This window comes from Bartonella sp. AP150HLJHH, assembly GCF_042196385.1.
Classification (GTDB): domain Bacteria; phylum Pseudomonadota; class Alphaproteobacteria; order Rhizobiales; family Rhizobiaceae; genus Bartonella.
In genome coordinates, this window is the sequence record NZ_JBHIQC010000002.1 from 57,672 (window position 1) to 173,014 (window position 115,343).

General features: G+C 36.8%; 84 protein-coding genes, 1 tRNA gene and 4 pseudogenes (2 of these 89 cut by a window edge). 51 read left to right on the forward strand and 38 right to left on the reverse strand.

All coding sequences use genetic code 11. From position 1 onward, the window contains the following. A protein-coding gene (locus tag ACFING_RS01505; RefSeq protein ID WP_375629617.1) for an energy transducer TonB crosses the window boundary here: on the reverse strand, positions 1 to 538 show its 5' portion. Its footprint begins 233 nt before the window's first position; only the first 538 of its 771 coding nucleotides appear in the window; the start codon lies at positions 536 to 538; its stop codon lies beyond the left edge, outside the window. Positions 539 to 780: 242 nt separating this feature from the next. On the opposite strand from ACFING_RS01505, the gene ACFING_RS01510 reads away from it, so the two are divergent. The 5 genes from ACFING_RS01510 (at position 781) to ACFING_RS01530 (ending at position 7,119) form a co-directional block, all read left to right on the forward strand. Next, positions 781 to 2,958, forward strand: coding sequence for a TonB-dependent hemoglobin/transferrin/lactoferrin family receptor (locus ACFING_RS01510; protein ID WP_375620713.1), 2,178 nt, complete (start codon positions 781 to 783; stop codon positions 2,956 to 2,958). Between the two features lie 263 nt (positions 2,959 to 3,221). Continuing rightward, the gene (locus ACFING_RS01515; RefSeq protein ID WP_375620712.1) at positions 3,222 to 4,265 is read left to right on the forward strand and encodes a hemin-degrading factor; all 1,044 of its coding nucleotides are present in this window, start codon (positions 3,222 to 3,224) and stop codon (positions 4,263 to 4,265) included. 18 nt (positions 4,266 to 4,283) lie between these two features. Beyond that, on the forward strand, positions 4,284 to 5,186 hold the full coding sequence (locus tag ACFING_RS01520) for a hemin ABC transporter substrate-binding protein (protein WP_375620711.1): 903 nt from the start codon (positions 4,284 to 4,286) through the stop codon (positions 5,184 to 5,186). 5 nt (positions 5,187 to 5,191) lie between these two features. Next, positions 5,192 to 6,289 carry a FecCD family ABC transporter permease gene (locus ACFING_RS01525; protein ID WP_375612958.1) on the forward strand — a complete coding sequence of 366 codons (1,098 nt, stop codon included), beginning with the start codon at positions 5,192 to 5,194 and terminating at the stop codon, positions 6,287 to 6,289. Beyond that, positions 6,286 to 7,119, forward strand: coding sequence for a heme ABC transporter ATP-binding protein (locus ACFING_RS01530; protein WP_375629373.1), 834 nt, complete (start codon positions 6,286 to 6,288; stop codon positions 7,117 to 7,119). Before ACFING_RS01525 ends, ACFING_RS01530 begins: the two co-directional genes overlap by 4 nt. Positions 7,120 to 8,240: 1,121 nt before the next feature. On the opposite strand, the gene ACFING_RS01535 is transcribed toward ACFING_RS01530, so the two are convergent. Beyond that, entirely contained in the window at positions 8,241 to 9,215 is a 975-nt protein-coding gene (locus ACFING_RS01535) for a tail fiber protein (protein ID WP_375611203.1), read from the reverse strand. 1,864 nt (positions 9,216 to 11,079) lie between these two features. On the opposite strand from ACFING_RS01535, the gene thiC reads away from it, so the two are divergent. The 9 genes from thiC (at position 11,080) to ACFING_RS01580 (ending at position 22,790) form a co-directional block, all read left to right on the forward strand. Then, entirely contained in the window at positions 11,080 to 12,915 is a 1,836-nt protein-coding gene (gene thiC / locus ACFING_RS01540) for a phosphomethylpyrimidine synthase ThiC (protein ID WP_375629376.1), read from the forward strand. Beyond that, positions 12,912 to 13,862 (forward strand): FAD-dependent oxidoreductase, encoded by a 951-nt coding sequence (locus tag ACFING_RS01545; protein ID WP_375611201.1) that lies wholly within the window; start codon positions 12,912 to 12,914, stop codon positions 13,860 to 13,862. Before thiC ends, ACFING_RS01545 begins: the two co-directional genes overlap by 4 nt. Positions 13,863 to 13,865: 3 nt before the next feature. Continuing rightward, entirely contained in the window at positions 13,866 to 14,063 is a 198-nt protein-coding gene (gene thiS / locus ACFING_RS01550) for a sulfur carrier protein ThiS (RefSeq protein WP_273791115.1), read from the forward strand. A gap of 4 nt (positions 14,064 to 14,067) precedes the next feature. Next, a complete protein-coding gene (locus ACFING_RS01555) occupies positions 14,068 to 14,841 on the forward strand; it encodes a thiazole synthase (RefSeq protein WP_375629378.1) in 774 nt (257 codons plus the stop codon). Beyond that, complete coding sequence (locus ACFING_RS01560) at positions 14,838 to 15,443, forward strand: thiamine phosphate synthase (protein WP_375611199.1); 606 nt, start codon at positions 14,838 to 14,840, stop codon at positions 15,441 to 15,443. The genes ACFING_RS01555 and ACFING_RS01560 overlap by 4 nt, the downstream gene beginning before the upstream one ends. Next, positions 15,434 to 16,192 (forward strand): hydroxymethylpyrimidine/phosphomethylpyrimidine kinase, encoded by a 759-nt coding sequence (locus ACFING_RS01565; RefSeq protein WP_375629620.1) that lies wholly within the window; start codon positions 15,434 to 15,436, stop codon positions 16,190 to 16,192. Before ACFING_RS01560 ends, ACFING_RS01565 begins: the two co-directional genes overlap by 10 nt. Positions 16,193 to 16,640: 448 nt before the next feature. Then, positions 16,641 to 17,480, forward strand: coding sequence for a uracil-DNA glycosylase family protein (locus ACFING_RS01570; RefSeq protein ID WP_375629380.1), 840 nt, complete (start codon positions 16,641 to 16,643; stop codon positions 17,478 to 17,480). A 73-nt stretch (positions 17,481 to 17,553) separates the two neighbouring features. Further along, the gene (pepN, locus tag ACFING_RS01575; RefSeq protein WP_375629383.1) at positions 17,554 to 20,181 is read left to right on the forward strand and encodes an aminopeptidase N; all 2,628 of its coding nucleotides are present in this window, start codon (positions 17,554 to 17,556) and stop codon (positions 20,179 to 20,181) included. 287 nt (positions 20,182 to 20,468) lie between these two features. After that, positions 20,469 to 22,790, forward strand: coding sequence for an ATP-binding protein (locus tag ACFING_RS01580; RefSeq protein ID WP_375629385.1), 2,322 nt, complete (start codon positions 20,469 to 20,471; stop codon positions 22,788 to 22,790). Here ACFING_RS01580 and ACFING_RS01585 read toward each other — a convergent pair. Further along, on the reverse strand, positions 22,787 to 23,311 hold the full coding sequence (locus tag ACFING_RS01585) for a methylated-DNA--[protein]-cysteine S-methyltransferase (RefSeq protein ID WP_375620707.1): 525 nt from the start codon (positions 23,309 to 23,311) through the stop codon (positions 22,787 to 22,789). The genes ACFING_RS01580 and ACFING_RS01585 overlap by 4 nt on opposite strands. A gap of 455 nt (positions 23,312 to 23,766) precedes the next feature. Here ACFING_RS01585 and ACFING_RS01590 point away from each other — a divergent pair. From ACFING_RS01590 to ACFING_RS01605, 4 genes and pseudogenes are all read left to right on the forward strand, one after another. Further along, positions 23,767 to 23,865 (forward strand): annotated as a pseudogene (locus ACFING_RS01590) (integrase); the annotation flags it as partial. A 257-nt stretch (positions 23,866 to 24,122) separates the two neighbouring features. Beyond that, positions 24,123 to 27,608, forward strand: coding sequence for a carbamoyl-phosphate synthase large subunit (carB, locus tag ACFING_RS01595; protein ID WP_375611195.1), 3,486 nt, complete (start codon positions 24,123 to 24,125; stop codon positions 27,606 to 27,608). 247 nt (positions 27,609 to 27,855) lie between these two features. Beyond that, positions 27,856 to 28,065, forward strand: a complete 210-nt coding sequence (locus ACFING_RS01600; protein WP_012754908.1) for a cold-shock protein — start codon at positions 27,856 to 27,858, stop codon at positions 28,063 to 28,065. 322 nt (positions 28,066 to 28,387) lie between these two features. Continuing rightward, complete coding sequence (locus ACFING_RS01605) at positions 28,388 to 29,590, forward strand: pyridoxal phosphate-dependent aminotransferase (RefSeq protein ID WP_375629387.1); 1,203 nt, start codon at positions 28,388 to 28,390, stop codon at positions 29,588 to 29,590. A gap of 1,162 nt (positions 29,591 to 30,752) precedes the next feature. Here ACFING_RS01605 and ACFING_RS01610 read toward each other — a convergent pair. Beyond that, the gene (locus tag ACFING_RS01610) at positions 30,753 to 31,658 is read right to left on the reverse strand and encodes a LysR family transcriptional regulator (protein ID WP_273791217.1); all 906 of its coding nucleotides are present in this window, start codon (positions 31,656 to 31,658) and stop codon (positions 30,753 to 30,755) included. Between the two features lie 42 nt (positions 31,659 to 31,700). After that, a complete protein-coding gene (gene trxB, locus ACFING_RS01615) occupies positions 31,701 to 32,657 on the reverse strand; it encodes a thioredoxin-disulfide reductase (RefSeq protein ID WP_375620705.1) in 957 nt (318 codons plus the stop codon). 310 nt (positions 32,658 to 32,967) lie between these two features. On the opposite strand from trxB, the gene ACFING_RS01620 reads away from it, so the two are divergent. Continuing rightward, the gene (locus tag ACFING_RS01620; RefSeq protein WP_375620704.1) at positions 32,968 to 34,362 is read left to right on the forward strand and encodes a TrkH family potassium uptake protein; all 1,395 of its coding nucleotides are present in this window, start codon (positions 32,968 to 32,970) and stop codon (positions 34,360 to 34,362) included. 1,209 nt (positions 34,363 to 35,571) lie between these two features. Here ACFING_RS01620 and ACFING_RS01625 read toward each other — a convergent pair. Both ACFING_RS01625 and greA read right to left on the reverse strand, forming a co-directional pair. Continuing rightward, positions 35,572 to 36,630, reverse strand: a complete 1,059-nt coding sequence (locus ACFING_RS01625; protein WP_375629390.1) for a glycosyltransferase family 4 protein — start codon at positions 36,628 to 36,630, stop codon at positions 35,572 to 35,574. 17 nt (positions 36,631 to 36,647) lie between these two features. Next, complete coding sequence (greA, locus tag ACFING_RS01630) at positions 36,648 to 37,121, reverse strand: transcription elongation factor GreA (protein WP_007347010.1); 474 nt, start codon at positions 37,119 to 37,121, stop codon at positions 36,648 to 36,650. Between the two features lie 338 nt (positions 37,122 to 37,459). Between greA and ACFING_RS01635 the strand changes: the two genes are divergently transcribed. The 3 genes from ACFING_RS01635 (at position 37,460) to ACFING_RS01645 (ending at position 41,753) form a co-directional block, all read left to right on the forward strand. Further along, positions 37,460 to 37,774, forward strand: a complete 315-nt coding sequence (locus ACFING_RS01635) for an SH3 domain-containing protein (RefSeq protein WP_375612971.1) — start codon at positions 37,460 to 37,462, stop codon at positions 37,772 to 37,774. Between the two features lie 257 nt (positions 37,775 to 38,031). Continuing rightward, on the forward strand, positions 38,032 to 40,341 hold the full coding sequence (gene uvrB, locus ACFING_RS01640) for an excinuclease ABC subunit UvrB (RefSeq protein ID WP_375629393.1): 2,310 nt from the start codon (positions 38,032 to 38,034) through the stop codon (positions 40,339 to 40,341). Between the two features lie 629 nt (positions 40,342 to 40,970). Beyond that, positions 40,971 to 41,753 (forward strand): BA14K family protein, encoded by a 783-nt coding sequence (locus ACFING_RS01645; protein WP_375629396.1) that lies wholly within the window; start codon positions 40,971 to 40,973, stop codon positions 41,751 to 41,753. Between the two features lie 69 nt (positions 41,754 to 41,822). Here ACFING_RS01645 and ACFING_RS01650 read toward each other — a convergent pair. Then, positions 41,823 to 42,134 (reverse strand): annotated as a pseudogene (locus ACFING_RS01650) (MBL fold metallo-hydrolase); the annotation flags it as partial. 4 nt (positions 42,135 to 42,138) lie between these two features. On the opposite strand from ACFING_RS01650, the pseudogene ACFING_RS01655 reads away from it, so the two are divergent. Together ACFING_RS01655 and ACFING_RS01660 are read left to right on the forward strand one after the other, a co-directional pair. After that, a pseudogene (locus ACFING_RS01655) lies at positions 42,139 to 42,537 on the forward strand (sensor histidine kinase); the annotation flags it as partial. 472 nt (positions 42,538 to 43,009) lie between these two features. Beyond that, positions 43,010 to 43,633, forward strand: a complete 624-nt coding sequence (locus ACFING_RS01660) for a BA14K family protein (protein ID WP_375629399.1) — start codon at positions 43,010 to 43,012, stop codon at positions 43,631 to 43,633. A gap of 69 nt (positions 43,634 to 43,702) precedes the next feature. Here ACFING_RS01660 and ACFING_RS01665 read toward each other — a convergent pair whose 3' ends face one another. Then, positions 43,703 to 44,353: an MBL fold metallo-hydrolase gene (locus tag ACFING_RS01665; protein ID WP_375629401.1), complete on the reverse strand. Its 651-nt coding sequence runs from the start codon at positions 44,351 to 44,353 to the stop codon at positions 43,703 to 43,705. A gap of 143 nt (positions 44,354 to 44,496) precedes the next feature. On the opposite strand from ACFING_RS01665, the gene ACFING_RS01670 reads away from it, so the two are divergent. Both ACFING_RS01670 and ACFING_RS01675 read left to right on the forward strand, forming a co-directional pair. Next, positions 44,497 to 45,201, forward strand: a complete 705-nt coding sequence (locus ACFING_RS01670; RefSeq protein WP_375629404.1) for a response regulator — start codon at positions 44,497 to 44,499, stop codon at positions 45,199 to 45,201. 8 nt (positions 45,202 to 45,209) lie between these two features. Next, on the forward strand, positions 45,210 to 46,550 hold the full coding sequence (locus ACFING_RS01675) for an ATP-binding protein (RefSeq protein ID WP_375629405.1): 1,341 nt from the start codon (positions 45,210 to 45,212) through the stop codon (positions 46,548 to 46,550). Positions 46,551 to 46,595: 45 nt separating this feature from the next. Here ACFING_RS01675 and ACFING_RS01680 read toward each other — a convergent pair whose 3' ends face one another. Both ACFING_RS01680 and ACFING_RS01685 read right to left on the reverse strand, forming a co-directional pair. Further along, entirely contained in the window at positions 46,596 to 47,096 is a 501-nt protein-coding gene (locus ACFING_RS01680; RefSeq protein ID WP_375629408.1) for a YbjN domain-containing protein, read from the reverse strand. A 403-nt stretch (positions 47,097 to 47,499) separates the two neighbouring features. Further along, positions 47,500 to 47,745, reverse strand: a complete 246-nt coding sequence (locus ACFING_RS01685; RefSeq protein WP_273791228.1) for an accessory factor UbiK family protein — start codon at positions 47,743 to 47,745, stop codon at positions 47,500 to 47,502. Between the two features lie 305 nt (positions 47,746 to 48,050). Here ACFING_RS01685 and lgt point away from each other — a divergent pair, with 305 nt between their 5' ends. The 4 genes from lgt (at position 48,051) to ACFING_RS01705 (ending at position 52,283) form a co-directional block, all read left to right on the forward strand. Beyond that, positions 48,051 to 48,929, forward strand: coding sequence for a prolipoprotein diacylglyceryl transferase (lgt, locus tag ACFING_RS01690; RefSeq protein ID WP_375629411.1), 879 nt, complete (start codon positions 48,051 to 48,053; stop codon positions 48,927 to 48,929). Continuing rightward, positions 48,904 to 49,983 carry a class I SAM-dependent methyltransferase gene (locus ACFING_RS01695; protein ID WP_375629414.1) on the forward strand — a complete coding sequence of 360 codons (1,080 nt, stop codon included), beginning with the start codon at positions 48,904 to 48,906 and terminating at the stop codon, positions 49,981 to 49,983. Before lgt ends, ACFING_RS01695 begins: the two co-directional genes overlap by 26 nt. 102 nt (positions 49,984 to 50,085) lie before the next feature. Beyond that, positions 50,086 to 50,877 carry a peptidoglycan editing factor PgeF gene (gene pgeF / locus ACFING_RS01700; RefSeq protein WP_375629417.1) on the forward strand — a complete coding sequence of 264 codons (792 nt, stop codon included), beginning with the start codon at positions 50,086 to 50,088 and terminating at the stop codon, positions 50,875 to 50,877. 473 nt (positions 50,878 to 51,350) lie between these two features. Then, positions 51,351 to 52,283, forward strand: coding sequence for a ribose-phosphate pyrophosphokinase (locus tag ACFING_RS01705; RefSeq protein WP_375606345.1), 933 nt, complete (start codon positions 51,351 to 51,353; stop codon positions 52,281 to 52,283). On the opposite strand, the gene ACFING_RS01710 is transcribed toward ACFING_RS01705, so the two are convergent. Further along, positions 52,280 to 53,779, reverse strand: coding sequence for a helicase HerA domain-containing protein (locus tag ACFING_RS01710; RefSeq protein ID WP_375629420.1), 1,500 nt, complete (start codon positions 53,777 to 53,779; stop codon positions 52,280 to 52,282). The two genes, ACFING_RS01705 and ACFING_RS01710, sit on opposite strands and share 4 nt — an antisense overlap. 292 nt (positions 53,780 to 54,071) lie before the next feature. Between ACFING_RS01710 and ACFING_RS01715 the strand changes: the two genes are divergently transcribed. Together ACFING_RS01715 and pth are read left to right on the forward strand one after the other, a co-directional pair. Continuing rightward, positions 54,072 to 54,701, forward strand: a complete 630-nt coding sequence (locus ACFING_RS01715) for a 50S ribosomal protein L25/general stress protein Ctc (RefSeq protein WP_375611180.1) — start codon at positions 54,072 to 54,074, stop codon at positions 54,699 to 54,701. Positions 54,702 to 54,776: 75 nt separating this feature from the next. Continuing rightward, positions 54,777 to 55,403, forward strand: coding sequence for an aminoacyl-tRNA hydrolase (gene pth / locus ACFING_RS01720; RefSeq protein ID WP_375629423.1), 627 nt, complete (start codon positions 54,777 to 54,779; stop codon positions 55,401 to 55,403). Between the two features lie 176 nt (positions 55,404 to 55,579). Here the strand turns inward: pth and ACFING_RS01725 are convergent, their stop codons facing one another. Next, the gene (locus ACFING_RS01725; protein WP_375611178.1) at positions 55,580 to 56,323 is read right to left on the reverse strand and encodes a L,D-transpeptidase; all 744 of its coding nucleotides are present in this window, start codon (positions 56,321 to 56,323) and stop codon (positions 55,580 to 55,582) included. Between the two features lie 265 nt (positions 56,324 to 56,588). Here ACFING_RS01725 and ychF point away from each other — a divergent pair, with 265 nt between their 5' ends. Next, positions 56,589 to 57,692 carry a redox-regulated ATPase YchF gene (gene ychF, locus ACFING_RS01730; protein ID WP_375629426.1) on the forward strand — a complete coding sequence of 368 codons (1,104 nt, stop codon included), beginning with the start codon at positions 56,589 to 56,591 and terminating at the stop codon, positions 57,690 to 57,692. A 159-nt stretch (positions 57,693 to 57,851) separates the two neighbouring features. Here the strand turns inward: ychF and ACFING_RS01735 are convergent, their stop codons facing one another. From ACFING_RS01735 to petA, 4 genes are all read right to left on the reverse strand, one after another. Continuing rightward, positions 57,852 to 58,292, reverse strand: coding sequence for a PRC-barrel domain-containing protein (locus tag ACFING_RS01735; protein ID WP_375611176.1), 441 nt, complete (start codon positions 58,290 to 58,292; stop codon positions 57,852 to 57,854). A 110-nt stretch (positions 58,293 to 58,402) separates the two neighbouring features. After that, on the reverse strand, positions 58,403 to 59,299 hold the full coding sequence (locus ACFING_RS01740) for a cytochrome c1 (protein WP_375629429.1): 897 nt from the start codon (positions 59,297 to 59,299) through the stop codon (positions 58,403 to 58,405). Then, positions 59,293 to 60,549 carry a cytochrome bc complex cytochrome b subunit gene (locus ACFING_RS01745; RefSeq protein ID WP_375612985.1) on the reverse strand — a complete coding sequence of 419 codons (1,257 nt, stop codon included), beginning with the start codon at positions 60,547 to 60,549 and terminating at the stop codon, positions 59,293 to 59,295. The genes ACFING_RS01740 and ACFING_RS01745 overlap by 7 nt, the downstream gene beginning before the upstream one ends. Positions 60,550 to 60,553: 4 nt before the next feature. Continuing rightward, positions 60,554 to 61,102: a ubiquinol-cytochrome c reductase iron-sulfur subunit gene (gene petA, locus ACFING_RS01750; RefSeq protein WP_375611173.1), complete on the reverse strand. Its 549-nt coding sequence runs from the start codon at positions 61,100 to 61,102 to the stop codon at positions 60,554 to 60,556. A 726-nt stretch (positions 61,103 to 61,828) separates the two neighbouring features. Between petA and ACFING_RS01755 the strand changes: the two genes are divergently transcribed. Then, a complete protein-coding gene (locus tag ACFING_RS01755; protein WP_375620690.1) occupies positions 61,829 to 62,305 on the forward strand; it encodes a tRNA (cytidine(34)-2'-O)-methyltransferase in 477 nt (158 codons plus the stop codon). Between the two features lie 452 nt (positions 62,306 to 62,757). Here ACFING_RS01755 and ACFING_RS01760 read toward each other — a convergent pair whose 3' ends face one another. Further along, entirely contained in the window at positions 62,758 to 64,011 is a 1,254-nt protein-coding gene (locus tag ACFING_RS01760; RefSeq protein ID WP_375629431.1) for a CCA tRNA nucleotidyltransferase, read from the reverse strand. Between the two features lie 245 nt (positions 64,012 to 64,256). On the opposite strand from ACFING_RS01760, the gene ACFING_RS01765 reads away from it, so the two are divergent. From ACFING_RS01765 to ACFING_RS01785, 5 genes are all read left to right on the forward strand, one after another. Beyond that, entirely contained in the window at positions 64,257 to 65,288 is a 1,032-nt protein-coding gene (locus tag ACFING_RS01765) for an AAA family ATPase (protein ID WP_375612988.1), read from the forward strand. Then, positions 65,289 to 66,200, forward strand: coding sequence for a DUF58 domain-containing protein (locus ACFING_RS01770; RefSeq protein WP_375629434.1), 912 nt, complete (start codon positions 65,289 to 65,291; stop codon positions 66,198 to 66,200). After that, positions 66,197 to 68,995 (forward strand): DUF4159 domain-containing protein, encoded by a 2,799-nt coding sequence (locus tag ACFING_RS01775; protein WP_375629436.1) that lies wholly within the window; start codon positions 66,197 to 66,199, stop codon positions 68,993 to 68,995. The genes ACFING_RS01770 and ACFING_RS01775 overlap by 4 nt, the downstream gene beginning before the upstream one ends. Further along, complete coding sequence (locus ACFING_RS01780; protein ID WP_375629439.1) at positions 68,992 to 71,088, forward strand: glutamine amidotransferase; 2,097 nt, start codon at positions 68,992 to 68,994, stop codon at positions 71,086 to 71,088. The genes ACFING_RS01775 and ACFING_RS01780 overlap by 4 nt, the downstream gene beginning before the upstream one ends. A 599-nt stretch (positions 71,089 to 71,687) precedes the next feature. Continuing rightward, the gene (locus ACFING_RS01785; RefSeq protein ID WP_375629442.1) at positions 71,688 to 72,572 is read left to right on the forward strand and encodes a metallophosphoesterase family protein; all 885 of its coding nucleotides are present in this window, start codon (positions 71,688 to 71,690) and stop codon (positions 72,570 to 72,572) included. A 1,376-nt stretch (positions 72,573 to 73,948) separates the two neighbouring features. Here ACFING_RS01785 and ACFING_RS01790 read toward each other — a convergent pair. The 12 genes from ACFING_RS01790 to ACFING_RS01845 form a co-directional block, all read right to left on the reverse strand. Further along, positions 73,949 to 74,773, reverse strand: a complete 825-nt coding sequence (locus tag ACFING_RS01790; protein WP_375629445.1) for an outer membrane protein — start codon at positions 74,771 to 74,773, stop codon at positions 73,949 to 73,951. A gap of 451 nt (positions 74,774 to 75,224) precedes the next feature. Further along, the gene (locus tag ACFING_RS01795) at positions 75,225 to 78,152 is read right to left on the reverse strand and encodes a bifunctional [glutamine synthetase] adenylyltransferase/[glutamine synthetase]-adenylyl-L-tyrosine phosphorylase (RefSeq protein ID WP_375629447.1); all 2,928 of its coding nucleotides are present in this window, start codon (positions 78,150 to 78,152) and stop codon (positions 75,225 to 75,227) included. A gap of 98 nt (positions 78,153 to 78,250) precedes the next feature. Then, positions 78,251 to 79,633: an ATP-binding protein gene (locus tag ACFING_RS01800; protein ID WP_375620682.1), complete on the reverse strand. Its 1,383-nt coding sequence runs from the start codon at positions 79,631 to 79,633 to the stop codon at positions 78,251 to 78,253. After that, positions 79,630 to 80,316, reverse strand: coding sequence for a winged helix-turn-helix domain-containing protein (locus ACFING_RS01805; protein ID WP_375629450.1), 687 nt, complete (start codon positions 80,314 to 80,316; stop codon positions 79,630 to 79,632). Before ACFING_RS01805 ends, ACFING_RS01800 begins: the two co-directional genes overlap by 4 nt. 72 nt (positions 80,317 to 80,388) lie before the next feature. After that, the gene (locus tag ACFING_RS01810) at positions 80,389 to 81,900 is read right to left on the reverse strand and encodes a Do family serine endopeptidase (protein WP_375611163.1); all 1,512 of its coding nucleotides are present in this window, start codon (positions 81,898 to 81,900) and stop codon (positions 80,389 to 80,391) included. A 216-nt stretch (positions 81,901 to 82,116) separates the two neighbouring features. Next, complete coding sequence (locus ACFING_RS01815) at positions 82,117 to 82,527, reverse strand: cytochrome c-type biogenesis protein CcmH (RefSeq protein ID WP_375611162.1); 411 nt, start codon at positions 82,525 to 82,527, stop codon at positions 82,117 to 82,119. Between the two features lies 1 nt (position 82,528). Beyond that, positions 82,529 to 84,508, reverse strand: a complete 1,980-nt coding sequence (locus ACFING_RS01820; protein ID WP_375629453.1) for a heme lyase CcmF/NrfE family subunit — start codon at positions 84,506 to 84,508, stop codon at positions 82,529 to 82,531. Positions 84,509 to 84,515: 7 nt separating this feature from the next. Next, on the reverse strand, positions 84,516 to 84,995 hold the full coding sequence (gene ccmE / locus ACFING_RS01825; RefSeq protein WP_375629456.1) for a cytochrome c maturation protein CcmE: 480 nt from the start codon (positions 84,993 to 84,995) through the stop codon (positions 84,516 to 84,518). A 72-nt stretch (positions 84,996 to 85,067) separates the two neighbouring features. Next, entirely contained in the window at positions 85,068 to 85,838 is a 771-nt protein-coding gene (locus tag ACFING_RS01830) for a tetratricopeptide repeat protein (protein ID WP_375612997.1), read from the reverse strand. Between the two features lie 234 nt (positions 85,839 to 86,072). Further along, positions 86,073 to 87,491, reverse strand: a complete 1,419-nt coding sequence (locus ACFING_RS01835; protein ID WP_375611158.1) for an ATP-binding protein — start codon at positions 87,489 to 87,491, stop codon at positions 86,073 to 86,075. Next, positions 87,491 to 88,156, reverse strand: coding sequence for a response regulator transcription factor (locus ACFING_RS01840; protein WP_375620680.1), 666 nt, complete (start codon positions 88,154 to 88,156; stop codon positions 87,491 to 87,493). The genes ACFING_RS01835 and ACFING_RS01840 overlap by 1 nt, the downstream gene beginning before the upstream one ends. A gap of 21 nt (positions 88,157 to 88,177) precedes the next feature. Further along, entirely contained in the window at positions 88,178 to 88,414 is a 237-nt protein-coding gene (locus ACFING_RS01845; RefSeq protein WP_375620679.1) for a hypothetical protein, read from the reverse strand. A 346-nt stretch (positions 88,415 to 88,760) separates the two neighbouring features. On the opposite strand from ACFING_RS01845, the gene ACFING_RS01850 reads away from it, so the two are divergent. The 5 genes and pseudogenes from ACFING_RS01850 to ACFING_RS01870 form a co-directional block, all read left to right on the forward strand. Then, positions 88,761 to 90,911, forward strand: a complete 2,151-nt coding sequence (locus ACFING_RS01850; protein ID WP_375629459.1) for a transglycosylase domain-containing protein — start codon at positions 88,761 to 88,763, stop codon at positions 90,909 to 90,911. Between the two features lie 17 nt (positions 90,912 to 90,928). After that, positions 90,929 to 91,525 (forward strand): DUF1214 domain-containing protein, encoded by a 597-nt coding sequence (locus ACFING_RS01855; protein WP_375629462.1) that lies wholly within the window; start codon positions 90,929 to 90,931, stop codon positions 91,523 to 91,525. Further along, a complete protein-coding gene (locus tag ACFING_RS01860; protein ID WP_375629465.1) occupies positions 91,518 to 92,057 on the forward strand; it encodes a hypothetical protein in 540 nt (179 codons plus the stop codon). Before ACFING_RS01855 ends, ACFING_RS01860 begins: the two co-directional genes overlap by 8 nt. A gap of 532 nt (positions 92,058 to 92,589) precedes the next feature. After that, positions 92,590 to 93,375 carry a DUF1499 domain-containing protein gene (locus tag ACFING_RS01865; RefSeq protein ID WP_375629468.1) on the forward strand — a complete coding sequence of 262 codons (786 nt, stop codon included), beginning with the start codon at positions 92,590 to 92,592 and terminating at the stop codon, positions 93,373 to 93,375. Positions 93,376 to 94,944: 1,569 nt separating this feature from the next. Next, a pseudogene (locus tag ACFING_RS01870) lies at positions 94,945 to 95,346 on the forward strand (DUF1499 domain-containing protein); the annotation flags it as partial. A 1,242-nt stretch (positions 95,347 to 96,588) separates the two neighbouring features. On the opposite strand, the gene ACFING_RS01875 reads toward ACFING_RS01870, so the two are convergent. Further along, positions 96,589 to 96,927, reverse strand: coding sequence for a hypothetical protein (locus ACFING_RS01875; protein ID WP_375629471.1), 339 nt, complete (start codon positions 96,925 to 96,927; stop codon positions 96,589 to 96,591). A gap of 253 nt (positions 96,928 to 97,180) precedes the next feature. On the opposite strand from ACFING_RS01875, the gene ACFING_RS01880 reads away from it, so the two are divergent. Genes ACFING_RS01880 through ACFING_RS01890 form a run of 3 tightly spaced genes read left to right on the forward strand, consistent with a single transcriptional unit; the run spans position 97,181 to position 100,627 of the window. Next, the gene (locus tag ACFING_RS01880) at positions 97,181 to 98,848 is read left to right on the forward strand and encodes a peptidase domain-containing ABC transporter (protein WP_375629474.1); all 1,668 of its coding nucleotides are present in this window, start codon (positions 97,181 to 97,183) and stop codon (positions 98,846 to 98,848) included. After that, entirely contained in the window at positions 98,838 to 100,163 is a 1,326-nt protein-coding gene (locus ACFING_RS01885; RefSeq protein ID WP_375629478.1) for an HlyD family type I secretion periplasmic adaptor subunit, read from the forward strand. Before ACFING_RS01880 ends, ACFING_RS01885 begins: the two co-directional genes overlap by 11 nt. Continuing rightward, a complete protein-coding gene (locus ACFING_RS01890; protein WP_375629481.1) occupies positions 100,163 to 100,627 on the forward strand; it encodes a toxin-activating lysine-acyltransferase in 465 nt (154 codons plus the stop codon). The genes ACFING_RS01885 and ACFING_RS01890 overlap by 1 nt, the downstream gene beginning before the upstream one ends. A gap of 230 nt (positions 100,628 to 100,857) precedes the next feature. Here ACFING_RS01890 and ACFING_RS01895 read toward each other — a convergent pair. Continuing rightward, a tRNA-Gln gene (locus ACFING_RS01895) sits at positions 100,858 to 100,932 on the reverse strand. 875 nt (positions 100,933 to 101,807) lie between these two features. Between ACFING_RS01895 and ACFING_RS01900 the strand changes: the two genes are divergently transcribed. Then, positions 101,808 to 102,410, forward strand: coding sequence for a superoxide dismutase (locus ACFING_RS01900; protein ID WP_375620670.1), 603 nt, complete (start codon positions 101,808 to 101,810; stop codon positions 102,408 to 102,410). An 82-nt stretch (positions 102,411 to 102,492) separates the two neighbouring features. On the opposite strand, the gene ACFING_RS01905 is transcribed toward ACFING_RS01900, so the two are convergent. Beyond that, a complete protein-coding gene (locus tag ACFING_RS01905; RefSeq protein WP_375620669.1) occupies positions 102,493 to 104,586 on the reverse strand; it encodes a S9 family peptidase in 2,094 nt (697 codons plus the stop codon). Between the two features lie 855 nt (positions 104,587 to 105,441). On the opposite strand from ACFING_RS01905, the gene ACFING_RS01910 reads away from it, so the two are divergent. Beyond that, positions 105,442 to 105,879: a MucR family transcriptional regulator gene (locus tag ACFING_RS01910; RefSeq protein ID WP_012754848.1), complete on the forward strand. Its 438-nt coding sequence runs from the start codon at positions 105,442 to 105,444 to the stop codon at positions 105,877 to 105,879. A 98-nt stretch (positions 105,880 to 105,977) separates the two neighbouring features. On the opposite strand, the gene ACFING_RS01915 is transcribed toward ACFING_RS01910, so the two are convergent. Together ACFING_RS01915 and ACFING_RS01920 are read right to left on the reverse strand one after the other, a co-directional pair. Further along, positions 105,978 to 106,388 (reverse strand): SufE family protein, encoded by a 411-nt coding sequence (locus ACFING_RS01915; protein ID WP_375611146.1) that lies wholly within the window; start codon positions 106,386 to 106,388, stop codon positions 105,978 to 105,980. A 108-nt stretch (positions 106,389 to 106,496) separates the two neighbouring features. Further along, on the reverse strand, positions 106,497 to 106,871 hold the full coding sequence (locus tag ACFING_RS01920) for a DUF5330 domain-containing protein (protein WP_375620668.1): 375 nt from the start codon (positions 106,869 to 106,871) through the stop codon (positions 106,497 to 106,499). 1,049 nt (positions 106,872 to 107,920) lie between these two features. Here ACFING_RS01920 and ACFING_RS01925 point away from each other — a divergent pair. Beyond that, positions 107,921 to 108,754 (forward strand): peptidoglycan-binding domain-containing protein, encoded by an 834-nt coding sequence (locus ACFING_RS01925; RefSeq protein WP_375629484.1) that lies wholly within the window; start codon positions 107,921 to 107,923, stop codon positions 108,752 to 108,754. Positions 108,755 to 110,505: 1,751 nt separating this feature from the next. Here ACFING_RS01925 and ppdK read toward each other — a convergent pair. The 3 genes from ppdK to ACFING_RS01940 form a co-directional block, all read right to left on the reverse strand. Then, the gene (ppdK, locus tag ACFING_RS01930) at positions 110,506 to 113,172 is read right to left on the reverse strand and encodes a pyruvate, phosphate dikinase (RefSeq protein ID WP_375629487.1); all 2,667 of its coding nucleotides are present in this window, start codon (positions 113,170 to 113,172) and stop codon (positions 110,506 to 110,508) included. A gap of 174 nt (positions 113,173 to 113,346) precedes the next feature. Beyond that, positions 113,347 to 114,003 (reverse strand): DsbA family protein, encoded by a 657-nt coding sequence (locus ACFING_RS01935; protein ID WP_375629490.1) that lies wholly within the window; start codon positions 114,001 to 114,003, stop codon positions 113,347 to 113,349. Positions 114,004 to 114,085: 82 nt separating this feature from the next. After that, on the reverse strand, positions 114,086 to 114,586 hold the full coding sequence (locus ACFING_RS01940) for a DUF721 domain-containing protein (protein ID WP_375611142.1): 501 nt from the start codon (positions 114,584 to 114,586) through the stop codon (positions 114,086 to 114,088). A 203-nt stretch (positions 114,587 to 114,789) separates the two neighbouring features. On the opposite strand from ACFING_RS01940, the gene mutY reads away from it, so the two are divergent. Next, positions 114,790 to 115,343: the 5' portion of an A/G-specific adenine glycosylase gene (mutY, locus tag ACFING_RS01945; RefSeq protein ID WP_375620664.1), read on the forward strand. The gene runs 505 nt beyond the window's last position; only the first 554 of its 1,059 coding nucleotides appear in the window; it begins with the start codon at positions 114,790 to 114,792; its stop codon lies off the right edge, out of view.

Here is a 115,343-nt window from a genome sequence, read left to right on the forward strand (position 1 = left end):
TTTCTAATTGTGACTGTACCTTTGCTAACCACTCCATTAACAACATATCTTCAAGCCCTGCTGTCCCGCCGCCCTTGTTGATGGAAGAAGAACGTACCGCCTTTGCATTGGAGCGCTTTACTACAGCCTTTGGCATCGGTATTGTTTTTTTGATAAACGCTTTATGCTCCACTTTTTGAGGTAGGGGTTCTTCCAAAGGCTTTAAGTCATCTTGTTCTACTATATGCTGAGGTTCTTCCGATTGAACTTCATCCACGGATTCCAATCCTTCTGACTCCTGCTCTAGGAGATCAGACTGTAATACTTCTTGCTCTGTATTAATATCCAACTCTCTATGAATATCTGGCAAGTCTGTATCAACATCCGGATATACAGTTTCTTGCATAAAAGTCAGCATAATCTCCGACGAGAGCAAACCATTACTTATACCAGTACTTTGAAAATAAAACTGTGCTGCCAATAATACATGCAAAAAGAAAGCCCCAATAAATGCACCAATCCAAAGAGTTAATAATTGTTTCGTATTTGCAAAATTCATCGTTTCTTCTGCCACTATTTTAAGCTTAATATTGGTGTTCAATCTCATTAAAACAGGCTATTTTGAAATTGCAACTTTTTTCTTGACTGATTTTGTCATGTTTAATATGGTCTTCTAATGATTTTGTGCCGTTGTCAAAATCATTCCTACTTGGCTGGCAAGTTTTAATCAGTGAGTCCAGCCTTTTTGTATTAAAAAATTTCAAAACAGAGAGGGGATGTTTAAAAGGGTTATGATGTGTTATGCAAATAAGACGAAAAAATATCTATAAAAGCTGTGTAATTTTAAGTGCATTATCGGTCTGTATACCTTCATTTGTTTTTGCACAAAATAAAGATGGAAGTGCTGTCACTGAACTCAAACCAATCCTTATTAAAGGAAAAAAAATAGAAGATGCTTCAAATTCAATAACCATTCTGACTGATCGTAAGACCAACAAGAATATTGATGAAAGACAAATAACTGATGTTTATGATGTGAGTCGTCTTAATCCTTCCGTATCCTATAACTCAGAAAATAACAGTTTCGTTATTCGGGGTTTAGATGCAAACCGTGTTCTTACGACAATGGATGGTATTTCTCTTCCATGGTTTAATGATATATTCCGTGGTGGAGGTGGAAACACAACTTTTGATTTCAATGCTCTTTCTACGTTTGATACTATTCAAGGATCAGATTCTAGTCTTTATGGTTCTGGCGCCTTAGGGGGAATCATTGCGTTGCGTACCCTTGATCCTGAAGACCTGATCGTGGAAGAAAAGAATTGGGGAAGCCTTATAAAAGGTGGTTATAATTCTGTTGATAACAGCTGGCGCATCGATCAAGCTTTTGCTGTGCGTAATTACCGGACATTTTTACTTTTTCAAGGATCTTATGTAGAAGGTCATGAGCGCAAAAATATGGGAACAGTAGAAGGGTATGAGGAACGCACGCGCAAAAACCCTTCTCACTTTGATAAAAATAACTTGCTTTTTAAAATTCATCAATATTTGAGTGATAATCACCGCCTTGGTTTTACCGCAGAGCGTTTTGGTCATAATAGTAACACACATGAATTAAATTCGTCTAAAAGATACGCTCCAGGTTCCGTTTATGAGCAGGATAATAAACTTCGTGAGCGCTTTTCTCTTTCTTATAATTATAATGGTAATGGTGATGCAGTTCTTGATGCGTTTAATGGGCAGCTTTATTGGCAAAGGCAATCAAGTCGTTACGTTATGACAGGCGTTCGTGTTTCAGCTCCCAAAGGGGATTATTTGAGAGATAATTTCTTGCGTAATATCAATTATGGTTTCAATGCTGATGCCCTTAAAAAAGTGGATTTTGGCACTATAAACCATACGTTAAAGTTTGTAATGAATGTTTCGTCATCTAAATTTCATCACTATTTGTTAGGTAAAGACAATTGTCATATAAAAGAATACGCTCGGGGATGTCTTTTTGTTCCTGCTAATCGATCAGATTCACCAGACACAAATGGTTACAATTTAGGTTTTGTTTTTGAAGATGAAATTGGGTTGGTTGATGATCGTTTTCGTGTAACACCGGGAATCCGGTATGATTGGTACAAATATGTTCCTCAGAAAACACCTTCTTATGAGAAAGCACTGATTTCTGATAAATTCCCTCCAGAAAGAAGTGGTTCACGCTTTTCTCCTAAATTACGCGTGGAGTGGGATGTTCGTAATCAAGTAACGCTCTATGCTCAGTGGGCACAGGCTTTTCGTGCACCACGTATTTCAGAACTTTACGTCTCTTATATCAAACCTTCTGCTTATTACGTGAAAGGGAATCCTGATCTTCAACCAGAAACAAGCAATGGGTATGATGTTGGTCTACGGTATGGAAATGTAAATTTCGGTGGTTCCTTCAATGCCTTTTTCAATCAATATAAGAATTTCATAGATACTGAGGATAGAGGGCCATCAGAGGAATTTAGATTTGCGCGTCGGCATTACATGAATCGTTTTCACGTGCAAATTTTTGGTGTTGAGACAAAAGCTCATTTAGTTCTTAAAAATGGTTTTCATAGCAATGTTGCTCTTGCTTATTCACAAGGAAAAGATCTTGATAAAAAGGAGTATCTTAACTCAATTCCTCCTTTGAAAGCAGTTATCGGATTAGGATATGCAAAAGAAGTTTGGGGAAGCGATATTATCCTTACTTTGGCAGCTAAACGTGACAAAGTAGCCGGAGAATCTGATTACCAAAAAATTCCAGGATATCATGTCGTTGATATGACAGGGTGGTGGAAACCATTCGGTGAAACGGGACCTATTCTAAGAGCCGGTGTTTATAATCTTTTCAATACAAAATATTGGAATGTATCTGAACTTCCTTCAGGTAAAAGTTCAACACCAAAAGATTATTATAGCCAGCCTGGTCGTAACTTTAAGGTGTCGTTTGTACAAAAGTTTTAGTCACTTCTGTTAATTATTCGGTCAATAAAATCGTATTGATAAAAGGATTAATTATTGTGTTTCTATTTTCAACATCTTTAAAATTACAAAGATTTGGTAGAAAAGTTTTAATTCTTTCTGTTTTATCGTTTTTTGATTGCTCAGCTGTTGACGATAGAGTGTTATTTTGTGATAGATTGAACTCTTAAAAGAATTTAATTTATTGCCTTGGAATTGTAAAATTTGAAAGTTAGTTTTTGAGTTAAGTAACATAAGGTAAATTCATGGCACATACAGCTGAAATGATTCTTCGTTTGCGTGAAGAAAAAAAAGAAATGCGAAACCGCGATTTTGCGGTTTCGATTGGTATATCTGAAGCGGAGCTTATTGCGGCTTATTGTACCATTGGAAAAGCAAAAAGGCTACAAACTGATGTTGCTACTCTCTTGGAAAATGCACCTCGACTTGGAACCGTCATGGTCTTAACTCGCAATGAATATGCTGTTCACGAAATAACGGGACGCTTTGAAAAAATTGTTCAAAACGAACATATTCCTATCACACTTGGTGAAATTGATTTGCGTATTTTTACAAAACAATGGAAGTTCGGTTTTGAATATGATGTCGTTATTCTTGGAAAACCTACAAAAAGTCTGCAATTCTTTGATCAACATGGCGTTGCTATTTTAAAGGTCTATTCTAAAGATATGACAAATATGGAAGAGTGGAATAAACTTGTTGAAAAGCTCCTTCTTGAAGATCAGTCTCCTGTTCTTAACATTCTTCCCGTTTCTCTCCCAGCCCAATGTGACATAACAGAATTGGATATTGAGAGTTTTCGGGATCGTTGGCGGAAAATGACAGATGTACACCAACTTCACAAAATTATTTCCGAATTTAAAATTAATCGACATCATGCTGTAAAATATGTTGGTAATGAATTTGCCGATGAATTACAGGTAAATGCTGTTGAAATGATGCTTAACCAAGTCGCACAACAAGAACTGCCAATCATGTGTTTTGTTGGGAATAAAGGGTGTATTCAAATTTTTAGTGGGACTGTAAAAAATATTAAGCAAATGGGACCTTGGCTTAATGTTCTTGATCCAAGATTTGACCTTCATTTACTCACGTCTGGGATTGCTAGAGTATGGCATGTTCGCAAACCTACCCGTGATGGTTATGTCAGTTCACTTGAAGTTTTCGATAAAGATGATGAGATGGTTATTCAATTTTTTGGCGTACGCAAGGAGGGTCAAAAAGAACGTGAAGATTGGCGTTCTTTATTGAATAGTTTGCCATCATGCCAAGAAAACAGCAGTAACTAAGATAAGATAAGGTTAGACATGTTCATATCTCTTTTACATAGGTTATCAAACCTTTTTCTTACGTGTTTACTGCTCTCTCTTACTTGTTTTTCTAAACAAGTAATTGCTGAACCTGCAACGCGTTTTCCTGAAAATGCTCGAATTGTTTCTATCGGCGGAGCACTTACAGAAATTGTCTATGCATTGGGAGCCCAAGATCAACTTGTCGCCCGTGATAGTACAAGCGTCTACCCACAAGAAGCGCTCAAGCTTCCTGTGCTTGGATATATGCGTGCTCTTTCACCTGAGGGGGTTTTATCGCTTGCTCCAGAGGGTATATTGCTTGTTGAAGGAAGTGGTCCCGCTTCAACAATTGATATTCTCAAAAAAACATCAATACCTCTGGTGATCATACCAGAAGACTACTCCCGTGAAAATGTGATAGAAAAGATTCGCCTCGTTGGTCAAGCCATTCATCGGGAAGTGCAAGCCGCGGCGTTAATTGAGAAATTGAAGCGTAATTTTTTAGACAACGATGCGCTTTTGGCGAAAGTAACAACACCAAAGCGTGTTCTTTTTGTTTTCTCTGTGCAAAATGGACGCGTCATGGCATCTGGGACAGGTACTGCAGCTGATAGTATGATCAAACTTTCAGGCGCTATCAATGCTATCACCGATTATAAAGGATATAAACTTCTCAACGGCGAAGCATTATTGAAATCAGATCCTGATGTTATTTTGCTTATAAAACATGGTGCAAGATCAACCAGCATTGATAAGATTTTAGCCATACCGGCAGTTCAAGCAACAACTGCAGCGAAAAATCATGCCATAAAACAGATGGATGCTATGTATTTTTTGGGATTTGGTCCACGTACTGCAGACGCATCAAGAGAGCTTATTGAGATACTTTATGGTGCACATCAAAACGGTAAGAGCTGATAAAAATGGTAGACGGTACATCCAGGATGCATTTACCTAAAGAAAAAGAAGGTAAAAAAATAAACCGTTCAAAGCAGGGAAAAATTTTATTATTAAGCTTAATAATATTCCTTATTTTCAGTATTTTTGGTGGGCTCTTGAATGGTGCAGCAAAGGTTTCTTTCGTTGATCTCCTCCATGTGATACTTACACAAGATTTTTCGGTAAGTAGTAAAACGCGTGATTACCTCGTGCTCATCGACATAAGGCTTCCCCGTGTTATCTTGGGATTATTGATTGGAGCAGCCTTAGCTGTCTCCGGTGTTCTTATGCAAGGGCTTTTTCGTAATCCTCTTGCAGATCCCGGAATTGTAGGTGTATCAGCAGGTGCTGGACTTGGAGCAGTCTTAGCAATTGTTGTCGGCATTGCTTTTCCTGTTTCTTTTGCACCTTTTCTAGAGCCTTATAAAGTTATCATAGGTGCTTTTTTTGGTGGACTTTTATCAACGATTATTCTCTACATAATAGCAACGCATAACAGCTTTACCTCTATTGCAACCATGCTGCTTGCTGGTATTGCTCTTGGTGCATTAAGCAGTGCAGTTGTCGGAACATTGATTTTTGTCGCAAATGACCAACAACTGCGTGATATCACTTTTTGGAGTCTGGGCTCTCTTGCGGGCGCTACGTGGTTGAAAGTATGGCTCGTTCTCCCTTTTATCGTTATTGGTCTTCTTTTCTCTCCCTTTTTATCACGAGCACTTAATGCCCTTGCTCTTGGAGAAGCTGTTGCTGGCCATATTGGTTTCCATATTCAACGCGTCAAAAACATTGCTATTCCCCTTGTTGCTCTTATGTGCGGTAGTGCTGTTGCTGTCAGTGGTGGTATTGGTTTTATTGGTATTATTGTTCCTCATATTTTACGTCAACTCATAGGTCCTGATCATCGCTATCTCATTCCTTGCTCTGCTCTCTTGGGAGCAGCATTACTTATTTTTGCTGATATGTTTGCACGCTTAATTGTTGCCCCCGCAGAATTGCCGATTGGGATTGTAACAGCACTTTTTGGTGCACCTTTCTTTCTATGGATCCTTATATGCAAACGAGGAACAGACTTTTCATGATTGAAGCGACAAATATTTGTGTTCAGCGCGGAAAGAAGCAGATTCTTAAACACATTAATCTTCAAGCTAAAAGTGGTGCTTTTACCATTATTATTGGTCCTAATGGATCAGGAAAAAGTACTTTTATCAAAGCTCTGAGTGGTGAAATTCCTTACAGTGGAAAAATAACCTTAAATGGTTATAATGTATGCCAAACAAAAACTCATGTAATGGCAAAAATGCGCGCTGTACTACCACAATCAACAACGCTCGTATTTCCATTCTTAGTCCGTGAAGTTGTAGGGCTTGGCCTTTCTGTAAACCAATTTAGCATTGCCAAAGCCGAATTGCAAAATCTTATCCAGAAAGCTTTAGAGTGCGTTGACCTTTCTGATTATGGCAACCTGTATTATCACCAATTATCAGGTGGAGAACAAGCTAGAGTACAACTTGCCCGTGTACTTTGCCAAGTCTGGAAACCTGTTCATAATGGGATTCCTCGCTGGATGATATTAGATGAACCTATTGCTAGCCTCGATATTCAACATCAAATCATCGTTATGGATATTGCTAAACAATTTGCTCATTCTGGTGGCGGCGTTCTTGCTGTTCTTCATGACCTCAATCTCGCGGCACATTATGCAGATAACATGATCTTGCTCAAGGAAGGTGAGATTTATTGCGAAGGAAATGCAACTAATGTGTTGACAACACAAAATCTCCGCGATGTTTATCATTGTTCTTTAAACGTTTCTGAATTACCTAAAGAAGATATCCCTTTTATACTCCCTCAAACGACATCCTCCTATGAAATTAGATCTCTAGGCTATCGGCTTCAATCTAAAAACTAAAGTCCATAGCAAAATAAAACACGCAAATATTCAAGAATCTTTTTTATTTTCATATGAACTCCTTTTTGTCATCTGTCATTAAAAAAGAAGACCAATTACCCTAAAGATATTTTTGGAAAAAAACACCAGTTTAAAATCTTTTAAGATTTTACGTAACTAAAAACATGTGAAGTTTTGTTTTGTTATCAAACTGTTATATCATACAAATTTATACAACATAAACATGCGTTTTCCCACTCTTTCTATCACTTTTATCTTTATAAAAATGATTCAAGAAATACATATAAATGCCTTTGTTATAATAACGGGTGTATTATTATATCTTCTAAGGACCATATAGAAATCAAGTACCTTTCTCCCCTGCATAAAAGATTTATTTGTAGCTTTAATGGTAATGTTTTCTTTATAATACATATACTTTAGCTTATTTGTATAAATAAATATTGATTTACAATGATATTTTTACTTTTCTCTCTCTATTAAAAAATTGTTTATTGGCATATCACAAAGAATTAACCTATTGAATAAAAACTTTAAAATAAACTCAATAACGCTTTTTGTAAGCCCCCTAATGCAAAAACAATGCGGAATATAGGGATGAGGAGAGAGTATAGAAATAGCGTTTGTCTTCTGCTTCATAAGCATAATGATGATTCCACTCAAAGGGGAACTATCATTTACAGATAAAGCCTCCTACCATGGAATGCAAAGAAATGAAATCGACAACAAGGTGAGAAATATCTTTATAAGATGAATTAACTCATACAGGGGTATGCTATTTTTGCACAAAAAACGCTAAAAATATTGTACTTTTTTATGCCTCAGGTTGAATAATTTTATTACCTTCCCCTATCAAAACACCTTGTGAAAAAATATATCTCCAGATCTCTTCACGGCACAGTTTAAATGATTTTTACACATTTTCTCTATGTTATCATATAATTATAAAATAAATTATATCCTTAACTCTTTCTTTCAATCATTTTAAAATTGTTTTTTGACGCTCTCAAGTATTCTATTAACAATATAGATTTCCTTTTCATATGCATAGAAAATAACGCGGAATTGCTCCGCGTTAACAAAATTATCAAGGTGTATAGATTATTATTACTTAAACATACTCATGATTTTATAGCATAGACAACGGTTGTATTAACAGGGCGCGTTTCTGCCTCACCCGTATGGGAAAGAGTTACCTTGTGTGTATGTGCACCAGCAGAAGCTGTTCTCCCTTTCAGGGTTGCATTATAAGTATAATGATTCGGGAGTCTCCCAATATCACCAACGGGCCATCCTACCCCTTGATACTCAAAATTATGCGCATGCTCGCCTGCGTTTTCAATACTCCCAATATGCGTATGTGATTTTATGCTATCTTGTTGTTCATCTGCAAACTTTCTACCACCATCTAAACCCCGACCATTATCAAAGCCGCGTAAAAACATGCCTCTAAAATCGGGAACTTTAAAAGTTTTATTGCTGTCTTTTCCCCATTTATCACCTATTGCCTCGAATAACTGCGGATAATCTTCACGCTTATAGGCCTTACCATCACATAAAAGCCAACCATTTGGCACATTTTGCATAGCAAATGTTGCAATGAATCCAGAGGGGAAACTTTCTATCTTTGGTGGTGTAGGGTTTAATAAATACCAACCCTCATGCTCTTTTATTAAAACACCATTATTGTATACCATTTCATAAATGCCATCTGTTTGAAATTCTCCACCTTCTAATGGTATAACCCCCGTATCAGTGGCTTTATAGATAAGCTTTTCTCCTATATTATTAACAGTTATTGTTGTCACGCCAATATTTACACCACAAGCTTTAAAACGTATGACGATATCATTGTTGTATTTCTTTATAGGCGAAACTGTCTTTAAGGTAATTAATGTTGTTTTATCTTCCAAATTTACTATAAAGCTTGAATTAATAGATCCACCATTATCTGCAAGATATTCGCGCACACGCTGCATCATCGCCCTTGCACTATCATTAACAGAACTAGGCGGCTGTCCTTCTGCCCAATTAATGATACTATCTGAATAAGCATTTTCATCAGCCTTTAGAGACCAATCATAGATATTAGACATTTTAAATCCCCCATTATTTTCATAGTTTTTCTAACAACTTCTCGTTCTGTGCACTAAAATGTGCTGCCGCTGTTGATTGGTACATCATAACCACTGCACCATCCTTATTTACGCATTTTATCTCTCTTCACTCCTTCCAATTTTATAACCTAAATTCACCAGACGCTTTTCATAACATTAGTATTAATGCTTTCTCTTCTAATGTATAATGTAACCACCTCATCTGAGGTTACTTAATATCTTGTTTTGTTGCTTTGCTGTTGTTATATAATTATTTTTTCAATCTTGCATCTTGTTGCAAAATTTATAATACTTCCAAAATTTTTCTTATTATGGATTTCATATAACCATTACTGAATGTAATAACTTATCATCCACATAGAAAGTTTCTGACTTAAACATTATCTTTTTTTATTTTTTTCAATAGTTTAAATCTATCTCGTCGATATTTTATACCATATATTTTAAACAAAGAAATTCTGTCTTTTGGCTATCATTTGTATTAAAACTTTAAAAATTAGCTTCAAATTTTTTGCATGCTTCATTATGTTTTTATTCACATGCAGATACTTTGTTCTATTTTATTCAATTTATTCCTGAAATTGTGTTACAGGATTATCACCAATGTTTTTTTGAACAAGCTTTTGTTCAATCTAAATACATCATAGAGAATATATTCAATATGGCTATTCCCTCACGCTTTCATTGAACTGAAAATGAAATACTTTGAAATACTAAAGAAACACCTCACACCTTCACAAAATTTGAAGGTTGTATCCGATCCGGAAAAAATTAAAAAGCATAACCTAGCGCCCTCCCCCAATTTTTATGAACAATATCCTTGTTTTTTAAACGCCCCATAACCAACCTTTGCCCTCCCACACTTAGCATATCCCCCTCTATATATTATTATATGTATATTTTTTTTGCAAGAACAATAAATCATTCTAAATAACATCTTGCAATTATTGGTGTTCTTCTTAATTCAAGGCAATATTATTTTTATAATAAAGATTAGGTATTGTTTCTCGCTTTTATTTATCGCATTCTTAATGGGAACATCCCCCTCATGAAGAATAGAATGCCCCAAACAAAATATAATGATATTGCATATTACGCACTTTTTAAGAAATATTGCTCAAAATATACTCCTTTCATTTTACGACAGCGCACGTCAATGATACAATAGCAAGCCATTATAGATCATCAGCTTTAAGCTTTTGAAGATACAAGTGGAATCCATCATACATTTTGTTGGCTCCCACGTTTTGACAGCCTCACTCTTAGAATGTTCATTAAATGACATTTGGCTTCCTTTCTTCAAGTGCTTTGCCCCATACGCTCCCACTTATGACGTGCAAGGAAGTGTTTTTATACGAAAAGATATATGATGAGAGGATCTTATGGTATTCTGAGTTATTATTTTAATATGAAAAAAATCTCAATCAAAGCCATAAACTATCTACTTTTCCCTGATAAGCCGTTTTTAACTTTATTCTGGTTTATAAAAGCTTCAATATCATAGTTCATCACTTCATAATATCTATTTTCACTCTTAAAAACACACCAAAATCGTTTAAAATATATTTTTATGATTGACAATATAGATATTTAAGCCAACCATATTCGTATTAACAAAAATACTTCAAGTGGGAGGAGGCATGCAAATATTAGAATAGATATTGTATCAGTTTTTCAAAATAACTTTTCTTGAGCTGTATTGGGTTTTCTTTGCTACAAAGCAATACTATCCCTATTCATCTGAATGCTCGTGATTGATAATTTGAATACATCTCCATTAACATCGTAACTCCATTAACATCGCAACCTATTTTTGAACTCCGTGTCTATAAGGAAAAAGTTTGTGCAGAAAAATACTCCATCAATCAGTTGTAGCCCCTTTCCCGCTTCACGCAAAATTTATCAACAGAGCCTTCTCTTTTCTGATGTGCGCGTACCATTGCGTGAAATTTCACTGGCTGATGGCAGTGGTGAAAAACCTTTAAACGTCTACGATACTTCTGGCCCCTACACAGATAAAGATATGATCATTGATATTACAAAAGGCCTGCCAGCAATTAGTTTGCCTTGGCTCTCTAAGCGGGATGATACTGAAACTTATCCTGCACGATTAGTTAAACCTGAAGATAATGGATTGACTTCTGATAAAAACCTTACACCAGCCTTTAAGCAAAAACGTTCTATTTTACGAGCAAAAAATGGCAAAGCAATTACACAAATGGCTTACGCACGCGCAGGCATTATTACCGAAGAAATGGAATATGTGGCTATACGAGAAAATGAAGGATTAGCAGTAAAAGAACGGCAGAATGTACCATCAAATGAAACATTTGCTGGATCAATACCAGAAATTTATACTGCGGAATTTGTTCGCAATGAAATTGCTTGTGGACGCGCCATTATTCCACAAAACATTAATCATCCAGAGTGCGAACCCATGATTATTGGGCGTAATTTCCGTGTTAAAATTAATGCCAATATTGGCAATTCAGCAGTAACTTCATCTATGGAAGAAGAAGTTGATAAAATGGTTTGGGCCATTCGCTGGGGAGCAGATACAGTTATGGATCTTTCTACAGGTCGAAATATTCATAATATTCGTGAGTGGATTATTCGAAATTCTCCTGTGCCCATCGGGACTGTTCCTCTGTATCAAGCACTCGAAAAAGTACAGGGTATTGCCGAAAACTTAACATGGGATATTTTCCGTGACACCCTTATAGAGCAAGCAGAACAGGGCGTTGATTATTTTACCATTCATGCTGGTTTAAGGTTACCTTTTATTCCAATGACCATTGATCGTGTAACAGGTATTGTTTCACGAGGCGGTTCCATTATGGCAAAATGGTGTCTCCATCATCACAAAGAAAGCTTTCTCTACAAACATTTTGATGAAATTTGTGATATTGCAAGAACATATGATATCTCTCTTTCCTTAGGAGATGGATTACGCCCTGGCTCTATTGCCGATGCCAATGATGAAGCACAATTTGCCGAACTTAAAACTTTAGGAGAATTAACAAAAATTGCTTGGGAAAAAAATGTACAGGTTATGATTGAAGGACCAGGACATGTCCCAATGCACAAAATTAAAGAAAATATGGAGCAACAATTAGATCTTTGTCATGAGGCGCCTTTTTATACTTTGGGACCTCTTACAACGGATATTGCTCCTGGTTATGACCATATTACATCAGCAATTGGTGCCGCTATGATTGGATGGTTTGGAACTGCTATGTTGTGTTATGTAACACCTAAAGAACACCTAGGACTCCCCGATAGGAATGACGTAAAAACTGGTGTGATCACTTATAAAATTGCTGCTCATGCCGCTGACCTTGCTAAAGGTTTACCTAGAGCACAATTGCGCGATAATGCTCTTTCGCGTGCACGATTTGATTTTAGATGGCATGATCAATTTAACCTTTCTCTTGATCCAGAAACAGCCTGTGCCTTTCACGATGAGACAATGCCTAAAGAAGCCCATAAATTAGTGCATTTTTGTTCCATGTGTGGACCAAAATTCTGTTCTATGCGTATTTCCCATGATATTCGTGAGGCAGCTGCAATAAGAAAAACAAAAGGGGAAGGTATGATCGCCATGGCCGAAAAATATCAGAAAAATGGTGACCTTTATATGGAAATTGTTCCTCCTCAAAAAAAGAAAGTAAATAGTTGAAGAACATTCTTATCAAAGGTGCAGGTGTAGGCGGCTTAACAGCTGCCTTTATGTTACAGCAAAAAGGTGCTTCTGTTACTGTATCAGCCCCCCCTCATTCACCTATAGGAAGTGCTAGTTGGTATGCAGGAGGAATGCTCGCACCTTACTGTGAAAGGGAAAGTGCAGAACAAATTGTTGAAGATCTTGGTGTACAAGCTATACAATGGTGGCGTAAAACGCTCCCCAACCTTGTCATACAAAAAGGCACTTTAGTGGTTGCACCTACACGAGATAGAGGAGAGCTTGAACGATTTTCTGTACGTACGCATAATCACAAAACCGTAGATAATACAGAAATAGCTCATCTTGAACCAGATCTTGCTGAACGTTTTAACTGTGCACTCTTTTATGAAAATGAAGCCCATATTGATCCTCGCAAAGCACTTATGGCTTTAAAAGAAAAGCTTCTCAACAATGGAGCCTGTTTTGTTGATGTAGAGAAGGCTGAAAAAAAATTTGATATTGTTATTGATGCGACAGGAATAGCACGTTTAGGAAAAGATAAAAATATACGGGGCGTACGCGGTGAAATGCTTCTCGTGCGCTGCACCGATATTAAAATTTCGCGTCCAATTCGTCTTCTTCACCCACGGTTTCCTCTTTACATTGTACCTCGACAAGATAATATTTTTATGATTGGTGCAACGATGATTGAAAGTGACTTTGATGGTGCAATCTCTGTAAGATCAATGATGGAACTGCTCAACGCGGCTTATACTTTACATCCTGCTTTTGCTGAAGCAGAAATTATTGAATCTGGCGTTGGTGTTCGTCCATGTTATCCTAATAACTTCCCTTCTGTGCATAAAGATGGTAACTTTATTTCTATTAATGGATTTTATAGACATGGTTTTCTGTTGTCTCCAGAAATGGCAAAACGAGCAATGGAATTGGCATTGGAATAAAACATGCAAATATTTGTTAATGGTGAAACAGTCCAAACAGAAGTTATGACTCTCGGTCTCTTGCTTGAAGAATTGGGGTATGAAGGAAATTGGCTTGCAACTGCTGTTAACGCTGAAGTTGTTCCCATAGATGCACGAAGCCAATTTGTCTTGCATGAAGGAGATAAAATTGAAATTTTAAGCCCAATGCAAGGAGGCTAAAATTATGCTGAATCTTTATGGACGACAATTCTCTTCCCGTCTTCTATTAGGTACAGCGCAATATCCTTCACCAGCAATCCTTCGTGATGCTATTCATAAATCGAATACGGAAATTGTAACTGTTTCCTTGCGCCGTGAAACTGCAGGTGGAAAACAAGGTGGACAATTTTGGAAATTTCTTCAAGAACTTGGGGTAACAGTGCTTCCTAATACTGCTGGTTGTTATACTGTTAAAGAGGCCGTAACCACAGCCCAATTAGCAAGAGATCTTTTTAAAACGGCTTGGATTAAACTCGAAATTATCGGTAATTCAGATACCTTACAGCCAAATATTTTTTCCTTAATCGAAGCTGCTCAAATTTTAAACAATGAAGGTTTCAAAATTTTTGCCTATACAACGGATGATCTCATTGTTGCTGAAAAACTTTTTGACATTGGTTGCCGTGTTATTATGCCTTGGTGTGCTCCTATTGGTTCTGCCAAAGGACCTCATAATACTGATGGATTGCGTTCTATCCGTGCTTACCTTCCTGATGCTACTCTTGTTATTGATGCCGGCATTGGACGCCCATCACATGCCGCCATTGCGATGGAACTCGGTTATGATGCAGTACTGCTTAATACCGCAGTTGCTAAAGCAGGTGATCCTGTCTTAATGGCTGAAGCATTTTCTAAAGCTGTTCAAGCAGGACGTATGGGATATAAAGCTGGCATGATCGAAGCACGCAATGTAGCAGTCCCTTCAACACCAATCATTGGAAAAGCGGTATTTTCATGAAACTGGATCCATTTTACCTCATCGTTGATAACGCTGATTGGATTGAACGTTTGCTTCCTCTTGGTATCAAGCTCGTACAATTGCGTATGAAACATGAAAATCAACAAATAATCCGTCAACATATTAAGCGTGCAAAAAACATATGCAATAAATTGGGAGCACAATTAATTATTAATGATCATTGGGAAATAGCAATTGATGAAAAGTGTAATTTTATTCATCTGGGACAAGAAGACCTAAGCAATGCTGATCTTCACGCAATTCGTAAAAGTGGTATAAAAGTTGGTCTTAGTACACATGATGAACATGAATTGGATATCGCACTCTCTGCTAATCCTGAGTATATTGCACTTGGTCCTATTTATCCGACAATCTTAAAAAAAATGAAATGGATGCCGCAAGGACTAGAAAAAATCAAACAATGGAGAAAGCGGATTGGTGCTTTACCTTTGGTGGGTATTGGTGGTTTAACACCAGAACGCGCAGTGGGTGTTTTAAAAGCAGGAGCAAATAGTGCTGCTGTTGTGACTGATATTATCCTCCATAAAAAACCAGAAGAGCGTGTACAGCAGTGGATAAAAGTGACACAAACATGGCGTTGATACCTTCTATTCTTATTGTTGCGGGCACTGATCCAACAGGAGGTGCTGGTATTGTTCGTGATATAGAAACCTCTGCACATTTTCAAATAAAAGCAAATTTAGCAATTACTTGTGTTAACGTACAAGATGATAATCGCGTTGTCGAAATCATTCCAATGCGTGGAGACCTCGTCGCTGCGCAAATGCGTGCTGCCCTAGAAGCAAATCCAATAAGCGCAATAAAAATCGGTATGACGGGGACAAAAGCAATTATAGCAGCAATCTGTAACGTACTCAAAGACTATCCCCATGTTCCAGTTATTTTGGACCCTGTACTTGTCGCTTCATCAGGAGGAAAACTAATAACGGAAACAATCATCGACACGATGATCGATAAACTGCTTCCTCATGTTGATCTTTTAACACCGAATAGAGAAGAACTCGCTCTTCTTAGCAAAAGTCCATTGGCATCTCATGATAAGCAAGCAATACAACAAGCAAAAAAACTTTTGTCATTGGGAGCTCGCTCTATTTTAGTAAAAGGGGGACATGCAGAGGGGCCTCTTGCAATTGATAGCTTCATTGACAAAACTGAAGTCATAAATATCTCTACTCCACGTTTAAAAGGAACAATGCGAGGAACAGGTTGCATTCTCTCAAGCGCTATTGCAGCGCATTTAGCATTAAATGAACCTCTCATTTCAGCTGTAAAAAAAGCAAAAGCATATATCCACACATTGCTTTTAACCCATTGTAAAAATATTTTATAACGTCTTAGTATTTTCTCATATAAAAGTAATATTTATATATTTAAATTAATATATTTAATATTTTTTAATAAAAGTTATTAAAAAATATAATAATATGAAATTTATAATTAATTTTATAAATAAAATACTACAAAATTCACTTTAATTAAGTATTAAATATAGAATATAATGATAAAAATATTATAACACCACTTGCATTTAGTAAAAAAATTCTTTTAGTATGAGTGAGTTTATTCTGTTTAAAAATTTGAAATAACGCAATTTAAACAAATTATACATTTAAAGATGCACATAATCGCGAACATTCGCATTTTACGATTTGCCTTTTTTGTGAAAAGAGAGAATCCTATCAACGTTCTTATACATTAATGGCTAGCGAATACATTTAATAAAACTTGAAGGATAATTTTGTTTGATCTATAATCGCTAGATCATTAGAAAAAATAAAATGTTAAATCAAACGCCGTGCTCAATTTCCTATGAAGAACTCTTAAACTTTTATAAAGAAAGTGGTGCGGATGCCGTTCTGACAGATGTTCCTATTGATCGTTTTAAGCAGTCTGCTTGTTCAGAGAGAAAATTAATATCTGTCGTGAACATTTCTCATAATCAACAAGCATCTCCCAAAACATCTCCAACCGTAAAATTAGATCATCATCAGCTGCATAACTCTAGGACTATACAAAATGAATCCACAGCTATAGAGAGTGCAAAAAATGCAAAGACACTTGATGAATTAAAATCTGCTCTCCTTGCATTTAATGGCTGTTCATTAAAATTGACAGCAAAAAATACCTGTTTTTCAGATGGAACAGCAGGAAGCCCCCTGATGCTTATAGGCGAAGCACCAGGACGAGACGAGGATATACAAGGAATTCCTTTTGTGGGAAAAGCTGGGATGTTGCTTAATAAAATCCTCGCATCAATTGGCTTAACAAGAAATAATGTTTACATTGCCAACACTATTCCTTGGCGTCCGCCAGGAAATCGTACACCAACACCAAGAGAAGTTGCCTTGTGCCGCCCTTTTATTGAACGACACATTTATTTAGCGCGTCCTCGTGTTCTTATAGCACTAGGAGGCGTTGCTGCACAGTTTCTTACTGGATCTCAAAATGGGATTATCCGAACAAGAGGGAAATGGCATATCTATGAAAGCGAGGATAATATAAAAATACCTGTTATGCCAACTTTCCACCCAGCTTACCTTCTTAGAACCCCTAGTCAAAAGAAGCTTACATGGATAGACTTCTTAGAAGTAAAAAATCGCCTCGACAGCCTTTTGTAATTCTTTAATCCTATATTGCTTCTAAAATTAACACACCCTTCTTTAACTCTTAAAATACAAATGGGAAAAAACTATGAAACAGCCAATAACATCTATTTATCGTTTGGAAGACTACCAACCAACCCCTTACGTTATCCCTAAAACACAACTTTCTTTCCAATTAGCACCGACAAAAACCTATGTTACAGCCATATTGTCTATTGAATCCCGTCACGATACAAAAGAATTAACACCTCTTGTTCTTTCTGGTGATGATCTTACTTTAATTTCCGTTTCTATTAATGATGAGATATTAGCCCCAAACACTTATAAAGTGACGCCTTCACGTTTAGAAATTACAACGCCACCAACGGTTCCTTTTACATTGAAATTGGTTACGGAACTGAATCCTGAAAGCAACCGCCAACTTATGGGGCTTTATCTTTCAAATGGTGTTTATTGCTCACAATGCGAATCGGAAGGTTTTCGTCGTATTACTTATTTTTACGACCGCCCAGATGTTCTTTCTACCTATAGAGTGAAAATTGAAGCAGATACCCAAACAATCCCAATCTTGCTTTCAAATGGTAATCTGGTGGAAACAGGAACTTTAGAAAATAATCGCCATTTTGCCATTTGGGAAGATCCTTATCCCAAACCATCGTATCTCTTTGCTTTAGTAGGTGGAGATCTTGATAAGTTAGAAGACCATTTTACAACTGTATCTGGACGACGTATTGAGCTTGGTATCTATGTAGAAAAAGGAAAAACCGAACGCGCAACCTATGCAATGGATGCTCTTAAACGTTCCATGCATTGGGATGAACAATGTTTTGGGCGCGAATATGATCTTGATGTTTTCAATATTGTTGCTGTTTCCGACTTTAATATGGGAGCAATGGAAAACAAAGGCCTTAACGTTTTTAATGATAAATATGTTCTTGTCGATCCTGAAACAGCAACCGATCAGGATTATAGAAATGTTGAACGTGTCATTGCACATGAATATTTCCATAATTGGAGCGGTAATCGTGTTACCTGTCGCGATTGGTTTCAACTCTGTTTAAAAGAAGGATTCACTGTTTATCGTGATCAGGAATTTTCATCAGATCAAAATGTACGCAGCCTACAGCGAATTGAAAATGTAAAAGCATTAAAAGCGACGCAATTTGCAGAAGATGCAGGACCTCTTGCGCATCCTGTGCGTCCTCGTCAATATAGCCAAATTAATAATTTTTACACAACAACTGTTTATGAAAAAGGTGCTGAAGTTGTTCGCATGATACGGACTATTTTAGGTCCTACTCTTTTTCGTAAAGGCACTGATCTTTATTTTCAACGTCATGATGGACAAGCTTGTACAATTGAAGATTTTATTACCTGTTTTGCTGAAGTGTCTGGTCAAGACTTCTCCCAATTCATGCTATGGTATGAACAGGCAGGAACACCCAATGTAGAAATCGATAGTCATTATAGCGATGGTGTTTTAACAATTCATGCAAAGCAACATATTCCCGCAACCCCACAACAAAATACAAAAAAGCCTATGCTTATCCCTATCGTATTTGGCTTGTTAGGACCTAACGGAAAAAACCTCACCTATGAAGCGGATACAGATATTCAATCAGATGTTATGCTTTTATCCAAGGAAAGCCAAACGTTTACATTAAAAGGACTGCGTGAAAAACCCGTTTTATCACTGCTGCGAGACTTCTCAGCACCAATTATTCTACACACGCCATTTAATGAAAATGAACTTATTTTTCTTGCACAACATGATGACAATCACCTTAATCGCTGGCAATCTCTTAATCATTTAATGACGCAAGCTTTGCTTCAAAGCATTCAAGATAAAACACAAGAAAAAGCAACTCTCCCTTCTGCTTTGCTAAAGCTGATTGAAACAATCATAACAGATGAAACCTTAGAGCCTGAATTTCGTGCCTTCTGTTTAAATTTACCTAGTGAAGTTGAGCTTGCTCATACAATCGGTAAAAATATTGATCCAGATCGTATTCATTACGTGCGCAATCAGTTTCTCGCTTCACTTGCACAAACACATCAAAAACTCTTAACAAAATTTTATGAACAAATGCAAACCCAAGAACCCTATTCACCAGACACTGTACAAGCCGGAAAGCGAGCATTAAAGAATATCATACTGGATTACCTTTCCATTGCTGAAGCCAATCCAAATCGAGCTGCTATACAATATGCAACAGCTGATAATATGACTGACCGTATGGCCAGCATCGCTGTTCTCGTGAAGCGTTTTAATGAAAATGAGCAGGCACAAAATGCCTTAAATGATTTTGAAAACCGCTATCGACATGACCCTTTGGTTATGGATAAATGGTTTTCTATTCAAGCAATGGTTGCTGGCACATCAACACTCGAAAATGTTCAAAAGCTCATGCAACACCCGCTATTTTCAAAGGATAATCCTAATCGTGTACGATCTCTGATCGGTGTCTTTGCCTCTAACAACCTAACAGGATTTAACAGAGTTGATGGTGCCTCCTATGATTTTCTTTGCCAAATCATTTTAGAAATTGACAAAAAAAATCCACAGCTTGCTTCACGATTATTAACAACTTTGCGCTCTTGGCGACAATTAGAATCTATTCGGCAACAAAAACTTGAAATGGCATTAAAAACGATTGCTGCCGCGCCAAAATTATCAAGCGATGTTTCTGATATCATCAATCGTCTACTCACTTGAAACAAAAAAATTATTTTAAATCAATATGCTATAATATTTTTTAAAATAAATTCTATAAACTATTCGATCATCATTAAATCTATAAACAGGCAATCTAAGCCTGTTTATAGATCACGTTTAAAGTACTTTTTTCTTTTCATATTCCAAAATCATAAAAGTAAAATTATTTTTTTTAAAAAAAAGACTGGACAGAAGACTCCTGTTTTGATTCATTGCATTCGATGGGGTTACTATGAATATCGAAGCAGTTTTTAAATCACATTATTCCAGAATTAAAGGAACGCGAGATGGCTAAATTGGACGCATATAATGCGCCAAGGGAGGTGTATGCTGATTCAAAATCAAGCGCTCAAAGCCGCAAGGAGCGCACAGAGCGTACCAATCTGTTTTCTGGTTCTGCCTATCAAAAACTTCTTTTTATTGAACCTTGGCTGCGACATTCACTCCCATTTGTAATTCTTGCATTTCTTGTTATGCTAGCAGCAATCCGTTTCCTATCAATCTATGATTGGCGCAACACAATTGATAAAAACACGCATTCTACCATCGCTCTCTTAGCTTCTCATATTACCAATACAATCGACCGTGACATACTTGCCGCCACTCGACAAGGAAAAGCTGCTGCTCTTTCTCATAATCATTTACAAAATATCCTGACCAATTTTCGTAACAAAGGTTTTATAAAAACCAGCGCTGTTATTGCTATTGTCGATCAAAAAGGCAATGTCCTAGCTTCATCAAGTTCCGAGATTGTCTTAGGAAAACCCTTACAGAATTTTACCTCTGAAAGCATTACTTTGCAAGCTCTAGGAAAACATGCTGGAATCATGAAAATTACAATAGGAAAAGATATTCCTGCTCTTGCTTCCTTTCAGCAAACAGAAAATGGACAATATGGGGTATTCATCAGTGAAAAAATGCAACATATTTACATGGAATGGCGGAAAACTCTCTCGTTAAATATAACCATATTCATTGGAACTAGTGGCGTTATCCTCGCTCTTCTTTATGCTTATTATAACCAAATTGTACGAGCACGCAAAACAGATCTTGTTTCAGAAAAAATTCAAAACCGTATTGATATGGCAATGATGCGTGGACGCTGTGGACTATGGGATTGGAATATGGCAAGTGGACGCGTCTACTGGTCACGAGCAATGTACGAAATGCTCGGCTATGTCCCTCAAGATGCATTGCTCTCAATTTCCCAAATTAGCGCCATTATCAATCCAAATGATGCAAATTTTTTTGACCTTGCTCAGGAATTAATGAGCGGTAAAAAAAAGCATATCGATATTAACGTTCCTATGCGTCATGCTGATGGTCATTATGTATGGATGCGCATTCGTGCCGAAGTGACTGAAGAAGAAGAACCCCATTTGGTTGGTATTTCCTTCGATATTAGTGAACAGCAACAATTGGCTGAACAAACGGCGCAAGCCGACCTTCGTATCCGTGATGCGATTGAAAACATTTCAGAATCTTTCGTCTTGTGGGATGCTGAAGGACGTTTAGTTATGTCCAACAGCAAATTTTGCGAATATGCCGCTATTCCTAAACAAATTCTCCAATCAGGTATCCAACGTGCAACAGTCGAAGCCATGGCACGCCCTGCACTCAGTGAATATCCCCTTAAAGATGATGGTACTGGTAACTTAACCAGTATTCGCCAAACGGCAGATGGTTGTTGGCTCAAAATTAACGAACGACGAACCCAAGATGGAGGATTGGTTTGTATTGGTACTGACATTTCTGAGCTTAAACAACAACAGGAAAAATTTGAAGACAGTGAAAGGCGTCTTTTTTCTTTCATTCAAGAACTCAAGCGCGCACGAGGGAGTGCTCAACAACGCGCAACAGAAGTTGAAAAACTTAATAAAAGTTTGAAAGCAGAAAAAGAACGCGCCGAAAGTGCTAATAAGGCTAAATCAGAATTTTTAGCCAATATGTCTCATGAATTGCGCACGCCTCTGAATGCTATTCTTGGTTTTTCAGACATCATGTTGCAATCAACTTTTGGCCCTCTTGGCTCACAACGCTATAAGGAATATATGCATGATATTTACAATTCAGGAACCCATCTTCTAACCCTTATCAATGACATTCTTGATATGTCAAAAATCGAAGCAGGAAGATTTACGCTTGATTGTAAAAATACCGATCTTGAGCCCATCATTAGTGAAGCAGTACGAACACTAACGCCTCAAGCTCAAGAAAAAAATATTGTTGTTACAACAAACATTACCCCAGAACTTCATGCTGAAGTTGATGGTCGTGCAATGAAACAGATTTTCCTTAATCTCATCTCTAATGCCGTTAAATTTACGCCTTCTGGCGGAAATATTGATGTCTGCGCTTTCAAGAAAAAAAATAACCTTATTTTTAAAATTACAGATACAGGTGTCGGTATTCCCCAATCAGCAATTAAAAAACTTGGGCAACCTTTTGAACAAGTTGAAAATCAGCTTACTAAGTCTCATACAGGCTCAGGTCTTGGATTAGCCATTTCACGCTCCTTGCTAGAACTCCACAAAGGAAAACTTGAAATTACTTCAAAAGAAATGAAAGGAACAACTGTAACGATTATAATGCCCATCACACAAAGTTAAATTTCTCCATTTTGTTCTCGTTGTAGTAAAATCTGTTTCCGTTTGTCCCCCCAACGATACCCTGAAATAAAACCATTTTTACGCACAACACGATGACAAGGAATGATAACAGCCAATTCGTTACGTGCACAGGCATTAGCAACGGCACGAAAAGCTTTCGGCATACCAATACGGCACGCTAAGATCTCATAGGAAATTGTTTCACCACATGGTATATCACATAATACTGCCCATACTTGTCGTTGAAAAACTGTACCATTTATATCTAAGGGAAAATTATATTTTTTTACCAGCTTAGGTGTTTCTATCATGGCTATAATATGGGCAACTTCTCTCTTAAATGTATTATCACCTACAACTTGTTGTGCATCACCAAAGCGTATCGTAAACTCCTGTAATAATTGCTCTATAGTATCTCCTAACGCTATATGACAAATCCCTTTTTGAGACCTAGCCACCAAAAGTTTCCCTATTGATACATCTTTCAAACAGAATACTCTTGTTTGGGAAATGTTTAGCATTTTAGCCTTCTTTATATTTTAAATAAGTCTTGAACATCATCCATAAAGTAAAAGGAGAGTATTCACTCTCTTTTAAAAACAAATAAAATCATTCTGAAATGATCTCCTTAGCCATTGTATTAAAATACACTCTCATCCTTTTATGAAACGGACACATCTATAGATTGACGTTCCCTACCCTAAAACAGAAACTTCGACCAGAGCTGATTTATCAACAATCTTGCTATTTATCTAACAGATTCCAACTGAAACCATTTGATATAGTTTATTTCATAAGCTCTCTACAGACAAATCTTGTCCTGAATTTTATCATATACTAACAAAAAATACCTTAATGTGGTAAATTTTCATACCTTATATCACAGCTCTAAACGGCAGTATTTTACAGAACAACACGATAAGCTTTCCACTTCATTTTACGAAATCCCATTGAACCATAAATAATGGCTTATGTTTTACAAGCAATAGAAAAAGCGCGTGCTCTCTTAGGCAAAAAATGTCATAAAACACAAAATATACCGGCAATGGATTGGAAAGATGTTCCGGCTTTTTATGCTCCACGTATGCTTGAATATTCTAATTTGTTAGAGCACTGTTATTATTTTTTTATCAAAGGTCATACTTTTGATAGACTGACGAGATGACTCAACTCAAAAAGGAAATTTATCTTCAATTTTATGAAAAAAAGCATGGAAAAGGTATTTTAATGCTTACTTTCTTTGTCACTTAACTTATAAAATGATTGTAGCCTCAGAACTGAAATATTTTGCCCGCAACAATCGCACATAGATATTTGTCATAGGAAAAAGTCATGCCCAAACGCACAGATATAAAATCTATTCTTATCATCGGAGCAGGACCTATTATCATTGGTCAGGCATGTGAATTTGATTATTCAGGCACTCAAGCCTGTAAAGCATTAAAAGAAGAAGGTTACCGAATTATTTTGGTAAATTCTAATCCTGCCACGATTATGACAGATCCAGATCTAGCTGATGCAACTTATATAGAGCCCATTACTCCTGAAATAGTTGCCAAAATTATTGCCCACGAGCGTCCCGATGCCCTTTTACCCACTATGGGAGGACAAACAGCCCTCAATACTGCTTTATCATTAAAGCGTATGGGTATTTTAGACCGCTATCATGTTGAAATGATAGGAGCCAATGCTGATGCTATTGATAAAGCTGAAGATCGTGCTTTATTCCGCCAAGCGATGGCAAAAATCGGTTTGGAAACGCCACGCTCTATGTTAGCCAATGCAACAGAACTGAAAGAAGAAAATCGCCAACAACACGCAAAAACGTGTGCTGAACTTAAAGCAAAGCTTTCTGGTGCTGCGCTTGACAAAGCACTCGAAGAACTTGAGCGCAACTGGCGACATACCGAAGCTGATCGCAAACAACATTATATCGCTCATGCAACAGCAAAAGCAGTTCAAGCTCTTGATGTTGTTGGGCTTCCAGCTATTATTCGTCCTTCATTCACCCTTGGTGGAACTGGTGGTGGAATCGCTTATAACCGCTCTGAATTCTATGAAATTATTGAACGTGGGCTTGAAGCTTCACCAACAACAGAAGTATTAATTGAAGAAAGTGTTTTAGGGTGGAAAGAATATGAGATGGAAGTTGTTCGTGATAAGAACGACAATTGTATCATCGTTTGTTCTATTGAAAACATTGATCCGATGGGGATTCATACCGGTGATTCGATCACTGTAGCACCTGCTCTCACCTTAACCGATAAAGAATATCAATGTATGCGCAATGCCTCGATTGCTGTTTTGCGTGAAATTGGTGTTGAAACGGGGGGATCCAATGTACAGTTTGCTGTCAATCCTGAAAATGGGCGCCTCATTGTTATTGAAATGAATCCGCGTGTTTCTCGCTCTTCAGCGCTTGCCTCAAAAGCAACGGGGTTTCCCATTGCTAAAGTAGCGGCTAAACTGGCTGTTGGTTATACTCTTGATGAATTAAAAAATGATATCACGGGTGGTGCAACACCAGCATCATTTGAACCTTCTATTGACTATATTGTGACAAAAATTCCTCGTTTTGCGTTTGAAAAATTTCCCGGTTCATCACCCGTCCTCACAACTGCGATGAAATCTGTAGGAGAAGTCATGGCAATTGGACGTACTTTTCAAGAATCGTTACAAAAAGCACTCCGTGGACTTGAAACAGGGCTTACAGGTCTTGATGAAATTGTGATTCCAGAGCATGCTGAAGGTGATGAAAAAAGTTCTATACGCTCCGCCATTGCCATACCAAGCCCTGATCGTCTACGCTATATTGCTCAAGCCATGCGCACAGGCTTACCCTTAAACGAGATTCACCAAATTAGCAAAATTGATCCGTGGTTTTTAGAACAAATAGCCTCCATCATTGAAATGGAGCAGCGTATCCGCATTCATGGATTACCCCAAGACGCAGATAACTTACGTATGTTAAAAGCTATGGGCTTTTCAGATGCGCGATTAGCCTCCCTTACAGGGAAAGAACCCGATTATATCGCAGCTTTACGCAAATCACTGAATGTTAAACACGTCTTCAAACGGATTGATACTTGTGCCGCTGAATTTTCTTCTCCTACAGCCTATATGTATTCAACATATGAAGTTCCCTTTGCAGGTGTAGAGCACTCGGAAGCACACGTTTCTGAACGCAAAAAAATTGCTATTTTAGGCGGTGGACCAAACCGCATTGGGCAAGGTATTGAATTTGATTACTGTTGCTGCCACGCTGCTTTTGCACTGCGTGATGCAGGATTTGAAGCGATTATGATTAACTGTAATCCTGAAACAGTTTCAACCGACTATGATACCTCTGATCGCCTTTACTTTGAATCTTTAACAACAGAAGACGTTATCGCTATTTTAGAAGCAGAACAGGAAAAAGGAGATTTGGTTGGAGTCATCGTCCAATTTGGCGGACAAACACCCTTGAAATTGGCAAGCGCTCTAGAAAAACACAACATCCCCATCCTAGGTACTTCACCTGACGCTATCGACTTAGCAGAAGATAGAGATCGCTTTCAAAAACTGTTATTTAAACTTAATTTAACACAACCTCAAAATGGTATTGCCCACTCCATTGAACAAGCGCGCCTCATTGCCCACGAACTAGGCTTCCCCTTGGTTGTACGTCCCTCTTATGTTTTAGGAGGACGTGCTATGCAAATTATCCGTGATGAACGTAGCTTACAAAATTATTTACTTGAGAGTGTCCCCGAATTAATTTCAGAAGATATCAAAGTCCGTTATCCTAACGACACAACAGGACAAATCAATATATTGCTTGGTAAAAATCCGCTTCTCTTTGATACCTATTTAACAGAAGCAATTGAAGTAGACGTCGATTGTTTATGTGATGGCAAAGAAACACTAATCGTTGGTATTATGGAACATATTGAAGAAGCTGGTATCCACTCTGGTGATTCAGCATGTTCTCTACCAGTCCATACGCTCTCAAATAAAATAGTTACTGAATTAGAGCGCCAAACCAAAGCATTAGCACAAGCACTTCATGTTCGCGGCTTAATGAATGTACAATATGCTATAAAAGATGACACCATTTATGTCTTAGAAGTCAATCCCCGTGCTTCACGTACTGTCCCATTTGTTGCAAAAACGATTGGTCGCCCTATTGCTAAAATGGCTGCACGTATTATGGCAGGAGAAACGCTTCATGATGCTCTTCAAGCTTATGGTGGATTACCTTCTTTGCAAAAAAAACAACATATTGCCGTCAAGGAAGCAGTATTTCCTTTTGCTCGTTTTTCAGGTGTTGATACACTTCTTGGTCCAGAAATGCGCTCAACCGGTGAAGTTATGGGACTTGACTATGAATTTTCGCTTGCTTTTGCTAAAGCCCAACTTGGAGCTGGTGTAAAACTCCCTAAAGAGGGAACTTTGTTCGTTTCTGTAAGGGATGAAGATAAAAAACGCATCTTAAATCCTGTAAAACGTTTAACTGAGCTTGGCTTTTCTGTTGTCGCCACAAGTGGAACACAAAAATTTCTCACCGAACACCACGTTGAAGCAAAAAAAATCAACAAAGTTCTAGAGGGACATCCCCATATTGAAGACGCTATTCGTAATCGCCAAATTCAATTAATTTTTAATACAACTAGCACTGCCAGTGCCATCTCAGACTCAAAATCATTACGTTATGCAGCACTCATGCAAAATGTTCCCTATTATACAACAATAGCTGGAGCCGAAGCCGTCGTAGAAGCGATCAAAGCACTCAAAAAAAGGCACCTTGAGGTACGTTCACTACAAAGTTATTTTAGTTGAATTTTTTTCTACTTAGCAAAATGTACACTGTTTTCTTATTTTTTCTTTATATAAAAATTGATTAAGACTTGCTTTTTGTTCTAAAAACTTTTATAGAGGTTTCATCGAATTTTCGGTTACGTGACTTTCTTTCCTGTGCAATCTGCACTTTCGGCGAAACTTCTCCCACCTAATTTCGATCTACAACCGTATTGAAGAAATGAAAGCTTCAATGCTCAATATAATTATATATTCTAAGGAGTTTCCTATGTCTACAGGAACAGTTAAGTGGTTTAATACAACAAAAGGTTTCGGATTCATTCAGCCTAGCGATGGTAGTGCAGATGTATTTGTACACATTTCTGCCGTCGAGCGTTCAGGTCTAAACAGTCTTAATGAAGGGCAAAAAATCTCTTATGATGTTCTTCAAGATCGTCGTTCAGGAAAATTTGCCGCTGGTAACCTTGCAGCACTTTAAAGTTTAAATTCTGCAATATTTTATTTAGAAATCTTCGTCTGTAAAGACGAAGATTTTTTTATTTTGTATAAAGCATTATTTTACCTTGTTAAAATAAAAGACTGCTTATCTCCTTTGCACAATTTATCAAACCTCTCTTATACTTCCTCAAAAACTTTCATAAAATCTACGAAGAGATTATCTTGTAAAAGATCTCAAAAAAGAAGAATATAAAGCCCGTGTAAGAGTATTTTGGAAGTTTTTTATTGCATACAATATAATCTCTTATAGAATATCCTTAAAGCAATAACCATTTGTTGATATAATATAAGGATTTAAAATTATGGCTTTTATTGCCGACAAACTGTCTCGTATCAAACCTTCTGCAACAATTGCTGCTTCTCAAAAGGCCCGTCATTTAAAAGCATTAGGGCGAAATGTTATTGCTTTAAGTGCTGGAGAGCCAGACTTTGATACCCCAGACAACATCAAAAACGCGGCTATTGAAGCTATTCGAAGGGGAGAAACAAAATACCCTCCCATATCTGGAATTCCAGAATTGCGCCAAGCAATTTCTGCAAAGTTTAAAAGAGAAAATAACCTTCTTTACCAACCAGAACAAATTATTGTTGGTACCGGTGGAAAACAAATTCTCTTTAATGCATTCATGGCAACTTTGAATAAAGGAGATGAGGTCATCATTCCATCCCCTTATTGGGTTAGTTATCCAGAAATGGTCGCACTCAACGATGGTACGCCTGTCTTTTTAGAAACAAAAGCCGAATTTTCTTATAAACTCCAACCACAAGAGCTAGAAGCTGCCATTACCCCCAAAACCAAATGGTTCATCTTTAACTCTCCTTCAAATCCATCAGGTGCCGCTTATACACATAATGAATTGAAAAAACTTACAGATGTTTTAGTAAAATATCCTCATGTTTATATCCTTTCCGATGATATATATGAACATCTCACATATGAGGGTTTTACCTTTGTGACTCCAGCTCAAGTAGAACCAGCGCTTTATGAGCGTACACTCACAATGAATGGTGTTTCTAAAGCCTATTCGATGACGGGATGGAGAATCGGTTATGCAGGCGGACCACAAGAATTAATTAAAGCCATGGATACCATTCAAGGACAGCAAACATCTGGAACAAGTGTCATTTCACAATGGGCTGCGGTTGAAGCACTCAACGGACCACAAGACTTTATTGCTAAAAATAAAAGTATTTTTCAAGCACGCCGTGATCTCGTTGTCTCCATGCTAAATCAAGCTCTTGGCATTTACTGTCCAACGCCTGAGGGTGCTTTTTATGTTTATCCTTCTTGCACCGGACTTATTGGAAAGAAAACACCCAATGGTCAACGTATTACGAATGATGAAGACTTTGCCATAGCGCTTCTAGAAACAGAAGCTGTTGCTGTCGTCCAAGGATCTGCTTTTGGACTTGGATCAACTTTTCGTATTTCTTATGCAACATCAGAAGAATTACTTGAAAAAGCTTGTATACGTATACAGCGTTTTTGCAACAGTTTAATTTAAAATTTTTAATATCATCTCTTGTGATTGTTTTTTGCCGAATGTTAGTATATCCGAGAAAATATCTGAAACTGTGTCATGGTCTAAATCTATCGATTCAGCAAAAATATCTATGAATAAACACAAAAATAGATGCTGTAGATAAAGATCAAAAAAATTTAGCTATCAAATAAATGAATCGGTCTATTATCATAAGAGATGACAAGCCTATTCTGCTTTCTCCATTCAATTTATAACTCTAAAAAAGACCGAGCACTTTTAAACACAATTGCCCTTATAATCAAAGGCCCTTACAATAAAATCTCTTCTATTTCTCAGCTTCTTCTTCGTCCTAAAACGAAGAAGAAGCCACCTCCCATCGTTGTGTAAACAATCTAGTTTCCTTTAAGTTCTATTTAATAACTACTTGATTTACTTCATAGGCTTTATGAACACGACCTGCCTTAAATATTCACCTCACATTCTAATAAAAAGCACTTCATGTATAAGGTTTTAAATATTTTATATCACGCCCCTAAAAGACAGACTTTTACAGTACAATAGAATACCCCCTCTCAAACTCCTCATTGAATTTTAGTATTCTTAAAAAATTTTTGAATATCCACCAGTTTCGAAATTTTTTCTTTATCATCTTCCCATATATTGCAATTTCTAGGGACTCTTTCAAAAATTAAAAAAAAAGCCGGACATATGTCCGGCAAATTTGGAAGATCCTCAGAGATAAAATCAATCTGATAGATCTTCGTAAGGGAACACTCAAGAAAACGAAACTGGGAGGCAACATAATCAAGAGATAGTATTCTATGTCATTTTATAAGGAAAAGCACAATAAAGACTTAAGCGTATCTGCTATGCAATAAACACATAGCTTTAAATTTGTCTCCATCATGTACCACTCTCTTTAATTAAATAGTAAAAATGTTAACTACACCATCACACAATTGTCCATTTTTCAATATATAATAGCTTTCACGTTTGCTAGCATTTGTAAAAAAACATTTATCCCTCTTTTCAAAAATATTTACCCGTACGGACTCCCTCCACTTTTAATGTGCAACAAATAATTTTAATTGATTCAATATAGGCAAATTTGAAACGAAAGAATATTATGGGAGTCTCAAGTTGCAAAACAGCTAATTATTCCTTATAAATTAAGATATTAATATTAAAAAGACCACTGGCGAGCTTTTAAAAAAATATAATCTCGAAAAGCATTTAACCTTGCCAAATTCTTTAAATTATAAGGATAACAAAAAAAAGTATCAAAAGAGGGAATATCAACCATATCAGGAAAAAGACGCACTAAATGCTCATCATTATTGACGATATAATCAGGAAGCACAGCAATCCCAAGATCACGCATAAGCGCATTCTTTATTGAGATGATATTGTTGATTTGTAAAACTGAAACGCGCAATGATCCATCACTTCTACCAGCCTTTTCCAACCAATTTAAACCAGACAAATAAGGTGGAACAGGTTCACCGAACGAAATAATACGATGCTCATCGAGATCAGACAATTTTTCCGGCTTTCCATAATTTGCAATATACTTTTCCGAAGCATAAACATGCATATGAATTGTAAAGAGTTTTCTTTGTATAAGATCAGGTTGTTTGGGTTGATGTAAGCGAACAGCACAATCCGCATGACACATTGTCAAATCAAGCTCTTCATCGGAAAGCAAAAGCTGAACCTGCATATCAGGATAAAGACTAAGAAATTCTGGCATACGCTCTGCAATCCACCCTGCCCCCATTCCAAAGGTCGAGGTCACACGCAAGTGCCCCGTTGGTTTTGCATAGCTTTCACTTAATTGCAAACGCACACTTTCAAGCTTCATCAAAACATCATGAGCTGTACGATAAAGAGTTTCTCCCTGTTCTGTAAGAATCAAACCACGCGCATGACGTTGAAATAAGGATACCCCAACCTCTTGTTCTAAAGCCGAAACCTGTCGTGAAACGGCTGATTGAGATAAATGAAGTTTTTGAGCAGCATGCGTAAAAGATCCCGCTTCTGCTGCAGCGTGAAAAACCCTTAACTTATCCCAATCCAACGGTGGCGCCACAATTAATTCTACCTCTATATTCTCTATGTTCTCAATGAGTGACTAACGCCTAGGTATATCCAAAAACCGTTCTGCTTCCAACGCTGCCATACATCCTCTTCCCGCAGCTGTTACAGCTTGGCGGAATGTTTCATCTGTCACATCCCCAGCAGCAAAAACACCAGCAATGCTTGTTGCTGTTGAGTTGGGTGCTGTCCATAAATAGCCGCCTCGTTTTTGTTTCAGCTGTCCTTCAAACAGAGAAACAGCAGGATCATGCCCAATGGCAATAAATATGCCCTCTGCATTAACTTTCATCTCGTGACCTGTCTTAACATTTTTCAGACGTGCCCCTGTTACAACAGCGCCCATTGAATCTTGAGCTGGCAGCCCCACAATTTCTTCAACCACATGATCCCAAAGAACACGCACATTATTACAAGCCAGCAACCTATCTTGCAAAATTTTTTCTGCCCGAAACTGCCCCCGCCTGTGAACCACGCTTACACTCTTAGCCAAATGCGATAAATAAAGTGCTTCTTCAACAGCCGTATTTCCTCCTCCCACGACAATAACGTCCTTATCACGATAAAAAAAGCCATCACATGTAGCACAAGCGGAAACACCTCCGCCCATAAAGGTCTGTTCACTTTCTAAACCAAGCCAGCGCGCTTGAGCTCCTGTTGCAATAATCAGTGCATCACAAGAATATTGTGTTCCTGAATCCCCATATAAGACAAAAGGATACTTCAACAAATCAGCCTTTATAATTGTATCATAAACAATTTTTGTCCCCATATTCTCAGCTTGTTTTGCCATTTGTTCCATCAACCATGGTCCTTGAATGGGATCTGCAAAACCTGGATAATTCTCAACATCAGTTGTAATTGTCAATTGTCCCCCCTGCTGCAAGCCCGTCACCAAAACAGGCTTAAGCATTGCTCTTGCTGCATAGATCGCCGCTGTATAACCAGCCGGACCTGAGCCAATAATCAGCAGACGAATATGCGATTGTACCATTAAATCCCCTTCACTTTATTATAAATTAATTATTCTATAAATGATAACGGAATGCAGCCTTTTAAAAAAATATTTTTCAAGAGCCCTAATTATGTTATGTATACTTCTTTTCAAGTTTTATGAAAAGGTCTGATTACTAATTCATCAAGGCACGCTAATGTTAAGAATTAATCCTTATCCTATAAAGAGAAAAATGTAACTTCTTATGAGCACAAAACCATAATAAAAAGAGATACAAAGATAGGGAACGATCATTTTTCAATTTATTATCAATGTCTGTGCACGTTTTGCCTTAATCATGGGAGGAGCAATGCTTTTGCCAATTTTTGTGGATTTGCACGACAACAATCGTAATTGGATAAGCTTTCTCTATTCTTGTGCCATAACCACCATGTTAGCAACACTGATTCTTTTAGCAACTAAGGGAGCTACTTGTCGCTTTTCAGCACGACTTGGCTTTATGCTCACTGTTTGTCTTTGGCTTACAGGAAGCATCGTAGGTGCCTTACCTCTTTATCTTTCTCCTCTTCCCATTTCTCTAGCAGGAGCCATTTTTGAATCTGTTTCTGGAATTACAACAACAGGCTCCACAGTCCTTTCTGATCTTGATAATTTATCGCGAAGTATTTTATTATGGCGTTCTCTTATATGCTGGATTGGGGGCATTGGTTTTATCGGTTTAGCCCTCTTAATTTTGCCTTCACTGCGTGTGGGTGGCGTGCGACTTTTTCATATGGAATCATCTGATAAATCTGAAAAAATATTGCCTCGCATCAACCAAATTGCTAACGGAATTATCATCGCTTATGTTGGGTTAACATTGGCTTGTATGCTTTCTTATTTTGCTGCAGGCATGAATTTATTTGATGCCATTAACCATGCAATGAGTACAGTAGCAACAGCTGGTTTTTCAACGCATGATGCTTCTTTTGGCTATTTTTCTGATACACCAGCCATCTTAATTATTTCAACAATCTTCATGTTGCTTTCTGCTTTACCTTTCGTACTTTATGTTAAATTAGTCCTTCCTGGACACTCTAAACGCTTCCTTGACCCACAAGTGATTGTTTTTCTCCATATCGTTCTCCTTTTCAGCTTTGCTTTAGCGGCATGGCTACGGTTTTATGATCATCGCGCGTTCCACTTGATTTTTCTTGATGTCATTTTTCACCTTTCATCCATTATTAGCACCACCGGTTACAGCGCTGAAGATTATCAACTTTGGGGACCGTTTGCGCTTGGAGTTTTCTTCATTGTTTCTTTTACAGGCGGATGTGCTGGTTCTACTTCTGGTGGTATGAAAATCAATCGCCTCATTATTCTTTGGCGTATTACACAAACAAATATAGAAAAACTTCTTTCTCCTAATGTCGTTGTAAAAGCGCGCTACGATCACTCAAATATATCAAATGACGTTGCTCAAGCCGTTTTGTTTTTTGTCTGTCTTTATATGTTTTGCCTTGTTATCGGCACTGCACTTTTGCTTACAACCGGTCTTGACTTTACCTCTGCCTTTACCGGGGTCTTAACCGCACTTTCAAATGTTGGTCCAGGCTTTGGAGATATTATTGGCCCCACTGGTAATTTCTCTACAATCAACGATCATGCTTTATGGATTTTAAGTTTTCTAATGTTAGCTGGACGCCTTGAAATCATAACAATATTCGTCCTTTTTATTCCCGCTTTCTGGCGTGAACAATTCTAATGCAGAGAGTATTTTATTCTACCATGATAAAAAATTGACAAGATAAAAAGGCGAGAACAGTATGCGTCATAATATTCACTCCTCACCCAATCTACTGAAGATTTCCTAAAATTTCATACAAAACATCATATCAATGATATAAAAATAATTCAACAAAAACAATCAAATACCGATATTCTCAAAGCCATAACATATAAAACTTCCCTTTATTGATCTTCTTTATCAAATAAAGTGGACGCATAGAACATTCTTTTTTACGAATAATCTCTCATGCAAAAATATGAATATTTACTGATAAAAGTGTTTTTTCTTTTTAATAGAGTTACACCCTTATAGAAAATAAAATGCTATTATATTATGAACTCACAAACTTGTAAAAAACATCTCACAATACTCATCACCCCCATTTCACGACAGGCCTCATGAAAGATATAAAATGGGCACCATCATTTTTACTTAAATAACAATAAGGTGCAAGTCGGTACAAAAAAATAAGATATAAATTAGTACCACCATATTATTTTCTTTCTATTAATGTCGTAACAGCCTGCATTTCAGACAATTTATAAGAAATCTCTTTACACCCTGTCTTCAATAGTTTTTATCCACCACATGCCTTCTTCCAATTGTGATGTACAAGAAGATAGCTCTCATTGTTAATATCAACAGATTTTACATAAGAAAATCTTACGGTACTCAAAGCTCTTATTTAAATTGAAAAGGTAATTTATTTATAAAAATCATATATATATTGATCTTAAATCCATCTTATTATGAATTTATTGAAAATATGTACGACTATTTTATCCATGAAGATACCATCATTATCTTTTTAAGACAAGAAAACGTTTTTTTTGCTATCTATTTAAGTCTTACAAAACGAACAATATCAGCACAACCCCGTATAAGATAGTGCATAAATCCCCAGACTTGAGTTAAAGCATTATTTTCTTATTCTAAAATATCAATGAATAAAAGTAGCTTTCTTCTCTCCTAGTATGCTTTATCATAAACTACATATCGCTCTCAAGCGTATACATTTTTAATCTTTTATCCAAAATTTTTAGAACTTTTTATAGCGTGCTACTAAAGACAATATAAATTTTGTAAAATAACATTTATATCATTGAGCTGTTTTCTTGATGACTATGAAAAACCTTTAAGGAAAATACTTTTTACCATTCCTCAAGAAGATTTTTGATATAATAATCAAAGTCTTTTTTCTGCAAACAGTTCTTTGTAGACACGCCCAATCTCCGCTGTCTCCTTTTCCAAAGGAAAGTGCGTACGAACATGGGTTAAAGCTTTCTTTCCGGCTGCCAATGTTTTTTCTACATCAGCAAAATAAGGTTCAATTGCTGCTGTTAAAGCCGCTCCATCTCCTGCTTTTACAACTGTTCCTGTCGCTTCTACAACCAATTCTTTATAAGCTCCTGCATCACTCGTTACAACCGCAACCTGTGATGCCATTGCTTCTAATGGTGTTAAACCGAAACCTTCTGTACGAGAGGGTGCAACATAAAGTGTTAAACGACGGTACCATAAAGGGATGTCCAGAATCTCACCAAGAAAAATAATGCGATCATCCAGACCAGCCTTAGCAATCTTTTGGCGTAATTCTTTTTCAAAATGATAATATTGCTCTGTCGTACGACCAGCGATAAGTGCTGTCCATTCAGGATAGTCAGGCAATAATGCTATCATGGCATCAACAAATAAATCTGTTCCCTTTGAGTAGCGCAGACGCCCAAAACATCCTACCGCATATTTTCCTGGAAATCCTGTCGAAGAAAAGCAATCATCAAGAGTGTGTGGTGGAGTAAAACGCCTCACATCCACCCCATGCATAATAACCTTATGAGGCACTTCTAGATAAGCGCCCGTACGTGTACTGGTAGCTATAACCCTATCCATACAGCGAATCAACCATTTGGTAAAAGGCTTATGATGACGTTGTGAAGCCGAAGTAAAGATGAGTTTAAGCTTCATTCGCAAAACATCGCGCAAAAAGATCCCACAAAGCATCTCAATATTGCGTCGTGCATGCCAAATACGAAATGGCTTCCCTTTCGGACTTTTCCAAAGTCCGAAAAGGTCCCTAAAGGCAAGAGCCGGTAAACTTTGTGGTAATCCAAACCCAAAAGTGGATATACGTACACCCTGTTCGCGTTGCAGTGGAATAAGCTGAATAATCGTAGATGTTACTCCCGATAAACGCCTTTTCAAGTGAGGCGCAATAATCTCAGTTTCGTCCAAAGATACACGCATAATAATCCATATGTTATTTAGATGTACTGAACCTTAATGATCTCGTAATTATGCGCACCACCTGGTGCATTCACCTCAATCACATCACCTTCTTGCTTGCCAATAAGTGCACGTGCGATAGGCGAAGAAATAGAGATTTTTCCAACCTTTACATCAGCTTCTTGATCTCCTACGATCTGATACACTTTTTTTTCCTCAGTATCCTCATCCAAGAGTTTAATGGTTGCACCAAATTTTATTTTGTCACCTGAAAGACGCGAGACATCTATAACTTCTGCTCGTGCGATATAATCTTCAAGCTCATTTATACGCCCCTCATTATGACTTTGCGCTTCTTTAGCTGCATGATACTCAGCATTTTCAGATAAATCACCATGCGCACGCGCCTCAGAAATTGCTTCAATAATTCGCGGACGCTCCTGTTGTTGACGCCAACGCAACTCTTCTTTAAGACTCTCAAAACCAGCTGTAGTCATCGGAACTTTTTCCATAATCCGTCCCTTTCTATTACACGGAAGGTTTAATAAAAATACAAAAAACGGCTTCCAAAATTACTTTTGGAATCCGAAAACTACGATCTTTTTTATTATATAGTACAGTATCACTGTTTTCCATACAAAAATAAATAAAGGAAACAAAACATGCACAAATAGTGATTAAAACATCTCATTTTGGTGTTTAAAACGTTAAACTTCACTCTTCTCTTTAAAGTGTCCTAAAGAAGAAAGAATTGTATTTTTTTCTGTTTTATCATAATCTAGTAAAAGAAATTATATAGAATATGAAGAGAGAAGGATAGAAAATCTCTAAAGAAATTCTTTACAGAAAAATGAAAAAAATCGTCATTTTTTTTATGTTTGGCTCTTTCTTTTTAGCCACAACAATATCAGAGGCAGCAGATGCTTTTGTTACGAGAAATCTTAATTTTAGAACAGGTCCCAGCACTCAGTATGCACTTTGCGGCTTAATCTCTGCTGGAGAATTAGTTTTTGTTAAAAACTGTGAAGGAAATTGGTGCCATATCCGATATAACACTCAAATAGGTTGGGTGTCATCTCGTTATCTTTCATTTAAAGATGGAAATGATCTTTATCACACATATACAATGTCTTTAATGCCCAAACGTACCGATTATTCTCCATAACAGCCATAATAACTTATGCCCTCTTGAATATCACCATGGCAAAAATGCAATAGTGTTCACGAACAACCACAAATATGCTCCTTCCAAAGAAATACTTCGAAGAATTTGTCTCATAAAAACTTGATCCATATCCTAATGAAGGCTCCAATAAACCAAAACAAATCTGTTCAATAACGTTTTGCTGTTGTCGTAATAAATTTGTAAAAATTAGTATTTTCTTTAAAATCACCAGCACTTTTCTATCAAAGGATACAACAATGAAAAATGGTGTTACTGCAACAGTAGAAGCTCTTTCTGCTCTTATTGCTTCAGGTAATCCTCTTTTTAAGAATGGTGCATTATGGACACCTCACCGCCCCATTCGTCCTGAAAAATCTGAAGGTGGTATTCCATTTCAACTCGAAACATCTTTTAAACCAGCGGGAGATCAACCTCAAGCTATTAAAACTCTGGTTGAGGGAATTCAAAAAAATGAACGTACGCAAGTGCTTTTGGGTGTTACCGGCTCAGGGAAAACCTATACAATGGCCAATATCATTGAAAAAACACAGCGTCCAGCTCTGATTTTAGCTCCCAATAAAACTCTAGCAGCGCAGCTTTATGGGGAATTTAAAAGTTTTTTTCCCCATAATGCCGTCGAATATTTTGTTTCCTATTATGACTATTATCAACCAGAAGCCTATGTTGCACGCTCAGACACTTATATTGAAAAGGAATCCTCAATTAATGAACAAATCGACCGGATGCGTCATGCTGCAACACGCGCTGTCTTAGAGCGTGATGATGTTATTATCGTCGCATCTGTCTCCTGCATCTACGGAATTGGTTCCGTAGAAACCTATACGGCCATGACCTTCGAAATAGAAAAAGGGGACAAACTCAATCAACGAAAACTCTTGGCTGATTTAGTCTCTCAACAGTATTATCGACAAGATATCAACTTCGTTCGTGGTTCCTTTCGTGTACGAGGGGATACAATCGAAATTTTCCCTGCCCACCTCGAAGATCGTGCTTGGCGTATTTCGCTCTTTGGCGATGAAGTGGAAACAATTACGGAATTTGATCCTCTCACCGGACAAAAAACAGGCGATCTTCAATCAATTAAAATTTATGCCAACTCACACTACGTAATACCACGCCCAACACTTAACCAAGCGATGAAATCTATCAAAATGGAACTCGTTCAACGCCTCGATGAGTTGAACGAAGCTGGACGTCTTTTAGAAGCACAACGTTTAGAACAACGTACAGTTTTTGATTTGGAAATGTTGGAAACCACCGGTTCATGTCCGGGAATTGAAAATTATTCACGTTATTTAACAGGACGAAATCCCGGTGAACCACCCCCAACTTTATTCGAATATATTCCACTCAATTCTCTTGTTTTTATCGATGAAAGCCATGTAACCATTCCCCAAATTGGTGGTATGTACCGAGGTGATTTTCGCAGAAAAGCAACCTTAGCAGAATATGGTTTTCGCCTCCCTTCTTGTATGGATAACCGTCCTTTGCGCTTTGAAGAATGGGATGCTATGCGCCCACAAACGATTGCTGTCTCCGCAACACCTGGACGGTGGGAAATAGAACAATCTCACGGTACTTTTGCAGAACAAGTTATTCGCCCCACAGGGCTTGTTGACCCACCAACAGAGGTTCGTCCAGCCAAAAATCAAGTCGATGATGTTGTGAATGAAATTCGTAAAACAATTCAAAAAGGCTACCGCACACTAGTGACCGTCCTAACCAAGCGTATGGCCGAAGATTTAACGGAATATCTGCACGAACAAGGTATTCGTGTACGCTATATGCATTCCGACATTGATACATTAGAACGCATTGAGATTCTACGCGATCTTCGGCTTGGCACCTTTGATGTCCTCATCGGTATCAACCTGCTCCGAGAAGGCTTAGATATTCCAGAATGTGGTTTTGTTGCCATTCTAGATGCCGATAAAGAGGGCTTTTTGCGCTCTGAAACTTCCCTCATACAAACAATCGGACGTGCTGCACGTAACGTAGATGGCCGTGTTATCCTCTATGCAGATACGATCACTGGTTCCATAAAACGAGCCTTACAGGAGACACAAAGACGTCGACAAAAACAAATAGCCTATAATGAAGAACACCATATCACACCGAAAAGTATCAAAAAAAATATCGGAGATATTCTCAATTCAGACTATGAAAACAACCATATTCGTACAAATATCCCTGATGTCATCGAGAAAAAAAATATGGTTGGCAACAATTTAGCATCTCATATTAAACACCTCGAAAAATTAATGCATGAAGCAGCTGCTGATCTTAATTTTGAAGAAGCAGCACGCCTTCGCGATGAAATCAAACAATTACAAAAGATAGAACTAGAACTCGCAGAGAATCCCTTAACACATCATAGAGAACAATCCCCCCATGAGCCCGTGTTACAACCAAGTCTTTTCTCCAAACCAGACCTTGCACACATGGGACCAACCATGGACACTGGTATTTTGGAAAATCAAAAAGGAAAATCTCGTAAAAACACCCCTAATCAAGCAACAATAAAACGAAAAAAACGCAATCAATGAAGGAGCAAAAAATTTCAAACCGCATAAAATAATCTTCAGCTCTTCTAAAAAAAGACGAAAGCTCAAAAGCAAACAGCGTTATCCGAAAAATAGACAACCTCCAACATCAAGGGTGCTTCAATTTGTCTAAAACAACATGAGAGAGAACATTTTATAAAAAATTTCTAAAATATATTATCTTTATACAGTTATACTCTGATATCTAACTCAATATTATTTATCCTTACAAGAAAATATTCAAATAGGACACTGTCCTATAACACAAATAAAGTAAAATAAGACTTTCTCATAGAACCATAAGCCTATGATAAAAAATGATAACTTTTATTCATATCCCTATTGTTCAATTTATATTGTACCAAACAATAAAAAATTATCCCTAAATAAAGAGTTTATATTCCATAGTAAAAAATCGTGGACTCTCAATACAAACTTATTAATTAACCTCAAGCAGAGTACATTAATTGAAATCAAAATTCTGTTATGATTTCATTTTACTGTCTCCGCGATAGATTTAACTAAATAAATTTTTATTTTTTTGTCACAATAAAGCCCAAAATTGTTCAGGCTCTATTCAGTTTGAAACGTATAGGATGTGAAAAATACGAATTTACACAAGGAGCATCATTATGAAAAAAGTGATCAGGCTAGCGGTATTATCAGCAATGTCAACTGTGACCGTTTTGATGCCGCTAAATGCAACGCTTGCGGATATGGCATGGAATCGTAGTGACTCTATCTCGAGAGAAATAGATGATATGATGAGGAAGATGCGTAAAGAAACAGATGATGCGATAAGGGAAATGAGGAAGAAAGCTGATATTCTGCCTTGCGGTTTTTCTCGCTCCCATTGTTCTGATAAAAAACGTAGCTTTTTATCTGATGATTTCCAAAAGTTTGTTGATGATTTCCACAAGAGTTCTGATGACAACAAGAGAAGATTTAAAGCCAAACATGAAAGGTCTGTAGCCAAACAGAGTAAGACGGAACAACAACATCATCATCACCACCACCACCATTATCATCATGTTGAAAACAAAACATATCATTACGTCGAGCGCAAAAAGACAAAACACAGTAATATTCATATAGATAACTCAGGAGATGCTTTAGCGGTGGGTATTCTTGGTCTTGCAACAGGTACGATTCTTGGTACAATTTTAAAAAAACCAGAACAGCCACAAGTGGTTTATCAAATAGTACCACAAAATCAGGTAATTTATCAAAAAGTTCCGCAAAATCAAAGAGTTTATCAAGTGCAGCAAACAGTGGCATATGAGCCATTCCAGCAATCATTAGAATCTGATTGGCTTAACTATTGCAAGAAAAAATACCGTTCCTTTAACCCTAAAACAGGGACCTTTCGAGACCGTAATGGTTTGGAACACATTTGTTATGCCCCAATAAATTAACTTCTGTTCTGCCCTACTAAAAAGTTTTAAATGGCAAAAAAAAACGCTTCAAAGCGTTTTTTTGTTTTCTCATATATTAAAATCTTGAAGAAAAGGATTATTTTGGTGCTCATAGCCTATACTACTTTTGGGATCATGCCCACAGATAAAACAAACATCATCGCCTAAGGGTAAAACTTTTTCTCGAAGGGATTTCATCAATTTTTCATAAGAACAGAAGGGGAAGTCCGTACGTCCAATAGAACCACGAAAGAGAACAACACCCAAGAAGGCTAAGCGCTCTTTTTCATTGAAATAAATAACATGACCAAGAGAATGCCCTAGTGTATGCAAAACCCTAAACTCATGTCCAGCAAAATACACACACTCACCATCTTCTAACTATATCGAACAACGCCCCATGATGCTTGCGGATGTAAGCCATGATTTAAGAACCATTCCCACCCGTTTCAAACTTCAGCTAACATTAGCAAATAATGACTTTGATATCAAGCCGCTTGAGCAAGATGTGAGCGACACGCAAAACATGTTAGAAGATTACCTTGCTTTTGCCCGTAGTGAAGAAAGTGAATGTGTTAAAACTTTTGATTTAAATGCTCTTATGCAAAAATTCTCCACCGATGCGCATCTTCACAAACGTCAATTTTCCTACACCATTGAAAGCCCTACACAAATACAAGCACGCCCACGTGCCTTCACGCGTCTCATCAGCAATATTGTGTCAAATGCATTTTGTCATGCCAATACTGTCAAACTAACAGCCATATCCCAACAAGAATGTTTCCCATATATCAAAAAAAGTTCCCGCAATATATTATATTTATACAGTTATAATATGATATCGAACTCAATATTTAGCCTCACAAGAGAGTAGTCAAACAGGACTGTATTCAATCACACAAATAAGGTTCTATCTTAGCACCATAAGCCTATAATAAAAAACGATAACTTTTGTTCATACACCTATTGTTCAATTCATATTGTATCAAGCAATAAAAAATTACTCATCAATAAATAATTTATAACCAATAGTAAAAAATCTGGTGCTCTAAATACAAACTGCTTAATTAATCTTAAGAAGAGTACATTAATTGAAATCAAAATTCTGTCATGATTTTATTTTATTGTATTGATAATAGTTTTAACTAAATGAATTTTTATTTTTTTGTCACAATAAAGTCCAAAATTGTTCAGTCTCTATTCAGTTTGAAACGTGTAGGATGTGAAAAATACGAATTGACACAAGGAGCATCATTATGAAAAAAGTGATCAGGTTAGCGGTATTATCAGCAATGTCTACTGTAACCATTTTGATGCCATTAGATCCAACGCTTGCGGATATGGCATGGTATCATAACTATGATATGAGAAGGGAGGCTGGTTTACCGTCTCACAATTTTAGCTCCCATTTTTCTCATAGTGAACATCACTCTTTTGATAACCCCCACACGCGTCATTATGTTAGCCATAAATGGGGAGCACAACAACACCATCATGTTGAACACAAGACATATCATTATGTCGAGCGCAAAAAGACAAAACACAGTAGTATTAATATAAATAACTCAGGAGAAGCTTTAGCAATGGGCATTCTTGCTCTTGCAGCAGGTGCACTTCTCGGCAAAATTTTTAAAAAATCAGAACAGCCACAAGTTGTTTATCAAACCGCACCACAGCATCAAATTGAATATCAACAGGTTCCACAAGAACAGATAATTTATGAAACTCCGCAAACGGTGGAATATGAGCCAGTACAACAATCATTAGAGTCTGATTGGCTTCAATATTGCAAGAAAAAATACCGTTCTTTCAACCCTAAAACAGGAACTTTCCGAGACCGTAATGGTTTGGAACACGTTTGTTATGCCCCAATAAATTAACTTCTGTTGTGCTCTACTAAAAAGTCTTAAATGGCAAAAAAAAACGCTTCAAAGCGTTTTTTTATTTGCTCATATATTAAAATCTTGAAGAAAAGGATTATTTTGTCGCTCATAGCCTATGCTACTTTTGGGACCATGCCCACAGATAAAACAAACATCATCGCCTAAAGGTAAAACTTTTTCTCGAAGGGATTGCATCAATTTTTCATAAGAACAGAAGGGGAAGTCCGTACGTCCAATAGAACCACGAAAGAGAACATCACCCAAGAGGGCTAAGCGCTCTTTTTCATTGAAATAAATAACATGACCAGGAGAATGCCCTGGTGTATGAAAAACCTTAAACACATGTCCAGCAAAATGAACGCACTCACCATCTTCTAACCATCGATCAGGAATACAAATGCAAGCATCAGTGATGCCATAATTTTTTGCGCTTTCGCTCACGGCATCCATCACAGGCTTATCATCGCGATGTGAACCGATAATTTTTACATTAAGCGCTTCTTTTACTTGCATTGCTGCTCCTACATGATCAAAATGACCATGTGTTATCCAAATAGCCTCAACGATAACACCATTCTTTTCGATTACGTCTTGAATCCGAGGCCAATCACCACCAGGATCAACGAGAACCCCCGTTTTACATTCACTATCAAAAAGCAAAGTGCAATTTTGTTGGAATGTCGTAACTGGAATAATATGTATATTAAGACTACCCATAATATCCTTTTCAAAAATAACTTTTTTAAATTTATAAATAAAACTTTCTCTCCTTTAAGGTAAAGGTGCTGCTCGACAGCTTTATACAACTTATGTAAACTTGCATTTTGTGTAAACTAAATTTTTATCAAGGTTTTTTAAGAATGAGCAATCACGTTCAAGTTTTGTGTGACGATGCCCCTCACCTTCTTGTGATTGATGACGATACACGTATTCGCAATCTTTTATTTCAGTTTCTCATTAAAAATGGATTTCGTGTTTCAGTTTCAGCTAATGCGAATGAAGCAAGACGACTGTTAGCAAGTTTAGATTTTGATCTTCTTATTGTTGATGTCATGATGCCTAGCGAAAACGGTATTGATCTCACTCATTCACTCCGCCAAACAAAAGATGTCCCTATCTTCATGTTAACAGCTTTATCAGAAATAGGCAATCGTATCCGTGGATTAGAAGCAGGGGCAGATGATTATCTGGCTAAGCCGTTTGACCCTCGTGAACTTCTCCTTCGCATCAACGCCATTTTACGACGTGGTTTTCCCCCTCACCAACCCAAAATTGAGCAAATAGTTTTTGGTCCTTATATATTTTCAATTTCACGACGCGAACTCAAAAAAGGAGGAGAAATTATTAAATTAACAGATAAAGAACAAGAAATGATGATCATTTTTGCCGAAAATGCAGGCGATACAATTCCGCGCCATAAATTCGCGACCGATGACAGCAATGTAGGTGAACGTGCCATTGATGTGCAGATCAACCGCCTTCGTCGTAAGATCGAAAAAAACCCAGCACTGCCTATATGGCTCCAAACCGTGCGAGGAATAGGGTATAAACTCTCTATTGAATAGGCACAAGAATGATCAAACCTTTAAGATTTTTTCTTCGATGGTTAACGAAAAAAATGCCTAAACGGCTTTATGCTCGCTCTTTGATCATTATCATTGCTCCCATGGTGCTTCTGCAAACGGTCATTGCTTATGTCTTTATGGAACGCCATTGGCAAATGGTAACGGAGCGTCTTTCAACGGCTGTCGTGCATGATATTTCAGCCATTATTGATATTCTTGAAACATATCCCCAACAAGATAACTATGAAGATATCAAGCGTATTGCACAACAACGTATGGGATTAAATATTTCTATTCTATCTCCTACCTCCTTACCCCCTCCAGGACCTAAGCCATTTTTTGCAATTCTTGACTATTTTTTAAGTGAAGAAATCACCCGCCAAATTAACCGTCCCTTCTGGATCGATACCGTAGGAGATTCTGATCTTGTTGAAATCCGTATCCACCTTGGTCACAACATTTTACGCGTCTTTGCTCCACGCAGCCAAGCCTATGCTTCCAATACTGCTATTTTTTTAAGCTGGATGGTAGGAACAGCTCTTGTTTTATTGCTGATAGCAATTTACTTTTTACGCAATCAAATCAAACCGATTCAACAATTGGCTGAAGCAGCAGAAAGCTTTGGACGCGGTCGTCCTTTACCAAAAGGATTTCAACCACAAGGAGCTGATGAAGTCCGTCGTGCAGGCATCGCTTTTTTACGCATGCGTGAACGTATTGAACGCCAAATTGAACAACGTACCATGATGCTCTCAGGAGTAAGTCATGATTTAAGAACCATTCTTACACGCTTTAAACTTCAGCTGGCATTAGTAAATACTGACTTTGATATTAAACCGCTTGAGCAAGATGTAAGTGACATGCAAAATATGTTAGAAGATTATCTTTCTTTTGCTCGTGGTGAAGGAAGTGAAAGTATCAAGACTTTTGATTTAAATGCTCTTATGCAAAAATTCTCCACCGATGCTCGTCTTCACAAACGTCAATTTTCTTACACCATTGAAGGTCCTAAAGAAATACAAGTACGTCCCCGTGCTTTCACACGCTTAGTCAGCAATCTTGTAACAAATGCATTTTGTTACGGCACGACTGTTAAACTAACCGCTAACTCTCAACAAGAATCTTTTATATTGATAATCGATGATAATGGACCTGGAATTCATAAAAATATGCGCACAGAAGTTTTTAAGCCATTCTTTCGACTTGATAAAGCGCGAAATCAAGATGCAAGTGGAACAGGACTTGGTCTTTCTATTGCTCAAGACATAGCACGCAGCCATGGTGGCAATATACAATTAGATGAAAGCCCACTCGGGGGAGTGCGCGCTATTCTTGATGTCCCCCTATGAGCAATATTTCCGCAAACCGTCTGTAAAAATAACAGACTGTATATTTTAGGCATTCCCTACAGTTTCAAACAAAGTGTATTGCAGTGCTTTGTAAGCACTTTCTCCCGACAAAGCAACCATCTGAAATGCAACATAATGGCTTTCACAAGCTTTAAGTGCATGTATCAACAATGTTTCAACCTGTATATGAGATGGATGCATCCCACCAGCCAAAAGAAGACCTTGTCGATAAATGACTGAATTATTCCTTTGCCAGTAATCAAAATGTCCCAACAACAACTTTTCATTAATTGCTAGCAATAAGCGCTGTATTTCAGCTGTTCGAGCATTTTTAGTAGAGAGATCAAACGAACAAGCTAAATGAAGTGCTTCATGCTCTTCCATCCATGAAAAAGCAAGACGATAGTTTGCGCGTTTTCCTTCCACACAAACGCTAATTTCATCTTGTGCATCCCGCTCAAACGACCAATCATATTCACAGGCAATCTGTTCGATAAAGTCAACAGGGTGCTCTTTTCTTTCTGTGGCGCAAAATGCAAGCCTCATCACAATCCTCAATCATCTTAAAACATTGTCAACAGAATATAAACCGTCTAAACTGTAACAATATTTTGCTACAATCAGAACCTTTACACCAAACAAATACACATAAAAACATCGACAGTACACAAACACCCAGAACACAATCGCGCTGTTTAGGGCAACCTGATAGTCATAAAACGAATCATCAAGTCTTTTCAGTGTATTGATACAATTTCATAGCGCCAGCCCCCCTGATTCAAAAAAATGTATTTTACCCAAAAAAAAATCAAAAATAAACAAATGATCCGCTCTAACAGACTCAAGATTAAGCATTTTTTAGTTTCACGCATCACATTGAAAAATTGGGGATATTTTTTGAAGATTCTTTTTTTAAGAAACTATTTTACTTTTTTGTGTCTGCGTTTTTTTAATCATCTTTTTTTAAATCATCAAGGCGCCTTTTCAAATCAGCATTATCAGCATGGATTTTCAGCACCATCTCCTTAAAAGTCTCAAACTCTTCGCGAGAAACAAGATCAAGTTTGTTTGCTATCTTTTCAGCCTGCACACGAAAAGCTGTTCCAGCTTCACGTCGTATGCCTTGCGCAACGTCAGCAGCATCCGTTGCTAATTTTGCTAATTCATCAAGAATACGATTTGATCCATTACGCATAACATTTTTCCTTAAATTTTAATTATTGACGCACGCATTATAGCGTATTCTCATAACATTTAGATACTGTAATTTGTTCCTTTTACTCTATATTTTACATACTATGTAGACTTTATCATAACGATTTTGTTTAAGATTTTTTAATATTCCTTTATCACCATATTTTTTACCGCGATAAATCAGTGGAAATCTATCTCCCTTTCTGACTAGCCTCCCTACTGACTTGACCATTGTGCATTCATCTGTCATTTCTGACCATCAGAGTCACTTCATATTCATCTCGTATAATGTAAAATGCTTAACTCATGAACAATCTGTCTTGTCCAGCCATTGCTTTTCCGTCTTTCCTTGATCCTGTCATTATCCAGCTAGGTCCCATAGCACTTCATTGGTATGGACTTGGTTACGTACTGGGTATTCTTTTTGCTTGGTGGTATGCGCAAAAATTATTAAAAAAAACATCTCTATGGTATAGAGACCACCCTCCTATGGATAAAGAAAAGATCGGAGATTTTGTTGTCTGGTCTGCCATAAGTGTTGTTATCGGAGGGCGTTTAGGACAAGTTCTTGTATGGGATCCCATTTACTATTTTAACCATCCAAGTGCTATTATTGCCGTATGGGATGGGGGAATGTCCTTTCATGGCGGACTTATTGGTATTATCATTGCTATGATTTGGTTTGCCCGTAAAAATTATATTAACATACGAGCCATGTTTGATATCATTGCTGCAGGTGCGCCTATTGGTATCGGCATTGTACGAATCTGCAACTTCATCAACCAAGAGTTATGGGGCAATATCACTACACATCCTTGGGCTGTTTGTTTTCCTCTCGATCCTTACTATTTACCGCGCCATCCAAGCCAGCTTTACGAAGCATTTATGGAAGGATTTCTTCTCTTCATCATCCTGTGTCTTCTTATTTTTGGGTTCAAAGCATTAAAGCGTCCCAGTACTGTATCAGGAACATTTATTATAGGCTACGCAGTAACACGCAGCATTTCTGAAATTTACCGTGCGCCTCAAGAAGATCCAGAATGGTTTTCGACTCTTTTCCATTCTACTGGTTTTACCTATGGCATGGCTTTATCTCTTCCCATGCTTCTTGTAGGGTTTTATCTTCTTCTCCACGCCTTTAAATATAAACCGACAGAAAATGGCCAATCTCAAAGAAAAAATTAAAGAAATTATTGTCCTTAATGGACCAATCACTGTTAGCCAATATATGACGTTGGCACTCACCGATCCCCAATTTGGTTATTATCACACACAAACCCCTTTTGGACATGCTGGTGATTTCATTACAGCACCTGAAATAAGCCAATTATTTGGAGAGATGATTGGCATTTGGACTCTTGCAAGCTGGAAAGCTCAAGGGTGCCCTCACCCTTTTATTCTCGCTGAAATAGGTCCAGGACGAGGAACTTTGATGGATGACATTTTGCGAACTATCCAAAAGCTCTCTCAAACGGCATTTAATGCTGCTGAAATTTTTCTGATCGAAATAAGCAAAAAACTTGCAAAAGAACAAAAAAAACGCCTTTTCTCTTATCAAAAACAAATCCATAGCATTGAAAATTTTAATAAAATTCCTTCAAAACCTCTCTTCCTCATTGCTAATGAATTTCTCGATACACTCCCTATCAACCAATATATTAAAGTCAATGGAGAATGGAAAGAGCGCCGCATTACAGTCAATCAAAATGGAGATTTCATCTTTATTGCTGCCCCGCATAAACTTCCCTCTTCTTGTCTACAAACCTGTTGTTCTAAAGTGCCTGACGGAACAATTTTTGAACATGCCCCCTTACGGCATCAATTCATGCAACAAATCAGCCACCATTTAGTGCAAGTGACAGGTTCTGCTTTACTTATCGACTATGGTGCTTGTGAGCTTGCCTTTGGCGATACCTTGCAAGCACTCTCAAAACATAGATTTCGTGATGTTTTTGATGCCCCTGGTGAACATGATTTAACATCCCATGTTGATTTTTCTTTTTTAAAAAACATAGCTCTTGAACAGGGCTGTTTTGCTGAAATCTTCGAGCAAGGAGATTTTCTTTTTAAAATGGGGCTACTGGAGCGCGTAAACCAGCTTGGAGTTGGCAAAAGTGCTCCTTTGCAAGACAAAATCCGCCAAGACATCGAACGGCTCGCTAGTCCAGATCAGATGGGAAAATTATTTAAAGTTTTACATTTCAGTGATAAAAATATCTCCATACCTCCCCAATTTTAATGATCGGCGCTTTTGTCAATAAGCACATCATTATCTGAAATATTCATTGACAAATATGAACATCTCCATCCTCACTTTAAATAATCTCCATAAGGAACTTTTATGAAATCTATCCCTCATCCCATTCTTGCAAAAAATCTTTCTACTTTACACTCCCATGGAATAAAACATGGATTTTTTACACGTCAAGGTGGTGTTTCAAAAAATCTTTATCATAGTCTTAATGTTGGGAAAGGTTCAAATGATCAACTTGAATATATTGTACAGAATCGTCTTTTGATTGCCAATTATTTTTCTATTGAAGCGCAAAATTTAGTCACAGTTAATCAAATACACTCCTGTAACGTTGTCGTAGCTCATCAAGCAATTATCGGTGCACCTCCTCAAGCTGATGCTCTGGTTACGACCACCCCAGAACTCGTTATTGGGGTTCTTACAGCAGATTGCGGACCCATTCTGTTTGCTGATCCACAAGCTGGAGTCATCGCTGCAACTCATGCTGGCTGGCGTGGAAGCTTAAATGGAATTATCGAGAAAACAATTGCTGTTATGGAAAAACAAGGAGCCAAAAGACAATCAATAACAGCAGTCCTTGGACCTTGTATTGGCCCTTATCACTATGAAGTAACAAATGAATTTTACGACCAATTTATTGATTACCACAGCAAATACCAAAAATATTTTTTAAAAACAGACAAAATAAATCGCTTTTATTTTAATCTATGGGCATTTATTATAAACCAACTCAAAGAAGCAGGTGTTAATGCTTCTTGTGTAGAGCTTTGTACCTATCAAGATGAACAGCGTTTTTTCTCCTATCGCCGTGCAATACACCGCAACGAACCCGATTACGGACGGCAGATTTCTGCTATTATGCTGAAAAACAAAAGATGAGCCTCTTTATGCTTGAGAACAATACCAAAACTGCAAAACTAAACTTTTTACCCAAATGTAAAAATAAATCCCATTGTACTTTGCTTTTTTCACGAAATTATCTACCAGCCCATAAAATATGATAGCCTTCGCTATGATCATTTTCAATGTTTGGTTATAATGATTGAAGGCAAGATGATACTTCTTTTTATTACTCCCCTTCATTCATCTTAAATATGAAGCATTCCCCATATTGAAAGTATTTTTATAAAGTAATAACCAAAAAGCTTAATCAATATGTATTTCTTTGCCGCATGGAGAAAAAACTTTGCTCTAAAAGTAATAAACTTTTGGAAAAAGAGAAAACATACTGCATAGCTCTTTAATAATAATCGATAAAATTGTAAGGCTTTTGTAATTGTTCTCTTGCAATTTAATAAAAAGAAATTAAAAACCGTGTCGCATTCCCACCATGATGATTCAGAGGTTCTACTATGAAACTTTTCTGCGGAAATTCTAATCCACGCCTAGCTGAAGATGTTGCAAATTATTTGAACATCCCCTTAGGCAAAGCGACTGTAAAGCGCTTTGCTGATCAAGAAATTTTCGTAGAACTGCATGAAAATGTACGTGGACAAGATGTTTTTGTTTTGCAATCTACATCCTATCCCGCAAATGATCATTTGATGGAATTACTCATTATGATTGATGCCCTTCGTCGTTCTTCTGCGCGTCGTATTACAGCTGTTATCCCCTATTTTGGCTATGCCCGCCAAGATAGAAAACCAGGACCACGAACTCCTATTTCTGCAAAACTTGTTGCCAACCTAATTACTGAAGCAGGGGCCCATCGTGTTTTAACATTGGACCTTCATGCAGGACAAATTCAAGGTTTTTTTGATATCCCTACGGATAATCTCTATGCTGTTCCTGTCATTTCTCGCGATGTCAAAGTGCATTATTCTCTTGAAAATGTTATCGTTGTTTCACCTGATGTGGGTGGTGTGGTGCGTGCGCGCGCGCTCGCTAAGCGCTTGAACAGTTTGCTCGCTATTGTGGATAAACGTCGCGAAAGCCCCGGTGAATCAGAAGTTATGAATATCATTGGAGATGTATCGGGAAAAGATTGCCTTTTGCTTGATGATATTGTTGATTCAGGTGGAACTTTATGCAATGCAGCAAGTGCTCTGCTTAAACATGGTGCCAATAGTGTCACGGCTTATATCACGCACGGTGTTCTTTCTGGTAATGCAATCGAGCGAATTGCCAATTCAGAGATGAAAGAATTGGTTATTACAGATTCAATTATGCCAACACAAGCTATTGAGAAAACCCATAATATTCGTGTTTTGCCCATTGCCGACCTTATGGGAGAAGCAATAGCAAGGACAGCAGCAGAACAATCGGTTTCCAGCTTATTTGGTTAAAGTGGTTCCTTGGGGTCTCCCGGTGCTGTTTCAACACCAAGATCAGGAAAGGCAACAATACGTTGACCACTAAAATGCGTGTGAATAACAATAAGTCCACGCTCTTCAAAGTAGGTTAAAAGTCGGCGTGCACGGCTTAAAGAATGAGTCCCATAAAGACGTGCTAAAAATGCATCAGATGGACATGGCTTTCCCCCTAATGCGGACTGTGCCACGTTCAAGAAGACTCCTTGAACATCTTCTTCCAAACTTTCTGATATCTGCAAAATATGTTTCCAATGTTCACTGACAGCCGTTTGTTCATCAACAAAAGCCTGAGCAATAGCCAATTTACGCCGAAATTGTGAAAGATTAAAAGGAACCTTTGACATCCCATGGATACGGCAACGAACTGAAAAATCTTGATAAAGCACCGCTGTTGAACGATAAAAAGCTTCAGAATCCTCAAGAATTTCCCGAATAATATGTTCTGCTTGCCCGTCACGCTCAACATCAGAAAGTTCAGGAAATAAACTTGGGTTTTCTTCCAACAACTCTTGTTTTTTATGCACGACCTCCTCTAACATCTCGTGCATTGACTTTTCCCTCATCGGCTCTCGTTTTTGTTTAAATGGCGTTAAAATTTCCTCTGGTGAAGCAGTAAAAACGAGCTCTTGCACATCATCCCGCTCTGTTGGAAGTGGCATTAATTTAGGACTAGAAGAGCGTGCCAAAGTTTCAACAGAACCGATAATGATTGGTAAGGGACGTCGTGATAAAGCAGGGCCTAAAGCTATAAAATTTCCCCGTTCAAGATCTCTAAACATTTCCGCTTGGCGACGCTCCATTCCCAAAAGATCAGCAGCGCGCACCATATCAATATCTAAAAAAGTCCGCCCTATTAAAAAGTTTGAAGCTTCCGCAGCAACATTTTTGGCAAGCTTAGCCAAACGTTGTGTCGCAATAACACCAGCAAGACCACGTTTACGTCCTCGACACATAAGATTGGTCATAGCGCTCAAAGAAATTTTACGCGCTTCATCAGAAACTTCTCCTGCCGCAGTTGGAGCAAACAATTGTGCTTCATCGACAACGACAAGCATAGGATACCAATAATCACGTTCCACATCAAACAGTGCCCCAAGAAAAGCCCCAACAGCACGCATCTGTTGTTCAGTATCCAAGCCTTCAAGATTAAATACCACTGAAACTCGATGTTGTCGAATGCGATGGGCAATACGAGTCAATTCTAATTCACTACGTTGAGCTTCTACAATAACATGACCAAATTTATCTGCCAAAGTTACAAAATCGCCTTCTGGATCAATTACACAATGCTGCACCCACTTAGCACTTTGCTCCAAAAGACGGCGTAAAAGATGTGATTTCCCTGAACCAGAATTACCTTGTACAAGAAGACGTGTCGCCAATAATTCTTCCAAATCAAGAAGTGCTGGCATCGATTTATGCAAAGCACGACTCTCTGACATCTCACCCAAGGCAATCTCAACCTTCATAACATCTCCAGTGTTTGATTTTGAACATATCAGCGCCAGCACATATTGGTTGATTCTCCATCCACACCGTAATTTGTAACATTTCCTCCTTTTTAACGGTAGAAATCATCGATTTTTCCCACAACTCTTGCATCTATGAATAGTTTGAACTATAGAACAAACTTCTGCGTAGACACCCTTGGAGGCAACGCAGAATGGAGTGATCGCTGTTGGTTAGCGCATATCTTCATATCCATGCAAAAACTATTACTGTTTTTGAAGGATCTCCAATCATGTAAAAAGGACTTAAATTATGAGCAAAAGCTACACTCTTAAGGCCGAAAAACGCGAGCGGGTTGGTAAGGGGTCCTCCCGTGAACTTCGCCGCAACGGTCTTATTCCTGCTGTCATTTATGGTGAAAAACAACCTCCTTTGGCAATAACAGTTCCCTATAAAGAAATTTTCTACAAAATTCACGCTGGTGGCTTTCGCACCACCATTGCAACGATTATTCTTGACAAGCAAAAAATTATGGTTTTGCCAAAAGATTATCAACTCGATCCCGTGCGTGACTTTCCCCTCCATGTAGACTTTTTGCGCATTTCAGCAAAATCCGTTGTAGAAGTGAATATTCCTGTCCACTTCCTCAATGAAGATACGGCACCTGGACTTAAAAAGGGTGGTGTCCTCAATATTGTTCGGCACGAAATTGAATGTACAGCTCCAGCAAGTGCTATTCCTGAAGCTATTGAAATTGATCTCTCCAGCTACTCTATTGGTGATTCTATTCACATTTCAGCAGTGCAACTGCCAAAAGATGTGACTCCCATCATCCAAGATCGAGACTTTACCATTGCAACCATTGCAGCTCCTGCTGGCATGGATGTCAGCGATGAAACTTCTGAACAAGAAAATGATGAAGAAGACACACAAACTTCATAAAACTCAAAAGGCGGGAATTTTTCCGCCTTAATTTATGAGACATTACCCTTACTCATACTTTGACTGAAGATACACATGTGGCTTATTGCTGGTCTTGGCAATCCTGGTTTACAATATCAAAATAACCGCCATAATATCGGTTTTATGGCTGTTGATGCCATTTATCAGTCCTTCTCTTTTTCTCCATGGTCAAAGAAGTTTCAAGCAGAAATCTCCAATGGTTTCATAAATAATGAGAAAATTTTTCTTATAAAACCACAAACTTTCATGAATCTTTCTGGTCAAGCTATCGGTGAAGCTTTGCGATTTTATAAATTAGATTTAAAGAATTTGATCATCATTTATGATGAGCTAGACCTGTCACCGGGGAAAGTTCGTATAAAAATTGGTGGAGGAAATAATGGGCATAATGGCATTAAGTCTATTGATGCCCATTGTGGTACTGACTATTGTCGTATACGCATAGGAATTGGTCATCCTGGAAGCAAAGAACTTGTTCATCAACATGTCTTGGGGAATTTTACCAAATCTGATCAAGAATGGTTATCCCCTCTCTTAGAGACAATCGCAAAAAATATCGCTCTCCTTATAAAAGATGATAAATCCCTCTTTATGAATGAAGTTTCACAAACGATAAAATACAATCAGAACCATTGGCTTGCGTGTCCCAGTCGCGTGAAGAATATGGATAAGAACTCTTAAAAAAATCCTCTTATAAACTTTCTCAAAGGCAAAATCTGTTGGCAACGTGAGAAGCTAGAAAATAGAACAGAATACAAGCTTGTATACACCTTTGAAAAAGAAAGGCTTATATTCTCTTTTGAGAGAAAGAGAAGATTGAACAGCAAACACAGCTCTCTCCAATCTTCTCCCCTAAATTAAAAAAAATCATTTGGCTGAATGGTCGACTGTAGCGGATCGTAACCATTTGATTGTTGACTATAAACTGTAGGAATACTCCTATTGTTTTGCAATACCACAACACGCGAACCAATAGGAACACGATCATAAAGATCGATAATATCTTGATTAAGCAAACGGATACACCCACTTGAAATAGCACGCCCAATTGACCACGATTCGTGTGAGCCATGAATACGGAAAAGTGTATCTTTCCCATTTTTGAACAAATAAAGTGCCCGCGCACCTAATGGATTATCGGGCCCTGGTGGCATTCCTTTCCCAAGATGACCATAACGTTCTGGTTCTCGAGCCATCATAGCTGCAGTAGGAGCCCAATTTGGCCACCGACGCTTGCGCTGTATAACCCCCTCACCTTCAAATGCTAGGCCTTCTTTACCGACACCAATCCCATAACGCAAAGCTTTTCCATTTTCACCAATAAGGTAAAGAAAACACTCTTGCGTATCTATAACCAATGTTCCAGGCGCATAAGATGTATAATAAATCACCTCTTGTCGCCAATATTTTGGATCAATTGTCGCAAGATCAACAGCAGGTAACGAATAGGTCTCATTCGTTACAGGACCATACAAAGCCTGTATTTCTGGTGGAATGTATCGAACTTGTTGAAAAGGTACCGATGACATATCTGACTGACGTGTAGCACATCCAGCCAAAGCCAAAAGTGCTGCAATTAAAAAGGCACAACGAGATAACACTCTTCTATTTTCTCCGATTAATTATTTATGCAGATTTGCATACCATGAAAAACTTAGCACAATATTAACATTAATTCGAAGTTTTCTTATCCTTGTAACTAAGGAGAACAATAAGGTAAGAAGAACTAAGGTAAAAAAGTAGATATCTATTACTTTAGACTTTTTTCTCACTTATCGCAAGACTAGGACTATAACTCTTCTGAAAATATGCTATAAAAAGGAAGCTTTATCTTGACCATAAAATTAATAGAAAAGAAAGACTCTCATGGGCTTTAAATGCGGTATTGTCGGATTACCTAATGTCGGGAAATCAACTCTTTTTAATGCATTAACAAAAACAGCCACTGCACAGGCTGCCAATTATCCTTTTTGTACCATTGAACCCAATACCGGAGAAGTTGCTGTTCCAGATTTACGAATGGAAAAAATTGCATCAATCGCTGGTTCAAAAGAAATGATTCCTACACGCATTAACTTCGTCGATATTGCGGGGCTTGTGCGAGGAGCTTCAAAAGGCGAAGGTTTAGGAAACAAGTTTTTAGCCAATATTCGCGAAGTCGATGCCATTGTCCACGTTTTACGCTGTTTTCAAAATGAAGATATTACCCATGTAGAGGGACGTATTGATCCTTTTTGTGATGCGACAACGGTTGAAACCGAACTCATGCTTGCGGATCTTGAAAGTCTTGAGAGACGAATCATACAAATCCGTAAACGAGCAACCGGAAAAGACAAAGAAGCTCTCACAATTTTACCTATTATGGAAAAAGCATTAAACATACTGCAACAGGGAAACCCTGTCCGGTTATTACTCAAAGATATTTCTTCCGATGAACACCACATTCTTAAGAGTTTGAATCTTTTAACCTCCAAGCCTGTACTTTATGTTTGTAATGTAAGCGAAAATGACGCCGCTCGTGGAAATAGCTTTACCCAAACAGTTGAAAAAATGGCAACAGAGCAAAATGCGCAAAGCATTATCATTTCTGCTTCTATCGAAGCGGAAATCACACAACTGAGTGATGCTGAAGCATCAGAATATCTCAATGCGCTAGGACTCTTTGAACCGAGTCTCAATCGCCTCATTCGCGCTGGTTACCATTTACTTGATCTCATTACTTACTTCACCTGTGGGCCTAAGGAAACACGAGCATGGACAATTACGCGTGGTACAAAAGCTCCCCAAGCAGCTGGTATTATTCATTCAGATTTTGAGCGCGGTTTCATTCGTGCCCAAACCATCAGCTATAATGACTATATTGCTCTGGGTGGAGAAAGCGGTGCAAAGGAAGCAGGAAAAGCCCGCGATGAAGGAAAGGAATACATTGTGCAAGATGGCGATATCATGTTATTTAAACATAATACTTAAATCTTCACTCTGTCTTAATAGTTTATCTTGAAAACTTTGGTAATAGCTCCTTGGAATCTTGTCGCAAAAATTCTCAAGAGTTTTTAGAACAAAAAAACTGTTGCTAGCATATGATTGTGATAGCAACAGCTTGGTCCATTAAAGAATAGAAATATAAAATTAGCGTGTCCAACGCCCTTCGTATTTAAATGTTGGAGCGTTCTTTAAAGAATCTTTTGTCGCATTTGTAATAAGTTTCCATTTACCATAATCATTTGTCATCTGGATTGTTTCTGGAGAAACGACCACATAACTCTCGCCTATGCCAAGAAAACCACCAACAGCAATAACAAATCCTGCAATATTATTTTCACGTAAAATAATATCTTTTACTTCACCAATATTTTCATCTTCTATATTATATACATTGGCGCCTATAAGACTGGAAGCAACAAAATCCGTTGCTAAAGGTGTCACATAACGCACAGACTTATCTATCCCCACCTGTACAATACCCGTCGAAGAGATCATTTCAGGTTTTGAAGGCACTTCAAAAGACTGAGCATAAGTACTAGAAACCATCAAAATTGACATAAGAGTAGTACATGCAATTTTTTTCATTTTAACATCTCCATTTTTACTTTGCTTTTACTTTATAAAACCTCAATGCATCATAAAAAGATTTGTTCCTTATGCTCTTTATACTCTATACTCTTTTGAGCCTTATCACTTTACCCTTTTCTCTTTATTTCGTCTTTTATTTCTTTCTCTAATTCTTCTTCTAAACGACACCAAATACGATTTTTTAAAATATAAACAAACCCTGCAAAAATGATTAAAAATAAAATAACACGAAAACCGGTTTTTTTACGAATTTCCATATGAGGATCGGCAGCCCACATCAAAAAAGCAGAAACATCGCGCGCATAATGTTCAATGATTTCTGGGGTTCCATCTTCATAAGTAACCATACCATCACTCAAAGGAGGAGCCATAGTTAAAGAATTACCGGCAATAAAATAAGGATTATACCAATAACCATCAGAAACTTTTATCTCCTTCGGTGCCTTCTGATATCCTGTTAAAAGAGCTGTAATATAATCTGGACCAGCTGTATCATAATGAGTCAATGCATCAGTAATTAAAGCAGGAAACGGCAAAGATACCCCACGTGCACGTGCCATCAATGTCAAATCTGGAGGATAAGCACTATTCAAAATAAATCTTGCTTCTTCTTCATGTGAAAAGGGAGAAGGAAAATAATCCGTTGCAACCCCAGCACGTTTAAAAAATTTTCCTTCTCGATTAGGACCATCGCACACTTCATATTGCCCCGCCAAAGCTTTTATCTGTTCTTGATCATACCCAAGATCTTTTAAATTACGAAAAGCCACATATTTTAGCCCATGGCAGCTGGAACAAACTTGTTTATAAACCTTTAATCCACGCCTCAATTGCGCCTTATCATAAAGCCCAAATGGACCTGAAAAACTCCATTCTTGTTTTTTAGGAATCTGTAAAGGAAAGGAAATAAATCCCTCTTCCTGATCAGAGGCATCACTCGCTAAACTCTGAGCAGAAAAACTCATAGCAACAATAACAACCAACCCAACAAAAACATTTACCATAGTCTCTTTTTTTTCTGTTTTAAATCTTGCATAATTGAAGAAGGAAGAGAACAATTTTTTTCAAACGCTGGCAAAATCGGCAAAATAACCAAAAAAAATATAAAATAATAAACCGTAGCCAATTGTGTCCATAAAAGAATTTTGTCACTTATTTCTCTTGACCCCAACCAACCAAGAAAAACGACATCAATAACCAACGCCCAAAAGAAAATTTTATAAACAGGTCGATATCTTGCTGAACATATTTTAGAGCGGTCTAACCATGGCACAAAAATTAAAATGCAAATCGAACTGACGAATAAAACAAAGCCAACAAAGTTTGAAGAGAAAATACCGATATCAAAAGTTATAGCACGAAGCATCGCATAAAAAGGCAAAAAATACCATTCTGGAACCACACGAAGAGGTGCCTTTAAAGGATCTGCCACACTATAATTTTCAGCCTGCCCCATATAATCGGGCATATAAAACAAAAACCAGGCAAAGAAGATGAGAAAAACAGTAATAGCAAAAATATCTTTGATAAGCGCATAAGGCGAAAATGGAACTGTTTCCTTATCTGATTGTATAGCAAGACCCGTTGGATTGCCTTGCCCAACACAATGAATTGCCCAAATATGCAGCCCCACAAAAAGAAGCAAAATAAATGATAAAACATAATGGAAAACATAAAAACGATTCAACGTTGGTTGTCCTACGACATAACCACCCAGAAGTGTCTCATGCAACCATGTCCCCACCAAAGGTATCGTTTTTAAAAGCCCTGCAATCACTGAAGCCGCTGAAATAGACATCATCCCCCAAACAAGCACATAACCAAAAAATGCTATTGCCATCATGATGATATAAATAAAAATACCTGTAACCCATACCATTTCTCGCATATTTTTATAAGAACCATAATAAAGTCCACGTGCCAAATGGATATAAACAGCAATAAAAAAAAACGAAGAGCCTACACAATGCCATGGACGAAAAAGCCAACCAAACTGCCCTTCACGCCGAAATCGTTCACTGGTTTCAAAAGCCAAATGAATATCCGGAACATAATGCATAGCCAAGACAATACCAGTCAAAAGCTGTGACACAAGCATAATGGTCAAAATACCGCCAAATGTATAAAAGTAATTAAGATTACGCGGAACAGGAAAAATCACAAATGCATTATAAAAAAAACGAGGAAGAGGAAAACGCTTATCAAACCAACGGGCAAGTGCATTTTTAGGACAATAAGGAGAAAACCTTGTCATAACCTTATCCTATTTTGAGCAAAGTATCAGAAAGAAATTGGTAAGGAGGAATAGCCAAATTATAGTTAGCTGGACCCGACCGCACTCTTCCAGCTGTATCATAAACAGACCCATGACATGGACACAACCACCCTCCAAATTTCCCAGATTGCCCAAGTGTTATACAGCCTAAATGCGTACAAAGATTAATGACGATAAGCCAATTTTCACGTCCTTTACCTGCTGAACGTGCAAAATCCGTCGCTTCTTTTTCACCTTCAAGATTAGGATTGCGCGCTTGACGATCTTTTAGAAGTCTCAATTCAGTAGCGCGCGCATCAGCAATTTCTTTTGCCGTACGATTTCGAATAACAACAGGCTGTCCTCGCCACTTTACCGTTACTGACATCCCCTCTTCAATACCAGAAAGATCAACCTCAACAGAGGAAGATGCCAAAACAGCTTCATCTGGACGCAACTGACGGATAAAAGGCCACACAACCGCTCCCATTCCAACTGCTCCTGCAACAGCTGTTACCAAAAACAGAAAATCCCGCCTCGTTTGCTCACCCATGGACTTAACTTAAAGAGACACTTTGCTAAAATATTCTTTTACCATACCCTCTCCCATTGTACAATGCTTGATCACTCCGTTACCTCAACCATAAAAACATCCCCGTAAAAAACTCCTGCCATTTGTATGGTTTATACAAAAAACTGTTTTATAATGATAATTCATCGTTTTACAGAGTGAATGAAATCCCTAAACACCGTAAGGTTTTTTCATTTCAAACCTATTCATATTAATCAATCAAAATTACTCCCCCGCCCGTGAAAATCAGAGATAGCATGTAAATAAACACTTCTAAAGAAAGAAACATAGTCTTGTTATGACCATATCTCAGTAAACAAGTTGAGCTTATCGGTTATTTCTTTAACACATTTACAGCTTCTCTCCCTCCCTCAATTCCAACTGGTTGCATGAGTATTTTTTTCGCTTCTGTTTTTGCATAAAAAGCATATTTTGTTGATTTTAATTAAAATTGATGATCTAACCTCATTAAATATCCCACTTTTCAACATAATGAGCCAATTCATTTCATGGATTGCTCAATAAAAGGAAGTCCCTAATAGGGAGCTTCTCTCTGATCCCAAACAGACCTGTATACATAACTTTTTCCCTGAAATTTAAAGGGTATAAAAATGAACCGTAAAAAACATGTATTTCTCAAAGCATATTTTTCGAATAAATTGTGGTGCTTCTTTACAAAGTCGAAAGAAAAATCATATTACAGAGAACATGACACTTCATATAGCTCTTTTCCAACCTGATATTGCTGGTAATACTGGAACGATTTTACGTCTTAGCGCTTGCTTTGGTTTACATGTGCACATTATTGAACCTGCAGGCTTTAATCTGTCGGATCGTAATCTCAAACGCGCAGGATTGGATTATCTCGAATATGCTTCCTTAGAACGACACATTGATTGGCAACATTTTATAAGCTCCATGAAACACTTTAACCGCCGCCTATTGCTTTTAAGTACAAAAGCAAAAACATGCTATACGCAGATATGCTATCAAAGAAATGATGTTTTACTTTTTGGTCGTGAAACAGCTGGCGTTCCCAATTATGTTCATGAAGCGGCCGATTACACATTGAAAATTCCCATGCAACCACAGGCACGCTCTCTAAATCTCGCCATGAGCGTAGCCATAACAACAGGAGAAGCATTACGCCAAATTGGTTATCATGAAAAAAACTGTAATCTATAAAAACATAAATTATCACGAAAAACAATAATACAACATATAAAGAACAGTTAGAGCGTATAATGCCTATCATTTTCCAACCATTAAGTGCTGTTAAAATAAACATTTCTTAGTGCCCATCACATCCATTTCATATCACCTCATAGTAAAAATCCAGTGAACACCCCCCTCTTTATGGTCATACAAGGTGCAAACCGCTACCACTATTCTCTTTATTCGTTCTCATTTTCGAGAATCCTTATCTTTGAGATGATTCATAAGAGACATTTTTCCTCTCTGTAATCATTTTTCCTCACTTGTGACGTGTAAGGCAATAACTTTGATTGATGTAATATGAACAGGTTTGAAATAACCTTACAATATTGTGAACTCTTATTTTACATGAATAATGATTATTATAAATTAATATGTTGACTTAAAAAATATAAACAACAGTGAGTTTATAAACAGAAATATTATAAATCAATTTTTTCTAATAGTGCATGACGATCCATTAAAAATCCGCTTTCAATCCATATCATTTCTAGCTCTTTAAGCTTTTTTCCTAAAAGTACACCTTTCGTAAAACCTTTCTTTATTAAATCGTTACCATTAATAGGAAAAGTTGGAATTTGCCATTTTTTGGCAAATTGATAAAGCTTGACATAACCCTCTGCTTTTTGCAAAGCATCACTTTTTTCCAGATGATCAAGATGTGATGCAGCGACAGACAACGATAATTGATCTAAAACTGGCTGTCGTCCATGAAAATAAATCAGTTTTTGCACAAAATGATCAGAACAGTTTTGGTTTATTATTTCTAACTCCGCCCATTCTTTTAATCGCGTTGTTTCCTTAAGAGAAAAACGCAAGCGCTGTGCCATTTCATGAAGACGCATGGGATCAGGAGGAAGAAGGCTTTCTAGCCGTAACAATGGATCAACTTTCCAACCAAGAGCCTGTTCTGTCTTCACCAATGCGTGAATTGCATCAATGCCCCATCGTTCTGTTTCAGGAAAAATGAGTGCCAAAATTCTGCTTTGTCGCATCCATAAAAGAGCACGCGTTGGATCAAACGCCGCAAGAAGCTTTTTCATTTCTGCCCAAATACGTTCAGAAGAAAGTTTTTTTAAACCATGTTTTAAACGAACACATGCCTTCAATCCTTGCACATCAGGTCTCCCTGCTCCATACCACGCAAAAAAGCGAAAAAACCGTAAAATACGCAAATAATCTTCGCAAATACGATCTTCTGCAACCCCAATAAAACGAACTGTTCGGCTAACAATATCACTCAAACCTCCCACATCATCATAAAGGTTGCCAGCAGCATCACAATAAAGCGCATTTATCGTAAAATCTCGCCGTTCAGCATCTTTTTTCCAATCACGACCAAATGCCACTTTTGCATGACGACCATCTGTTTCAATATCGCAGCGAAGCGTTGTAACCTCATAAGAACATGAATGAGCAACTACTGTTATTGTACCAAAAGCAATCCCTGTAGGAATAGCTTTAAATCCTGCTTCTTCTACACGTGCAATAACCTGTTGCGGCAAACAGGTTGTTGCAATATCAATATCACTAATAGGCTGCCCTAGCAGTTGATTGCGCACTGCTCCCCCTACAATACGCGCCTCTTCCCCCTCCACAGACAAAACACGAAGAAGTGTTTGGATATCACTTTGTTGTAACCACGCAACCTGTTTGAAGTTCTGTCTTATATTCACCCTTCAACCTTTCAAAAAAGTTGTCTTCATTGCTTTAAAAAAATCTCTTCATAAAACAAATTTTTTAAGACATCCCTTATAAAGCACGTCTATTCTTCCAAAGAAACTTTTCTCTTCTATATGAATATGAAAAAAAACGGCATATGATACTTCATTTCTTCTCATTTTCTGTTACAAACAATAAGATATCCATTATCATGCAGAGAAAATTACCATTTTTGCGACAAACGCCTTAAGGAAGAAATATGAGTCAACATGATCCATCATCCAATTCTATAAAAAAGGTCAATATCAATCATGAAGCTCAAGTCATTATTGATGATATTGATACGGCACACAAAGAATTGGATATTTTACAAAAAGAAATTGACAAAGTTATTTTTGGGCAAAATCAGGTAATCGAATATGCTTTAATCGCTATTTTTGCTGGTGGTCACGCCCTTCTTGTCGGTGCTCCAGGACTTGCAAAAACACGTCTTGTTGAAACATTGGGAACAGTCTTAGGGCTTGATGAAAAACGCATCCAATTCACTCCTGACTTAATGCCATCGGATATTATTGGTTCTGAAATTATGGATTCCGATAAAGACGGTAAACGTTCTTTTCGGTACATTCAAGGTCCTATTTTTACGCAACTTCTCATGGCCGATGAAATCAATCGTGCTTCCCCACGGACACAGTCAGCCCTTTTACAAGCTATGCAAGAATATCATGTTACTGTTGCAGGTAACCGTTATGATTTGCCACAACCTTTTCATGTTCTTGCAACGCAAAATCCTCTTGAACAAGAAGGGACCTATCCACTTCCTGAAGCACAACTGGATCGCTTTTTGATGCAAATCGATATTGACTATCCTGACCTCACAACAGAGCGACGGATTATTTTAGAAACAACAAAAGAAAAAAAATCAAATGCAAAACCAATTTTATCCGGCAAAAAATTGCAAAAAATTCAAAATATCGTTCGCAAAATGCCTCTTTCAGAAAGTGTGATCGAAGCTATTTTAAAAATTGTCCGCTCATCTCGCCCTCATAAAGACAATAGCCTTGCTAATACTTATGTTTCTTGGGGACCTGGTCCACGGGCATCACAAGCCCTTTCACTTTGTGTTCGCGCCCGTGCTCTTTATTATGGACGCTTAGCCCCTTCACTTGATGATGTTGAAGCATTGGCCTATCCTGTATTACAACACCGCATGGCTCTTAATTTTTCTGCCCGTGCTGAAGATATAACCGTAAAAGATATTATCAATAACCTTGTGAAAGATGCTCTTTGAATGGCACTTGGCAAAAAAGTTTTACAAAAGCCTCCATTGTCGCTGGCAAATGAACTGCATAAGGATACTGGCAAAATGCCATATTTCCTTTTACAAGCGCGTCATATCGCTAATACATTGATAACTGGGTGGCATAGACAACGTAAAAGCGGTAATGGGGAAAACTTTTGGCAATTTCGTCCCTATATGGAAGGAGAATCCATTACCCGCATTGATTGGCGTCGCTCAGCGCGTGATGAAAATACGTATCTCCGTGAACACGAATGGCAAATGACACAAACCGTTTGGCTTTGTCCTGATCAGAGCGCATCAATGCATTACTGTTCCCGCTTTTCTAAAATCTCTAAAGGTAATCATGCCATTATTCTTACCCTTACCTTGGCATCCCTTCTTGCACGCAGTGGCGAACATATTGCTATTCCTAACTTAATGTCCCCCACAATGACATCCAATGTCGTAGAACGAATAGCCTTTGCTTTAGAAAATCATTCAGATGAAAATTTATTTCCGGATTTTTCAACGATTACACGCTTTTCACATGTCATTATAATGAGTGATTTTCTCGACTATCCTGAAAAAATCATCCAATATTTAACCGTTTTAACTACAAAACAAGTGACAGCGCATTTAATTGAAATTTCTGATCCCGCAGAAGAAAGCTTTCCCTACACAGGTCACACAGAATTTTTGGATCCTGAAACGAAAGAGAAACATGTTTCCACTAAAGCAGAAGATCTTCGTAAGAGCTATTGTAAACTATATCACGCAAGGCGACAAGAATTGGTAAATTTTTGCGCACGCCAAGGATGGTCTTATCACGTTAGTACAACAGATCAACCTTTAACAGAGACCATTTTTCATCTTGCAAATACAATGAGCGACTCTCCATTGCAAAAAAGGAGGGCACTTTGAGTTTTGCTGCTCCCTTTCTGTTACTAGGGCTTTTGTTCCTACCGGTCATTTGGTGGCTGTTACGGATAACTCCTCCATCTCCGCGTAAAGAGCTTTTTCCCCCTTTTCGCTTCTTACCCAAACCAACTCATCAACAAGAAACAGCAAAACATACACCTTGGTGGTTGCTCTTGTTGCGTTTAACCATAGCGGCACTTGTTATCATAGCTCTAGCACGCCCCACTTGGAATCAAAAACCAATAAGCTTTTCCGGATCTCAACCCCTTGCACTCGTTATTGATAATGGTTGGGTTTCTGTAAAAGAATGGAAACAGCGCATCTCTATCGCTGAAATGCTCCTTGCACAGGCAGAAAAACAGCAAAAAAATATTTATCTTGTTGCAACGGCTGAAAATAATATCTCCAATATAGAGCCCCAACCAGCCAAGATTATAAAACAGCATTTAATGCATTTGCAACCGCGTCCTTGGCCTGTCAACCGTGTGCATGCCTTCAAAAAACTCAGCGAAAGAACCAAAGGAAAACCTCTTGATATTGCTTATTTAAGTGATGGATTACAAACAAATGAAGATGAGCAAGCTTTTGCTCTTCTTGAAGAATTAAAACCTAGAAACTTCTTGTGGTATTTGACTGATATTTCCGATTTAACCGGCATAACATCCATAGAAAATAACAATGGAAACATGGGCGCGCGTATTATCCGCTCAACAACACACAGTAATACTCCCGCTATACTCAGCCTTTACGATTCAAATAATCAACTTCTCGGTCAATTTACGAACAATTTCTCTGAAGGAGAAACAACAGCACTTGTTCCTTTTAATGTACCACTTGAACTACGCAATGATATCGCTTGGATAAAAATAAACAATCAAAACCATGCTGCTGCAACCTTCTTGGTAGATAGCCATAACAGGATAAGCCGTGTTGCTCTTCTCTCACCCGATACCAATGAAATGGCACAGCCTTTACTTGCTCCATTTTATTACATTATCAAAGCCTTACAAGGTCATACACAGCTTATAACAGCCGGTGGAAGAGAACTTTCAACGGATATTGATCATTTGCTTAAACAAAATCCATCTGTTTTGATTATGGGTGACATTGTTAACATACCCCCAAAAGCAGAAAAAAAACTTTCTGATTTTGTGAATAAAGGGGGAACACTCATCCGCTTTGCAGGAGAAAAACTCAGTAGCGCAGAACATTACGATAACCTTCTTCCGATACCACTGCGCCCAGGTCAACGTTCCCTTGGAAGTATTATGTCTTGGACAAAACCACAAAAGCTTGCCCCTTTTGCAAAAAATAGCTTTTTCTTTGGTCTTCCCTTTCCAGGAGATGTTACTGTCTCGCGCCAAATCCTCGCAGAACCAACCCCAGATCTTTTTGAAAAAACGTGGCTTAGCCTTTCGGATGGAACTCCTCTTGTTACCGCAGCAAAACGTGGTAAAGGAACCCTCATTCTCATTCATGTTGCTCCTGACCCAACATGGTCTAACCTTCCTCTTTCTGGCTTTTTTGCACAAATGCTGCAAAAATTAATCACATTAGGTTCTAACGAAAACACAAACCTAACACACAGAGAAAAAAGAACAGTGATACAAAACCCTTGGCGAACTATAGCCGTTGACGGACAATTACAAGTACCACCCTCTGATGTTGTTCCTTTGATCTTTGACTCTCAAAATCCACCCCATCCTTCCTACCATACTCCCCCAGGACTTTATGGTGCCAAAAACAATTTTTATGCACTCAATCTCTTAACTCATTCGTCGCACTTGATGAAACAATCATCATTGCCAACTTCTCTTAATAAAAGCCCTTTATCTTACGATACAAAAGAAAAAAATCTTATCGGTCCACTTTTAGGATTAGCCATCTTATTATTCGCCTTTGACAATTTTCTCATTTTATGGATGGGAGATATTTTTTCTTTCATGAAACGGCGTAATATGTTTCTCGTCCCCTTTATAAGTCTTATTGCCTTGTTTTCATATGATCCAACTCTTCATGCACAAACGAAAGAAAATCATCATGATAGTGTACAAGCTGCTGGCGCAACACATCTTGCCTATGTTATAACCAATAATCATGAAATTGATACAACGAGTAAAAGTGGTCTAGAAGCGTTAAGTCAATTTATCGCAGAGCGCACAATGCTTACCCTTGGCTCTGTTACAGCACTTGATCTCGATAAAGATGAACTCTCTTTTTATCCTCTTATTTACTGGCCAATTGATGTTAAGAGTCCTATACCACCCCCCCAAAGCCTTGAAAAAATAAATAACTTTATGAAACATGGGGGAACAATTTTATTTGACACGCGCGATCAGATAAAGAGCAATCTTAATCTTGAAGGAGACGCTACTCCAGAAACGCAAAGATTACGAGATATCTTAAAAGAGTTAAATATTCCATCCATTGAGTCAGCATCAACAGATCATGTTGTTGCACGTTCTTTTTATATTATGCCAGATTTTCCTGGTCTCTACCGTGGTTCACCTTTATGGGTTGAATCCTCATCAACAAACAAAAAAAATAAAAACTCTCTTGCCAACGGCGATAACGTAAGCTCCCTTCTCATCACCGCAAATAACTTTGCTGGGGCTTGGGCACTTGATGAAAAAGGGGCATGGAAATATCCCCTTGTTCCCAATGATCCAATGCAACGTCTATGGGCATTTCGTGCAGGTTTAAATATTGTCCTTTATGTGCTTACAGGAAACTATAAAGCGGATCAAGTGCATGTTCCAGCACTCTTGGAACGCTTTAAAAGAGAAAGAAGGCAATGATATCATTTTTCACTTTTCAGCCTTTTTTACCACTCTTTTGGATTCTGCTCTTAAGCGGAATATCGATTCTTTTTGTCGTTGTTGGTCTTGTTACGCAACGGCAAGGTTCTTTATTTCGTCTGATGGCATTAAGCGCCCTTATCCTTGCTTTGCTCAATCCAATGATCATAAAAGAACAGCGCGAACCACTGAAAAGCACAGTAGGCATTGTCATTGACCGCAGCAAAAGCCAATCATTTGGAACACGTACAAATGATAGTGATGAAGCGCGCAGGCAATTAGTCGAAACACTGGCGCATTATCCACAATTTGAACCACGTTTTATTGAAGCTGGGAAACTTGCTGATAATCAATATGCGCCCTCAACGAATTTGTTTGAGACTTTAACACAAGCAGTATCTGATGTACCGCTCTCTCGTTATGCAGGAACCATTTTTATCACCGATGGACAAGTGCATGACATCCCTGACCTATCAGACCTTCATCATGAAGCACCTCTCAATGCCCTGATTACAGGATACTCAGATGAATTTGATCGCCAAATCAAGTTTATTTCTCCTCCACGCTTTGCCCTTGTCAACAAACCACAAACGCTCTCCATTTTGGTAGAAGATAAAGGCCCCGCCAAAAAAATAATATCACAGAAAGCAAATATTACACTAAGCGTCAATGGACAAGACATTGGCCATTATTCTGTAACTCCTGGCGTGATTTTTCAAACTGAAATTACCCTTCCCCATGCTGAAAAAAATATTATCCAAGTTATAACTGATCCACACAAAGGTGAACTAAGCTTGGAAAACAACCGCGCCATAACAATTATTGAAGGAATCAGAGAAAATTTACGCGTTCTTCTTATTTCAGGTGCTCCTTATAATGGAGAACGGACATGGCGAGACCTTTTGAAAGGTGACTCCAATATTGATCTTGTTCACTTTACTATTTTGCGTCCCCCCACCAAAGCAGATAATACGCCCTCAAGCCAATTATCCTTAGTGGTCTTTCCCACAAGAAAACTCTTTGTTGAAGAAATTAATAACTTTGATCTCATCATCCTTGATGGCTACCAGCACTCTACTGTTCTCCCCTTAATCTATTATGATTATATCGCCCAATATGTACAAAAGGGGGGTGCATTGTTGATGGTAACAGGACCTGAATTTACCCAAAAAAACTCACTTGCGAAAACACCTTTAATAAGCATTCTACCGGCATTGCCCAATGGAACTATTATTGAAAAACCTTTTCGCCCCACATTAACCAAAGAAGGTGAGCGCCATCCTGTCACAAGGGGTCTTGCAACACTTAACCTTCCCGCTTCTCAATGGGGGCAATGGTTGCGACAAATTGCTATTCAAAACATAAATAACGGAATCGCCCTCATGAAAGGAGCGGATGAACAACCACTTTTACTTCTCTCGCATGTTGATAAAGGACGTGTAGGCATGTTGCTCTCTGATGAAAGTTGGCTTTGGGCACGAGGTTTCGAAGGCGGTGGTCCTTATGCTGCTCTTTATCGTCGTATTGCCCATTGGCTCATGAAAGAACCAGAACTTGAGGAAGAAAAATTAAGTGCGACCAGCAGCCATCATCATTTAACAATTCGCCGCCAAACCCTTAAAGAGCATCCAGAGCCCGCTGAAATAATCTTTCCCTCTGGAAAAAAAGAAAATATTACTCTGACCAAAGAGAAAGAAGGCCTTTTTACTGCAACTGTGACCACTGATGAGACAGGAATTTTTAACATTAAAAATGGCGGTTTAACAATACTTTCTTCTGTAGGGATGCTCGATAATCTTGAGTTGTTTGACTTGATTTCAACACAAGAAAAACTAGCCCCCATTATTAAGCACACTGGTGGCTACATCGGACGTTTACACCCTGAAGGAAAAGAAAACATTCATCTTCCTCCATTTAAGCTGATTCAATCAAAAACAAGTCCGTCCTCTTCCCCAGCACATTCAATTGTTCTGAAAGAAGCAACAGAAACCCGTTTAATCAATACCTTTTATTTTTCGATATTTTCTGGTTTTTTTGCACTGCTTGCTTGCCTTTTACTGTTGAGCAGCATGTGGTATTATGAAGGCCGTTAAAAAGTCTGAGATTTCGTATAATAGTTTTTAAATTTAGCTTATCCTTTTACGTATTTACTTGTCTTTTATAATTATATAACGTATTGATTTATAACTCAAAATACAGTGGAATTCTCCTTATTTCCAATGTCCTCATATTAAAACAATAAAAAAACATTCTCTTGCGTATTATTAGAAGAGATGCTGTATGGATAGAAAACATCGAAGAAAAGAGTGAAATACCTCTTATGAATCCTCTTAAAACAAAGCAAGGATTTTCATAAAATTGGGGGAAAATAGTATGATGTTTTTTATTTGCACCTTGTATAAGTGTAGAGATGGTAGTGTACAGTAAGCCCTATATAGTTCACAGAAGCTTTCTATTATAGCATCGAATACCGGTCGTGAAATTAGCTCAAACACATTGAGAAATGTTTTTTTTTACAAATATGTGAATCTACAACACAATGATATTTTATTAGGGATATTCTATTTGGAATATTCCGCTTGAGACATTCTTTTTTGCAAGCTAATTTTCATTTTACAATCTTTCTTGCCTTTAAGCACTAACTTATCTTATGTTTATTCTTTAAATCGTTTTTAATACTTTACGAGCTTTTATGTTTTATCTTGCCCATATATCGGATGTACATCTTTCCCCTCTCCCGCAACCTTCCCTTTTTGAACTTTCTGGGAAACGTCTTACCGGTTATCTGAACTGGCAAAAAAAACGTAAGAGTCAGATGGCAACAGATGTCCTAGAAATTTTAATAGATGCCTTGAACAAAACAAAACCTGATCACCTTGTGATCTCTGGTGATCTTGTAAATCTTGCTCTCGATAAAGAATTTATACAAGCTCATCGTTGGCTACTTAATCTAGGAAAACCTCAAGATATTTCTTTGACATTTGGAAATCACGATGCCTATGTCCGCGGCGCTTTACAAAAAGCATGCACTCTCTTTAAACCTTGGATTACAGGTGACATCCCTCAAAAAAGTGCCTTTCCTTATATGCGCATTCGCAAAGATGTTGCCATCATAGCAGCTTCTTCAGCCATTGCGACATTGCCTTTTCAAGCTTCTGGCTATTTTGGTAAAATGCAAGCGCAAACTTTACCGCTCTTTTTAAAGGAAGCAGCACAGCGCAACCTTTTTCGTGTCGTCATGATTCACCACCCCCCCTTTCCAAAGGCCACGTCTTGGCATAAAAAACTACGGGATATAAAACGTTTTCTAGACGTTATCAAATACCACGGTTGTGAGCTTATTCTTCACGGACATACTCATTTACCCACATTGAATTACATTGAAGGACCAATTAAAAAAATTCCTATTGTTGGTGTTCCTTCCGCATCACAAGCTTTTGGTGATAAAAAACCGCCCGCAGGCTTTAATTTATTTTCCATTGAACGCTTACAAAATCAATGGCATTGCCAATTAAAACGTTATAGCATTATCAACCCCAAAAACGAGATTGCATGTACTGAAACAATTAATCTTTAAACACCTTCATAGTTGCCCAAACAACAAAAAATAAAAATATTTTTATTTCATATCCCTTTGGAAATCATAATTCTTATTTCCCTTTTTCTCCTTAAAAGATAAAGTTTCACCTTCTCTGTCAATAGATCAATTTTTCTCAGACAGTTCCATCTGCTGCCCCACTTATGTGACTAGCTTTTTACAAACTTATCGGTTTTCTTCCTTCCCGCTCTAAAGGACGAAATTTCTACCACATCTGATTTATAAATAATTCGGATTCTTGTCTCACGGGTTCCAGCTGCTAATTGCGCATGTGATTTACTTCACAAAGCTCTACACATAAACCCTGCTTTGAATTTCATCATCCACTCCTCCAAAAGCATCTAATGCGTAAAATCCTTATATTATTACAATGATGATATTTTATAGAATAATAGAGACGCTCATTCAGCTTCTATACCTGAAAATCAATGGCTAAAAAAGCCAAATAATAACTAAAGTATATAATTTAAATAACCCAACCTACTTGTGATTCATAAACAAATGATGTTGATTGATTTATCGTAAATAGATTTGAAATGATCCATTACTATTTCACTCAAAATTTATTATCGTACATTTAAAAAATTAGGAGAATAATAGATTATATTTCGATAACAGACATAGGTAATAATGTTTTTTATGTCTCAATAAATTCCTAATTTTCTCTCTATTTTTTCCTATAAATCACTTTATAATACTCTTTATAATTATTTTATTATTGAGTTATATTGCGGATGTAATTTTACGTTCTTTAGAATTTTTTGCGAGCTTTTTGTTATTAAATAAAATATTTTACGATACCGCAAAACAGAAAAGTTGATTGTATGAAAGATCTTTCAAATAAAATAAAATGCCATTAGCTTGCCAATTCACATGTTGGTTTAAAAAAGCATCTTTTAAAGCACCCAAACCCATTTCCCGACGGTACCTATGAATGATGTAATGTTAAGTCCATTTAGCAACACCATCTTCACGTTTATGGAAAAGCAAGCTAGTATCAAAATCTCACACTTTGCCACCCCCTAATGTAGCGACAGCCTTTAGCACTTAAAATGGTTCATAAGAAGCATTTTTATTCTTTCTTTAATGTTTTTATCTCACGACGCCCCCTCTTTTTGACGTGCAAAAGACATGGTTTTGATCGGTTCAATATGGTATAGGTTTAAAATGAGAAAATCTTATGACACTTGGGTCTCTCACTCAACATGACAAAAAGTAATTTATGTTTACAAATCAAAGTATTGTTCGAATAAAATAGTAGCTCTTTTGAGTAAAGGATATTTACTAGAACATATCTGAAAAATAAAAGCCTCATTCGAAAATGAGACTTTTGAAGTGTTTAATTCTGCAAAAAATTAAAATTTATAAGCTACACCCACACGAAAATCATTTGTCTTGTAGCCCATTTCAAATTTATCCTGTATGAACTTCTTTTTGCCAAAATCTGAATAACGATATTCTGCACGTACAATAATATTATCAGTCATTGCAAAATCAATACCACCTCCAAGGGTATAACCAATCATGGTCTTTTTTTCATCATGCAACCAATCAGAAAAATCAACTTCTCCATTTTTGCTATCAGCTACTGCCGCAAAAATATTCTGAAGCTGCGTATAAGCAATCCCTCCAGAAATATAAGGCATCATACGCTCAATCGCAAAACCAACTCTCACCCGTGTAGCACCAGCCCATTTTTGTTTTAAAGTATGACGTACAGCTTTAATAGGTGTTGTCGAATCCTCCTCATGCAAATCTCTTGTTAGACTTGTTTTTTCTACAAGTTTTGGTGTTTCTTCAGTTGGACTTTTTTTCGGTAGATTGACATCTTTAGAATCCTTTTTACCAAACCACATAATATCTGTATCAATACCTATAATAAAACTATTATCGATATCAATATTGGAACCTGCATAAACTCCCCCGATAAAACCAGAAAGTTTAGGTAAATTCTCCTTTCCAATTGGATTCCATATCCCTGTCTCATGTTTTAAATAACTTGCAGTCGTTTTACCTGAAAAGTTACCAATCTGTCCTCCAAGATAAAATCCTGTCCAAGACAAAGCAGGTGCTGGAATAACAGGAACAGGTTGTTCAGGAATAACGATATCCGACGCCTGTACTACAGAAATTAAAATTAAAGAAAATATAGATGTTGAGGCTAAATACTTTGTAATCATAATTGCTCCCCTAAAAGCTAATGTGATACATAAATAATGGTAAATCGTTTCACAATTTTTTGAAAAAATCTATAGCAAAAATGACACAGTTAAAAAATTAAAATTAGTTTTAAATAAAGCTTAAATATTATTTATAATTTCCAGAAGCTATTAATCTATAGCATCTTTTATAGCTTCATATTGATCATTATTATCTGAAATTATATAAATAATTATAATGTCAATTTTTTGAAAAAATGAGATAACGCTCATAAAAAATATGATTCACTAAATTAATCACTCATCGCTTTTTGTATAAAGAATGATACCTAGAATGGAGAATTTTTTCATCACACTTGAAAAAACAGTAGAGAACTTCACTCTAACCCTCTCAAGCGTCTATGAAATGAAAGACAAAAATTAATATATAAAAATGGAATTAATAATTTTTATTTATTCTTATAGAATTATTTTAATATTTCATGATTTTTGTAAAAACTGAACAGACCAATTGCCCAGTTTCTGCAATTAATTTTTCCACACGAAGCAAATCAGGTTCCCCAACACTATTCAACAAAAGATCACTTAATCCAGGTGGCATGTCATTGGGATCAAGAGAATCATTTAAGCAAAGCCGTATAATTTGACTCAAATTTGTATAAAGACGATAGGCATAATGTAAATCAGCAATACATGACTGATTAAGAAAACTGTTTGGTAAGTGATCTAAAATATCCGCTGTCGTCGCTCCAATTTGAAACTCCATGACATGCGTAATAAGAGAAAATTGAGCAATAAACTCCAAATCCATAATGCCACCAGACATCGTTTTTAAATCCCATTGATTTTTTGGCGGCTTTTCTTTTGCAATCAAGGCACGCATTTCACATACTTCTTTTGCAACTTCCTTCTTATCACGAGAAATAGCAATAATTGCACACACTTCATTTTCTAGTTTTTGTAAAAAATCAGGGTCTCCTGCAATGCCTCGAGCCCTTGTTAAAGCAAGATATTCCCATATCCATGCTTCTTGGCGATAATACTTTTTAAAAAATGGAAAAGAAACAGCAATAGGTCCTTTATTGCCTAATGGCCGTAACCTTAAATCAACGACATAAAGAATACCTTGGCTTGTAAGAGTGGATAAAGCAGAAACGAGGCGTTGTGCTAAACGCGTATAATATTGAGAGATATAAAGAGGCTTTTCTCCATCAGATATTTCTGCATCATCATCATCGTGTTCATAAAGCAAAACGAGGTCAACATCGGAATCTGCTGTTAATTCGCGACTTCCAAGCTTCCCCATACCCAATATGCCAACACGCCCCCCTTTAATACGACCATGAAGACGAGAAAATTCCTCTTGAACGGTAGCAAATGTTTTTGTAATCATAAGATCAGCAAGCGCAGTAAAAGCAAAACCCGCTCTTTCTCCTGTAATTGTACCGTTTAAAATTCGAATACCAATCAAAAAACGTTGTTCATCTGCAAAAATCCTTAAATGGTCAAGAATTTCCTCATAAGAAAGAACATTTTCAAGAAAATATTCAAGCCGTTTTTCTAAGTACGTTTTGGTCGGTAATTCTGAAAGAATATTCGGATCTAACATTCCATCAAAAACATGGGATCTGCGTGTAATAATTTCTGCAAGACGTGGAGCAGCACCCATAATAAGGACAAGCATATCCAAAAGAGAGGGATTAGACTGCAAAAGACTAAAAAGCTGAATTCCTGAAGGTAAGCCCTGTAAAAAACCATCAAAACGCAACATCGCCTCATCAGCTCGTTTTGTCCCACCAAAAGCTTTCAAAAGAGCTGGTGTTAATTCCGTTAATCTCTCGCGTGCTTCGGCTGATTGCGTTGCTTTATAACGACCAAAATGGAGCGTGCGCATAATACGACAAATATCACTTGCTCTTTCGAAGCCTAAACGGCTTAACGTTATTAATGTCTCCGGATCATCTTCTTCACCGGTAAAAACTAAATTACCAATTTCTAAACCAAGTTCTTGCTCATTCTCAAACAGTGCTGCATAATGTTTTTCAACAACCTGAAGTGTTTTTAATAAATCACGGATAAAACTGCTACTGTCTTGATAACCCATTAAATAGGCAACACTTGTGAATTGAGCAGTATCATTTGGAAGAAGATGTGTTTGTTCATCGAAAAGCATTTGAATACGATGTTCCACATTTCGAAGAAAAGCATAACTTTTTATAAGGCTATTTCTCGTTTTCTCACTGATCCAACCAAGCGTGTGAAGTTCTGCTAACATTGCAACTGTCTGACGTCCACGTAATTGAGGAAAACGTCCACCAGCAATGAGCTGCTGTGTCTGAACAAAAAACTCAATCTCACGAATACCACCACGACCTAACTTTATATTATGCCCATAAGCTGCAATTTGACCGTAATTTTTATGCGCATGAATTTGACGTTTGATCGAATGAATATCAGCAATAGCAGCATAATCTAAATATTTCCGCCACACATAGGGAAAAAGCTCTTTGAGAAAGTTAAAACCTGCCCTCTTATCACCAGCAACTGGACGTGCTTTAATCATGGCTGCTCGTTCCCAATTTTGCCCACGCCCTTCGTAATAACGCAATGCAGTCCTTACTGGTAAGGCCAAAGGGGTTGAACCTGGATCTGGACGAAGACGAAAATCAAGACGAAAAACATATCCTTCCGCAGTGCGTTCTTGAATGATACGGATTAATCGGCGTACCATTTTAGAAAATACGTCAACACTTTCAGAAAGATTACCAATATGAGGTGATGTTTCATCAATGAAAACAATAAGATCAATATCAGAAGAATAATTAAGTTCCCCTGCTCCTAACTTTCCCATCCCTAAAATAATTAAACCACAGTCTTTTTCTGGATTCTCACGGCTTAATAAATTGATCTTACCATGATCATGCGCTTCTCTTAATAGAAAACGTAGTGCTACACTTAATGCTGCTTCGCCCAAACGTGTCAACCAAACACATGAAACTTCGTAAGTAAAAACACCACCCAAATCAGCTAAAGCAATAAGAACATGCGCTTCTCGTTTTTTGCGCCTTAAAGCAGCCATCAATGAAGTTTCATTTATAGCTTCATCCTTATCAATAGCTGTAATATCATCTATAATTTCGCTCAGCCTTGTTTCTATATCAACATTTAATAAAGCACTAAGATATGATGGGTTGGCAATTAAAACCTCACGCAAAAAAGGAGATAAGGTCATAACCGAACTGATAAAATCAATCTGCGTTCCACTCTCTGAAATGATGGAAACAAGCGATTCTAAACCTTCTTTCCTTGCTTGTTCTTCCATGTCTTTTAACCATTGGGAACCACTTTTATCGAGAGGACATAAAGGGAGAAGCTGTGTTTTTAAAAAAGCTTGTTTCATCTGTGCTCCCTTGAAAAGCATTTTGCTTTCCTTTCTATTGCTTTATACTTTTAAAATAGTTGTTACGTATGAAAAGTGAAAAGTGAAGAAAAATATCTTTAAGGAAATAACAAAACAGCCCTAAGCCCTGGATTTGCATTTTCAAGTAACAATTCACCCCCGTGAAGCTTCATAACCGCTTTTGCTATACTTAAACCAATCCCAAACCCAGGTTGTGTGCGGCTTTCTTCAAGACGAACAAATCGTTCTGTCACTTTTTCACGTTTATCCTCTGCTATTCCTGGTCCATTATCGCTCACAACAACTAATAAATGTTCATCACGATATTCCATTGATAAGCAAACCTTCGCTTGCCTTCCACCTTTAGGCGCATATTTAATTGCATTATCTATAAGATTAAAAATTGATTGCGCAACAAGCTCACGATTCAATTTTAGCTCTTTATCAAATATATCTCCCAACTGAAGTAAAACACCTGACTCTTCAGCAAAAGGTTCGTAAAGCTCAACAGCATCCTCAAGGATCAGTTTCATATTAATCATTTCAAGATGTTCAATTGCACTGCTGGCCTCAATACGTGAAATCATTAAAATCGCATTGAACGTACAAATAAGTTGATCTGATTCTGCAATAACCCTATCAAGGACCTGACGATATTCAAGCTTTGTCTTATTTCCTGAAAGCGCTTCTTCAGCGCGATTTCTAAGACGCGTTAACGGCGTTTTCAGATCATGAGCAATATTATCTGATACTTGACGTAAACCAATATTTAACTCTTCAATGCGGTCTAACATAACATTAAGATTGGTTGACAATCGATCAAACTCATCCCCTACTCCAGAAACAGGTAAACGCCCACTGAAATCACCATCCATCAAGCGCTGTGATGCAGCCGTTACATGATCAATCCTTTGTAAAGCTCTCCTGCCAACAAAAAACCATATGAGTAAAGCGCCTCCAACCATTGCAGCAAGTGCAATGATCACAGCTTTGCGAATAACAACAGCAAAACGTTCTGGCTCATCCAAATCACGTCCTATAAGAATCTTCATAGCATTAGGTAAATCAACAATAACCGCCAAAGCGCGATGTTCACTTGTTTTGCCATGTTCTCCAAAACGGGAATACAAAAAAGAGGTAGAAATAAAACCACTCTGATTCAAAAGACCTAATTCAATACGTGCTACATTTCCAGCTAAAATACGCCCCATAGAATCTGTAACAAGATAAAGAAATGCTCCTGGTTGTCTTGAACGATAATCAATAGTGCGCATTAATAAGGATAATCCCCCATAATTATAAGCATTTTCAATATACTTTAATTCTTCATGTAAAGCCTGTTCAGTTTGCTCTGTTAACAATGAAGCAGAAAATGCCGTCATATAAATAGAAAGTCCTGTTGCCACCAATCCAAACAATAAAATGTAAAGTGCTGAAAGCCTTAGCGCCGTCGTGCGCATTATATTAATCAAACGATTCATGCTTTGTTATCTGGTACTTTCAGCATATATCCAGCTCCACGCACTGTATGGAGAAGGGGAACATCAAAATCTTTTTCAATTTTGGCTCTCAAACGAGAGATATGGACATCAATGACATTCGTTTGTGGATCAAAATGGTAATTCCAAACGTTTTCCAAAAGCATAGTGCGTGTAACAACCTGCCCCGCATAACGCATCAAATATTCAAGTAAACGAAACTCTCGTGGTTGCAATAGAATGTTTCTATCACCTCGTTTTACCGTATGTGCTAACCGATCAAGCTCAAGATTACCTACACAGTAAACAGTTTCTGCTTCTTTAGGATTTTTCCGCCGTTGTAAAACTTCAACACGCGCAAGAAGTTCAGAAAAAGCATAAGGCTTTGTTAAATAATCATCTCCCCCTGCACGCAGCCCCGTTACACGATCATTAACTTGCCCTAAAGCAGACAGAATAAGAACCGGTGTTTCATTGCCTTTAGCGCGCAATTCAGCAATAATAGAAAGACCATCACGATGCAAAAGCATTCGGTCAACAACCATAACGTCATAATTTTCCGTGGTTGCTAAAGCGTATCCCGTATCTCCATCATAAGCAACATCAACAGAATGCCCTACTTCCCAAAATGCTTTTTCGAGATAATGCCCCGTCTCATGATCATCTTCAATAACGAGTATCTTCATAAAACGTATCTCCATTATTTTATTATGTTGTAGGACAAATGTTTAATAAACATTTGTCCTACAACTAAAGCCTTATTTTTTGAAAATTGGAAGAGCAACAAAACGATTTTGATCATTTGTTCGCACTTGTAAGAGTATAGCCTTTCGTCCTAACTGCTGAGCATTTTTGATTGTGTTAATAATATCAGAGACTCGTTTAACTGGTTTATTATTTACTGTCACAATGATATCACCAGGGCGTATCCCTTTATCTGCAGCATCTGAATCGGTATCGACATCCGTTACGACAACCCCTACACCATCATCAGAAGGCATAACAATCAAACCATAATCTTCCAATGTTTCATCTAAATCACTCTGTCCATTTGAATATTTTGAAGTCTCTTTCTTACTTTCATCTTCAGACATTGAAGCGAGTTTAACCTTTATACTCTCCTCCTTACCTGATCTCCAAATCCCTATGGTTACCATTTCTCCTGGTTTAATATTTGCAATACGTTTCGCCAGCTCACGCGCATCAGCAACTTTTTCATTATTCACTGAAATAATTACATCACCCGCTTTAATACCAGCCTTTTCTGCCGGTCCTTTTAACGGATCAGTAACCAAAGCACCTTTGGCTTCTTTCAATCCTATTGAATCGGAAATCTCCTTTGTTACCGGCTGAATCTGAACACCTAACCAACCACGTTGAACTGAACCTTTTTCAATAAGTTGTTGTACAACCTGTTTTACAGTCGCTGCTGGAATAGCAAAAGCAATCCCAACATTTCCTCCAGAAGGAGAAAAAATTGCTGTATTAACCCCAACAACCTTTCCATTAAGATCAAACGTTGGACCACCAGAGTTTCCTCTATTAACAGCAGCATCAATCTGAATAAAATCATCGTACACACCAGTGCCAATATCACGTCCACGTGCAGAAACAATACCTGCTGTCACAGTTCCACCAAGACCAAATGGATTCCCAATGGCAACAACCCAATCCCCAACACGAAGCTTTGAATCATCACCAAAATCAACATAAGAAAATTTTCTTTTATCATTCACTTTTAATACGGCAAGGTCGGTTTTTGGGTCTTTCCCAATGAGCTTTGCGTTCAATTCTGTACCATCATCAAGAACAACAGTATAACTTGTTCCGTCAGAAATCACATGATCATTGGTCACAATGTAACCATCAGATGAAATAAAAAAACCCGATCCAAAAGCAACAGGACGGAGTCTCTGCGATTGGTGCGGAAATTTATTTTTAGGTTTATCAAAATCATAAAACTCTTTAAAAAATCTTTTTAAAGGATGCTGATCTGGTAATTGATCAAGTCCTGGACCACTAAAAAAGTTGCTAAAGAACCTATCTTCTTTCTTTTTATTGCTCTTTACTTGTACTGCCACAACGGCTGGTTTCACTTGAGCAACAATATCGGCAAATCCCTGTTGTTGCATTAACGAAGTAAATACAGAACTTGCATGAGCCTTTGTCATCCACAAGCTTGATGTACATCCACTAAAAAACAGTGCACTTTCCAATATCGCAGAAAAACTCACTGCGACAAATGTTTTAAAGAAAGCCTTTTTAACCATTTATTCTATGCTCCTATTCAATCATACCTTTATTTCAATTCCGATCACTTATAAAATACCAGACCTTACCATTTTCTGTCTAAATTATTAAAGTTTTGTAAGGTTTCAGTATTCCCTAATATAATTACAATAAGATTGTCTGCTCATTGCAGATGATCTGATTTTTTCTTTTATGTAACATTTTTTTAATGCAATGACATTTTTGACTGTTCTTTTTCATTCACATAACGCATGATTATTCCGTTTGAAGTGGAAAAATATGATACTTACGCCAATGATAATAATGATCAAAGGCGAGAACCATAAAAACCAAGTTATCTTATTCAATGGTGGTTTCAAGAGAATAAATTCACCATATCGCTCAACAAGAAAGTCAGTGACTTGCTGATTACTATAGCCCATTTTTAGCCTTTCCCGAATTAAAAGCCGTAAATCACGTGCTAAAGCAGCATCTGAATCATCAATTGATTGATTTTGACAAACCGGACAACGTAAATGCGATGAAATATGGCGTGCTCGCGCTTCAAGAATCTTATCCTTTAAAATCTCATCCGGCTCTACTGCTATTGCTAATCGAAAAGGAAATGTTGCAATTAAAAAAAATACAATCCAAAGAATTTTTTTCATCTCAATGTCTTTTCCAAAAATTTAAAGCAAGCACTACCCTATTGTACATGCCAATGCGAAACCAATACCCCAGAAGAGAAAGACATCCCCCCATAGCCATCATGAATGCCCCTAACCAAATACATATTACATAAGGCTTCCACCATACGTGCACAACGAGACCCCGATTATCAATATGTCCCGGTACAATATATAGCTGTGATAAGCCATGATTTTTAAGACCAACTTCTGTTGTTGATGTATTTTGGCTTGAATAAAATCGCTTTGAGGCTGTTACATGACCTACAATGTTTTTATTTTCATATATTTTAAAATAAAACTCCATTGTCGAATAATTCGAACCAACACCATCATACACTGCATCAAAATGAAGCGTTTTATCCGCTATCGTCACCCTATCCCCTACGTTCATGATTAAAATACGTTCTTGCCCAAAACTTGCCACGCAAACAATACCAAATAATGTAACGCCTAATCCCATATGTGCTATTGCTGCACCAAAAGTAGACCATGGCAATCCAAGAAATCTCTTAACGCGTACTGAAAAAGCTCTCTTACCATATCCACTCTTTCCCCATAGATCCGCTAAACTGCCTAAAAAAACAAACGCTGAAAGCCCAATCCCTAAAACTGCAAAAATATCACGCACAGATGTCGCATAAAATATTATAAAACAGACGATACCAACCAATACAAAAACAAACCACAACCGTTCAAAAACTGCAAGAAAATCACCGCGTTTCCATGCCACCATTGTCCCAAACGGAACAAACAACAACAGCAAAACCATTAGCGGTCCACAGGTAAGGTTAAAAAAAGCAGCCCCTACAGAAATTTTTTGCCCTGTTAATATCTCAATAAAATAAGGATAAAGCGTACCAATCAATACTGTTGCTGTTATTGTTGTCAGTAACAAGTTATTTAAAACAATAAACCCTTCACGTGAAATTGGTTGAAAAAATCTTTCTGTTTTTAAAATAGGGGTACGCAAAGCAAAAAGAAGAAAAGCAGCTCCCGTAAAAAAAAATAAAAGAGCAAGAATTGCTTGCCCGCGTGCTGGATCAACAGCAAAACTATGAACAGAAACTAAAAGCCCAGAACGCACAAGAAAAGTTCCCATCAGAGAAAGGGAAAAAGTAAGAAGCGCTAAAAACAGAGTCCAACTTTTCAATATTTCTCGTTTTTCGAGAACAAGAGCAGAATGTAAAAGAGCCGTTCCTGAAAGCCACGGCATAAACGAAACATTTTCAACAGGATCCCAAAACCAATACCCCCCCCATCCTAGCTCATAATAAGCCCAATAAGAGCCAACCATAATACCCAATGTCAAAAAACACCAAGAAAGTAAAAGCCACGGACGAATCCCACGCGCCCAAATTCTATCAACATGTCCCATAATCAATGCCGCAACGGCAAAAGAAAAACAAAGTGAAAAACCGACATAACCTAAATAAAGTAGCGGTGGATGAATTGCTAATGCGATATCTTGTAAAAGAGGATTGAGACCATTTCCCTGCAATGCTGGTGGATTTACGCGTAAAAATGGATTGGATACAAAAAGAATAAATAAAAGAAAAGCAGTTGTAATCCAACTTTGGCAAATTAAAACAAGCGTCTTAAAATCTTCTGGCAAATGTTGGCTAAAAAAAGCCATCAATGCGCTAAAAAAAGCAAGACTTAAAACCCATAACAACATAGAGCCTTCGTGGTTGCCCCAAACACCTGTAATTTTATAGAGCATCGGTTTTTCTGAATGAGAATTCTCAACAACGTTCAAAACAGAAAAATCAGATACGACATAAGCATAAATTATCACTAAAAAAGATAAAAGCAGTAATGTAAAAGTGATATATGTTAGAGGAACAACTGTTTGCATTAACAAACGCTCTCTCCACCAAAAACCTAAAGCAGGTAAAAATGCCCCTAATAAGCTTACTGAAAATGCTGCAGCTAAAAAAATATGACCCAGTTCGACAAGCACAATCGAATTATTTCTCCATAATGTAATGTTTTTTCAAACGATCAGCTGTTTCTTTAGGCATATAAGTTTCATCATGTTTTGCTAAAATACGCATCCCTATAAAAAAGCCCTGTTTATCGAAATGCCCTTCTACGATCACCCCCTGACCTTCACGAAAAAGATCCGGTAAGGCACCATTGAAAATTACTTTTTCATGTTTTTTGTTATCCGTTACAAAAAAAACAACGCCTCTCTCTCCAACATATTGAACAGTTCCCTTTTCAACAAAGCCACCCAAACGCAAAGGGCGCTCCGTTAAAATATCTTCTCTTGTAATTTCAGAGGGCATTCTAAAAAAACTGACCGCATGACGCATTGCATACACTATGAGACTTGCTGCAATTGTCATAACCAAACAACATAATAATATGATCAATAAGCGCTTTTTTTTTCGCTGCTCTAAAATAACCTTCCATGAGGCAGAATTCTTTAAAGATTGACTGTTCATAGACACTCTGCGAAAAAATTTACGTTATAATTAAGTATCAATATTTTATTTTTTAAAAGCTTTGCACATCTTCTACATAGGTGCAAGATTTCTTTTCTTTGTATGCTCACTCGATAAATCACGTAACTGAATTATCATTTTTTTAACACGTGATTGTCCTGAAAAATTTTCAGGCATTGTGTCAAGAAAGCTTTGTAAAAATTGCACTGCCTGCGCAGTTTTTCCTGCTTGATGCAATGCATCAGCCAACAATAAACGTGGATAAAAATCTGTTGGCGCTAAATCTGCTGCTTTTTGAAAAGCATTTTGCGCTTCTTGCGTTATCACTCCCCCTTCATAACCAACCAATGCTAAACCGTATCCTACAAGCCTTGGAGCTGTTTCTCCATTCAAACGAAGTGCATCTAAATAAGTATTCACTGCTTCTTGAAAAAGGCTTTCTTCGAGATACCCTACCGCTAACGCATCTGCTAGCTTGCCATCATGAGGTGCACGGAAAAAAAGCACTTGTAAACGAATAAGCTTTTCTTGCTTACTAAGAGTTTGAGGATCCTTATCCATTAATTCGCTAAAAAAATAACTTTTCACTTCTGGATTGCCTGTCAGCCCATAAATATTCCATGTCATAAGGAGAACAAACAAGATACTTAAAGCCTTAAGAATATTTCTTTTTTTATAATGCATATAAAGCTTGTTAAACTCAATCATACGCTTATGGCTTCTATAACCACCCACGGTTTGAACTTTCCATTCTTTTTTTATCTCATCATCAAAACGTAGTGAAAGAAAAAGAACACTTGCCAGAAAAATCAGAAAAAATGCTGCAAAAATCAATAAGAGCATATCGTTTTTTTCCAATACGAACAGAGAATAACTCGCTTACATTTTATCCTCTTCATGAGAAAAGTGATGTGAATTAATAAAAATTCATTTTTTCATGGAGAATATTATAAAATCTATTGTATATATCAATTAAATAAAGAAACTAAAAACAATGTTTCCCTACTCTTTGATGTATTATCTGAAAATACTGCTTTACAAACTTTATAGACATTTCTTGCTTAAGGAGAAAATATGTTATTCTCCCATCTTAGGTAATAAAACTTTTGCATACAACCCACCCAAATCAGAACGTGATAAAAAGAGATTGCCACCATATTCACTGACCATATCTGAAACAATTGCTAACCCTAAGCCTGACCCTAGTTTACTTTCATTAAACCGCCGCCCTCTTTTTAATGCTTCATCAATTTTGTCTTCTGTTAAACCAGGACCATCATCTTCTACAAAGATACTAAAATATTCTGTTTCTTCAGCATTTTCTTCTAAACAACAAGAGATCAAAACCTTTGCGCGAGACCACTGAGTAGCATTTTCAATCAAATTCCCTATAATTTCTTCTAAATCTTCCTTCTCTCCAGAAAAAACAATATCATCAACATCCATAATAAATTGAATTTGTTTTTCAGGATTAAGCTTTTTCATAACCCGTACCAAGCGTTCAAGCACACTGCGAACAGACGTATGATAGACAACACTATCGCATTGTGCTGCAATCCGCGCACGCTGAAGATAATGATTGATTTGAGCTTGCATTATTTGCGTTTGCTCTCTCAACAAACTAGCCTTTTCTCCGCGCATCTTATCTGTCTCATTCATAATCACGGATAGAGGCGTCTTCAATGAATGCGCGAGATTACCAACCTGTGTGCGAAATCGCTCGATAATACGCTGATTATTATTAATGAGAGCATTCATCTCTTGTACAAGCGGCATCACTTCGCTTACTAAATCCGTATTCACATAATGAACTCTTCCTTCGCGAATATCATTCAATGCACGTCGAATAAGCTTCAACGGTTGAAAACTAAAGAAAATAATAGCAATATTAATAAGAACACTCCCGATACCGAAACTCCAAAGAAAAATTTGCAAAGTTCGCTTAAATTCCTTTACCTGGGCATGAGCTTCATCGATATTCCCAACAAGCCGAAAACGTGCAATATGATTTTTATTATCAAGAACAACATCACTCTCAATCACTTGTAGCTTTTGACCATTGTTCCCCGTTATCCGATAAGAGCGAAAGAATTTATTGTCAAAAGGTATATCAACATCACTTGGTGTAAATATCTCCCCTGTTCCCAATGAGGGAGATGTCAATCTTCCTTTTAAATTATGGGATATCGCAACAACTTCCCAATACCATCCTGTTGTTGGATCAGAATAACGAATATCATCAATCCCAGCCCCTCCTATCAAAGTACCTTCCGATGACACCGTCACTGTTGCAATAAGACTGTAGAGTTGAGCAGAAAGGATACGCTCTAGGCTTTGTTCAGTCGAACGCTTATAAAATAAAATACTTACTGCAGAAATCGATAAAAGAGAAATAACAACCCATAATGTTGATAAGATCATAACACGTAAACTGAGAGATCGAGTAATTACAAAAAAGAACCTCCTATACCAATTATTCTCTTCAAAAACATTCATTAATCACCTCGCGTTCTCACGCGATATCCCATTCCTCGAATAGTTTCAATCAAATCCATTCCAAGCTTTTTCCGTAACCGACCTACAAAGACTTCCACCGTATTCGAGTCCTTATCAAAATCCTGATCATAAAGATGTTCAGTAAGCTCTGTTCTTGAAATGACCCTGTCACAATGATGCATGAGATACGAAAGCAGTCTGAATTCATAAGATGTTAGTTTAATCAATTGACCATCCACAAAAACACGAGACGTCTTTGTATCCAACAAAACATTTCCGCAACATAATGCACTTGTCGCATGTCCCGTAGTGCGACGAATTAATGCTCGCAAGCGCGCCATCACCTCCTCCAAATGAAATGGCTTCACAACATAATCGTCAGCTCCAGCATCAATACCGTGCACCTTATCAGACCAACGGTCTCGCGCCGTTAGCATTAAAACAGGCATGGAGAGCCCTTCTTGACGCCATTTTTCAACAACACTAATACCATCAATCTGCGGTAAACCTATATCAAGTATCACCGCGTCGTAAGACTCTGTGCTCCCTAAAAAATAAGCCTCTTCACCATCGAAAGCACTATCGGAAACATATCCTGCACGTCTTACAGCTTCTGCTAATTGATGGTGAAGATTCCGATCATCTTCAACGATTAAGATACGCATCACAACACCATCTGCCAAAAACTAATCAGCAGGAACAAAAAATTCAACACGACGTAACTTTTCACCATTACGGGCTGGTACAACAACTACAATCGTACACATGTCCTTTCCATCCTGAACAACCGATTTTGAACGGACGAGAACCCCGCTCTCTTGCGCAGCAGCCTTCTTACCTACTTCAGCACACCCAGAAGCTAGAACAGAATCTGCTTCTAAAAAAGCTGCTATTATTACGAATAAGAATTTTTTTTTCATCATAAATATTTCAATAACCCATCTCTTCTCTTCCTTGATAAAGGATAAAAGAAATAATGGTTTTTTTTGGTCGATTAAAAAATCACAAATGGAAACAATTTATCCTCTATCTTACAGAAGAACATATTAACATTACTCCAAATTTTTAAAAAATCAAAAAAATATTTTTAATAATGAGAATAAAATTTATTCAATAAAATAATAAAATATTAATATACTATCTTACAAAAAATGAATAATTCTAAAACAAATTCTTTCTCTGTTAGAACTATAGAAAAAAAATACTTCTACTCCATATAATTATTGTAGATTTGTTTGGTTGTATTGCTTTGCCATAGGCTCTCTTTAAATGTTTGATTTTTTTAAAAAAAAGAAAGGGCAACACCGTAAGCCATTTCATAGTCCTGCTCTCATTGAATTAGACGCACGATTAGACACAGCGTTTTATCACATTCGTTCTGCTAACAGTTTTTTCTGGAAAAAGGCAAAAATCATCTCACAAAATTTTCATCTTCAAGGATGGAAACGTTTTATCGTTGAAGTTCTCGATGAAATACTGACATTAGGGTTGATGGGATTTACTCTTTTCACTATTTTGGGCATTTCTGTTTTTGAACTGACCAAAACAGATTGGTCTTCTCCTAAAAACTTTTCCATTCTTTTTCTAGATCGCTATGGAAATTCCATTGGGCACCGTGGTGCACTGCCGGCAATCTCTGTCCCCGTTGAAGAAATGCCTGACACTGTCATTAAAGCGGTTCTCGCTACAGAAGACCGTCGTTTTTTTGATCATTGGGGCATTGATTTTCAAGGACTTACACGGGCAATTTCACAAAATATGCAAGCTAAAGGTGTGGTGCAAGGTGGTTCAACTCTCACACAACAATTGGCTAAAAATTTATTTTTAACAAACGAAAGAACCATAACACGTAAAATCAAAGAAGCTTATCTTGCTCTTTGGCTAGAAGCAAATTTTAGCAAAAAGCAGATTTTACAACTTTACCTTGACCGAGCCTATATGGGAGGAAACAATTTTGGTATTGCCGCAGCGGCAAAATTTTATTTTGGAAAAAACATACGTCATGTCTCTTTAAGTGAATCTGCTATGTTAGCAGGACTCTTTAAAGCTCCAACAAAATATGCTCCTCATAGTCATCTCTTTGCAGCTCAAACACGTGCCAATATCGTCCTTTCTAATCTTGTTAATAGTGGCTTTATGACGAAGAGCCAAATTATCAATGCGCATCGCCACCCTGCTAAGGCACTTCCCCAAAGAGAAAATAATCAGCCAGATTATTTTCTTGATTGGGCATTCGAGGAAGTCAAAAAAATGCGTAATCAACTTCCAAGCCATAGTTTAATTATTCAATCGACCCTTGATCCGAATATTCAAAAAGCAGCAGAAGAATCAATTGCATATCATTTACATCAATATGGTCAACAATATCGTGTAACACAAGCAGCCACCGTTATACTCGATAATAACGGTGCGGTATGTGCAATTGTTGGAGGACTAGATTACAAAAAGAGCCAATTTAACAGAGCAACACAGGGCGGTCGACAACCTGGTTCTTCATTCAAACCTTATGTTTATGCAGCCGCAATGGAACATGGATTATCACCCTCAACAATCGTTCTAGATGCTCCCATCAATTGGGGAGGTTGGACACCCAAAAATAATTCTGGTCGTTATCTGGGAAAAATTGACTTAGCAACAGCTTTAGCCTTTTCCATTAATACAGTCCCTGTTTATCTCACCTACCAATATCTTAACCGCGATACCCAACCTATCATAGATCTCATTAAAAATATGGGGATTAACGCGCATATTTTATCACACAAAACGATGGTTCTTGGCACTTCCAACATGACCCCCATGGATCAAGCTACAGGCTTTAATGTCTTTGCCAATGGAGGAATAGCGGGTAATCGTCATGGGTTTACGCAAATCAAAACAATTGATGGTCGTGTTGTGTGGGATTTCGAACATAACGGAAAAAAACTACACCGAGTTCTGAGTGAACAATCAGCAGCTTATATGAATCAAATGATGGTGGGTGTCACAACACGAGGATCTGGTAAGCGTGCTGCGTTGCCCATGACTCTTGTCGCTGGGAAAACTGGAACATCACAATCTTATCGTGATGCTTGGTTTGTTGGCTTTACGGGAAATTATACGGGAGCGGTATGGATGGGAAATGATAATTTTTCACCGATGAATCGTGCTTTTGGGGGTGGCGTTCCTGCCATGATATGGCATCGTATCATGCTTGCTGCGCATCAAAATATTATGCTCAAACAGCTCTATGGTGTTAAAGATTCTCTCCTTCCTTATCAGCCTCCAGTACTTTCTTCCCGTGTAGATTCTGAAGTTCCTTCCCCAATACCCTCTACGCTTTCTCCTGAAACATTAAATATCGTGCGATTGATTAACAAAGATCTGAAAAAACCATCTGCAATTTCTTTGAAGATGAAAACAACTGGAGATTCAACATTTTGAATTCAAGATATTCACTGATGTTTTTTAATATCACCATTTTCTTTTTTATCTTCGCTTTTTCCATTTTATGTGGAACACTGAGTGTCGATTATGTGCTCAATTCCTTTCCTCATTTTGGACTCTTTAGAATTGGAAAATGGAGTGCTTATTCCCAAATGGGAACCGCCAATATGGATCCTTATACCCGCGCCCGCACCGCTAAACAAGGCATTGTTTCACTCGGACGAACTGAAGGTATTCAATTCCAGATTTGGCAAGATAACCAAGGGCGTCCACTCCACCCCCACTGTCATTATTTACTCAAAGGCACCATCCCTGAAACCCGTCTTTTTACCCTTTATACAGCTGACAAATCCCTAAAACCCTATACTTCATCCAAAGAAATACCTTTTGAACTCCACACTGACAATATTATCTATGAGCATGATGGCTCATTGCGCATCAATATTTCACCCACACCGCAAGCCGGCAATTGGCTTGCAACAGTTAGTCAAAAAGAATTCGGGCTTATTCTTACCTTATACGATACCTCAATCATCTCTGCAACGGCATTACAAAAGCTTACAATGCCATCAATAGAACAAATCCCATCAGGACAAATAAATTGTGACTAGATTTATTTATACCGCACTTCTTGCAATCATTGGCGCTATTATCGTTCATATTTGCGTTCTCTTTCTGATCCCCTATTGGGCACAAGATAATATATGGACAGCACTAAAAAAATCTGGAACCTCTTATCAATTTGTCGATTTTACGCCCAATAATCCTATTCAGCAATCTGCTGATCCACTCTTTCTTCTTAAAGTCTGCAGATTTAACCTTGAAAATGGACCTGTTCATTTAAAAGCTTTGAAAACACAACAATTTTGGTCACTAGCAGCCTACACACACGACGGAATTATTTTCTATAGCCTTAATGACCGAACAGCCCCTGATGCGACACTTGATCTTATCATTGGAAAACCAATACAAATCATAGAACTCAAAAAATCAAAACCTAAAAAAAATACCAATTCAGTTTTGGTTGCTAAAAATTTGAATGAAGGGTTTGTTATTTTACGTACTTTTGTCCCTTCTTCCCTTGCGAAAAAAGAAAGTGAAGCTTTCCTTTCATCTGCGACCTGCCGTATATTTTATGAATAAAAACCGACTAACCTCTCATTTGTACAACACCTTACTTTCTATACAAAATACATGAAGCCTATCAAAATGGTTATCTTTTTTCTCTATTAATTGAATATTCGAATTCAGATTTGTCTGATTGTAGATCCCTCAATTTTTTATTGAGGTAGAATGAAATCTCTATTGCACATCATCATATCCTATTTGATACGCATTATCTGACAGAAAAAACTCCCCGCAATCAGAAGAGAAAAATCAAGAGTAAAGTTCTAAAAAATATGCTGCTAACAACCGTAAAACTTGTTATTTGAGTTTACTTCTTTTATTTACAAACATTCCCATAAAGTTCGCATCAATAACATGATAAACTATAGAAGAAATACTGATTACCTTCAATGAAGTGCTAAAATAACCACTGGAAACTTATAAGACATTACGCATCCTTGACCTCAAAAATAAGTGCTTTATTTTTGTTTTATGAGCATAAGCTTTTTGTAAGATAGGCACTCTGAAAAAACTTGGCTTATAGTTTACAATTGAGGGGAAAAACTTCATGAAGAAGAGATATGTTCGGTTAATTTCAAGAGCAGCAGTATGGTCCCCTCGATTTGGTGGTTTAGCCTTCTTTATTTTATTATTTTCGGTCATCTTACAACGTTTTTCCGTACTTAACGTAAGCGACTTCATAATCTTGATAGGAATCTCTACTTGCTGTGTGATTATTTCTCTTTTTCTCGCTCTTAAAGCACTTCATAGTTTGTGGGTCTATGGAGCCCTAGGGGGAATGAAAGCTTTAAAAGGGATCGTTTATTCACTCATAACTGCGACACCATTGATGCTCTTTTTTGGACTTTGGTTTACCTTACCGGCTCTTTACGACGTTTCTACCGATACACAAAGACCACCGGCTTTTTTTCGCACAATACGTCCCAGCGATGCTTTACCGCTCAAAAGTGTTTTGACTGAACAAGCAACATTACAGATGTCACAATGGCCAGAAATGTCGGGGCGCCGTTATGATGGTTCACCTGATCGTATTCGCGAATCTGTTCTCAATGTTTTAGCAGCCTATGATTGGCCTGTTGTGGCTCAACGAGAGTTTAAAGGTGAAGAAAATGCGCTTTATATTGAAACGAGAGCTAAAACTTTTTACCTTGGGTTTATTTCGGATATCGTGATACGCTTAACTGATGAAGGGGATACCACTTTTGTTGATATGCGTTCTGCTTCTCGTTATTTGCCAAGAGATTTGGGGACAAATGCTGCTTTTATTATCGATTTTATGGATGCACTTGATACAGAAATCGCCTCACTTCCTCTTTCTGAAGATAATGAGTAGAGGTTAGAAGTATAATAAGTTACATTTACTAAATTAGCTTATTTCAAAAATAAATTTTGAGACGTGCAGAAACGCACAAAACATTTATCGTCTTTCGACGGCCATAAGCATTACTGACAAGTTCTTTAAACACCCAAAAGCAACTTATAGACTCTTTTTAGCGCGTGACATATAGATAAAATATTTGAATTCAAATTCTAAACTTAAATACTATAATTGATTTTACATATATTTTTTATGCTCAGAAATCTCATCATAAAAGTAGGAAAGAAGACTTCTCTAATAAGGAAATTAAGCATTTCTTACAGGCTTATTTTTCCAATGAAAATAGAAAAATATATCTTCATCAAGAAAGATGAAATATATTTATCATAAAATATGATGCATATGTAATATAGTTACAGAAAAAAATAAACAATAAAATACACATAAATTCATCTGTATTTTACAATAAATGATTATTTCAATTTTATAAAGAAATTTCATAATAATAAAAAAATATATATTATTACAAATAATAGAAACTTATTTAAATGAAAATAATTTTTTATCAAAAATAATTTAAATATAAATACTAATATCTAATATATTTAAACGCAACATAAATAAAACAAAACGCCAAAAATAACAAAAAGAACCACCCAAATGTCTTAATCGCTTCCTTTATACTATTTTTCCAACTGTCACCACTGTATCTATAAATTAATAAAAATGAAAATATAAAAACAAATACTGAAAATAAAATATCAAAAACATTATTATATAAAGATAATAAATAATCATTTTTCATATAAATAACGTATACAAATAAAAAATGTTATAGAAAGTAATATAATAAATATAATGAACAAAAATGTGCTTAATAACATTTTTTTCACAATTTCTTTGTTACTATAACCTTTAAATTTATACCGTAAAAACATTGCATAGAAAAATATAAATAAAGCACATGTATAAGATAATAATTCTGCAATAATACGAATAATATCACTCATAAAAAAATCCAAATTAAATATATATAAAAACAATAAACATTAACATATATTAATTCATACAAAAATTAATAAATTAAAATAATATAAAAAAATAATTTATTATTATTTAATTATTTTTTTTCATTAAATACTTTATATACATAATACAATTTAAATAAATATACTTAAACAAAAAAATGCAAAAAACAATTCATAAAATATATTAAAAATATAGATAACAAATAAAATTTCCAAATTAATCTATAATTATAAATTAATAATGAATAATCATTGTTCATAGAAATAACGTATATAAATAAAAAATGTTATAAAAAATAATATAACGAACAAAAATATTCTTAACAAAATTTTTTTCCAAATTTCTTTTTTACTATAACCTTTAGATTTATAATATGAAAACAATGTATAGAAAAATATAACTAAAGCACCTATAGAAAATAATAATTCTACAATAATACTAATAAGCTCATTCATAAAAAAAATCCAAATTAAATATATAATTTTGTAGAATTATGCACCTAAACCTTCCTGTCAAGTTTGTAGACACATAATTATGCCTACAAGCTTGTTCATTGCTTTACCGCTCAAAATTGTTTTGACTGAACAAGCAACATTACAGATGTCACAATGGCCAGAAATGTCTGGGCGCCGTTATGATGGTTCACCTGATCGTATTCGCGAATCTGTTCTCAATGTTTTAGCAGCCTATGATTGCCCTGTTGTGGCTCAAAGAAAGTTTAAAGGTGAAGAGAATGAACTGTATATTGAAACGAGAGCTAAAACTTTTTACCTTGGTTTCATTTCAGACATTGTCATTCGTTTAACTGATGAAGGAGATACAACTTTTGTTGATATGCGTTCTGCTTCTCGTTATTTACCAAGAGATTTGGGAACGAATGCTGCTTTTATTATCAATTTTATGGATGCACTTGATACAGAAATCGCTTCTCTCCCTCTTTCTCAAGATGATGGATAAAAATCAAGAGAGATAAGGCACTTTATTTCATAAAAATTTCTTATTTTTCAATAAATCATGATACATAAGCAAACAATCACTTTTCAAAAACTATAAACTGACAATGCTTATACAAAAGACAATAATCTCAGAATAACCCATGCTTGAAATAATTAAAAAGATTCAAAAATAGGAAATAAAAAACAGAACTCTTGATGATAATGCTTGATATTTATTAAAGACACTGTCTCACTGTAATCAGTAAACATTTTTTTAAGATTAATAGTATATAAAAATAATAACTATGCAATTATTATAACAAATATATCTTAATAATAAAAAATAAGGTTTTACTATTTATTATTGAGATATAAAATTAATTTTATAATTTATTTTATACATTTAATATGCTATTAAATAAATTAAATTTATAGTATATATTCATAAAAATTATTATAAAAACAATTACAAAAATTAAACCTATCACTAACAATAATATATTTTTTTTGTATTCTTTTTTATTATAATTTTTATATTTATTTAGTAATAATAAATAATATATAATTGTAACTACACTTATTATTGAAAATAACATATTTACAACAAAATTACTAAAATCTGTCCACATTAACCATACCAACTACAATAATCGACAATAAAAATATAAAATACATAGATATTTTATATGATATTAGTTTATAAAATAATAAAGTCCAAAATATATTGTAAAGTATATGATAATTATAATAAATCCTAATTTAATAGACTTTTTCCAAGTAGGGAATTTTAATTTAGAGGAAAATATGCTTAAAAATAGAAATATATTTGTTGCAAGTAATGCATTTTTAATATTAAATAAAATATCACCCATAATAAATTCCACTTAAAATTATATAAAATAAATAAATATATTTAATTAAATTGTATTAATATAAAACTTGAACTAGGGAAAATAGTATAAAGAATAATATAAAAAATGAAATTATTCTTATTAATGATTTTATTTTAATGTTTTTTTCATTACATCCCTTAGATTTATAATACAATTCAAATAAATATATAAATATAATTAAAAAGCAAACTAATAAAAATAATTCATTAATAATATTTAAAATATACATAATGTACAAATTTCCAACTTAATATAATTATAATTTAAATTATTACTAATAATATATTTTAGTTACAAATGTTTGTAGATATATTCACTAAAATATATCTACAACATCATTAACAATTTAAAAACTTATTAAAATATTATAATTAATAATAGCACGCGTTATACTGAGCATTTAAACCTATACCTGCTCCTACCCCATAGCCAAGACCTGCACCGATTCCTCCACCGGTTCCTGCACCTAAAATCATACCCGATGGGCCTGATGAAAAACCTCCGACTACACCGCCTACAAATACTCCACCAGTTTGTCCTATATCTCTTCCCACCACTCCGTATGAATTTGCTGTAGAGAGATAATCGCCGACAGTACACCCAGGTCGTGATCCACTGCTTGAAAAATTAATTGATGAAATATTAGACCAAGCATTAGACAAACTATGAGACCAACCAGTATTAGACCAACCACTAAGCCAACCAAACATACAAATTCTCCTTATATTATTAAAATAACTGTATCACAACGATGCAGCGAGAATTTCATTATTATTCATTTTAGCAAATGTAAAATATAATTTGTATAAATAACAATAAAAATACTGTATAAACAATAAATACATTATGTTTATATTATATTCAGACAAAATGTATATTTTGTATAAATATAATACTATTTACAATACTGTTTAAATATGCGACATCAATCGCTCTTTCTCTTAAACAAAATCATAAATTCAAATGAATCACTCACAAGAAAAGCTAGTATCGTTCTCTTGGTTTACAAGAACAACAAAGAAATATATTTATTATGTCATCGAACTCAGTTGCGTTGCTGTTGTTTTGCGGTTGCTGGGCTTGGTGAATCCTTTTATTTTTCAAGCGATTATCGACCGCATTCTTCCTTTTCAGCGTATTGAAAGTCTCTATGCTATCGTTGTCTTGATGGTTGCTATCATGCTGTTTAGCACTGCTCTTAGCGCTCTTTCAGGTTACTTAGGTGCCTATTTAGCCAATCGGCTTACATTAGAATTTGGACAGCGCGTTTACACCCATGTGTTAAGCCTCTCCTTGCCCACTTTACGCCGTTGGCAAGTGGGGGAACTGTTCACGCGAATCGGAGAAGTTGATACAATTCGTGGTTTTTTAACAGGAACCATTGCCACAACCGTACTGAATGTTCTCTTTGCCATTATTTATCTTGCAGCACTCTTTTCCATTAGTCCAAAACTTACCTTTATTGTCCTTATTATTTTACCTTTACAAATGGGCTCTTTAGCGTTGGTCGGTCCCTTCTTGCGCCGCCAATTACGCCGTGCTTTCACTCTGCAAGCTGCCCATCAATCGCGCCTAATTGAAAGTTTTACCAATCTTGAAGCCATAAAAGCGCATGTAAAGGAGCCAGCCCATACAATACGCATGCAAGAAACTTTAGCCCGCAGTTTAGATCAAAGCCTTACGACCAGTAAATTGCATCTTCTCAATGGAGCCATGAGTCATATTTTTGGTGATCTTTTCACTATTTTTATTATCTTTTTTGGTGCTCAGGCAGTTCTTCAAAACCAGATTACGCTAGGGCAACTTATTGCCTTTCATCTCCTCGCTGGAAATGTTTCTGGTCCTATCTTAAGCCTTGCATCCCTATGGGAAGAATGGCAGCATTTGAAAATCTCTCGTCTTCGTTTGGGTGATATTCTTAACTCTCCTTCAGAATGGGAAGAAGAAAAGCCGCCTCTTCAACTCAGCGCTCCTCCTCATCTTGAAGCCAACGATCTCTGTTTTTCTTATGGAGATAAGTCCATTATCAATCATCTTGATATCTGTTTACAACCTGGGCAACCGATTATGTTACTTGGTCCTTCAGGGTGCGGGAAAACAACCTTGGCGAAGCTCCTTTGTGGACTCTACCCCCCAACAAGCGGGAAGATATTGATTAACGCACAACCTTTACAGAATTTTGATGTCCGTAGCGTGCGTGAAACAATCGCGTATTTTCCCCAAAATCCTTGCCTTTTTTCCGGAACCATTCTTGAGAATATGCTTCTTGCAAAACCAGATGCCACTAAAGATGAAATCGACTCTGCACTATATGTTAGTTCTTGCCATGATTTGATTGCTCAGTTGCCTCTAGGACTCAATACTCAAGTAGGAGAGCAAGGTGGTTTTTTATCAGGTGGTCAGCGCCAACGCTTGGCTTTGGCTTGTTTCTTTCTGATAAACCCAAGCCTGCTTATTTTGGATGAACCTACTTCCGCATTGGATGATACTGTCAGTGCACAAATTGTTGAGCATTTATATAAACTTTCGCAAGAACGTATTGTTCTTGTTATTACCCACAAAAGTGATCTCTTCCCTCAGCATGCAACCGTCTTAAACTGTACTGATTTGGAGGCAAAAAATGGCAGATAAAGCTCCCTATTTGCGCCCTTTGTCACCAACGCTTCATATGGTGGTTGCTGTTTTGGTCACCTTATTTCTCTTTATTGTGATCGGCAGCTTTATCGCAAAAACAGAGATTGTTGCACGGGGGCAAGGAAGTGTTATTCCCACCGCTTACGTTCAGCTGGTCCAAGCGCAAAATACAGGACGCATTGAGAAAATTCTTGTAAAAGAAGGGCAATTTGTTCATCAAGGGGATCTCCTTATTCAATTAGATCCCCGTGAAGCCCTCAATGAGTGCGCACGTGTTCAAGCAGATATCGCGCAACAAACCCTTCAAGCACAAATTGCAACAGCTATTTTAACAGCTTTGCATGAAAGTGATCCTTTGGATAAAGATTTTGTAACCAAAGGGCTTGCCTATCTGCCAGCTCCTCCTTCTGGCAACACGACTGCAAGAATAGAAGGGGAAAAACTCATTAGCGCTGCCCTTCAATCTCTCCAAGATAAATTAAGAGCGCTAAAAGCACAAGCGGACCGCGTCGAGCGCAGCGGTGCAACACAACATGCGCAATTAGATAGGTTGGAAGATGATCGTCAATTAAGCCAAGGAAAATTAAAGGCTGCAAAAAGCCTGATGGAAACAAAAGTCATTAGCCAAGCCGTTTATTTAGAGCGTTTACATGATTTTAAAAATGTCGAGCATGAAATTTTAACCAATCAAAGACGTTTGGAAGAAAATGCCGCCGAAATAAACACCCTACGCCAACAACGGAAAAGTCTCATTTCCGATGAAATTGCCCGCTATCGGCAACTTTCGCGTGAAACAGAACTGAATCTTCAAGGATTAAAAGCAAAGCTTGATAGCACTCAATACCATCTTGACCACTTATCACTTTATGCACCTGTTGATGGACGTATCGATGATTTAAGTATCCATACTTTGGGCGGCTTTGTAGAAGCTGGTAAAACGCTCATGCGTATTGTCCCTGATGCGGGCGGTCTCATTGTTGAAGCGTTTTTTGATAATCGAGATATTGGTTTTTTAGAAAAGGGCCAACGTGCTTACATCAAGTTTTCTGCCTTTCCACCTGAACGTTTCGGTGTTATCCACGGTACCGTCGTTAATGTAGGCGCTACAGCGCGCTATAATAAAGAAATTAATGGTGTCTATGCTGTTTTAATAAAAATTGACCAAGATCACATCACTTTGAATAACAAACATCTTAAATTTATCCCTGGCATGACTGTGGCAACGGATGTCATTACCTCAAAACGGCGTCTCATTTCCTATTTCTTTGAACCTATTACCAAAGTTTTAGAACAATCTCTAAAGGAAAGATAATGTCTGTAAATGAAAATTCATCACCATCATTCATAGACCCTCTTACGGCTTTGGGTGCCATGGTTGTTTTAATGCTCACATCTCCCTTATACCGCCGCTGGCGAATCTGGGATATCGAACGAAATTTAGGACCAGCTTTACAGACTGGGCAATACAAGCTCTATAAAAATGAACGTGGAGAATTTTGTGCCTTTATCACTTGGGCTTTTTTAGATGAGAAAAATCATCAATCTATGCTTGATAAGGGAGAATTTTTACCTGATGCCAATTGGCAGAATGGAAAATACGTATGGTTTATTGATTGTGTAGCACCCTATGGCCATACTGCTCATATTGTACGCGATATGCAACGAAATATATTTCCTGATCAGCGTTATTGTTATGCTGTACGACGTAATGAAGATGGTGGAATGCGAAAAATTGCACGCTGGTGTTGCTATAGAGCGCAAAATCCAGCCAAATAGTTTTTCTAAAGCAAGTGCGCATAAATCATTTACCCCTCGCCTCTTATAAAAAAGAATCTTTTAAAAGAGCTTTTTGAGCGATAGCTATAGTAAAAGAAAACTTTACCATATTTAGAGCTGCCCCGCTACAAATAGGTGCTTTTCAACTTACCAGACTTGCTATGAATAGCAACAGAGGTTAAGGGGGGCCACTCTCAAGCTGAACTTTGATTAACTAATTCCACTAGAATTGGCTGGGGTACCTGGATTCGAACCAGGGAATGCCGGTACCAAAAACCGGTGCCTTACCGCTTGGCTATACCCCAAAAAAACACGCTTTATAGCGACTCTTGCACCTTATAGCGATTCCTGTGATTGGACGCAATATCTGAAAATCAAAGACTTTACTTTTTTATCATAAATTTCTGAGTTTTGTATGGCATTGCCATCGATACAAATTCGTAGCAGAAACTGATATACAGTTGTGATTTTAATATAAGTAGGAACCATTTATCCATCAATTATTTTACTCTTTGTATTGATTTTCTAGGAACAGAAAATGAAAATCTTGCAGTTTACTCATGTATCTAATAAATTTGCATATGATTTACTTTTCTTGATATATTAAAATCTCATCTTGCTCAATTTAAGAAAAAAGCTGTCACCACATTGGCAACCGGTAAGTGTGTGATAGTGCTGCTGTGCTCTTGCATTAAGCATAAAGATGGTAATGTCCACTAATTTTTACATTATATTATTCATGGGTAGCACCATAAAATGAAATCAAGCACATTGAAAAATATTTCCTAAAAATAACACTTAATATTCTGTTGAAAACATTATGATACACCAATAAACTGGAAAAGTTTTGCAAAAATTAAAAACATTTTATATGGTATTTGAAAAAATAGAGATACCAAAACAAGGAATAATCGCTATTTCCATTTACTTTTTATTCAAAAGATAATGATATTTATTACCCACTCATAGATGTAAAAAAATCTTCAGAAGCAATCTTTATGTAGACCAATACCCTTTTTGATTGATGAATATACACTTCCTAAAAGCTTCTTTTACAAAAAGACAGACATTAAAACTAATTTCATACAAACTAGGTATTCAACATTTGCTTTTAAATGCGGTAAATGGCAAATTAGGCTTATGAAATAAGCTTAACAATTAGAATCGAGGAGATTTTTAAATGGCTTTTGAATTGCCCCCATTGCCTTATGATTACGATGCCCTTTCGCCTTATATGTCACGCGAAACGCTTGAATATCATCATGATAAGCATCACCTCGCTTATCTTACCAACACCAATAATTTTGTGAAAGAGTTAGGCTTAGAAAATGAAAGCCTTGAAGATATTGTTAAAAAAAGTTTTGGAAAAAATATTGGTTTGTTTAATAATGCAGCGCAATATTACAATCATAACCACTTTTGGCTTTGGATGAAAAAAAATGGTGGTGGCCAAAAACTTCCTGAAAAGTTAGCAAAAGCTATTGACGCTGATCTAGGTGGTTACGACAAATTCCGCGCTGATTTTATTGCTGCTGCTAGTGCCCAATTTGGTTCTGGATGGGCGTGGGTTGCTGTTAAAGATGGCAAGCTTGAAATTATGAAAACGCCTAATGGTGAAAATCCCTTAGTGCACAACGCTTGCCCTATTTTGGGTGTTGATGTGTGGGAACATTCCTATTACATTGATTACCGCAATGCTCGACCGAAGTACCTCGAATCCTTTGTAGACCATTTAATTAATTGGGACTATGTTTTGAAACTTTATGAAGAATGTGAATTTTAAACTGTCTCAATAATTTTTTAGTGTATGAAAGTCTCTATAATCCAATAAATTATCGGAGACTTTCATACAGAGATATTATGGATTAGCAAAAGTCTTTTCCTGCTATCTTTAGAATATATGCATAGATATAGGCAACTTCTTCTAGCTTTGAAAAACGTCCAGCTGCACCAGCGTGCCCTGAATCCATATTAATACGTAATAAAACTGCATTATCGTCTGTTTTTAGGTCTCGTAATTTTGCCACCCATTTTGCAGGCTCCCAGTAAGTTACACGAGGATCTGTTAATCCTGCCATCACAAGTATAGGGGGATAGTTTTGAGCTTTGACATTATCGTAAGGGGAATAGGAAGCAATAAGCTTATAATCTTCTTCTGATTCAAGAGGATTCCCCCATTCGGCCCATTCTGGAGGTGTGAGTGGCAATGAAGCATCTAACATTGTCGCTAAAACATCAACAAAAGGCACATTCGCTACGATCCCAGCAAAATCCTGTGGAGCTATATTGGCAATAGCTCCCATCAACATCCCCCCTGCTGAACCACCATGAGCAATCAGCCGGTCGTGAGAAGTAAATTTATTGTTTACAAGATAACGCCCACAAGCAATAAAATCTGTAAATGTATTGTGCTTAAAGAGATGTTTTCCTTTCTCATACCATTCTACTCCCTTTTCTTTTCCTCCGCGAATATGAGCAATGGCATAAATAAAACCTCTGTTCACTAGAGAAAGTACATTACTATTGAAACTGGCAGGAATAGAAATCCCATAAGCACCATAGCCGTAAAGCAGACAAGGCGCACCACCATCAAGGGGAGTGTTTTTGTGGTAAAAAAGTGAAATAGGAATCTTCTCACCATCGTCTGCTATTGCTGTAATACGTCGTGTTACATATGCATCTTTATTATGCCCAGAGGGAATTATTTGCGTTTTTAAAAGCATTCGTTTACAATTTTTCATCTCATAATCAAACACTTGATCAGGTGTTGTCATAGACGAATAGGAAAAACGAATAGTTGGACTGTTATATTCAGCAACTCCTTGCAGACCTAAAGAATAAGCCTCTTCAGTAAAAGCGATGGAATTAACTTGTTTAGTGGTACGTTCCATTACTTTTATACGTGGAAGCCCCTCAAAACGTTCGATCCAGACAAGAAAATCTTGATAAGCATCGTGGGATAATATTAGGCACCCAAGCTGATGTGGGATAAACTCAGACCAATTTTCTGATTGTGGAGATGTATATGGCGCTACCATAATTTTGAAATCTTTTGCATTATCTAAATTGGTTAGAATATAAAAGACATCACCACCCTCTGTAAGTGAATATTCAATACCTTTTTGTCGTTTCCGTACACATTGGGGAACAGTAAAAGGCGCCTCAGCAGGAATTAACCAGATCTCGGATGTTTCATGATCATGAATATTAATATAAATAACATCATTAAGCTTAGAACCGCTTACATCTAAGAAAAAACCTGGATTGTCTTCACGAAAAATAAGCTTATCTTGTGATTGATCTGTGTTTAATTGGTGATAATAGAGCTCTGAAGGTCGGTGGTTTTTATCCATCTTAGTATAGAAAAAACCTTCAGACCTAGCATCCCATACAATTTGACCAGATGTATCAGTAATTGTGTCCGTACAGTCAGACAATGTCTCAAAATTACGAATTTTAGCTGTATAGAACTCTGATCCTTTGTCATCATAGGTCCATACCACATGTGTATGGTCAGGAGATTCTTGAACTGAACCAAATTTAAAATATTCTTTGCCTTCTGCCAAGACATCACCATTAAGGTACACGTTTTTTTCTCCGCCATTCCTTGGTGTCCGAAAATAATGTGGTTGTTGGCCTCCGGTAACATAAGAGAATCCGTAAGCAAAAGGACCATGTTTTATAGGAACAGAACTATCATTCTCTTGGATCCTGTTTTTCATTTCGGTAAAAAGCAAATCTCGTAATGGTTTTGTATCAGCCATTTGAGCTGATTGATAAGCATTTTCTTTTTCAAGATAATGTCGAATATTGGGATCAAGACAGTTAGGATCTTTAAAAACATCTTGCCAGTTAGACGCACGTAGCCAATGATAGGGATCATCACGAAAAATACCATGATATATTTCCTTATGAGTGATTCTAGATGCTTTGGGAGGAATTGCAAAAGTGCGAGTCATACACAATCCTATATTAAAATATGTTAATAGCTTCGTTTATATGTTAGAATCACAATGATTGATGCAAGTGTAAAAATCTATAAGTTCTATTCACTTGCAAAAATAGCACCATGATAATTTTTAAAACTAATACCTTTCTGTTCATTACATATCACAGCTATTGTTTTCTAGGGATATAACACCACTTTTATAATGAAAGTGACTGGTAAAACAATTAAACTATTAGAAAAAGAATTGATTTTTTTTGAAACAGTATAATCGCATAATTTTACAGAGAGGAATAAATATATCTAAAATATTATTATTACTGTATAAAAAATAAAAATATCCTATCTCCTTTTAATGAGTAGTTTTATATTAAAAATAATACTATTATGTCATTTTTATAATATATCATGTTTTTTATTATTAAATTTTATAAATATAAACAATAAAAACAAATTTAAAACTTATTAAAAATAAACTTACTAAAATATAATTATTCAAAATAAAATATAATAATTTATATATTATATTTTTATAATTAGTAATTTTATTTTTACGTTCTCAAAAAAAATAAATAAATTTTATCATATATTTTTTTATATTTGTGATGTATTATATATTATGTATGATATGTTATAGGATAAAAATATATTTTAGCATGTAATAATTTCGTTTTTCTTATTGTATATTATGACAAAAAATGGGTATTTATTTGATTTTTTTGTGTTTTGGCAATTTTATAGAATAATTGAATTGACAAAAAAGATTTTTGTACAATATGAAACTCATGTGCATGAGATCTTTATATCATGAGTATATGCACTATATCTCGATTTTGAATTACTCAATTTTAAATTAAAGGAAACAAGAATGGAACATCGTGCAGTCTTAGAGACTGAAAGCAATTTAGTTATTACATTGGTTGCTGATATTGTTGCTGCCTACGTGAGTAATAATTCTATTCGACCGACTGAAGTGCCAAGTTTAATTGCTGATGTCCATGCTGCTTTTCGTAAAGCAGGGAATCTAGAGTTAACAGAAGTCGAAGTTGAAAAACAAAGGCCTGCCGTTAATCCGAAGCGTTCAGTATTTCCTGATTATCTCATTTGCCTTGAAGATGGAAAGAAGTTTAAATCTCTAAAGCGTCATCTCATGACACATTATGGAATGTTGCCAGAAGAATATCGTGAAAAATGGCAGTTAGATAGTTCTTATCCTATGGTGGCGCCTAATTATGCAAAAACACGATCGGCTTTGGCCAAAGAAATGGGGCTTGGACGCAAAAGCAAACGGAAAAAAACTAAATAATCTTATTTTGCGAAAAAATGGTTTCGTGTATAAAGTTGATTTTAGTATACATGTTTTGTGTGAAGCTTTTGTATATATAGCAATTTCTACCAAGGGGATTACATATAGCTTTCGTTACGAATCCGTTTAATCATTGATTTCAAACCATTTGATCGTTGTGGTGTAAGATTTTCATTTAAACCAAGTTTTTCAAAGAGCTCTTGAGCATCAGAATTGCGAATTTCAGAAGCTTTTTTGCCTGAATAAAAAGCAAGAAGTATGTAAATGAGTCCACGCACAATATGAGCATCGGAATCACCTTGAAACGTCAATATTGGATCTTTTGAGTTATTACGTGAAGATAAAAGCCACACTTGGCTAACACAACCAGGAACTTTGTGAGCATCATTTCGAGCGCTTTCTGGAAAAGGTGGCAATTCATAGCCAAGCTCGATGACATAACGATAACGATCTTCCCAATTATCCAAAAGCGAAAAGTTCTCTATAATATTACCGATTGTTTCCGCCATTATTTTAGTCCTGTTTCGTTTGAATAATCATTCTTGAATACACTTATAAAAAATAAATATTTATTCTTCCTAACATAAATAACACGAAGAACGTTAAAAATCCTTATTTCAAGATAACATTGCATGGTTTTGTAAGAACTCTTGTATTTCGATTTTGTAAGAAACATTAGGGGAAGTCTCTGATATCATTTTTTTTCCTAATATGTTCCCTAAATATTCATAAGCAGCTCTTGCACCGTAATATGCGCGCTCGCCAAGTGAACTTAAAAAGGATTTTCCTAATTTGCAGGTTTTTATATTACGGTCACAAAATGCGCCTAAGTCATTTAAGGCTTCCTTAAAAGCAATAATCACATCGCTCGTTGTTGTCTCATTATTTTGGGGGCTAGAAGAATGGTTACTGCTTGGATCTGCTACAAAAAATGAAATAATGACAAAAATAAAAAATAAAAAAAATGATAATTTGATTAAAAAACGTATCATGGACAATCAATGTACCGCAGTGGTAAATACAATAAAAGGAGCATTTTATACACTGTTGCTTTATAAACAATTTATAAAATGTGTTTTTTATAAAATTGAGTATTCATGTATTGGATCTATATCATTGGCTTTTTTATAAATATGGCACAATTCCGCTGTATAAAATGGGATACATTGTCTATTCAGTAAAAAAATAACATCAAAATTATACACTTACAAGCTGATCATGTTAATGAACATACTATGATAAAAAATGAGAAAGATAATCATGTTGTGTACATAATTATTTTAAATAATAGTCCACCATCTTAGCTTAGTTGAAAAGGCTAAAAAGAGTAAACTCTGTTATTCTGACTCTAGTGTCGATAAAATATTTATATTATCTATAAAATTTTTACTGAAATGTTATGAAAATGGTCAACCTGTCGATAAAAACATCAAAAAACAATTGCATCTCTTATGATTACATCTCAAGCCAGTTTTTTCTATAACATTGTAAAGATCAATTTAATTAATACTTATGAAAATTATTTAATAGAAGGAATTTATACCAAAATATAATAATATTAAGAGATAATTATTATTACCAAACCGTTTATGGATAAGTAACCATCTATATGTAAATTATAAAGAATAGATAATGATTGTCATCTTTTTAGCGTTATAGGCAAATATTTTCAATTTTATTTTAAATAATAGGCAAACATATGCCCCAAAATGAAGAATAACGTGGCATTATTGTTTAGATAATTATATGTGATAATGTAGTTTGCAAACACCAAAATGATCTTGAATGCTAATCATTTGGTGCTCTCTTTATACACATTAAAGATTTGTATAAAATAAAATGAATAAACGTTGATAAGAACTCTTGTTGATTTATCAACTTATAAATTGATATAATGAAGCTGCTCATTCTAGGAGTTTGAAAGGAAAAATCAATAATGTCAATGCACTTCTCTCTGGCTGGAAGTAAAAACTGATTCATATTCATTTCCTAATTTATATTTGTTTCTTTGTAAAAAATAAACGCAACTGAAAAAAAAGTAATGGCAACAAAACGAAAGACCTACCGAAAAAAAACTGTAAAACACCGTAAATACTATAGTAGTATTGTTATAACACTTCTTCTTATAATTTTTCATTTTATTTTTTGGAGTGCAAAAACTATTTATTTCTATACACGAAAAAATACTTTATTTTTTGTTGGATCTTTTCTTTTTAGCATTAGTTTTTTATTTATTTCATTTAATGCTTTATTTTCGCAAATGACAACGCATCAAAATATTTTAACTCAAATGAAATTTTCCTCTGTTCAAAGTATAGGTAAGAGCTCTACTTTATCGGAAAAAGAAGAAAAATCACAAAAACTCTCCCGTGTAACTTCTGTACATTCTCAAAGTCATAAGTACACAAATTCACCTTTACCCTCTCAATCAGCAAGCATGCTGGAAAAGCAAAAAGAACTAGCAAAATTAGGACTTTATGATGGACCATTAGATGGACTGGAAGGACCTAAAACACGCCGAGCCATCACTTTATGGAAACAGCAAACTGCTCAGAGAATGCAAAAGAATGTTCTATCTAATCCCGCAGCAGATGAAATCGCGATATTAATTAAGCAAAGCGAAATAGAAACAAACAATACAAAAAATATGACACACTTAAAAGAAGCTATTTTAGAGCCTTCTGTTGAAGATATTATACAAGTGCAAAAAGCTTTACATATTTTTGGGAATGAGGAGGTTATTGTCACAGGAATAGAAGATCAAAAGACGATAGAAGCCTTAAAACAGTTTCAAAAAATATTTGATCTTCCTGTAACAGGTAAAATTAATCACACAATTTTAATGAAAATGCGTGAAATTGGTTTATTAAATTGAAGCTAATCATAATAATCTCTTAATTTATAATGATAATTCATCTTTCGTTTGTTTAATGCTCCCCTCAAACATTCCTTCATCTCAAGCCCTCTTATTTTCAATCAATCAGAATGGTTTTCTTACACATTACATATTGAGCCGTATAATTTGCTTCAAAAAAACCACAACCGATTGCAGAAAAAAGAATATTGCAAAATAGCAAACGCGCTTGTTCTAGCATTTTTATTGCCTCTGATGATAAAAGGACACGAAATTTTTGTAGTATCACGTAAACCTTTCATATTATCGAACCACGAATTGTCCATATATTATCGTCAATTTGATCTTTATAAATATGATGCAAAGAATTTGTGCAAACACCTGTAAGGATAAGTAGACGTAAAGCTAATTGTGTTATGGTTGTTGTTTTGCAAAGTGTCTGATAAAAAACCGGCACTTCTCTCTAATCTATTGCTGGAAAGTTATGTGTTTTATGACATTGTCTTCTTAAGAGAGCGTGTGCGTTTAGTATTGTCTATAAATCAACATCCAAACTTACCGCAGCAGTATATTTGAAAAAAATGTTAAGACAGTTTAGTACTTCTCTCAGCTGTTATAGCTTTTATATGCCAAATGGAGGCAAGAATATTGCGCATCTCTGTTTGTATAATCTCTTAAAACAGGAAAACAGCCTAATTTGGGAAGAATATGAAATTTTAAGGTAAACACCATTTTTCATCTTTGCCATTTCCTTTTAATTCAGCTTTACGCCTTTCAAAGACATCTAAAGCAATATCTTTAAAATAACGGAAATTACCTATTGCCTCATGCTCTTACTTTATCACATGTCTTTTTGGTCTCACTCCCCCTCACCTAAAACAAAATGTCCCAAACGGAATATACTTGGATTGCCATTCACGGGTTTTCTTAAAAAACATCTCTAAAGCACCCAAAACCACTTTGCAACAACGCCCGTGAATAATAATAGCAGGCCCCCCCCCACAACAACTGCGCGACAGCGCACATCATCTTTACGCTTGTGAAGAAGCAAGCCGGCACCATTACACACTGTACCTACCTTCAATTTGTGATAGCTCTCACTTGAGACGTTTCATAAGAGGCATATCCTTGCTTTATTTTTTTACCTACAGACGCTCATCCCGCCTGTAACATACAAAAAACATGGTTTTGATTGATTCATTATAAAAGAAGTCGAAATAAGAAGATCTTATGATATTTACAGCTTTCCTTCAATATGAGAAATAAAAAATTATCTTTATAAATCAATAGATTGTGTAACTTTGATATTCCTTTATAAATGTAAAGATGGGAGTGCATAATGGAGTTTATAAATTTTGGGAAGATTTTTATAAACTTATGGGGAGTTTTACATAATCCCCATTCCACGAATATCAATGTGAAATGGGGCATCACTGAGAAATGTCTATCTCAAACAGCATGATGCACAAAAAAATGCATTTGTTTGCAGCATTCTACTTTGCGTGAGGAGCTCATTCCCCTATAAAAAAGCAAACGCGTAAATTGACTGCACAATAACACGTTTCTCTCTATCAAGAGGTTCGCCAATAAAAAGTGCATTAATAATACATCTTTGTCTATCCTGTGCTTTATATTTTCTCTCATAAACCTCTAACGCGTAACACAACTTATCGTGCATTTTAGAAGCATTTTTATTCCCTTTATTAAAGAAAATAAAAGAATATATAAAAATTTATTTCAGTAATAACGATACAACAAAAAATATTAACCCATTACATCCTTTTTGCTATTGCGGCCTGAGCTGCTGCTAAACGAGCAATTGGCACTCGAAAAGGAGAACACGAAACATAATCTAGGTTATTTTCTTCGCATAAAGCAATAGAGGCAGGATCGCCTCCATGTTCACCGCAAATTCCCAATTTTATTTTTGCACGCTTTGAGCGTCCACGCTGTGCAGCAATGGTAATAAGTTCCCCTACTCCATCACGGTCAATAGACACAAAAGGATCTTGCTCTAAAAGACCTTTTTGAAAATAGGTTGCCAAAAAAGGAGCTGCATCATCACGGGAAATCCCAAAAGTAGTTTGTGTCAAATCGTTTGTTCCAAATGAAAAAAATTCAGCAGTTTCAGCAATTTCATCTGCTCGAAGCGCCGCTCTTGGAAGTTCAATCATCGTCCCAACCATATATTGAATAGTGCTTCCCTTTTCTTTCATCACTTCCTCAGCAACCTGATCAATACGCGCTTTCACAAAATCGAGTTCAGATTTAAGCGCAACCAGTGGCACCATAATTTCAAGCATAACAGGAGATCCAGATTTTTGGGCAGCTTCTGCTGCTGCTTCAAAAATCGCCCGCGCTTGCATTTCTGCAATTTCAGGATAAGTAATAGCTAAACGGCATCCTCGTAATCCAAGCATAGGATTAAATTCGTGCAACTGCTGAGTGCGTTCAGCAAGCACTTCAGCAGAAACCCCCATAGCTGTTGCAACATCAAGAATTTCTGCTTTCGTTTTAGGCAAAAATTCATGTAATGGTGGATCTAGCAAGCGGATAGTAACAGGTAAACCACACATAATTTCAAATAATTCACTAAAATCTGAACGCTGCATTGGCAAAAGCTTATCTAGTGCTTTACGACGACCACTTTCATCATGACTTAAAATCATTTCACGCATGGCAACGATACGTTCATCAGAAAAAAACATATGCTCCGTACGGCAAAGACCTATACCTTCAGCCCCAAAAGAGCGCCCCATACGGGCATCAGATGGTGTATCAGCATTAGCGCGAACTCTTATACGTCGCATCCCATCAGCCCATTCCATTAATTTTGCAAAGTCTCCGCAAAGCTGAGGCTGCAACATTGCAACTTTCCCTTTGAAAATTTCTCCACTTCCACCATCAATTGTGATAACATCACCTTTTTTTAGGCTTTCTCCTGAGGCAAACAACGTATTTGTGTTATAATCAATCCGCACACTGCCAGCACCAGAAATACATGGTTTTCCCATCCCCCGCGCAACAACAGCAGCGTGACTTGTCATACCGCCACGCGTTGTTAAAATTCCTTCTGCAGCATGCATACCATGAATATCTTCTGGGCTTGTTTCTACCCGGACCAAAATAACTTTGCGACCTTCCGCCGACACAGTTTCTGCCTCTTCTGAAGTAAAAACAATTTCACCAGTTGCGGCTCCAGGAGAAGCAGGTAAACCACGTCCTATAACAAAACGTTCTGCTTTGGGATCAAGTGTTGGATGCAAAAGTTGGTCAAGCGACTTTGCATCAATACGCATCACAGCCTCTTTACGGTTTATTAACCCCTCCTCAACCATTTCAATTGCCATCTTGAGAGCCGCACGAGCCGTGCGTTTTCCTGAACGAGTCTGAAGCATCCATAATTTACCTTTTTCAATGGTAAATTCGAGATCTTGCATATCCCGATAATGCTGCTCAAGATTCTGCGCAATCTGACATAATTTCAAAAAAGCCTCAGGCATAATTTTTTCTAACGACGGTCTATTTGAACCAGCAACAATACGCGCATTTTCTGTAATATTTTGAGGTGTTCGAATGCCCGCCACAACATCTTCCCCTTGCGCATTAACTAAAAACTCACCATAAAGTTCTTTTTTCCCTGTCGATGGATTGCGTGTAAAAGCAACGCCCGTTGCCGAATCTTCTCCCATGTTACCAAAAACCATAGCTTGCACATTAACTGCCGTTCCCCAACTTTCAGGAATGCTATGTAAACGGCGATAAGTAACTGCACGTGCTGTCATCCAACTTGAAAAAACGGCTCCAATCGCCCCCCATAACTGTTGTTCAGGATCTTGTGGAAAAGGGGTTCCTAATTTTTCTTCAACATAGGCTTTATAAGAAATAATAACATTCTTCCAATCATCTGCTGTCATTTCTGTATCAATAGTGTAACCATTGCATGCTTTTACTTCATCAAGAATCTCTTCAAAATACGAATGGTCTAGCCCCAAAACAACGTTAGAATACATTTGGATAAAACGCCGATAACTATCATAAGCAAAACGTTCATTATTGGCTTGTAAAGCAATTGCTTTTACAGTTTTATCATTCATGCCAAGGTTCAGCACTGTATCCATCATCCCTGGCATAGAAGCCCTAGCCCCTGAACGAACAGACAGCAAAAGTGGTCTTTGTTCATTCCCAAATTCACGTCCTGTTTGTTCAGCAACGTATCTTAGTGCTTGCTTAACAGATTCCTGTAGCTCTTCTGGATATGATTTGTCATGGGCATAATAAAAATTACAAACTTCTGTTGTCAGCGTAAATCCGGGTGGTACGGGCAAACCAAGATTACTCATTTCTGCCAAATTAGCCCCTTTACCTCCGAGAAGGTTACGCTCACTTGCACTTCCTTCTGCCTTTCCATCTCCAAAACTATAAACCCATTTTTTCACTGTACAAATCCTCCCATATCAGCTTCAAAACATCATTCAACCCAGGCTCACTTAAAAGCAATGATTTGATTCAAATTTGGCTCAACGATATCGCTTCATAAATGCATAATATTAATCCTTCCAAAAGAGATAATGACCAAAAGTATCACTATCCATCTTCTGGAAGATTAAGATTCAGTTTTTTAGAAAACTATCAATCACCGCAAAAAATTCTTCTACTTTCATGGCACCTTCATATTTACTACCATTAATAAAGAAAGTAGGTGTTGCTGTGACACCAAGCTCTTTACCGCGTTCAAAAGATGCATTTACTTCATCTAAAATGGACTGATTTTTCAAACACGCAGTAAAACTTTCATCTGTAAAACCAGCCATTAAGCCAATTTTCTTCAATGGTGTTAGAGCATTTTTTCCGAAAGCCCATTCATTTTGTTTTTGAAATAAAACTTCTATCAAAGGAAAATAGCGATCTTCCGGTGCACACCGTGCCAACATAAAACCTGCTGTTGCCCGAGGATCAAAAGCATATTCTCGGAAAATAAGTTTTACTTTTCCTGTTTTGATATATTTTTTACGAATTTGGGGAAGTATATCATTATAAAAATGCGCACAATGGGTACATGTCAACGAAGCATACTCAACAATGACGACTGATGCATCCGCCTCTCCCTCAAAGCGATCCTTTACCTTACCCGATTGGAGAAGCTCTGCCATATCAACAGTTGCCACTGATTTGGGATCACGCGCTAAAGCAACTGTTACACTGTTTTGTACAATCGTTATGAAGAGAAAAATTATCCCGAAAGATAAAAAAGAACGATATTTTACCATAAATAATACTTTTCTGTTGTTATTAACGAATAGGAATCCAATGCTTTCTCATATATTAAAGAAAAATATATAAAATATCTTTCTATTTATTATTTTTTTCCAAAAAAATGCAACAGCCAAGTTGGTAAAGTGCTTGGTGCAAACTTTTATCTTCAATTCCTTCAAGCATTTTTTCCACGTATTTTTTGTCTTGTTCACTCAAAGGCGGTTTTAGAGGCAAGTGATTCATAAAAACCGACATACTCCTTTGCTCAATCTTGATGCGATCAATAGCAATATAGCCAAAAAATCCGTTAATTCTATGAAGTAATTCCTCTGTTTCATGCATCAATTTTAACGCAGCAAATCCTTCACATGCGACAACAAGTGTTGCTGGCTGAAAAACTTCATCTTGATCTGCACGACGTTTCCAAATAATTTTAAGCGGCATTGTATGTTCACTGATATCATAGCCTGCAATCTGTGGCCAATGTTCTATAAGCGCTACATTAAGCCCTGTCCGTTTGCGTAAAACTGGATCAAGTATTTTGTATACCGCCTCAGAAAGAGAATAAAAGATACGTTTTTTAAGTTGTTTTCTCATTTTTAGATCATTGTTCAAGCGCTTACTAAATTAAAATCATTTGTTTCATCTAAAAATTGTTGCCTCCTCAATTTATGAAATATCAACAAAATAAAAAGCCTTTTCTCACCAGAGCCTTGACAATAAAAGAGCAAAAAACATGAATTACAAAATAAATAATTTTTTCTTTTGCATTTTATATCTCCCTATGCTTGAAAGCAATCATGTATGAAATTTCTTCGCACCTCCTTGCTTGGTACGATCAAAATCACAGACATCTTCCATGGCGGATTACCCCCGAAAAGCAAAAACAAGGTATCCGTCCTGATCCTTATCAAGTTTGGCTTTCTGAAATCATGCTTCAACAAACAACCGTTGAAACAGTTAAGCCTTATTTTAAAAAGTTTCTAAAACTATGGCCTGATCTTTCCTCTTTAGCAAAAGCCTCCCAAGATGATATCATGAAAGCATGGGCTGGACTTGGTTATTATTCACGCGCACGTAATCTTAAAAAATGTGCGCGACAGCTTGTTGAAAACTACGCGGGACAATTTCCACAATCTGTAAAAGAATTGCGAACTCTAGCCGGTATTGGAGATTATACTGCCGCAGCCATTGCTGCGATTGCTTTTAACCACCCTGTAGCAGTGGTTGATGGTAATGTCGAACGTGTGGTAGCGCGACTTTTTGCTATCACTTCAATACTGCAAAAAGCAAAAGTTGAAATTAAAGAAAAAACACAAAAAATTACTGCTTTAAATCGTCCTGGTGACTTTGC

Coding starts and splice junctions, on each gene's coding strand:
- ACFING_RS01510 (WP_375620713.1), top strand. CDS start 781: ATGCAAATAAGACGAAAAAATATCTATAAAAGCTGTGTAATTTTAAGT.
- ACFING_RS01515 (WP_375620712.1), top strand. CDS start 3,222: ATGGCACATACAGCTGAAATGATTCTTCGTTTGCGTGAAGAAAAAAAA.
- ACFING_RS01520 (WP_375620711.1), top strand. CDS start 4,284: ATGTTCATATCTCTTTTACATAGGTTATCAAACCTTTTTCTTACGTGT.
- ACFING_RS01525 (WP_375612958.1), top strand. CDS start 5,192: ATGGTAGACGGTACATCCAGGATGCATTTACCTAAAGAAAAAGAAGGT.
- ACFING_RS01530 (WP_375629373.1), top strand. CDS start 6,286: ATGATTGAAGCGACAAATATTTGTGTTCAGCGCGGAAAGAAGCAGATT.
- ACFING_RS01535 (WP_375611203.1), bottom strand. CDS start 9,215: ATGTCTAATATCTATGATTGGTCTCTAAAGGCTGATGAAAATGCTTAT.
- thiS (WP_273791115.1), top strand. CDS start 13,866: ATGCAAATATTTGTTAATGGTGAAACAGTCCAAACAGAAGTTATGACT.
- ACFING_RS01555 (WP_375629378.1), top strand. CDS start 14,068: ATGCTGAATCTTTATGGACGACAATTCTCTTCCCGTCTTCTATTAGGT.
- ACFING_RS01560 (WP_375611199.1), top strand. CDS start 14,838: ATGAAACTGGATCCATTTTACCTCATCGTTGATAACGCTGATTGGATT.
- ACFING_RS01565 (WP_375629620.1), top strand. CDS start 15,434: ATGGCGTTGATACCTTCTATTCTTATTGTTGCGGGCACTGATCCAACA.
- ACFING_RS01570 (WP_375629380.1), top strand. CDS start 16,641: ATGTTAAATCAAACGCCGTGCTCAATTTCCTATGAAGAACTCTTAAAC.
- pepN (WP_375629383.1), top strand. CDS start 17,554: ATGAAACAGCCAATAACATCTATTTATCGTTTGGAAGACTACCAACCA.
- ACFING_RS01580 (WP_375629385.1), top strand. CDS start 20,469: ATGGCTAAATTGGACGCATATAATGCGCCAAGGGAGGTGTATGCTGAT.
- ACFING_RS01585 (WP_375620707.1), bottom strand. CDS start 23,311: ATGCTAAACATTTCCCAAACAAGAGTATTCTGTTTGAAAGATGTATCA.
- carB (WP_375611195.1), top strand. CDS start 24,123: ATGCCCAAACGCACAGATATAAAATCTATTCTTATCATCGGAGCAGGA.
- ACFING_RS01600 (WP_012754908.1), top strand. CDS start 27,856: ATGTCTACAGGAACAGTTAAGTGGTTTAATACAACAAAAGGTTTCGGA.
- ACFING_RS01605 (WP_375629387.1), top strand. CDS start 28,388: ATGGCTTTTATTGCCGACAAACTGTCTCGTATCAAACCTTCTGCAACA.
- trxB (WP_375620705.1), bottom strand. CDS start 32,657: ATGGTACAATCGCATATTCGTCTGCTGATTATTGGCTCAGGTCCGGCT.
- ACFING_RS01620 (WP_375620704.1), top strand. CDS start 32,968: ATGCTTTTGCCAATTTTTGTGGATTTGCACGACAACAATCGTAATTGG.
- ACFING_RS01625 (WP_375629390.1), bottom strand. CDS start 36,630: ATGCGTGTATCTTTGGACGAAACTGAGATTATTGCGCCTCACTTGAAA.
- greA (WP_007347010.1), bottom strand. CDS start 37,121: ATGGAAAAAGTTCCGATGACTACAGCTGGTTTTGAGAGTCTTAAAGAA.
- ACFING_RS01635 (WP_375612971.1), top strand. CDS start 37,460: ATGAAAAAAATCGTCATTTTTTTTATGTTTGGCTCTTTCTTTTTAGCC.
- uvrB (WP_375629393.1), top strand. CDS start 38,032: ATGAAAAATGGTGTTACTGCAACAGTAGAAGCTCTTTCTGCTCTTATT.
- ACFING_RS01645 (WP_375629396.1), top strand. CDS start 40,971: ATGAAAAAAGTGATCAGGCTAGCGGTATTATCAGCAATGTCAACTGTG.
- ACFING_RS01660 (WP_375629399.1), top strand. CDS start 43,010: ATGAAAAAAGTGATCAGGTTAGCGGTATTATCAGCAATGTCTACTGTA.
- ACFING_RS01665 (WP_375629401.1), bottom strand. CDS start 44,353: ATGGGTAGTCTTAATATACATATTATTCCAGTTACGACATTCCAACAA.
- ACFING_RS01670 (WP_375629404.1), top strand. CDS start 44,497: ATGAGCAATCACGTTCAAGTTTTGTGTGACGATGCCCCTCACCTTCTT.
- ACFING_RS01675 (WP_375629405.1), top strand. CDS start 45,210: ATGATCAAACCTTTAAGATTTTTTCTTCGATGGTTAACGAAAAAAATG.
- ACFING_RS01680 (WP_375629408.1), bottom strand. CDS start 47,096: ATGAGGCTTGCATTTTGCGCCACAGAAAGAAAAGAGCACCCTGTTGAC.
- ACFING_RS01685 (WP_273791228.1), bottom strand. CDS start 47,745: ATGCGTAATGGATCAAATCGTATTCTTGATGAATTAGCAAAATTAGCA.
- lgt (WP_375629411.1), top strand. CDS start 48,051: ATGAACAATCTGTCTTGTCCAGCCATTGCTTTTCCGTCTTTCCTTGAT.
- ACFING_RS01695 (WP_375629414.1), top strand. CDS start 48,904: ATGGCCAATCTCAAAGAAAAAATTAAAGAAATTATTGTCCTTAATGGA.
- pgeF (WP_375629417.1), top strand. CDS start 50,086: ATGAAATCTATCCCTCATCCCATTCTTGCAAAAAATCTTTCTACTTTA.
- ACFING_RS01705 (WP_375606345.1), top strand. CDS start 51,351: ATGAAACTTTTCTGCGGAAATTCTAATCCACGCCTAGCTGAAGATGTT.
- ACFING_RS01710 (WP_375629420.1), bottom strand. CDS start 53,779: ATGAAGGTTGAGATTGCCTTGGGTGAGATGTCAGAGAGTCGTGCTTTG.
- ACFING_RS01715 (WP_375611180.1), top strand. CDS start 54,072: ATGAGCAAAAGCTACACTCTTAAGGCCGAAAAACGCGAGCGGGTTGGT.
- pth (WP_375629423.1), top strand. CDS start 54,777: ATGTGGCTTATTGCTGGTCTTGGCAATCCTGGTTTACAATATCAAAAT.
- ychF (WP_375629426.1), top strand. CDS start 56,589: ATGGGCTTTAAATGCGGTATTGTCGGATTACCTAATGTCGGGAAATCA.
- ACFING_RS01735 (WP_375611176.1), bottom strand. CDS start 58,292: ATGAAAAAAATTGCATGTACTACTCTTATGTCAATTTTGATGGTTTCT.
- ACFING_RS01740 (WP_375629429.1), bottom strand. CDS start 59,299: ATGGTAAATGTTTTTGTTGGGTTGGTTGTTATTGTTGCTATGAGTTTT.
- ACFING_RS01745 (WP_375612985.1), bottom strand. CDS start 60,549: ATGACAAGGTTTTCTCCTTATTGTCCTAAAAATGCACTTGCCCGTTGG.
- petA (WP_375611173.1), bottom strand. CDS start 61,102: ATGGGTGAGCAAACGAGGCGGGATTTTCTGTTTTTGGTAACAGCTGTT.
- ACFING_RS01755 (WP_375620690.1), top strand. CDS start 61,829: ATGACACTTCATATAGCTCTTTTCCAACCTGATATTGCTGGTAATACT.
- ACFING_RS01765 (WP_375612988.1), top strand. CDS start 64,257: ATGAGTCAACATGATCCATCATCCAATTCTATAAAAAAGGTCAATATC.
- ACFING_RS01770 (WP_375629434.1), top strand. CDS start 65,289: ATGGCACTTGGCAAAAAAGTTTTACAAAAGCCTCCATTGTCGCTGGCA.
- ACFING_RS01780 (WP_375629439.1), top strand. CDS start 68,992: ATGATATCATTTTTCACTTTTCAGCCTTTTTTACCACTCTTTTGGATT.
- ACFING_RS01785 (WP_375629442.1), top strand. CDS start 71,688: ATGTTTTATCTTGCCCATATATCGGATGTACATCTTTCCCCTCTCCCG.
- ACFING_RS01790 (WP_375629445.1), bottom strand. CDS start 74,773: ATGATTACAAAGTATTTAGCCTCAACATCTATATTTTCTTTAATTTTA.
- ACFING_RS01795 (WP_375629447.1), bottom strand. CDS start 78,152: ATGAAACAAGCTTTTTTAAAAACACAGCTTCTCCCTTTATGTCCTCTC.
- ACFING_RS01800 (WP_375620682.1), bottom strand. CDS start 79,633: ATGAATCGTTTGATTAATATAATGCGCACGACGGCGCTAAGGCTTTCA.
- ACFING_RS01805 (WP_375629450.1), bottom strand. CDS start 80,316: ATGAAGATACTCGTTATTGAAGATGATCATGAGACGGGGCATTATCTC.
- ACFING_RS01810 (WP_375611163.1), bottom strand. CDS start 81,900: ATGGTTAAAAAGGCTTTCTTTAAAACATTTGTCGCAGTGAGTTTTTCT.
- ACFING_RS01815 (WP_375611162.1), bottom strand. CDS start 82,527: ATGAAAAAAATTCTTTGGATTGTATTTTTTTTAATTGCAACATTTCCT.
- ccmE (WP_375629456.1), bottom strand. CDS start 84,995: ATGAACAGTCAATCTTTAAAGAATTCTGCCTCATGGAAGGTTATTTTA.
- ACFING_RS01830 (WP_375612997.1), bottom strand. CDS start 85,838: ATGCTCTTATTGATTTTTGCAGCATTTTTTCTGATTTTTCTGGCAAGT.
- ACFING_RS01835 (WP_375611158.1), bottom strand. CDS start 87,491: ATGAATGTTTTTGAAGAGAATAATTGGTATAGGAGGTTCTTTTTTGTA.
- ACFING_RS01840 (WP_375620680.1), bottom strand. CDS start 88,156: ATGCGTATCTTAATCGTTGAAGATGATCGGAATCTTCACCATCAATTA.
- ACFING_RS01845 (WP_375620679.1), bottom strand. CDS start 88,414: ATGATGAAAAAAAAATTCTTATTCGTAATAATAGCAGCTTTTTTAGAA.
- ACFING_RS01850 (WP_375629459.1), top strand. CDS start 88,761: ATGTTTGATTTTTTTAAAAAAAAGAAAGGGCAACACCGTAAGCCATTT.
- ACFING_RS01855 (WP_375629462.1), top strand. CDS start 90,929: ATGTTTTTTAATATCACCATTTTCTTTTTTATCTTCGCTTTTTCCATT.
- ACFING_RS01865 (WP_375629468.1), top strand. CDS start 92,590: ATGAAGAAGAGATATGTTCGGTTAATTTCAAGAGCAGCAGTATGGTCC.
- ACFING_RS01875 (WP_375629471.1), bottom strand. CDS start 96,927: ATGTTTGGTTGGCTTAGTGGTTGGTCTAATACTGGTTGGTCTCATAGT.
- ACFING_RS01880 (WP_375629474.1), top strand. CDS start 97,181: ATGAATCACTCACAAGAAAAGCTAGTATCGTTCTCTTGGTTTACAAGA.
- ACFING_RS01885 (WP_375629478.1), top strand. CDS start 98,838: ATGGCAGATAAAGCTCCCTATTTGCGCCCTTTGTCACCAACGCTTCAT.
- ACFING_RS01890 (WP_375629481.1), top strand. CDS start 100,163: ATGTCTGTAAATGAAAATTCATCACCATCATTCATAGACCCTCTTACG.
- ACFING_RS01900 (WP_375620670.1), top strand. CDS start 101,808: ATGGCTTTTGAATTGCCCCCATTGCCTTATGATTACGATGCCCTTTCG.
- ACFING_RS01905 (WP_375620669.1), bottom strand. CDS start 104,586: ATGACTCGCACTTTTGCAATTCCTCCCAAAGCATCTAGAATCACTCAT.
- ACFING_RS01910 (WP_012754848.1), top strand. CDS start 105,442: ATGGAACATCGTGCAGTCTTAGAGACTGAAAGCAATTTAGTTATTACA.
- ACFING_RS01915 (WP_375611146.1), bottom strand. CDS start 106,388: ATGGCGGAAACAATCGGTAATATTATAGAGAACTTTTCGCTTTTGGAT.
- ACFING_RS01920 (WP_375620668.1), bottom strand. CDS start 106,871: ATGATACGTTTTTTAATCAAATTATCATTTTTTTTATTTTTTATTTTT.
- ACFING_RS01925 (WP_375629484.1), top strand. CDS start 107,921: ATGGCAACAAAACGAAAGACCTACCGAAAAAAAACTGTAAAACACCGT.
- ACFING_RS01935 (WP_375629490.1), bottom strand. CDS start 114,003: ATGGTAAAATATCGTTCTTTTTTATCTTTCGGGATAATTTTTCTCTTC.
- ACFING_RS01940 (WP_375611142.1), bottom strand. CDS start 114,586: ATGAGAAAACAACTTAAAAAACGTATCTTTTATTCTCTTTCTGAGGCG.